The organism is Streptomyces sp. NPDC086023 (genome assembly GCF_044540325.1).
GTDB lineage: Bacteria > Actinomycetota > Actinomycetes > Streptomycetales > Streptomycetaceae > Streptomyces.
On record NZ_JBITRX010000002.1, the window covers coordinates 171160 to 283888 of the forward strand.

Here is a 112729-nt window from a genome sequence, read left to right on the forward strand (position 1 = left end):
GCTCGCCGTCCTCGTCGAGGACCTGATGGAGATCTCCCGCTTCGACGCCCGCGCCGCCGAGCTCAACCCCGACACCGTCGACGTGGCCGAGGCCATCCACGCCACCCTGCGGCGCCGCCACTGGACCGACCCCGCCCAGGTGTACACCGAGCTCGCGCCGGGCGTACGGGCCCGGCTCGACCCGCGCCGCTTCGACGTGGTGCTCGCCAACCTGGTGGGCAACGCCCTGCGGCACGGCGGGGCGCCGGTCCGCGTCCGCGCGTACCCGGAGGCCCGCGAGGACGGCACGTGGCTGGTCACGGAGGTCGCCGACAGCGGGTCCGGCATCGCCCCCGAGGTGCTGCCGCACATCTTCGACCGCTTCTACAAGGCGGACTCGGCCCGTACCCGGTCCGCGGGCAGCGGCCTGGGACTGGCCATCACGATGGAGAACGTACGGCTGCACGGCGGGACGGTCCGGGTGGCCAACGCCGCCTCCGGCGGGGCCGTGTTCACCGTCGAGATGCCGCTGGAGGCGGGCGCGTGAGGGAACGCCGCACACCGAGGCCCCGGACAGGACGGCTCCGGGCAGCCGGGCGACTGCGGGCCGGGCAGCTGAAGGCCGGCCGGCTCCGCGCCGCGCTGGCGGCCGGGGCCTGTGCCGTGCTGGCCGCGGGCTGCGGGATCCAGGGGACGGACGTCATCGAGGCGGGCGCCCCGGCGGGCATCGGCGTCGCGGACGCGCGCGGCACCTGGCCCCTGCTGTACCTGCTCGGCCCGCGCGGCGAGCTGACGCCCGTCATCCGCTCCAACCCCTTCGGGATGGACACCGGCACGGCGGAGTACAAGCTGGGACCCGACCCGCTGGTCAGGCTCCTGATGGCCGGGCCCACCGACGGCGAGAAGGGGGCCGGCCTCACCACCGGGCTGCCGGTCGTCAAACGCCTGGAGGGCCTGCAGATCGACCAGGACGGCACCGGGGCCGGCCAGGACGGCAGCGAGAGCGAGCCGGAGACCACCTCCATCCGGCTGACGCTCGGCATCCCGGTCCGGCCGCTGTCGGCGGCCGCCCGCCAGCAGCTGGTGTGCACCCTCGCCACCGACCTGGCCCAGGGCCGCGAGGCCACCGTCACCCTTTCCGGCACCGACGGCACGCTGGAGGCGGAATCCTGCCGGGTACGGCGCTCCTCGTACTGACCGCGGGACCGGGCGGCGGACCCGCCCTGCACCCTTGCCCCACGGCCCCGCTCCGGTCACGGTGGTCACCGGGGGGTGTCGGGCGGATCAGGGTCCGACACCCCCTCCCCGCCTCGTGAACGGAGCCCGCGTGGACCAGCCCGGCCGTGCAGACCTGCCCGACGTGTTCGACCCGCGCGTCTACGCCGCCGGACCGCCCCACGCGGCCTACCGGACCCTCCGCGACCACCACCCGGTCGCCTGGCAGCCCGAACCCGAGGTCCTCGGCTGGCCCGCCGGGCCCGGCTTCTGGGCGGTCACCCGGCACGCCGACGTGGTCCGCGTACTCAAGGACGCCCGCACCTACTCCTCGTACCTCGGCGCCACCCAGATCCGCGACCCCGACCCGGCCGACCTGCCCTTCATCCGCCGCACCATGCTCAACCAGGACCCTGCCCCCGGGCCCCGCGGGCCCGGGGAGACCCCCACGGACCACGGCAGGCTCCGCCGCGTCGTCTCCCGCGCCTTCACCCCCGCCCGGGTCGACGCCTTCGCCGACCGCGTCCGCACACGCGCCGCCGGCCTGCTGCGCCGTGCCCGGGCGGACGCCGCGGACGGCACCGCCGACGTGGTCCGCGCCGTCACCGACGAATACGCCCTGCTCAACCTCGCGGACCTGATGGGCGTACCGGCCGCGGACCGGGGCCTGCTGCTGGAATGGACCGTACGCGTCATCGGCTACCAGGACCCCGACGAGACCCCCGCCCCGCTCCTCGGCCCCGACGGCAAGCCCCTCAACCCGCGCTCGCCCGCCCTGCTCGCCGAGATGTTCGCGTACGCCCGCGAGCTCGCCGCGCACAAGCGCAAGCACCCCGGCGACGACCTGATGACCGCCCTCGCCGAGGCCGGCCTCGACGACCCCGAACTGGAGATGTTCTTCTTCCTGCTGACCGTCGCGGGCAACGACACCGTCCGCAGCGCCGCCCCCGGCGGACTGCTCGCCCTCGCCCAACACCCCGCCGCCTACGAACGGCTGCGCTCCGGCGCGGCCGACCCGGCCTTCGCCGTGGACGAACTGCTGCGCGTCCACCCGCCGGTGCTCAGCTTCCGCCGCACCGCCGCCACGGACACCGAACTCGCCGGCACCACCATCCGGGCCGGGCAGAAGGTGGTCGTCTTCCACGCCTCCGCCAACCACGACGAGCGGGTCTTCGCCGCACCCCACCGGCTCGACCTGGGCCGCCGGCCCAATCCCCACGTCTCCTTCGGCGACGGGCCGCACGTCTGCCTCGGCGCCCACTTCGCACGCCTCCAGCTGCGCGTCCTCTACGAGGAGTGGGCCGCCGCCATGCCGGCGCCCGAACTCACCGGCCCGCCCCGCCGCCTGGTGTCCAACTTCATCAACGGGATCACGCGACTGCCGCTGCGGGTGTCCGGGCGGGCTGGGTGACGTCCGCCACCAGCTCCGTCACGTCCGGACCGTACGCGGCGGAGTTGACCACCTTCAGCACGAGGCAGAACGGCCGGTTGCCGTGCTTGCGGGCCAGCGCCTCGTGGTGCCGTGCCAGGTAGCGGGCCGCCGCCTGGTTGCTGACCGCCGTCTGACCGCTGATCAGGAACACCGGACGGGTGCCCTCGGGCGTCGTCAGCCGGGCGAGCAGCACGTACTCGGACGTGTTCTTCTCCCACCGGTACGTCTCGCCCCCGACCCGGATCGCTCCCCGGTCCGGGCCCTCGTCCGCCGACTGGTCGACCTCAACGCCCGGCAGCATGGACGCCAGGTGCGCGGTGGTCCGGGCGTTGGACACCGGCCCGCCCACGCAGAACTCGGTGCGCTCGCCGAAGCCCTGCCGGGCACCGTCGTGGGTGACGATCTGCACCGTCGCCCCGCAGTCCTTGATCAGGGCCGATATCTCCAGCAGCGCGAACGCGTCGTGCCGGTGCACCGAACTGTCGGTGCCGCCCATCTGCCGGTTGACGACGAACAGGCAGTCGGCCCCCGTGGGCAGCCCGAAGAAGGCCTGCTTCCGGCGGAGCCTGCGCCGCCACAGGTAGGTACGCCCGAACCAGCCGAGACCACCGCTCAGCGCGGTCGCCGCCACGCCGAGCACGATGTTGCGCACGTCATCGTTCATGCGCGGGATGGTATTGCCTGACGACCCGGCCGGACCCTGGCGGGTTGCCGTCCTGACGCGATGGACATGGTGAAGTTACGCTGCGCCCAACCCCGTTGAGTGGAGGTACGGATGCCCCGGTCCGCCGCACGGACGCTAGCCCTGCTCGCCCTGGCCACCGCCCTGACCGGAGCGGCCGCCGCGGCCCCGGTCGTCGCGGCCGGCACGGCGGGCCCCGAACGCGCGCCGGGAGGCGGGGCCGCCGCCGGCACCGCGGTCCGGGACGCGGACGCCACCCGGGTACGGGCCGCCGCCACCCCGGAGAAGGTCCCGGTGGCCGCCGGGTACGGCGGCGCCGTCGCCAGCGTGGACGCGGACGCCTCCGCGGCCGGCATCGCCGTGCTCAGGTCCGGCGGCAACGCCGTCGACGCCGCCGTCGCGACCGCGGCCGCCCTCGGCGTCACCGAGCCCTACTCCGCCGGCATCGGCGGCGGCGGGTACTTCGTCTACTACGACGCCAGACAACGCAGGGTGCACACCATCGACGGCCGCGAGACCGCCCCGCAGACCGCCGACGAGCACCTCTTCCAGGAGAACGGCACCCCCATCCCCTTCGCCGAGGGCCAGACCAGCGGCCTCGGCGTCGGCGTCCCGGGCACCCCCGCCACCTGGAAGTCCGCCCTCGACGCCTGGGGCACCCGCTCCCTCGGCCGACTCCTCGCCCCCGCCGAGAAGCTCGCCCGCGACGGCTTCACCGTGGACGCCACCTTCCGCGCCCAGACCGAGGCCAACAAGGCCCGCTTCAAGGACTTCCCGGCCACCGCCGAGCTCTTCCTGCCCGGCGGCGACTCGCCCGTCGTGGGCACCGTGTTCAAGAACCCCGACCTCGCCGACACGTACGCCGAACTCGCCCGCAAGGGCACCGGCGCCCTCTACCGCGGCCCGATCGCCGACGACATCGTCGAGGCCGTGCGCAGGCCCCCCGTCGACCCCGCCGCCACCCGCAAGGTCCGGGCCGGCGACATGACGGCCGGGGACCTCCGCGCGTACCGCACCAAGGCGCAGACCCCCACCCGGGTCGGCTACCGGGGCCTGGACGTCTACAGCATGGCGCCGTCCTCCTCCGGCGGCACCACCGTCGGCGAGGCCCTCAACATCCTGGAGCGCTCCGACGTGGGCGAGCTGAGCGAGGCGCAGTACCTGCACCGCTTCATCGAGGCCTCCCGGATCTCCTTCGCCGACCGGGGCCGCTGGGTCGGCGACCCGTCCTTCGAGGACGTGCCCACCCGCGGGCTGCTCTCCCAGCGGTTCGCCGACTCGCGGGGCTGCCTGATCAAGGACGACGCGGTGCTCACCAGCCCGCTCGCCCCCGGGGACCCCGACGACCCCGCCGACTGCGGCACCTCGGGTCAGGCCGCCCCCACCACGTACGAGGGCGAGAACACCACGCACCTGACGGTCGCCGACCGCTGGGGCAACGTCGTGTCCTACACCCTCACCATCGAGTCCACCGGCGGCAGCGCCATCACCGTCCCGGGCCGCGGCTTCCTGCTCAACAACGAGCTGACCGACTTCTCCTTCGCGCCGGCCAGCCCGTCCGTGCACGACCCGAACCTTCCCGGGCCCGGCAAGCGCCCGCGCTCGTCGATGTCCCCGACCATCGTGCTGGACGACGGCCGGCCGGTGCTCGCCGTCGGGTCGCCGGGCGGGGCCACGATCATCACCACCGTGCTCCAGACCCTCATCGGTCACCTCGACCGTGGCCTGCCGCTGGTCGACGCCATCGCGGCGCCGCGCGCCAGCCAGCGCAACCAGACCACGACCGAGCTGGAGCCCGGCCTGTGGAACAGCCCGCTGCGGGCCGAGCTCCAGGCGCTGGGCCACGGTTTCCGGCAGAACCCGGAGATCGGCGCGGCGACCGGTGTGCAGCGGCTGCCGGACGGCCGCTGGCTCGCCGCCGCCGAGACCACCCGGCGGGGCGGCGGCTCGGCCATGGTCGTACGGCCCTCCGGCACGCGGTAACGGGAACTCCGGCTTCCTTGGCTTGCGGCCTTGCGGCCTTGCGGCCTTGCGGCCTCCTGACCTTGCGGCCTTCCTGGCCTTCCGGCTTCCTGGCCTCCCGCCCCCGCCGTGCTGTGGCGGGTGGCGGGAGGCGGGGGCGGGATCGGCGGCCGTTCGGCGCAACCAGCGGTGCGGCGCGCCGGGTGCCGGGCAACCGTGAAAGCGTGTCTGCACAGAACGCACCCAAGCGGCGCGGGCCGGCCGCCGGCCCGGGACGGTCCGGCCGGCATGCCCTGGGCCTCGGCCTGCTCGGCGGCCTGCTCGCGACGGGCCTGCTGCTGGCCGCCTGCGCGGCCCCCGAGGACCATGCCGCGGAAACCCCCACCGCCGTGGTCTTCCACCATCCCGGGGTGGTCGTCAGCCGCACCCAGCTCGACCGGGCCAAGGCCATGGTCGCCCAGAGCGAGGAGCCCTGGCACTCGGCCTACCACGCGGTGCTGAAGAGCCCGTATGCGTCCCTGGAGTACGTGCCGCACCCCGCCGAGACCGTCGCGTGCCCCTTCGACGGCGGCCCCCCGGCCTGTGTCGCGGAGCGGCAGGACGCGATCGCCGCGTACACGCACGCCCTGCTCTGGGGCGTCACCGGCAAGGCCGTGTACGCGCGGAAGTCCGCCGAGATCATGGACGCCTGGTCGGCCGTGATGAAGCGCCACACCGACGACAACGCCGGACTCCAGGCGGCCTGGGCCGGCTCCACCTGGGCCCGCGCCGCCGACATCGTGCACGCGGGGTACCCGGGCTGGCCCGGCCCCCGGGTGCAGCGCTTCAAGTGGATGCTGCGCAAGGCGTACTTGACGACCGTGCGCGACCAGGTGCCGGGCTTCAACGGCAACTGGGAGCTGGCGATGACCGACGCGTCCATCGCGATCGCCGTGTTCCTGGAGGACCAGACGGTCTTCGGGGAGGCGCTGGACCGCTTCCGGGCCCGCGTGCCGGCGTACTTCTACCTCAGGTCCGACGGGGAGCGGCCCCGGGTGCCGGCGCGGACCTCGCTGGACACGGGGGAGAAGGTCAGGGCGTACTGGTTCGGGCAGGGCACGTACGTGGACGGGCTCGGCCAGGAGACCTGCCGCAACCTCAAGCACGTCGGCTACTCGCTGGCCGCCACCGCGCACATCGCGGAGACCGCCTGGCACCAGGGCGTCGACCTGTACGGCGAGGAGGCCGAACGCCTCAAGGCCGCCCTGGAGTTCCACTCCCGCTACCAGCTCGGCGACAAGCCCCCCGGCTGGCTCTGCGGGGGCCGCGTCGAGCGCTCCATGGGGCCCGACCTGGAGGTGGCCCTGGCCCACTACGAGGGCCGCGCGGGCGCCCGGCTGCCGTACACGCGGCGGCTGGTGGACCGCGCCCGGCCGGCGGGCACGGACGAGCTGTTCGTGGCCTGGGAGACCCTCACGCACGCGGAGAAGCACGGGACGGCGTAGGGGCGGGCGCAGGGGGCGCGACGGCGTGCGGAGTCCGGGTCGTGGCCGCGGGAAAGCCGTCAAGCTTTGAGACTCCCGTAGCGCGCCCGTAACACTGGTGCGATGCAATGCGGGCCATGGACAGGGTCGGAATCGGTGCTGTACGTCAACTCGCTGACCTGATGCGAGAGTTGGTCGCCCTTCTCGATCCGGGAACGGGGTGGTACGCGGAGTTCCTGCGGCGGGATCCCGAAGGGATGCGGGCCTGTCTGGACGGCGCGGCCGTTGCGCCGTGGGACGTGCTCGCCTCCCTGCTAGCCGACCTCGCGGCCGTGCGGGGCGAGGAGTCCGCCCGCGCCTGGACGGCGGAGGCGGCCCGGCTTCGGGCTGCCGCGGTGGCCGCGTACGACCGGCGGCCGGGCGGCGCGGGGGAGTTGCGGGACCAGCTGGCGGACGCGGAGGCGCAGCGCGCCGCGGCCGAGGCGGCGCTGCGCACGCTCGCGGACCGCCTGCGTGCGGCCCCGCCGCCGGCCGAGGCGGAGCGCCTGACCCGCGAACTCTCCTGGACCCGCGACGACCACGCCCGAGCCGCCTCCCGCTGTACGGACCTGGCGACCCGGCTGACCGCCGTACCGCCCGCGTGGCCGGAGTCCGACGTCTTCACGCCCCGCAGTGGTGCCGCCGGCCCGCATGCCGGCACGCCGGGTGACCCGCCCGGCCCGGACGCCTCCACCCCGGGTGACCCGGCCGCTCCGGACCCGGAGGGTCACGCGTCCGGGGAACGGCGGCCCGAGGCTGCCGGGCCTGCCTTCGGGCGGTGGTTCCGGACCGGGCGGCAGGCCGGGACACCCGGCGGGAAGGTGCCCCGGCAGCGCGGGGCCAGGTTCGCCGGGGCCCCCGTGGGCACGGACGCGGGGCCGGCGCCCACCCCCTTCCCGGCCGGCATGGCCGCGGCGCCGGCCCCGCGCGGAGCCCGCTTCGGCGGCGCCCCCGAGGAGCCGGTGCCCGAGCCGCTGCCGGGGCCGGAGGGGACGGACACGGAGACCGGCCGAACCGTCTCCCTCCCCGCCCGGCAGGCCGTGGCGGAGCTGGTGGGGGAACTGATCGGCCTCCGTACCCAGGGCCGCTCCGGCGAGGCGCACGGGGTGCTCTGCGAGGCCGCCGGCTGGCCCCCGGAGCGGCTGCCCGCGCTCGCCGGGGAACTGGAGCGCGCCGGGCTCGCCGCGGACTGGGCCACCCTGCTGTGGGAGGCCGCCTCACTGCCGCCGACCCGGCTCGCCGCGGCCGCCGCCGCGCTCAGCGCCGCCGGCCGGGCCGCCGACTGCGTCCAGCTGCTGCGCCAGGGCGTCTCCAGGCCGGCCGCCGAGATCGCCGACGCGGCGCTGGCGCTGGCCGCCGACGGCCGGGACCAGGAGGCCGGTGCGCTGTTGGGGGCGTTCGTACGGGTCCGGGCTCCCGAAGAGGCCGCACGGCTGGCCCGTACCGATCCGCCCCGCCTCGCCCCCCGACTGCTGGCGGCCGCCCGAGCCGTCTCCGACAGCCGCCACCGCGACCTGGTCCACGCCCTCCGCGTGGCCGGCGTTCCCCTCCGCTGACCCCGGGCCCGCCGCACCCCGCCACCCCGCCCGCCCTTGTTCGTCGGGCGGTCGAAAACGACCGGCGAAATGCGAAACATGATCGACTCTGCCGGTTGACGGAGATGGTCTTGCCCCGGAGTGTGACGGGGCTTACGGTCACGTACCTACGCATTCCATCTACGTGCGTAGAGGCTCTCTGACGTCCTGTCGAAGGAGCAGCTCATGGCTCACGTCGTCCGCGCCGCACTCGTCCAGGCCACCTGGACCGGCGACACCGAATCCATGATCGCCAAACACGAGGAGCACGCCCGCGCCGCAGCCGCGCAGGGTGCGAAGATCATCGGGTTCCAGGAGGTGTTCAACGCCCCGTACTTCTGCCAGGTCCAGGAGCCGGAGCACTACCGCTGGGCCGAGCCCGTCCCGGACGGCCCCACCGTCCAGCGGATGCAGGCGCTCGCCAGAGAGACCGGCATGGTGATCGTCGTACCGGTCTTCGAGATCGAGAGCCAGGGCTTCTACTACAACACCGCCGCCGTCATCGATGCCGACGGCAGCTACCTCGGCAAGTACCGCAAGCACCACATCCCCCAGGTCAAGGGCTTCTGGGAGAAGTACTACTTCCGCCCCGGCAACCTCGGCTGGCCCGTCTTCGACACCGCGGTCGGCAAGGTCGGCGTCTACATCTGCTACGACCGCCACTTCCCCGAGGGCTGGCGCCAGCTCGGCCTCGCCGGCGCCCAGCTGGTCTACAACCCCTCCGCCACCCACCGCGGCCTCTCCGCCCACCTCTGGCAGCTGGAACAGCCCGCCGCCGCCGTCGCCAACGAGTACTTCGTCGCCGCGATCAACCGCGTCGGCCAGGAGGAGTACGGCGACAACGACTTCTACGGCACCAGCTACTTCGTGGACCCCCGCGGCAAGTTCGTGGGCGACACCGCCGGCGACAAGGAGGAGGAACTCCTCGTCCGCGACCTCGACTTCGACCTCATCGACGAGGTCCGCACCCAGTGGGCCTTCTACCGCGACCGGCGCCCCGACGCCTACGGAGGACTGGTACAGCCGTGATCTCCCCCCTCAGCCTGCACCAGCGCCACCGGACCGTCATGCCCGACTGGCTCACGCTCTACTACGACCGCCCCGTCGAACTCACCCACGGCGAGGGCCGGCACGTCTGGGACGCCGAGGGCAACCGCTACCTCGACTTCTTCGGCGGCATCCTCACCACCATGACCGCCCACGCCCTCCCCGAGGTCACCAAGGCCGTCGCCGACCAGGCCGGGCGGATCATCCACTCGTCCACCCTCTACCTCAACCGCCCCATGGTGGAGCTGGCCGAACGGATCGCCGCCCTCTCCGGCATCCCCGACGCCCGGGTCTTCTTCACCACCTCTGGCACCGAGGCCAACGACACCGCCCTGCTGCTCGCGACCACGTACCGCCGTTCCAACCAGATCCTGGCGATGCGGAACAGCTACCACGGCCGGTCCTTCTCCACCGTCTCGGTCACCGGCAACCGAGGCTGGTCCCCGACCAGCCTCTCCCCGCTCCAGACCCTGTACGTGCACGGCGCGGTCCGCGGCCGGGGCCCCTTCGCCGAGCTGACCGACGAGGCGTTCACCGAGGCGGCCCTTGCCGACCTGGAAGACATCCTCGGCCAGGCCCGCGGCTCGGTCGCCGCCCTGATCGCCGAACCCATCCAGGGCGTGGGCGGGTTCACCTCACCGCCCGACGGCCTGTACGCCGCCTTCCGCCGCGTGCTCGACCGCCACGGCATCCTGTGGATCAGCGACGAGGTACAGACCGGCTGGGGCCGAACCGGCGACCACTTCTGGGGCTGGCAGGCCCACGCCCAGAACGGCCCGCCCGACATCCTCACCTTCGCCAAGGGCATCGGCAACGGCATGTCCATCGGCGGCGTCGTGGCCCGCGCCGAGATCATGAACTGCCTCGACGCCAACTCCATCTCCACCTTCGGCGGTTCCCCGGTCACCATGGCCGCCGGCCTTGCCAACCTCGGCTACCTGCTGGAACACGACCTCCAGGGCAACGCCCGGCGCGTCGGCGGCCTGCTGCTGGAACGCCTGCGCGCCATCGGCGCCGGCATCCCGGCCGTCCGCGAGGTCCGCGGCCGCGGACTGATGGCCGGCATTGAGCTCACCCGCCCCGGCACCGACCAGGCCTGGCCCGAGGCCGCCGCCGCCGTCCTGGAGGCGGCCCGCGCCGACGGGCTGCTGCTCGGCAAGGGCGGCGGACACAACACCAGCGTGATCCGCATCGCGCCCCCGCTCAGCCTCACCGTCGGCGAGGCCGAGGAAGGCGCCGAGATCCTCGAACGGGCCCTGCGCGCCCTTTAGCAGCGGGCCCTGCGCCACTTCGGCAACGGGCCCCGCGCACCCTTCAGCTGGGGGAGGAGACCCCGATGAGTTCCCGCACCCTGATCAGCGGCGGACTGGTCGTCACCGCCGCCGACGAGGTCCACGCGGACGTCCTGATCGAGGACGGCCGCGTCGCCGCCCTGGCCGCCCACGGCTCGGCAGCCGCCGCGAGCTGGACCGCCGACCGTACGATCGACGCCACGGGGAAGTACGTCATCCCGGGCGGCGTCGACTGCCACACCCACATGGAGCTGCCCTTCGGCGGCACCTTCGCCTCCGACACCTTCGAGACCGGTACCCGCGCCGCGGCCTGGGGCGGCACCACCACCATCGTGGACTTCGCCGTCCAGAGCGTCGGCCACTCCCTCCGCGAGGGCCTCGACACCTGGTACGCCAAGGCCGACGGCAACTGCGCCGTCGACTACGCCTTCCACATGATCCTCTCGGACGTCAACGAGGGCACCCTGAAGGAGATGGACCTCCTCGTCGAGGAGGGCATCACCTCCTTCAAGAGTTTCGTTGGCTCGCGTGACCAGGAATCTTCACGGGGACTCGGCGACCTAGTCGGTCCGGAGGCCTGGTGGTGAGCGATGCACGGCATCGCATCGCGGAAAGCCGGCATGGAGCTGGCTGCCGCGGCCGACGGGGATACCGCATTCCGTGCGGTATCCCTGTCGACGGCCCTCCGACTCCGGCATTCTGACGGGAAGGGATTCCTCAGGCATGACCAGAACTCTCATTACCGGTGGCCTGGTGATCACCGCCGCCGAAGAGCTGCACGCGGATGTTCTGATCGAGGAAAGCCGCGTCGTGGCGATGGCGACCGCGGGCAGCCAGGACTGGACTGCCGACCGGGTGATCGACGCCTCCCATAAATATGTGATCCCGGGTGGGGTCGACGCGCATACGCACATGGAGCTGCCGTTCGGTGGCACTTTTGCGTCGGACACGTTCGAGACCGGGACGCGAGCCGCGGCCTGGGGCGGCACCACGACGATCATCGATTTCGCGGTTCAGTCGCAGGGGCAATCCCTGCGGGCCGGCCTGGACGCCTGGTACGCCAAGGCCGATGGCAAGTGCGCGATCGACTACGCATTCCACATGATCGTGTCGGACGTAAACGAGCACACACTCAAGGAAATGGACGGACTTGTTGAGGAAGGTGTAAGTTCGTTCAAATTGTTTATGGCATATCCGGGGGTCTTTTACTCGGATGACGGTCAGATCCTGCGCGCGATGCAGCGGGCCTCCGGCAACGGCGGGCTGATCATGATGCACGCCGAGAACGGCATCGCGATCGACGTCCTCATCGAGCAGGCCCTGACCCGCGGTGAGACAGACCCCCGCCACCACGGCGAGGTCCGCAAGGTGCTGCTGGAGGCGGAAGCCACGCACCGCGCGATCCAGCTCGCCCGAGTGGCTGGCGCCCCGCTGTACGTGGTCCACGTCTCGGCGGAGGAGGCGGTGGCGGAGCTGGCCGCCGCCCGCGACAAGGGCCTCCCGGTCTTCGGCGAGACCTGCCCGCAGTACCTGTTCCTGTCCACCGACAACCTCGCCGAGCCCGACTTCCAGGGCGCCAAGTACGTCTGCTCCACCCCGCTGCGCCCCAAGGAGCACCAGGCCGCGCTGTGGCGGGGGCTGCGCACGAACGACCTCCAGGTGGTCTCCACCGACCACTGCCCCTTCTGCTTCCGCGGCCAGAAGGAGCTGGGCCGCGGCGACTTCTCCAAGATCCCGAACGGCCTGCCGGGCGTGGAAAACCGGATGGACCTGCTGCACCAGGCGGTCCTGGACGGGCACATCAGCCGCCGGCGCTGGATCGAGATCGCGTGTGCGACCCCGGCCCGGATGTTTGGCCTCTACCCGCAGAAGGGCACCATCGCGCCCGGTTCCGACGCCGACATCGTCCTCTACGATCCGCACGCCGAGCAGGTCATCTCCGCCGAGACACACCACATGAACGTGGACTACTCGGCGTACGAGGGCAAGCGGATCACCGGACGCGTCGACACCGTCCTCTCGCGCGGCGAACTCGTCATCGACCGACGCGAGTTCGTCGGCCGGGCCGGTCACGGGGCCTTTGTCCACCGTTCCACCTGCCAGTACCTGTAAGGAGAGTCCCGCATGGACTTCGGCCTCGTCCTGCAAACCGACCCGCCCGCCTCCCAGGTCATCAGCCTGATGAAGCGCGCCGAGCGCAACGGCTTCCGCTACGGCTGGACGTTCGACTCGGCCGTGCTGTGGCAGGAGCCGTTCGTCATCTACAGCCAGATCCTCGCCAACACCCAGAAGATGCACGTCGGGCCCATGGTCACCAACCCCGGCACCCGCACCTGGGAGGTCACCGCCTCGACCTTCGCCACCCTCAACGACATGTACGGCAACCGCACGGTGTGCGGCATCGGCCGCGGCGACTCCGCGATGCGCGTCGCCGGCCGCAAACCCAACACCCTGGCCCGTCTCGGGGAGGCCATCGGCGTCATCCGCGACCTGGCGGAGGGCCGAGAGGCGGAGGTGGACGGCAACGCGATCCGCATCCCCTGGATCCGGCAGGGGAAGCTCCCCGTCTGGATGGCCGCGTACGGGCCCAAGGCCCTGGCCCTCGCGGGGGAGAAGGCCGACGGCTTCATCCTCCAGCTCGCCGACCCGTTCCTGACCCAGTGGATGGTGCACGCGGTCAAGGAGGCCGCCGCCAAGGCCGGCCGCGACCCCGAGTCGCTCTACATCTGCGTCGCCGCTCCCGCGTACGTCACGGCCGACGGCTCGGCCGAAGCCCTCGCCCACGCCCGCGACCAGTGCCGCTGGTTCGGCGGCATGGTAGGCAACCACGTCGCCGACCTCGTCGCCAAGTACGGCGAACACTCCGCCATGGTCCCCGAGGAGCTCACCGCGTACATCAAGGACCGGCAGGGCTACGACTACTCCCACCACGGCCGCGCCGACAACCCCGACACCACCTTCGTCCCCGACGAGATCGTCGACCGCTTCTGCCTCCTCGGCCCCGCCGAGGCCCACATCACCAAGCTCCGCCATCTGCGGGAGTTGGGCGTCGACCAGTTCGCTGTCTACGACATGCACGACGCGAAGGAGGCCACCATCGACGCCTACGGCACCGACATCATCCCCGCGCTCAACTCCTGATCCTCTGAGAGGGCGTTAAGTCCGTTTCTGGTAGCGGCCTCGTCCGGGCTGGGTGAGGAAGCCTTGGCGGGTGAGGCGTCCGAGACAGCTGCGGGTGATGTTGACGGATGCCTCGTCGGTGGGCATGTCGAGGAGTTCGTGCAGATCACGGGCTCGGAAGACCTGGTCGGGGTGTTGGTTGAAGGTGTTCACGATGGCCTGGTAGGCGGTGTTCGTCTCGGGCGGATCGGGGCCGCTTCCAGCTGGTGCGAGTTCGGCGACGACCTTGGCCGTGGTGGCCAGGCCCGCGAGTCGCGCTTCGGTCTCGGCCAGGGCGGCGGTCAAGTGCTGTACATGGTCGCGTAGTTCAACGGCCCGGGCCGCGGTTTCGTCGTGCTGGGCCTGGAGGCCGCCCCGGAGCTCGGTGACGTTCACGCGGCCAGCCCGAGGGTGTCGCGCCAGGCCCGACTCGGCGTGGTGAGGCGGCGGATCACGCGATGGAGGCCCAGTAGACGCGCGAGGCGGACGTGTCCGGCCGGTGGTCGTACTCGCGGGCCAGGCGCCGGTGCAGCATCAACGTGCCGTTGACCTGCTCGACAATCCACCGCTTCGGCTGCGGGACGAAGCCTTTGCCCTGGTCGGCCCGGTTGCGGCGGACGACCTCGACGTCGATGTCCAGCAGGGCGCCGTGACTGAGGACCTGGTCCTTGAAGCCCTGGTCCACCAGGGCCTTCTCCAGGCGGTTGCCGCACCGCTCGGCGGCCTGGTCGAGCAGGGCGGTGCCGGCGGTGTTGTCATGGGCGGAGGCGGCCACCACGACGACGCCGATGACCAGCCCCAGAACGTCCACGGCCAGTCCCCGCTTGCGGCCCGACACCTTCTTGTTGGCGTCCAGTCCCGTCGTGGTCTTCGGGACACCGGCCCGGCCGCGCGGACGGACTGGGTGTCGATGATCACGAGAGACGGGTCCTCTCATCGGCGGGCTCTCTCGCGCACCTGACAGCGCAGGAGTTCCTGGATCCGCTGGTCGAGGCCGTCCTTGCGCCACAGTCCGAAGTCGTAGAACACCGCTGACCAGGCAGGGAGATCGTGCGGCAGATAGCGCCACTGGCAGGCCGTCCGGTTCTGGTAGAAGATCGCGTTCACGACCTCCCGCAGGTCACAGGCCCCGGGGTCCCCGGTCGCCGACCGCGCCACCCGGTCCTGCTTCCAGGCAGTGATCATCGGCTCGATCGACACCCCCTGCTCGTCGGTTAAGTCGCTGGGGTACGGCCTTCTCTTCACATCCCGCATCTCAGCATGGACATGCCCGGCAGTTTGCCGGTGCAGCGATCAGTACCACGATCGAGCGATCACGAACCGAGGAAGATCGGACTTAACGCCCACTCAGTGAGATCGGCCGGGCCTTCGGGCGGTGTGCTGGCTCGATCTTCGGAGCCACCAAGGCCAAGGGGGCCGACGCAGGCCGGACGCGCCTTCCCTGATCGAGCGGGAAGAGATATCTCACGAGCTGGCTCGTGGGGAGTCCTTGCGTCAGATCGCTTCCTTGTTTGGCCGGTCGGTGTCAACAGCCAGTCGTGAGGTCAGCCGGAACGGCGGTCGGCGGGCCTATCGTGCGGCTCGCGCGGAAGAACGGGCCTGGGACAACGCGAGGCGTCCGCAGGACTGCCTCCTGGCGAAGAATCCCCGGCTGTGTGAGCTGGTGGCGGGGAAGCCGGCCGAGGACTGGTCGCCGGAACAGATCTCGGGCTCGATTCCGGCCAGATCCCGGCCCGCTTCAGCCAGAAGATCACCAGGCCCTCTGCCCGGGGACGGCGGGCGCCGCAGACTGCCGAAGCAACGTGAACCGACAAGGGGGGGGACCCTTGCGCAGAACCGCACTGTCCATACGCACCGCCAGCGCCGCTACGGTGGCGCTGGCTTCCCTGGTCGTCTCCACGCCGACCTCACACGCCCAGACCACTGACCTGCCGGACACCACGACTTTGGTGGAGATGGCCGACAGGCTCCTCCAGCGCCGCGCCGACGCCGTCACCACCGCACCGCAGGACAACCTCGCCACCGAACCCGCTCCGATGACGGATGCCGCGGCAGGCGACTTCGCCTCAGACCTAGCGGTGTTGCAGGACAACGCCAAGGGCCTTGAGAAGGTCAACGGCGGGTACAGCCGCGCCGAGGTCACCGTCGCCCCCGACACGGCCTCGGTCAGCGGGGACACGGCCACGGTGAAGGTCATCGAGGACACCCGCCTGTACTTCCCCCACCCGGCCCCGGACGCGCCCGCCTACGAGGGGTACAGCATCCCGCACACGCTGACGTTCACGCGCTCCGCGCAGGGCGAGTGGGAGATCGCAGGCGACCGGGCCGAGGTCAACCGTTCCGGGGTCCTGCCCAGCACGCAGATCACCGAGCTGGACGACGTCGGGCCCATCAACGAGCCCGGCCCGGACGGCGAGATGGAGCCGGACGGCGGGCCGGAGCCGGAGCCGCTGGAGGGCCCGGTAACCGACGCGCCTTCCTCGACTTCGCAGATGGCTGCGGAAGCCATGTCGCAGGAGGCGAAGACGATGGTGACGGCCTCGTACAACTACCAGTACATGATCAACTATGCGAAGAAGTACGCGTACTCCTACAACCCCGCCTACCGCAAATACGATCAGGACTGCACGAACTTCATCTCCCAGGCCATGCGCGCAGGCGGCTGGAAAATGACCTCCGGCGGCATACTCCACCGCAAGGACCCCGACGAGTGGTTCTACGGCAGCTACACGTGGTCCACCAGCTACGCGTGGGCCGGCGCCCACAACTGGTACTGGTACGCCATCAAGCACTCGCGGCGAACCAAGGCCCTGGACAACGTGTGGAAGATGTACCCCTCCGACGTTCTCCAGATCGACTTCGTGGACAGGGCGACGGGCCGTCCTAACGGCATCATCGACCACACGATGATCGTCACCGCCAAGAAGAACGGGGAGCTCTACCTCACCGGCCACACCAACAACGTCATCGACAAGCCCCTGACCACCATCCTGTACGAGCGCCGGGGCGCCTGGTTCTACGCCCACCGCACCTGACCCATAGGGAGGGGAGACCCTTGAGGAAGTCCCTGGCACTGCTGGCAGTACCCGCACTGTGCGTGCTCCTGGCGGCCTGCAACGACGACGGCGGCGGCAGGAACGCGGAGGGGACCGCGAGGGCGTACGTCAAGGCTCTCAACGACCGCGACCCGGACGCGCTGCTGGCGCTGGCGAAGGACTCCGAGGGCGTGTCCGGCAGGGAGAAGGACGCCGAGACGATCATCGCCAAGGATGGCGGACGGGGCCTTGAGATCACCGGCCTCACCATCGCCACTCCCACGTCATCCACCTACGCCGACGTGGACATTACCGGGACGGACAACACGGGAAAGCCGTTCAAGCTGGCCCTCAGCATCGCCCGCGACGGCGATGCAGAGGATTGGACCATCACGCTCGGCAACTACCAGGGACCCACACCCGGGCCGACAGCGGCCACCAGCCGGTAAGATTCAACGGTTCTGCAGCCAGCGGGTCGCGCGTTCGAGTGCGGCCCGCCGGCCCGCCACACGCGCGTCCGACCGGCGCCGGCTGGCTTCGGCGTCGCGGCGCTCACGCTTTCCTCCACCTGACGGCGCCGTTTCTCCTCGGCGCGGATCTGCGCGGCGATCTCGGCCCGGAGAGAGGGCCGGGCACCGGTCCGCAGGGCGGCCTCCCGGATCGCCGCTCGTACCTACGCGGCAGCCTTGGCCGCACCTACCTGCGCCGACGCCGGCATGACGGCAGCGCGCTCCCCAGCGACCTGCTCGCTCATCCGCGCCAGGACCCGCTCGGCGACCGCGAGGCCGTCCCGCTCGGCCCTCACCTGCTCCAGCTGCTTGACCAGCTGTTTCTTCCAGCCCGTCCAGTTCCGCGCGGCGCGCGGCGATCCGTTCCAGCACCTCGGGGTCCACCATGCCCGGGAGCGTAGGAGCCCCACGGGCCGAAACGGACCAGAACCCGCGAAGACCTCCCTGCCCGATGATCTACACGGCAGACTGCCGCGCGCGGAGCACCTGCACGGGAAGCGAGTCGGGGTCGTCGGAGGCGGCCTCGCCGGTCTCACTGCCGCGTTCGTCCTGTCCGGCATGGGCGTCCACGCGGACCTCTTCGAGGCCGCCGGACGCTTCGGCGGAAGGGTGTTGACACTGCGTCACGGCGACCCGTTGCCGGACGATCCGGGCCGCATGGTCACACTCCCGGATGGACAGTTGGTGGAAGCCGGCGCCACCCGCATCCACCCGCACATGGTGACCATGAAGTACCTGCGTCTGCTCGACGTACCGATCGCCCCCCTGGTCACGCGCAACGACGATGCCCTGCTGCACTTGGGCAAGGGCCAGCACCCCCGGGTGCTGCGCCAGCGGGACTGGTGGCAGGATGTTCGCCGCCTCGCAGTCCGCCCGGACCTGGCCGAGAAGTATCCGCACCTGGTGGCGGACCAGGCCGCGGACCAGGCACCGCACCGCACCCGGCGTACCCTGAGCGCCCTGAGCGATGTGGGGGATCCGACGGCTCTGCCTGCCACTGGCGGAGAGCTGTGGGACGCGCCCGACCTCGTGGACAGCGGCCCCGCCCGTGCCCTGCTGGCCGACCTGTCCGCACTGAAGTCGACCACCCTGTTCCGCATCGTCGGCGGCAGCGATGTGCTGGTCTCCCGGCTCACCGCGAGCCTCCCCACCGAATGCCTGCATCTGGGCCACCGGCTCGTGTCGGTCGCCACCACGGCGGACGGGGTTCGGCTCGGACTCGCCACCCCACGGGGAACGCGGCACGAGACGTACGACCACGTCGTTCTGGCGCTGCCGCCGCACCAACTCGCCGAGGTGGAGGCAGACTTTCCCGCCGACCTCCGTGCCGCCCTGGAGGTGCCGGAGCCGCGGCCCGCCCTGAAGGCGTTCGTTACCTACGCCGACCGGTGGTGGGAGCACGAACTCGGCATTTACGGCGGCACGTCGTACCCGGCCGCCCCGGTGGACCGCCTGTGGTATCCGAACACGGACTGGCACGAACCGGGCGGCACGCTCACGGCATACTGCCTCAAGGACAACGCCCTTGAACTGGACACCATGGACGAGGAGTCGCGTCACCGCCTCGTCGTCGACCGGATTGCCGCGCTCCATCCCGGGGTGCGGGCCGCCGCGCAGCCGGTGGCGGTCCACTCGGTGTCGTGGTCGCGGGTGCCGCACGTCCACGGGGCCTGGGTGAACTGGCCCGGCTATGACCATCCTGCCTTCCACCGGCTGCAGCAGGGTCTGGACCGGATCCAGTTCGCCGGGGACTGGCTGAGCCCGCTCACCGCCTGGATGGCCGGGGCCTTCTCCTCTGCGGGACAGGCGCTGCCGAGAACGATCGAGAACGCAAGTGAGAGGAAGTAGGACCATGACACGGGTATTGCTCATCGGTTCGGACAGGTACTTCGCGGAAGCCTGTGTCGCCCGTGGCCTGGAGGTCGTCGCGGTCCGCAACGCCGACGCCATACGCAACGGGGTGCTCACCTTCCCCGAGGAGGTCCGGCAGCTTCCGGTCGCCGATCAGACGAACACCGAGGCGGTGGTCAGCGCCCTGGCCCACGCCGGCCTCACTCTCGGCGACTTCGATGGCATCTACACCAACTACGAGCTCGCAGTGGTAATGACGGCCGGCCTGGCGCAGGCGGCCGGGGTGCCCGGGCCCGGCGCCGACGTGGCCGTGCTGATGCGCGACAAGTACCTCCAGAAGCAGAGGCTCACGCAGGCCGGCGTCCCCGTGACGGGGTCCCGGGTGTTCTGGACCCCGCCGGTTCCGGCGGACGTCGAGGAACTCGGCTACCCGCTGGTGCTCAAGCCTGTCGCCGGCGTGGGCACCGAGGCACGGTGCGAGTCGAGGACCCCGAGGCCTTCCGGAAGGCCGTCGCCTCGTTCTTCCCCTCCGGTGCGGCCCACAAGGGCCTGCAGGTCGAGCAGTTCGTCACCGGCGAGGAGTTCTGCCTCGACGGCTGGGTCCACGACGGCGTCATCGCCTTCAGCTCGGTGGGGCGCTACGCACGGACCTGCCTGGAGGCTGTGGAGGCCGGGGAGTCCCTGCGGATCTACCGCTGTACTGAGGCCACCCACCCGGGGCTGGCGACCGAGGCCGACCGGCTTGCCGCCGACGCGCTGGCCGCTCTCGGTCTGCGCAGCGGCGTGTTCCACCTGGAGTTCTTCCGACTCGCTGACGGCAGCTGGTGTTCAGCGAATGCGCCGCCCGGCGTGGTGGCCCGTTCAACGAGGAGGAGGTGCGGGTCTCCCGCTCTGTCTCGCTGGCCGAGGCGGCCGTCGACCTCTGCCTGGGCATGCGGCCGCAGGCCACGCCGTCCGACGCGGCCTGCGAGGTGGGATCGGTCCACCCCAAGCTCCCCTCCGGCGTGGTCCTAGACCTGCCGCGCGCCGAGGAGCTGGCCGCCCTCGACGGCGTGGAGTACGTACGCTTCTATACCTATCTGGGCGCGACGGACACGGGCCCGTCGAGCTCCCTGTACCAGCCGGCGGCGGCCATGCTGGTCAGCGCGCCCACGGCGGCCGACCTCGAGCTCCGCCTCGAGCAGGTCGAGAGGGCCTTCGTCAAGGGGGCCGTCGTCAGCCCGAACACGTCCCCTCGGCACATGCGCGACTTCCAGAGCGACGTGCTCGGACGCGACGACCTCCAGTACCGGCCCTTCACCTCGGCCGCCGGCCGCGAGGCAGCCGGGAGGAGCCTGTGAGCGCGACACCCGACCACCCCTCACCTTGCCGGGTCCTCGTCGTGGACCCGGCCTTGGGCGAACAGGCCCTGCCGGAGCTCACCGCCCTCAGTGACCTCGGCCTGGTGCCGACGGTCAACCTCCGGCGCGTGACGGACCCCGCGCTTCGCGCCCGGATCGAGGCTGACTGGGACACTGTGAACTTCGACGGTTTCGCTGAGGAGGAACTGGCCCGCCAGCTGGAGGACGGAGGTCGCGGCTACCAGGTGCTCAAGTGCCGGGCGGGCATTCCGCTCACCCGGAACGTGCTGGAGCGGGCGACTGCGGAAGGGTTGCGGCGCCGCCTGGTGCTAGTGGGGCGGGCCGCTGCCGGATCCGATACCTTCGACCACGCGGCGGCGCAGCGCCTGGGAGTTGCGATCCGCACGACGCCGGGCGCCAACGCGGCCGCCGTGGCGGAACTGACCGTCTCGCTCATGCTCGATGCGCTGCGTGGGATCGCGCGACGCGACCGGGACCTGCGCGGGGGTTCGTGGAGCGCCGCGGTCGAGGGCCTGCCCGCGAGCAGTCTCGACGGCGCGCGGGTGGGGCTGGTGGGCTCAGGGGCCATCGCCCGTCGCACCGCCGAGCTGGTACGCGCGTTCGGCGCCGAGGTGTGGGTCTTCGGATCGCCGCGGTTCACCCCGGAACGGGCGGCCGACTGGCCGGGCCACAGGGTGGAAACCCTGGCAGAGCTGCTCGCCGGCTGCGACGTGGTGTCGGTGCACGTGCCGGCCTCGGCCGAGACCGACGGCCTCATCGGGGCGGAGGAGCTGCGGCTGATGCGACCGGGCTCGGTCCTGATCAACACGGCGCGCGCGAGCGTCGTACCCGAGGAGGCTCTCGACCGGGGACCCTCCGACTGACTGACGTCTCGACTGTCCTGTTTGGGATTTGTCGGCTCGCCGGGCGTCACCACGCACGCGGCCGGACGGGCGTTTGTGACCTTATAGGAGCTTGGTCCAGAAGCCCCGTCAGTGTCTTGTCCACCCGCCCGACCGGCGCGTGCCGCCCTCGGAACGGACACGCCACAAGGACGGACATGACCAGCATGACGCACGACGGCCCACAGATCACCGGTGGAGTCGACACCCACGGCCTGACCCACCACGCTGCCGTGATCGATTCGGTGGGCAGGCATCTGGCCGACCGGGAGTTCCCCGCCACCATCCGCGGCTACCGCGACCTGCTGGAGTGGATGCGCGCGCACGGTGAGCTCGTTGCGGTCGGGGTCGAGGGCACCGGCGCCTACGGGGCCGAACTCGCCCGGGTGCTGACCGCCGCGGGCATCACCGTCATCGACGTGGACCGGCCCGACCGCACGACGCGACGGATGAAGGGCAAGTCCGATCCGATCGACGCCTACGCCGCCGCGACGGCCGTGCTCGCGGGGCGGGCCACCGGCACGCCGAAGAGCCGGGACGGCCTGGTCGAGGCGGTGCGGGTGCTGCGGATCGCCCGCCGCAGCGCGGTCAAGGCCCGCACCCAGGCCATGAACCAGATCCGTGGCCTGCTGGTCTCGGCCCCCGCGATGCTGCGTGAGCAGGTCGCGGGCCTGGACCGTGCCGTGCTGATACGGACCCTGGCCCGGGTGCGGCCCGGGGACGATCTGTCCCGCCCGTTGACGGCGACGAGGGCATCGCTGCGGCGGCTCGCCCGACGCCACCAGGCGCTGGACGCCGAGATCGCCGAGCTGGACGCGGAGATCGGCCCGCTGGTCCAGCGGGCCGCCCCGCAGTTGCTGGAGCTGTTCGGAGTCGGGCCCGAGACCGCCGGCCAGCTGCTGGCCTCGGCCGGGGACAACCCGGAGCGGATGCGGTCCGAGGGCGCGTTCGCGCACCTGGCGGGGGTCGCACCGATCCCGGCCTCGTCCGGACGCACCCACCGCCACCGCCTCAACCGCGGTGGTGACCGGGCCGCGAACAACGCCCTGCACACCATCGTGCTCACCCGCATGCGCTTCGACGAACGCACCCGCGCCTACGTCACACGCCGCACCAAGGAAGGGCTGAACAAGAAGGACATCATGCGCTGCCTCAAGCGGTTCGTCGCCCGCGAGGTCTACCGGGCCCTGACCAGCACACCAACCGAACGAATCACTCAAACCGACCTGGCTCCAGCAGCTTGACAGCCATAGGAGCATCCCGATCACCGACCCGCCTTCCGGCGCCTGGCCCGTGGCCATTCGTCAGGGGGAGGCTTGGAGCTGGGCGAGGACGTCCGCCGCCGAGCACGGAACCTGGACGCTCCGGCCGCGGTAGCCGACCATGCCGAACGCCGACACCAGGTCCACGGCCTCCTCAGGTAGGGCGTGGACCTGCTCGAATGCGCCCGTGCCTGCAACCGGTCCTGAACACCGTCAGACACCACGCGTGGAATCGCCCGACGCTCGGCGGTGCGGCCCCCCACCCGTCGGACGCCTCACCGCATCAATGCGGCCTCCTGTGCTTGGACTTGATCACGGTGGTCGTCGTTGCCGTCCCGACGGTTCGGCCGGCGCCGCCGTCGGTGACGGTCGCGGTGTTGGTCACCCGGTCGGGGGCCGCCTTCTCCACCCGCACCTTCAGGACAATGGGGGGATATTCCGCGCCGGCGGCCAGGCTGTCCCGCCGGGTGCAGGCGAGTCGCTCGACCGAGCAGTCCCACCCCCGTCCGGAGATGCCGGTGGGTACCAGGCCGGCGGGGAGCAGGTCCCTCACACCGACCACTCCCGAGGTGGGCCGGGAGCCCTGGTTTCGCACTGTCAGTTCGTACCGGCCCACACCGCCGCGTACGAGTGGGTCGGCGGCGGACTTCGTGAGGACCAGAGACGAACCGCCGGCCGGGCCGCTCCGTGGCACGTCGTACGTCGTCACGTCCAGCGCCGCGGTGTTGACGTTGAACGTACCCAGCACGGTCGGCGGGGTGGTGGACGTATCGATCTCGCCCACGGACCCGGTGCCGATGCCGCCGTTCGCCGTATAGGCCCGGTCGCCCCCAGCCGCCGCGATCGCGTTCGGGTTCAGCTGGGTGTCGACCCTGCTGAACGTCACGGCCGGGCCCGACACGTCGACCACGTAGACGTTGGTGAAGGAGCTTCCGGCGTAGACCTTGGTGCTGTCCGGGGAGACTGCGACGGACGAGATCGATTCGTTCACCGCGATCAGCGTCGGAGGGGCGACCGTGCCTCCCTCGACTTCGAACACCGCGATCGCCTGCCCCGTTCCCAGGCCCGCGTACACCCTTTTGCCGTCGGGGGAGGCGGCCACGGAGGTCGGGTTGTTGATGCCGCCGGACACGAACTGGCCGGTGCTGGTGTTGATGATATACATCAAGTCCTGGTTCGGGTCCGTCGCGTACACGGTGTCGCCGGAAGGGGAGACGGCCACTGCCGTGGGGGTCGCGCCGAAGCCGAGCGGAAACGTGCGCACCGCGCGGGTCCGTGCGTCGACCTGTGAGACCGAGCTGCTCCCCGGGTTCGCCGTGTAGCAGTAGGAGCCGGAGGCGGCGACGTCATAGGTCGGCGTGCCGAGGTCCACAGCGCCCGTGGTCTCGAACTCGACGTCCACGAACGAGAGGGTGTTGTCCTGCTCGTTCCCTCCGCATGTGAAGCCCTCGGCCGAAGCCGACAGACTGGTGAGCGGATTCGGGACCGCAATGGTCGACACCTGCCCATGCGCAGCGCCGGTGCCGATGTTGATCGCGGAGATCGTGTTGGCGCTGCCGTTGGGGGTCAGCGCGTAGGAGCCGGGGTCCAAGGCCATTGCCGGCGCGCTTGCCGCGATCACCCCGCACAGGGCAACGGACAGCACCAGGCACCGGCGATGCTGCAGGATCTTGAGGGCCGCGGCATGGGGGGAAAAGCGCACAGAGGCTCCTTCCGAGGTGTATTCACGCACGAACGGGCTCATGCATCCCGTGGCGCGCACTCGGTCCATCCCCTTTCGCCGGATTCCACCCGAACAGGGGGCCGGATGCGTCCAGGGGGCGGGCGACACAGCGGGAGCGGGCTGTCGGCCGTGACAGCGCGACCGTGGGCCCAACATATGACAACTGCTGAACTCGCAGTTCCACTGTCATGCCTGTTCCGGACTTCACCGCTTCTTGCTGTAAGAGATGAGAAATCACCAGTGTCGACGCAGGGAGTCCCAGTGAAGTACGTTTTCCGACTTGCCACGCTGACGGCTGCCGTGGCGTGTGCAGCCGGCCTCGCGGTGAGCCCGGTCTCCGCCGCAGGGCTCGACGACCCGATTCAGTACAGCCCCGTCATCGGATCCGTCGTCTTCAACAACGGCGACAACAACGTCACCGTCATCGGCAACGACAACAACACTGCCGGACGCGACAACCTCGAAGGCAGCAACCACGTCGCGGGTCAAGGCCACCTCGTCGGCCTCACCTCGCCCACGTTCACACAGATGTTCACCATCACCAACCACACAGGCCAGGCACTCACCTACTCCGGCTGCGACAACTGCGACTACAGCGGGGGCAACACGACGGTGCCGCCCGTCTCCGTCGCCAACACGGGGGCGGTGACCGCCGTGGCCGACTTCGGCGACGCCACCCTGCACTTCGCTTCCGGGACCACCGACCTGATCGACGTCACCATTCCGAGAGACTCGGGTGACGACTCCGACAACCTCCAGTGCTGGGCGGTTCAGCCCGGCGCGCTGTGGCCGTGTGAAATCGACACCAACACCCTGACCATCGTCCTCAAGCCCGGGACCTGACCGGGGGCCTTCAGCCAAACCTGCGCGCGCTCTGTGCGCGGCTCCTCTTCATCGGGCGTCCACACGGTGTGGTGGGGAATGTCGGCGGGGCGTGCTTTGCTGGGGGCATGATCGAAGACTTCCTGAACCACGGCCTGGACGCCGTCGAGGACGCGGTGCGCGAGGCCGCCGCGGCCGAGATCACCCCCCGGTTCCGACAGCTCGCCGACCACGAGGTGGAGTCCAAGACCGGTCCCCACGACCTCGTCACCATTGCCGACCGGCTGGCCGAGGAGCACCTCACCGCGTCGCTGACCAAGCTGCTCCCCGGCTCGGTCGTGGTGGGGGAGGAGGCGGTGCATCTGGATCCGGGTGTGTACGAGGCGCTGCGCGGCGAGGCTCCGGTGTGGATCGTCGACCCGGTCGACGGCACGCGTCAGTTCGTGCACGGCGACCCGCATTTCTGCACCCTGGTTGCGCTGGCCCGGCACGGAGAGATCCTCGCCTCCTGGACGTACGCGCCGGCGTTGGGGGAGCTTGCGACGGCCGTGCGGGGCAAGGGGGCGTATCTCGACGGGGTGCGGTTGGAGTGTGGTTCGCCGGAGCCGGGGGCGTCCTTGCGGGTGGCCACCGCGCACCCGGACTACACCAGCCCCGAGACCAAGGCGGTGCTGGGGCGGCTGAACGTCGAGGGGGTGAGCCCCCGGCCGTGCGGCTCGGCCGGGCTGGAGTACCTGCGGGTGGCCCGCGGCGAGGTGGATGCGCTCGCCTTCAGCTGGCCCTCGGCGTGGGACCACGCGGCCGGGCTGCTGCTGGTCGGGGAGGCCGGCGGGGCGCAGTACACCGTCGGCGGTGAGCCCTTCCGGGTGGACCGGGACAACGAGCTGCCGTTCGCCGTCGCCCGTGACGAGGCCACCGCGGTCCGCATCCGCGACCTGCTGCGCGGCGGGGAGTGACGTCGGGCGCCCTGGTGCGCCGGAATATCCTGGAGGGCATTGCCGCGTGACGTGAGGAGTCCGAGGTGCCGTCGATTCTCGATGCCGTGGTCGTGGGAGCGGGGCCCAACGGGCTGACGGCCGCCGTCGAACTGGCCAGGCGGGGCTTCTCCGTGGCCGTGTTCGAGGCCGGGACGACCGTGGGCGGCGGGGCCCGCACCGAGGAGCTCACGCTGCCCGGCTTCCGTCACGACCCGTGCTCCGCGGTGCATCCGCTCGGCATCGGTTCGCCGGTGTTCGGGACGATGCCGCTGGAGCGGTACGGGCTGGAGTGGCTGCACCCCGAGTTGCCCATGGCGCACCCCTTCGACGACGGCACCGCCGCCGTGCTGTCCCGTTCGGTCGCCGAGACCGCGGCCTCCTTCGGGGCGCGGGACGCCGGGGCGTACCGGCGGCTGGTCACCCCGTTCCTGGGCCACTGGGACACGCTGGTACGGGACTTCATGTCCCTGCCCTCCACCGCGCTGCCGCGCGACCCGGTGCTGCTGGGGCGGTTCGGGCTGCGGGGTCTGCCGCCCTCGACCTGGCTGCTGCGGCGGTTCCGGGACGAGCGGGCGCGGGCGCTGTTCGCGGGTCTCGTGGCCCATGTCATCGCGCCGCTCGGCGGGTTGGCCACCTCCGCCGTCGGCCTGGTCTTCGCCCTGGCCGCGCACGAGCGCGGCTGGCCGATGCCCCGCGGCGGGTCGCAGGCGATCCCGGACGCACTGACCGCCTACCTGAAGGACCTGGGCGGGGTCGTGCACACCGGGTACGACGTCAAGCGCCTCGACGACCTGCCGCCCGCCCGCGCGTACGTGTTCGACACCTCGCCGACGGCACTGGCCCGGATCGCCCGGCTGGGGCGGGTGTACGAGCACTACCGCTACGGCGCCGCAGCCTTCAAGATCGACTACGCGCTGGACGGCCCGGTGCCCTGGACCGCCGAGCAGCCCCGCCGCGCCGGCACCGTGCAGATCGGCCCGACCAGCGGCGAGATCGACACGGCCCTGCGCCAGGCGACCACCGGGACCGCTCCGGCCACCCCGTTCCTGATCACCGCACAGTCCAGCCTCGTCGACCCCTCCAGGGCCCCGGAGGGCAAGCACGTCTTCTGGGCGTACGGGCACGTCCCGCACGGCTGGGACGGCGACCTGACCGACGCCGTCGAGAAGCAGCTCGAACGCTTCGCACCCGGATTCCGCGACCTGGTCCTGGCCCGCGCCACCGCCGGCCCGGCCGTCCTGGCCGCCCGCAACCCCAACTACGTGGGCGGCGACATCGCCTGCGGCGCCGCCTCGGGCCTCCAGCTCCTGCTCCGCCCGAAGCTCTCCCTCCGCCCGTACGCCACCCCGCACCCGGCGGTCTTCCTCTGCTCCTCCGCCACCCCGCCGGGCCCCGGCGTCCACGGCATGTCCGGCCACAACGCCGCGAAGGCCGTCTGGCGCCACCTGCGCAGCACCACCGTCTGAGCGGCGCAGGAATAGCCCGGCCCTCGCGGGGCAGGCGCGCGGGGACGGAACACCCGCACCGGAAGGACCGGCCATGGGCAAGGCGAAGGCGAAGGCCAAGCAGGCCAAGGGACAGCTGAAGGAAACCGCCGGCAACGTCATGGACGACAAGAAGATGCAGGCGGAGGGCGCCTCCGAGAAGGTGGCCGGCAAGGCCCAGGAGATGCCCGGCAAGACGCACGAGTCGGCCGCGGAGGCCATGGAGCGGATCCGGAAGGCCGGCCACTGACCCAGAGGACAAGGGGGGCGGGGACCCGTGTGCCGTGGGGTGCGCGGGTCCCCGCCTTCCTGCCGTCGGGGTTTTTGCTGCCGTCGGGGAGTTTTTGCTGCCGCCGGGGTTCGGGGTTCCCGCCGGTCAGGGCGTGTGCAGGTGGTAGACGGCGAAGGCGCCGCCGATCACCGGCATCGCCACGTTGCGCACCCGCACCCCGCCCTCCGTCATCCCGTGCTCGGTACCCAGGTGCGCGTGGCCGTGCACCGCGAGGTCCGCGCCCGCCTCGTCCATGGCCTCGGCGAGCAGGTAGCTGCCGAGGAACGGGAAGATCTCCGGGGGCTCGCCGGCCAGCGTGTCCGGCACCGGCGCGTAGTGGGTCAGGGCGATCCGTACGGCGCAGCCCTCCTCCTCCAGTTCGCGCAGCGAGCGGTGCAGGGACTGGGCGCAGTTGCGCGTGTACCGCATGAAGGACTTCATCTCGGGTTCCCCGAAGTCGCTCCCGCAGCGGCCCGCGAAGCCGCCGCCGAAGCCCTTGGTGCCGGCGATGCCGACCGTCGTGCCGTCGGCCTGCAGCCGTACCCAGTCGCCCTCCAGCACGCGTACCCCGGCGTCCGTCAGCACCCGGGACACCTCGTCCTGGGCGTCGCTCTGGTAGTCGTGGTTGCCCAGCACGGCGACGACCGGGACCGGCAGCCCGGCCACCTCGCCGGCCACCACCCGGGCCTCCTCCTCGGTGCCGTGCCGGGTCAGGTCACCGGCCAGGAGCAGTACGTCGGCCTGCGTGCCCAGGGTCTCGAAGGCGGGGCGGAGCAGCCCCTCGGCACCCGGTGCGAGGTGGATGTCGCCGACCGCCGCCACCCGGATCACTGGAGCTCCTCGGGCCGGTGGGCGGGCCCGTCGGCGCAGGCGGTCCGCAGGTCGTGCCGCCAGGGCAGGCCCGCCAGCTCCTCGGCCGCGAGGCCGAGGACGACCTCCCGGCAGGCCTCCGTGGTGACGACGCCCCACAGCAGCACCCCGCCGCCGTGCTGCTCGACGCGCACGCCGAGCTCGGCGATCTCGTCGTGGGCCAGCCGCTCCCGCAGGTGCTCCATGCGGTAGCCCAGGAGGCCCGTCGGGTCGAACCCGTTCATGTCGTCGTGCTCCTCGGTCCGATGACGTCCAGGCGTTCCAGCAGGTAGAGGAAGGCGTCGGCGAGCGGCGAGTCCCGGTGCGCCCGGTCGAGCAGCGGCCAGTCGATGCGCTCGCGCAGGGTGCGCGCCATCGGGAGCAGGTCGCCGAAGTCGCAGTAGTGCTCCGTCAGCGCGGCGAGCCGGCTGTCCATCAGATCGGTGGGGGACAGGACCGGCATCCACACGGAGTCCACCGAACGCACCTCGGCCCGCTCCAGCAGCTCGGTGCTCACCGGCCGCCGGGCGAGCTCGAAGATGAGGTCGATCTCCTCGCCGCCGGCCCGGCCCTTCAGCAGCCAGTCCTCGGCGGCCCGGCGCATCTCGATGCCCCCGGACTCCAGGGCCTCCACCGCGGCGTCGGCGTCGGCGCGGCGGAGGCAGAAGTCGGTGTCGTGCTGGAAGTTCGCGGGGACGCCGTGCGCGAAGGCGGCGACGCTTCCGGCCAGCGCGAACGGCTTTCCGGTGCCCTTCAACAAAGCGGCCACGTGCTTGGTGATCTCCAGGATCGCCTGCGTGTGGTCGCGCGGCAGGGGTCTCCCGACGGGGGCCGGGGACTCGGTTCGCTCCTTCATGCCCCGCCTCCTCGTCGCCGGGCCGTCGACAGGTGGAGGATCACACGCCGCGTCTGCCCGGCGGGCGGGTCCTGAAACGCCGGTTCAGCGTGGCCGGGCGGACGGGCCCGGCGCGGGCTTGGGGTAGGTGAGGGACCGTTTCACGCTGCCGTAGGCGAAGCTCGACTCGATCGAGGCGATGCCGGGGATGGCGTGGATCCGGTGCCGTACCAGGGACTCGTACGCCTCCAGGTCCTCGATCACCACGCGCAGCAGGTAGTCGCTGCTCCCGGCCATCAGGTAGCAGTCCTGGATGTGCTCGATGACCGAGACGTGCTCCTCGAAGGTGCGGACCGCCTCCGCCGTGTGCCGTTCCAGGCGGATGCGGACGAAGACGGTGATCGGGAGCCCGAAGGAGACCTGGTCGACCACGGCCGTGTAGCCGCGGATCAGACCCGCCTCCTCCAGGCGCCGCACCCGGCGCAGGCAGGGGGAGGGGGAGAGGCGCACCCGGTCGGCGAGGTCCTGGTTGGAGAGCCGGCCGTCAGCCTGCAGTTCCCGGATGATCTGGAGGTCGACCGCGTCCATCGTGGCTCCTCGGCGGGTCTTCGGGGGCTTTTCGGGAGGTCTGCGGGGGGTCTGCGGGGGTTCAGGCAGGTTCTGGGGGCGATCCGTGCCGCTCCTCGGCGGATCGTTGGCAGATCCTGCCCCAAACGTACGTCCGAGCGGCAGAACTGGCAATCGCCTGCCCCGCCCCAGGCCCTAGCGTTGCCGGGTACGGAGAAATCACGCTCTACGAGGCGGGAGCAGCCTTCCTTGGTCGCGACGAACACCCTGCGGGGACCGGTTGGCGCCGACGTCCCGGCAGCCGGGCCGGCCGCCGGCGCCCATCTCCCGGCTCCGGATGGGGACACCGGCACCGCCGGTGCCGCTCCGGCCCCCGCCTCCGACGCCGCCCGCCGCACGCGGCTGTCACCGCAGGCGCGCGGCATGGCCGCGCTGCTGGTCACCGTAGCGATCTGGGCCGCCTTCGCGCTCAGCGCCCGCGCCCTCAGCGCCTCCTCCCTGCTCCCCGCCGACGCCGCGCTGCTGCGCTTCGGCCTCCCGCCGCTGCTGCTCGCCCCCGCCCTGTGGCGGCGGCGCCACCGCATCGCGGCGGTGCGGCCGGCGGCCGCGGCGAAGATCGCGTGCGGCGCCGGAGTGCCGTTCTTCCTGGCCGCGATGCACGGCGGCGCCCTGACCTCGGCGGCCTTCGTCGGCTCGCTCGTCCCCGGCATGGTCCCGCTCTTCGTGAGCGCGCTGATGGCCGCCCGCGGCCGCGGCCTGCCCCGCGGCACCCAGGCGGCCGGACTGGCGCTGATCGTGGCCGGGGTGGCGGCCCTGGTCTGGCGGTACGTCGTCCCCGTCGACACCGAGGTGCTGGAGGGCGCGGGCACGCTGCTCGTGGCCAGCGGCCTGTGGGCGCTGTACACGGTGGGCCTGCGCGACGTGGACCTCGACCCGGTCGGCTCGATCGGCCTGCTCTGCGTGCCCTCCTTCGTGGTGATCGGCCTGCTGGTCCTCACCGGGGTCCTGCCCACCGGCCTCGCCCACGCCGCCGGCGGCGACATCGCGCTGTTCCTGGTGGTGCAGGGCCTCGGTGTCGGCCTGTGCGCGGGCCTGACGTACGCCTACGCGATCCGCAGGCTGGGCGCCGAGCGCGCCTCGGTCGTCGGCAGCCTCAGCCCGGTGGCCGTCGTCCTGCTCGCCATCCCGCTGCTGGGCGAGGCCCCGACCGTCGCCGTCCTGGCCGGCGTCCCCCTGATCACCGCCGGCGTCATCCTCGCCAACCGGCCCCAGCGAAGCAAGGTTTCCGCAGATGCTTGAGCTCCTCCCGCCGCCGCCCGTGGACCCGCTGTGGGACCTGACCGCCGAGTTCGGCGCCGACAGCCGGCCCGAGCGCCTCAACCTGGTCCTCGGCGTCTACCGCGACCACACCGGCGCCACGCCGGTGATGACCGCCGTCCGCCAGGCCGAGATACGCCTCGCCGAACGGTCGGAGTCCAAGGAGTACCGCGGCCTCTCCGGCAACCTCGCCTTCAACCGCGCCCTGCTGACCATGGTGCTCGGCGCCGAGGGCCCCCGGGAGCGGGCCGCCGCGGTGCAGACCGTGGCCGGCACCGGCGCCCTGCGGCTGCTGGCCGACCTGGCCGGCCGGAGCCGCCCGGGCGGCACCGTGTGGATCAGCGACCCCGCGTACGTCAACCACCGGCCGATCCTTGAAGCCGCCGGGCTGAAGGTCCGTACGTACCGCTGGCACGACTCCGGGAGCGGCTTCGACGCGGCCGCCATGCTCGCCGACCTCGCGGAGGCGCGCCGCGACGACCTCGTCCTCCTCCAGGGCTGCTGCCACAACCCCACCGGCGTCGACCCGGCCCCGGAGGCCTGGGAAGGGCTGGCGGAGCTGGCCGTGCGGGAGGGCTGGGTGCCCTTCGTCGACCTCGCGTACCACGGTCTCGGCGACGGCCTGGAGGAGGACCTCCGGGCCACCCGGATGCTGGCCTCGCGGGTGCCGGAGATGCTGATCGCCGTCAGCTGCTCCAAGAACTTCGGCCTCTACGCCGACCGCACCGGCTGCGCCATCGTCCTCGGCGCCTCCGCCCCCGCGGTCCGGCACGCCGAGACGGCCCTGCAGAACGCCGCCCGCACGCTGTACTCCATGCCGCCGGAGCACGGTGCGGCCGTGGTCACCACGGTCCTGGAGGACCCGGGCCTGCGCATCGCCTGGCGGGCCGAACTGGACGCCATGCGCGGCCGGATCACCGCCAACCGCGCCGACCTGGCAGCCCAGCTGGGCTCCCTGGGCCGCGAGTCCCTGGCGGCCGCCCTCGGCCGGCAGCGCGGCATGTTCTCGATGCTGCCGTTCACGCCGGACCAGATGCGGCGGCTGCGCGGCGAGTTCGCCATCTACGGCACCACGGGCGGCCGCCTCAACATCGCCGGCCTCCCGGCCCACCGCATCCCGTGCCTGGCCCGGGGCATCGCGGCGGTGTCCGGCTAGACCGCCGAGGGTCAGACGAGCGCGACGACCAGCAGGGTGAAGGCGGCGACGATGACGGCGACGCGGACGTAGTGGTACCGGTCCCAGCGGTTCATCTGCTCCTTCCAGTCCGCGGGCCGGTTCTCGGGGGTCCACGTCTTGCCGCGGTTGTTGATCGGGACGAGCAGCAGGACCGACATGACCACGCTGACGATCAACAGGGCCCCGGCGGTCACGACGAGCCCGGTGCCGCGGTGGTCCCGGCCGGCGACGGCCCAGACCGCGACGAGGACGAGCGAGCCGATGTACCAGACCGGCATGGCGGCGCCGAGCATCCGGCCGCCGTGGGCGCGGCCGAGCTGGCCGCTGTCTTCCGGGAGTGCGTTGAGGATCCGGTTGACGACGAAGGCGACGGAGAACTCCACCCCCACCATCAGGCCGACGACCACGGTGGTGAACACCTCAAGTGCGCTGAGCATGACGAACCCCTCCTGGTATCTAGCGTTGCTAGCTGATGGTTCAACGCTAGACTGTCGCCGCTTGATTGTCTAGCAGTGCTAGAATCGGCGCATGTCGGTACAGGAACGCAAGCAGCGCGAACGGGCGGAGCGCGAGCGCCTTATCGTGGCGACGGCCCGCGAACTCGCCGAGCAGCAGGGCTGGGACGCGGTCACCACACGGCGGCTCGCCGAGCGCATCGAGTACAGCCAGCCGGTCCTCTACAGCCACTTCCGCGGCAAGCGGGAGATCATCGGTGCCGTGGCGCTCGAAGGCGCCGCCGAGATGGCCGTGGAGCTGAGGGCCGCGGCCGCCGCCGCGGAGGGCTCCCGCGCCCGGGTCACCGCCCTCGCCCGCACCTACCTCGACTTCGCCGCGCGCAACCCGGCGGTCTACGACGCCCTGTTCCAGCTCGACAACGGCCTGGCCTTCGCGCACGAGGACACCCCCGGGCCGCTGAAGGACGCCTTCGCGGCGCTGCTGGAAAGCCTCGGCGAGGTGGCCGGAGAGGGCGTCCACCCGGGGCTCTTCACCGAACTGTTCTGGGCGTCACTCCACGGCCTGGCCACCCTCACCCGAGCCCGCCGCCTCCCCCCTGAGGACACGGAACGCCGACTCCAACTCCTGGTGACCCGCCTCGCGGTGCTCTGACGGTCCGATCCGCCCGGCGCGGCCAACCTCGCTAGGATCTGGGCGTGTTCGAATACCACGGCTGGATCACGGTCAGGGAGGCCGCGGCGGGCGACGACGATGACGCCCGGATGCGGCAGGTCGTGGATGACCTTCGGCTGTACATCGCCCGGATGGCCAGTCCCCACCTGCTCGACCTCAGGTGGATGAACGGCGAGGCGTTCATCCATCTCGGAGGCAATTCCAACCACCGCTCACCGGAAGCCGTCGGCCTGTTCGAGTACGTCGCGAAGGTCGCCCCCGGTTCCTACGGCCTCCTGCACGTCCGCGATGACGAGGACCCGGGGTGTGAGAACGAGGTGCGCGTGCTGAGGCTCGCTCGCGGCGCAGTCACGCACCACAGCGAGCCGCTGTTGTCCCCGTGTATCCCGGTACTGGAAGACCCCTTCACCGGCTAGGCAGCTTCTTGCGGATCACTGCGCGAGACCCGAGCTGTTGGTGGTGTGATGGCTTCATGCGACCTGAGCACTGTGTGACCAGGAACCACATCGAGGTGTGGCAAGGACGCGTGCTGCCGTCGGGGCCTGAAGGGATCAGGTTCGGGACGGTGTTGCGCGGCTCACTCCTGCCGATCCTGGTCTGGGCCGGAGTCGCGTGCTTCGTGTACTTCGTCCACACCCCGCTCGTAGCGACGGTCCTCGGCGGTCTCTTCGCGTTGTCGTTCATCGTGGGGTTCGCGCTGCGTCGCAATGCGAAGCACTCGGTCCGCTGCAGCGTCTACGGTGTGCTGGGCGGGGTGCTCGACAAGTCCATGGCTGGGTTCTGAGGCGTTGCGGCACGCGCGACCCCTCGTTGTATTGAGCGTGTTGACCGACGCCCAGTGGGCCAGGATCGAGCCCCTGTTGCCGGACCGGACTCCCCGCCGAGGGGGAAGGCGGCGTGATCACCGGCAGGTGATCGACGCGATCGCCTGGAAGTACCGGACTGAATCTCCGTGGATGGATCTGCCCGTGGAGTTCGGCTCGCGGAAAGGCGCCTGCAGCCGTCTGCGGAACTGGGCGATCGACGGGACCTGGGAGCGAGTGTTCACCACCCTGTTGGCCCAGGCGGACGCCGATGAGGACCTGAGCTGGGTGGTACCCGTCGACTCCACGGTCGTTCGGGCACATCAGCACGCGGGGGGGGGGGGCGGGGAGGCCGCGGCGGACAAGACAGTCCCCGGCAGGTTTGTCGGACCATGAGCCATCCGCCGTCGCCGATGGCTCCCGTGGTCGGCAGCGTCTGCCGGGGGCCTGGCCAGAGCCTGGAAGAAAGTCACGCGGGCCACTGGACGTCTCCAGCAGGCGGTGTGGCTCTATCCGGTATTCCGGTGTAATGACGAGTGTCCTCCGGATTCGTGCCGAGTCAAGGGTTTTGGGGGAATTTGTTCTTTGGCAACGGGGCCCCCGGCCGGGGGCCCCGTTGCCCGACTCCGCGGGCGCCCCAGGCCGCCCGCGGGGGGCGCGCGGCAGCCCGCCCCGGCGGCCCCCGCAGCCCCCCGGACGTAAGCTGGGAGGTATCCGCGTCCCACCCGCAGTCGGGCCTACGGGAGGCGCCGCCATGACGGCACGCCCTGTTCCCCTCGGGTCCGGTGCCACGCTCTGGGCACCGGAGACGGTCACGGACGCCCCGTACAACGCCGAGACCCCCGCCGCCGCGCTGGCCGAGCCGCTGACACCCGCCGCCGCCCTCTTCGTACGCGAACACTTCGGCGTCCCCCGCACCGACCCGGACACCTGGCGGCTGCGCCTCGACGGCGCCGTGACCTCCCCCCTCGCCATCGGCCACGCCGACCTGCTCGCCCTCCCGCACCGCGAACTCGACGTGCTCCTGGAGTGCGCCGGCAACGGCCGCACCCTCATGAGTCCCGTCCCGCCCGGCCTCCCCTGGGGCCAGCGCGCCGTCGGCTGCGCCCGCTTCGCGGGTGTTCCCTTCGCCGGCCTCGCCACCCGGGCCGGCATCGACCCCCGCACCGTCGAGATCGTTTTCACCGGCGCGGACTCCGGCACCGTCCACGGCCGCCGCGCCGCCTTCGAGCGCAGCCTCCCGCTCGCCGTCGCCCTCCACCCCGACACCCTCCTCGCCACCCACATGAACGGCGAGCCCCTCACCCCCGAGCACGGCGCCCCCGTACGCCTGGTCGTCCCCGGCCGGTACGCCGTCGCCGACGTCAAGTGGCTGGTCGGCGCCCGGGCCGTGACCGAGCCCTTCACCGGCGTCTTCCAGGCCGAGGAGTACGTGTACACCGCCTCCCGCGGCACCCCCGAAGGGCCCGTGACCACCCTGCGCGTGAAGTCCCTCATCACCGCCCCGGAACCGGACACCGCCCTGCGCCGCGGCCGCCAGGCCCTGGTCACGGGCCGCGCCTGGACCGGCGGCGGCGTCGCCGTCCACCGCGTCGAGGTACGGGCCGTCCCCCTGGAGGACGCCGACGCCCCGCCTGAATCACCCGAATCGCCCGCACCGCCCGGCGCCACCGGCGCGGCCCGCGCCAACGGCGCCGCCCCCTGGCACGAAGCCGTCCTCGACCCGCCCGCCGGCCCCTACGCCTGGACCGGCTGGACCCACCGCTGGACACCCGAGCGGCCCGGCCCGTACCGGCTCCAGTCCCGCGCCACCGACGCGGACGGCCACACCCAGCCGCCGCACGCCCCCTGGAACACCCACGGCTACGGCTGCAACCCGGTGGCGGGCGTGGACGTGGTCGTCGTATGAAAGCCCGGTGCCGCGATGAGCCAGATCGAGATCATGACCACCGCCTCCCTCGGCGACACCAGCTACCTCCTCGTCAGCGGTGACGAGGCCGCGGTGGTCGACCCCCAGCGCGACAGCTGGGAGATGCTGGACGCCTGCGCCGCCCGCGGCGTGCGGATCCGGTACGCCCTCGAAACCCACGTCCACAACGACTACCTCTCCGGCGCCCTGGAGGTCCGCGCCGCCACCGGCGCCACCATCGCGGGGCCCGCCCGCGCCCCGTACGCCTTCGAACACCTCGGCCTGGCCGAGGACGACGAGATCCGCGTCGGCGACGTCACCGTCCGCGCCATGGAAACCCCCGGACACACGGCCGAGCACACCGCCTACCTCGTCTACGAAGACCGCGACGGCGCAGGCCCGGCACCCAGCGCCGTCTTCACCGGCGGCAGCCTGCTCGTCGGCGCCGCCGGCCGCACCGACCTCTCCGGGGCCTCCCACACCGAGGAACTCGCCCGCGCCCAGTACCGCTCCCTGCACCGCCTCGCCCTGCTGCCCGACGCCACCCGCGTCCTGCCCACCCACGGCGCCGGCAGCTCCTGTTCCGCCGGCCCCGCCGCGGCCGAACGCACCACCACCGTCGGCGCCGAGCGCCACGGCAACCCGGCGCTCACCGCCCGGGACGAGGAGCGCTTCGTACGGGACCGGCTCGGCCTCCCGCCGTACCCCGCGTACTACCACTACATGGCACGCGTGAACCGGTCGGGCCCGCCGGTGCTCGGCGGCCCGCCCGCGCCCAGGCCCCTCGGCCCCGCCGTGGTCGAGGGGCTGGTCGGCGGCGGCGCCCAGGTCGTCGACGGCCGCGACCGGGCCGCCTTCGCCGCCGCCCACCTGCCCGGCTCCGTCTGGGACGAGCTGGACGACCGCTTCGCCGGCCTGGTCGCCGAGGTCGTCCCCTTCGGCGCCCGCCTGGTGCTCGTCCTGCCCGAACCCGCGGAGGAGGCCTGGTACGAGGCGGTACGCCAACTCCTGCGCATCGGCTACGAGAACGTCGCCGGCCACCTCGCGGGCGGCACCGACGCCTGGGCCGCGGCCGGCCGCCCGCTCCGGTCCTTCCGCACCGCCGACGCCTCCGAACTGGCCGGCCGGCTCACGGAGCGGCGTGTGCTCGACGTACGCCCCGAACGCCCCGAGGGCGGCATCCCCGGCACCCGCGCCATCCGCCTGGCCGACCTGCCGCGGCGGCTCGGCGACCTGCCGCGCGACCGGGAGATCTGGACCGTCTGCGGCAGCGGCCGCCGGGCGACCATCGCGGCGAGCCTGCTGGACCGGGCGGGCATCCCCGTCACGGCCGTGACGCGCGGCGGCGTACGGGACCTGATCCCACCGGGCTGACCTGACCGACCTGACCTGACCTGACCGACCTGACCTGACCGACCTGACCCGAGCGGCACGAGACGTAAGCGGAAGGAGACCGGCGATGGGCCACAACGGCTACGCACACCCGGAGACGCTGGTGGACACCGAGTGGCTGGCCGCCCACCTCGACGACAGCACCCTGCGCGTCATCGACGTGGACGAGGACACCACCGCGTACGCACAGGGCCACATCCGGGGTGCGGTGGGCTGGAACTGGACCACGGACCTGCACGCCGCGGTGGGCCGCGACTACCTGGACCGCGACGCGCTCGGCGAGCTGCTGGCCCGCGCAGGCGTCGCCTTCGACACGACGGTGGTCCTCTACGGCGGCAATAACAACTGGTTTGCGGCGCACGCCTACTGGGTCCTGCGGCTGCGCGGCTACAACCGGGTCAAGCTCCTCGACGGCGGCCGGAAGAAGTGGGAGCTGGAGAGCCGGGAGCTGACCACGGAGGCGCCGGCGTACCCGACGACCGGCTTCACGGTCACCGGCCAGGAGAATCCGCAGTTCCGCGCGCTGCGCGCGGAAGTGCTGGACAGCGTGGGCAAGTCGGTCCTGATGGTCGACGTGCGTTCGCCCGAGGAGTACCGGGGCGAGCGCCTCGCGCCCCCGCACCTCCCGCAGGAACAGGCCCAGGTGCCGGGCCACATCCCGGGCGCGGTGAACGTCCCCTGGGCCCAGGCGGCCAACGACGACGGCACCTTCAAGTCCGCCGCCGAACTCCGCGAGCTGTACGCGGCCAAGGGCATCGTCCCGGAGCACGAGGTGATCGCGTACTGCCGCATCGGCGAGCGCTCGTCCCACACGTGGTTCGCCCTGCACGAACTCCTGGGCTACCCGGACGTGAAGAACTACGACGGCTCGTGGACGGAATACGGGTCGCTGGTGCGGGCCCCGGTCGAGCTCGGCTGACGACCGCCGGCTCCGCATCGCCCCGATCTCTGCGGTCAGCCCCATGCCGGCCCGTCTCCTTCACGTCCTCGGCTCAAGGACCTCGGCCACCGTGACGTGCAGCCTCGTGGAGCATTGAGCGGGTCTCGGGAGGGCACCGGAGGACGGCACATGCTGGGCCGGTGCGGGGGAGGTGGAGGGAAGGGCGGCACCACGTGGGCCGGGATGAGAGAGGCCGCCGAACGGCGGTATCTCCTGGGCCGGTGTCGGGGAGGTGGAGGTATCTGGGGCCGTCCGCCGACCGAGGGTTTCCGGGCCGGGGTGCCCTGTCAAGGGCGCTCCTTCGTCGCGTCGCCTGCGGCGATTCCACTTCGTTCCACCCTTGACAGGGCACCCCGGCCCGGAAGGCAAGGACCTCGGCGGACAACCCCAGGAAAACGGCCTGGGGGACACCTCATGCCTTCCGGTACCAGGTGCGTGCCCCCGGTACCGGGGCCCGGCCACGCCCCACGGGGCGGCGCACCACCGTCCGTAGGCCCACCGCCCGTCTCAGCGACCTCCGGGCCGTCTGCGCCCCTTCATAGGCCGCCCACGATCGCTACGCGCTCCTGCCAGACGGCGACGGACGGCCGTCCGGGGCTGGGATGAGCCGGGGACGGGGATGACCTGGATTCAGTGTCCATCTCCTGCAACTGGCGGGCGGGGACGGCCCGTCGGCCGCTGAGCGAGAGCAGCACGAGGCCGTCTGGGCGGCTCGACCGTCCCGTCGGCCGCCGGGGCGAGAGAAGCGCGCAGTGACCGTTGGCGGCGTCTCGACCACCGACGGCCCGCCGGTCGCCGGTCGAGAGAAGCGCGTAGCGGTCGTTGGCGGCCTATGTCCGGCTCAAGACAGCCGTCCGCCGCGGTGGGGCAGGAGCGCGTAGCGATCTGTGGCGGCTTATGAAGGGGCACCGGCGGCCCGGAGGTCGCTGAGACGGGCTGGGGGCCTACGGACGCTGTCGCGTCCGCCCCGTGGGGCGGGGGCCCGCCCCGCTTCCGGGCCCGGGTGCCGACACCGGGCTCCCGGCCGTCCGCCGGGTGGCGGAGCCACCGGGGACGCTCCCGCCGCCACCGGTCCCTTGTCTCGTTGCCCCCTGACCGTCCCCCCTGGAGCCTCCCGCCACTCGTAGTCCGCCCGGGGCGGGGTGGGGTGTCAAGGGTGGAACGAAGTGGAATCGCCGCAGGCGACGCGGAGCGCCCTTGACACCCCGCCCCGCCCCGGAAACACCCTCAAGTGGCGGGTGGCTCCAGGACCCATCCCGAGAGAGGCCCGCTGCGGATGCCCCCGGCCCACCCCCGAGACGTTCACCCCCCGACCCCGACCCCGACCCCGACCCCGACCCCGACCCCGACCCCCCCCCGCAATCTTGATGTCGGAAAATCGCCAGCCCGCCCCGCCGCCGGTGACCGAAGCTTGAGGCATGCACACCGATACCGAGCGCTGCGTGCGCGCCGTGCAGTCGAAGGACGCGCGGTTCGACGGATGGTTCTTCACCGCCGTCCTGACCACCCGCATCTACTGCCGCCCCAGCTGCCCGGCCGTGCCCCCCAAGGTCGAGAACATGACCTTCCTGCCCAGCGCCGCGGCCTGCCAGCAGGCCGGATTCCGGGCCTGCAAGCGGTGCCGGCCCGACACCAGCCCCGGCTCACCCGAGTGGAACGCACGCGCCGACGCCGTGGCGCGCGCCATGCGGCTGATCCGGGACGGTGTCGTCGACCGGGAGGGCGTGCCGGGCCTGGCGGCCCGGCTCGGGTACTCGACCCGGCAGATCGAGCGCCAGCTCAACGCCGAGCTGGGCGCAGGGCCCCTGGCCCTGGCCAGGGCCCAGCGGGCCCAGACGGCGCGGCTGCTCATCGAGACGTCGGAGCTCCCGATGGCGGACGTGGCCTTCGCGGCCGGCTTCTCCTCCATCCGCACCTTCAACGACACCGTCCGCGAGGTCTTCGCCCTCTCCCCGAGCGAGCTGCGCACCCGCGCCGCCCGCCGGCCCGCGCGCGGCGGGCGGGCCGCCGGTGAACCGCCGGCCCCCGGCGTGCTCTCGCTGCGGCTGCCGTTCCGCGCGCCGCTCAACCCCGACAACCTCTTCGGGCACCTGGCCGCCACCGCCGTCCCCGGCGTCGAGGAGTGGCGCGACGGTGCGTACCGCCGCACCCTGCGGCTCCCGTACGGCACCGGGGTCGCGGCGTTGTCGCCCCGCCCCGACCACATCGCCTGCCGGCTGGCCCTGACCGACCTGCGCGACCTGACCATCGCCATCAGCCGCTGCCGCTGGATGCTCGACCTCGACGCCGACCCCGAGGCGGTCGACGCGCAGCTGCGCACCGACCCGCTGCTCGCGCCGGTGGTCGACAAGGCCCCCGGGCGCCGGGTGCCGCGTACCGTCGACGCGGCGGAGTTCGCCGTACGGGCGGTCCTCGGCCAGCAGGTGTCCACGGCCGCGGCCCGTACCCACGCGGCCCGCCTGGTCACCGCGCACGGCGAGCGCGTCGCGGACCCGCACGGCGGCCTGACCCGCCTCTTCCCCTCCCCGGAGGCACTGGCCGCCCTGGACCCCGAGGCCCTGGCACTGCCGAAGAGCCGCCGCACGACGCTCACCACCCTGGTCGGGGCGCTCGCCGACGGCTCGCTGCCCCTCGGCATCGACAGCGACTGGGAGAGCGCCCGCGAGCGGCTGGCCGCCCTGCCCGGCTTCGGCCCCTGGACGGTCGAGGTGATCGCGATGCGCGCCCTGGGCGACCCTGACGCCTTCCTCCCCACCGATCTCGGCGTCCGCCGTGCGGCCAGGGGTCTGGGCCTGCCCGCGACCCCGGCCGCCCTGACGGCCCGCGCCGCGGGCTGGCGGCCTTGGCGGGCGTACGCAGTGCAGTACCTGTGGGCGACCGACGACCACGCCATCAACCGTCTGCCGGGCTGAGCCCCGGGGCCGCGGAGGCCCCCGCCGCCCGTGAGACGCTGGACGAAGAACGAGGAAAGACACTCATGGACCGCATGCACACCGTCATCGACAGCCCCTACGGGCCGCTCACCCTGGTCGCCACCGAGGGCACGCTCAGCGGCCTCTACATGACCGGGCAGCGGCACCGCCCGCCGGAGGAGTCCTTCGGCGAGCGGGCCGGCGCCGAGGAGGAGCCGTTCCCCGAGGCGGTGCGCCAGCTGGCCGCGTACTTCGCCGGCGAGCTGACCGCCTTCGACCTCCCGCTGCGCATGGAGGGCACGGAGTTCCAGCGCAGCGTCTGGGACCAGCTGAAGCAGATCCCCTACGGGGAGACCTGGTCGTACGGCGAGCTGGCGGCGCGCCTCGGCAAGCCGAACGCCTCGCGTGCGGTGGGCCTGGCCAACGGCAAGAACCCGATCGGCATCATCGTGCCCTGCCACCGGGTGATCGGGGCGTCGGGCGGCATGACCGGCTACGGCGGCGGCATCGACCGCAAGCAGCGGCTGCTGGCCTTCGAGAGCGGTGCGGAGACCGCCCTCTTCTGAGGAGCACAGGCCACCGGCCAGGGGGGCGGTCGCCGTCAGGCCACACCCCTCATCCCACCCCTCAGCCCACCGCCTCAGCCCACCGCCCGCCCGTACTCCAGCTCGACCGGGCCCGTGCCCCGCTCCGCGGCCTCGTACGCAGCTTCGATGCGCAGGCCGAGCGAGCCGGGCAGGTACGTGGTGAGTTCGGTCGGCGGCACCAGCCTCCAGGAGACCAGCTCCTCCTCCTGGAGCCGGACCGCGGCCAGTTGCTCGCGGTCCAGCACCCCGCCGTCGTACACGTACGCCACCAGGGGCGGCCGGCCGGGGCCGGGCACCCAGTCCACCGCGAGCAGCCGCCCGAGCGGGAGGTCGAGGCCGATCTCCTCGGCGGTCTCGCGGCGGGCCGCCTGCCGCGGTGACTCGCCGCGGTCGGACTCGATGGTGCCGCCCGGCAGCGCCCAGCCCTCCCGGTAGTTGGGCTCGACGAGGAGGACGCGCCCCTCGGCGTCCCGGAAGAGCGCGGCGGCCCCCGCCAGCACGCGGGGCAGCGAGGCGATGTAGGTGGCGTAGTCAGTCGTGGTCACGGGCGACAGCCTAGGGTCTGCCCGTACGCCGTCCCGCCCTCCGCGCGTCCGTTCCACTGCACGTCTGAACGTCCGCACGTCCGTGCCTCCGCATGCCCCTACGGCATGTCCCCCTGCCCGTGATGGTCCGCCAGGACCGTGAGCAGCCGCACGAGTTCGGTGCGCTCCGCCGGCGCGAGCGGGGCCAGCAGCTCGTCCTGGGCCGCGGCCAGCAGGGTGTCGAGGCGCCGCAGCCGCTCGGCGCCCGCGGCCGTGACGCTGATGACGTTGCGCCGGCGGTCGGCGGCGTCGGGGGTGCGCTCCACCAGTCCCCGCGCGCTCAGCTCGTTGATCACCGAGACCAGGTCGCTGCGGTACACACGGGTGCGGCGGCTCAGTTCCGCCTGGCTTGCCGGGCCGCCCTCGGCGAGCGCGGCGAGGACGGCGTAGTGCCACTTGCGGGCGTCCTCGCCGGCCAGGGCCTCGCCCACCAGGCGGTCGGCGTGGCCGGTGGTGAGGGAGAGCAGCCTGCTGGGCAGGGCCCGCAGCCGGGCGGGGGTCTCGCTGGTGCCGGTCATGCGCGCCATCCTAGCCCTTGCGTTAGTGCCACTAACCATCTACTTTCATTAGTGCGACGAACGTTAGTCGCCCTACCGACAATGCGGGACCGACCCGTGAAGGACGGCCGTCATGCCCGAGATCCAGGTGCTCGACTCGACCCTCCACTACGAGGACCGCGGGACCGGAGTCCCGTTCGTCTTCCTGCACGGCAACCCCACCTCCTCGCACGTCTGGCGCAACGTCCTGCCCGGCCTCGCCGGCCACGGCCGCCTCCTCGCCCCCGACCTGATCGGCATGGGCCGCTCCGGCAAGCCCGGCATCGGGTACACCTTCGACGACCACTCCCGGTACCTCGACGCCTGGTTCGACGCCCTCGGGCTGACCGACGTCGTCCTGGTCGGGCTCGACTGGGGCGGTGCGCTCGCCTTCGACTTCGCCGCCCGCCACCCCGGGCGGGTCCGGGGCGTCGCGTTCATGGAGACGATCCTCCGGCCGATGACCTGGGACGAGTACCCGGCCGCGGCCCGTGAGCGCTTCCAGGCCTTCAAGCGGCCGGGGGAGGGGGAGGAACTGGTCCTCCACCGCAACGTCTTCCTCGACTCCTTCGCCCAGACCGTCCTCACCGGCCTGGCCGAGGAGGACTGGGACGTCTACCGCGCCCCCTACCCGACCCCCGAGAGCCGCCGCCCCCTGCTCCAGTGGCCGCGCTCGATGCCCGTGGGCGGCGAGCCGGCGGACGTGATCGCCCGTGTCGAGGCGTACGACAAGTGGCTCGCGGCCAGCACCGAGGTGCCGAAGCTGCTGCTGACCTTCGACGGCTCCAAGGCCCTCATGATCGGCCCCGAGCTGACCGACTGGTGCCGGGAGAACGTCGCCGCACTGGAGATCGTGCCCTGCGGCGCCGCCTCGCACCAGGCCCCCGAGGACCGACCGGAGGAGATCGCGGCGGCCATCGGGGCCTGGGCTGCCCGCCACGGCCTGGGCGCCTGAGGCCGCACCGGCCGCACCAGCTGTGACCGGCCGCACCGGCCGTGACTGCCGCATCAGCCGTGACCGGCCGCACCGGCCGTGACTGCCGCATCAGCCGTGACCGGCCGCACCAGCCGCACCGGTCGTGAGCGGCCGACCCGGCCGGTCAGGGCCTGCTCTCCGCCCGGTCGCCAGCCGCTCTCCGCCGCTTTCCGCCGGTCGCCGCCCGGTCGCCGGGATCCGGGACCAGCTGCCGCCGGGGTCAGCCCCCGCCGGGGTCAGCCCCCGCCCTCCGCCAGCCGCACCGTCCGCTCCGCCAGCTCGCGGATCGAGGCCCCGTCGAACCCCTGGACGGCGCTGCGGACGGTGTCCTCCAGCGGCACGGTCCACTGCTCGGGGATGGCCGCCGCCCCGCACAGCACCCCGGCGACCGAGCCCGCCGTCGCGCCGTTCGAGTCGGTGTCCAGGCCGCCGCGCACGGTCAGCGCGACGGTACGGGTGAAGTCCCCGTCCCCGTAGAGCAGCCCGGCGGTCAGTACCGCGGCGTTCGGCACCGTGTGGATCCAGCCGAGCCCGCCGGTCTCCGCCTCCAGCTCGGTCAGCGTGTCCGCCCACTCCACCCCGGCCTCGTGGAGTGCGACCACCCGCCGCACGGTACGTGCCAGCCGGCTGCTCGCAGGGATGCGGGCCAGCCCCGCCTCGACCGCCTCGCGCGGCCCGTCCGCCGTGAAGGCCGCCGAGATCACCGCCGCCGCCCACATCGCCCCGTACACGCCGTTCCCGGTGTGCGACAGCACCGCGTCCCGGCGGGCCAGCGACGCGGCCCGCCGGGGATCTCCGGGCGAGCTCCAGCCGTACACGTCCGCCCTGATCAGGGCGCCGATCCACTCCTGGTACGGGTTGTCGTACGTGGCGGTGAGCGGCGGGCGCAGCCCATTGGCGAGGTTGCGGTACGCCACCCGCTCCGCCGTGAAGGTCGCCAGGTACGGCAGGCTCAGCAGCCACCGCTCCCCGACCTGCTCGGTCGTGAACTCCATGCCGTGCCGCTCCAGCAGCCCGAGGACCAGCAGCGCGTAGTCCACGTCGTCGTCCCGGCAGCTGCCGTGGACCGCGCCGCGTACGCACGCCCCCCATTCCGGGCGCAGCTCGAACTCGCCCGGCTCCCCCGGAGGGGTGAGCGCGGACGGGGGCGGGAGGTAGTCCTCCAGGGGGAGCGCGCCGGCCCGCCGCAGGTAGCGGTCGATCCGGTCGCGCGTCCAGTGGTCCCCGCGCTCGACCGGTTTGCCCAGCATGTTGCCCGCGATCCGGCCGAGCCAGCCGCCGTGGATCCGGTCCGCGAGCTCGCTCACAAAGGGATGTATACCCCGTACGGACGGCCGCGCCCCGGCGCTTCTCCGCCCGACGGCGCCCCGGCACTTCCCCCGCCCGACGGCGCCCCGGCACTTCCCCCCGCCCGGCGGCGGCCCGGAAGCCGCTACTCCTCCCGGTCCCGGCGCGACTCGGCCACCCGCCGCAGCCGGGGGTGCCGGACCTGGCCCTGCTCGGTGATCGCGTCGCCCACCATGGCCCGTACCGCGTCCCGCAGCCCGTGCAGCGCGTGGTGCCTGGCCGGTCCGGCGCCCGGGTCCGCCCGCAGCTCCTTCAGCAGCGCCCAGCACAGCAGCAGCATCACGACCACGAACGGCAGCGCCACCAGGATCGTGGCCGTCTGGAGGGACTTCAGCCCGCCCGCGACCAGCAGCACCGCCGCGACCGCGGCCATCAGCACGCCCCAGGTCACCACCAGCCAGGTGGGCGGGTGCAGCGAACCCCGGCTGGTCAGCGAGCCCATCACCAGCGAGGCCGAGTCCGCGCTGGTCACGAAGTACGTCATGACCAGGAGCATCGCCACCCACGAGGTCAGCGTGCCGAGCGGCAGCGCGTCCAGCATCGCGAACAGCGAGGCCTCCGCCCCGTCCTTCACCTTGGCCCCCAGGTCGGCGGCACCCGTCGAGTCCAGCCGGATCGCGGTGCCGCCCATCACGCAGAACCAGATCACGGTGGCCCCGCTGGGCACCAGCAGCACGCCCACCAGGAACTCCCTGATGGTCCGGCCCTTGGAGATGCGGGCGATGAAGGTGCCGACGAACGGCGCCCACGACAGCCACCACGCCCAGTAGAAGATCGTCCACGCGCCCAGCCACTCGCTGTCGGTGAAGGCCCCGGTCCGGGTGGCCATCGGCAGCAGCTCGTGCAGGTAGCCGCCGACGCTCGCCGGGATCACGTCCAGGACGTACACCGTCGGCCCGAGCAGGAACACGAACAGCATCAGCGCGGCGGCCAGCACGATGTTGATGGTGCTCAGCCACTTCACGCCCTTGTGCAGGCCGGAGAAGGCCGACAGCACGAAGGCGGCCGACAGCGACACGATGATGACCAGTTCGAGGCCGGTGGAGTCCTCGACCCCGGTGGTGATGTTCAGCCCCTCGGCCACCTGGAGGGCGCCCAGGCCCAGGCTCGTCGCGGTGCCGAAGACGGTGGCGAAGACCGCGAGCAGGTCGACGGCCTTGCCGGGCGCGCCGTTCGCCCGGCGCTCGCCCAGCAGCGGCACGAACGCGGAGCTGAGCCGGTTGCCCCGGCCCTTGCGGAAGGTCGCGTACGCCAGCGCGAGGCCCGCGATGCCGTAGATCGCCCAGGGGGTGAGCGTCCAGTGGAAGAACGAGTACTCCAGGGAGGCCAGGGCCGCCGCGCCGGTGCGCGGGGCCGCGCCGGAGGCCGGCGGCGGGGCGAGGTAGTGCGTGAGCGGCTCGCCCACGCCGTAGAACATCAGGCCGATGCCCATGCCGGCGCTGAACATCATCGCGATCCAGGCGAGGTTGCCGAACTCCGGCTCGGCGTCGTCCGTGCCGAGCCGTACCCGGCCGAACCGGCTGACCGCCAGCACCACGCACATCACGAGGAAGACGTCCGCTGCGATCACGAACAGCCAGGCGAAATTGGAGAGCACCCAGTTCAGCGCCGTGCCCGACGCGCTGTCGAAGGACCCCTTGGCCAGCGCGGCCCAGGCGACCACCACCAGCACCGCGATCACCCCCACCGTCACGACGGTACGGTCGGGGGAGTCCCCTCCAGGGTCCCCGGGCGGCTTGTCCGGAGGTGCCTGTTCCAGTGAATCCGTGCTCATGCGGCCCCACTATGGGGGTGAATATCACCCTTTTCTGGCGTGGCGCGCCGTGTGTGGCCCAGGCCACCCATGGGCATAGGAGGATCCTCCGGATACCCTCGGGGTGGCGCGACTGCACGTTCGATAGCAAGGGATAAGCAAGGTGACGGACGGGGCAGTAACTGAGGCCGCGCGCGTGCTCATCGCCGCGGACAAATTCAAGGGCTCGCTCACGGCCGTGCAGGTCGCGGAGCGGGTGACGGCGGGCCTCCGCAAGGCCGTACCCGGCGTGGAGGTCGAGACCCTCCCCGTCGCGGACGGCGGCGACGGCACGGTCGCGGCCGCGGTGGCGGCCGGTTTCGAGCGCCGGGAGGTACGGGTCACCGGCCCCCTCGGCGAGCAGGTCACGGCCGCCTTCGCCCTGCGCGAGGGCACCGCGGTGGTCGAGATGGCCGAGGCCTCGGGCCTCCAGCTGCTCCCCAAGGGCGTCTTCGCCCCGCTCACCGCCACCACCTACGGCTCCGGCGAGGTGCTCAGAGCCGCCCTCGACGCGGGCGCCCGCACCATCGTCTTCGGGGTCGGCGGCAGCGCCACCACCGACGGCGGCGCGGGCATGCTCGCCGCCCTGGGCGCCGTCTTCCTCGACGCGGACGGCAACCCGGTCGGCCCCGGCGGCGGCGCCCTCGCGGACCTCGCCTCGGCCGACCTGTCGGGCGTCGACCCGCGCTTCGCGGACGTGGACTTCGTCCTCGCGAGCGACGTGGACAACCCACTGACCGGCCCCAAGGGCTGCGCCGCCGTGTACGGCCCGCAGAAGGGCGCCTCGCCGGCGGACGTGGCGACGCTCGACGCGGCCCTCGGCCACTACGCGCAGGTGCTGGAGAAGGCGATCGGCCCGAAGGCCACCGAGCTGGCCGCCTCCCCGGGCGCGGGCGGTGCCGGCGGCATCGGCTACGGCGCGCTGCTGCTCGGCGCGAGCTTCCGGCCCGGCATCGAGCTGATGCTGGAGGTGCTGGGCTTCGCCCCGGCCCTGGAGCGGGCCACCCTGGTCATCACCGGCGAGGGCTCCCTCGACGAGCAGACCCTGCACGGCAAGGCCCCCGCCGGCGTCGCCGCCGCGGCCCGCGCCGCCGGCAAGGAGGTCGTCGCGGTCTGCGGCCGGCTGCTGCTCACCCAGGAGGCCCTCCAGGCCGCCGGCATCCGCCGCGCGTACCCGCTGACCGAGGTCGAGCCGGACACGGCGAAGTGCATCGCGAACGCGGGCCCGCTGCTGGAGCAGGTCGCGTCGAACATCGCGGCCGACGTCCTCTAGACACCCGTACGAGCGAGGGCCCCGTACCGGATCCGGATCCGGTACGGGGCCCCTCGCACGTCCCGGGCCTACCGCTCCCTGCTGCCCAGCAGCAGCGACCGCGTCCACCCCCCGAGCTGCCGCACGATGCCGGCGGCCTGCGCGGCGCGCCGCCGCGAGAACGGCAGCACCGCCAGCGCGGGCACGGACGCCAGCGTCACGATCACGACGGGCACGAGGGCGAGGGCCACCACGAGCACCCGGCCCGCCCAGCGGCCTCCGGCCGCCACGGACATCCACACACCGGCCATGTGTCACGTTCCTTCCGACTGCGGCTGATTGACGACCCCAGGGTGGGGAAGGCCGGTTACGTTGCGACAGCCCGCACCGTTGCCGATCCGGTGCACCGCTCGGGGGGAGGGGAGACCGTGCCGGACCTGACGCGGCCAGCAGGCGGTTCGTCCGAGGTGGAACGGGGTGAGGTCCCAGAGGTTGCGGAGCTCGGCAACACGTTGACACGGCTCTTCAACACGCTCGGTGTCTCTCAGCGCGCCTACGCGGTCCGCGTCTCGCTGCACCACTCGATCGTCTCCCGCTGCCTGGGCGGCCGTCGCGTGGCCACCGAGGACTTCGTCGAGTGCCTGATCCGCGAGGTGGAGACCAAGCTCGGCACCCCGCTCCAGGAAGCCGCCAGGGCCCGGGTCCGGGAGCAGCGGCTGGCCGCCGTACGTGCCACGGACCCGGCCGAGTACGAGCTGGAGGTGGTGCGCCAGGAGGCCGCGCGCGCCCGCCGCACCATCGCGCGGCTGGGCCGCGAGCAGGACGCCCTGCACGACCGCATGGACCGGCTGGAGGCCGAACTGGCGGCGGCGAGCGCCGAACTGGAGCAGCAGCGCACCGACTGGGCGCGGGACCAGGCCGCGTCCCGCCACCGTGAGCTGGAGCTGCGCGCCACGGCTGCGCAGGACCGCGGTACCCGCGAGGCCCTGCAGGCGGAACTCGCCCAGGTCAGGGCCGACCTGGCCGACGTGACCGCCCTGAGGACGGACGCGGAGGCCCGCTGCCGGGCCCTTGAGGACCGGGTACTGGAACTGGAGGAGGAGCTCGGAGCCCTCCGCGCGGCGCACGGCCCGGCGGACCCGGAACAGGCCCTCCCGGTGGAGGCCTTCCTGGACCGCCTGTCCGGCCACCTGGTGGCCGATGAGCCGCGTGAGGTGACGCGGGCGCTGGAGGCGGCCGCCTGGGACCGGTCCGCGGCCGAGGTGTTCCGGATCCTGCGGTGGCTCGTCGACTACGGCGCACTCCACCGCGCGGAGTGGCTGGTGGGCCTCGTCTGCGACTACCGGTGCGTGGACTTCATCGCGGAGCTGGGAGGGCGACTGCACACGCTGGGGCGCGAGGCCGCGCTGGACCGCGAGTTGCTGGCGCAGGTCGTGAGGACCAGGACACCGCAGGATCTGGCCACCTTGTACGAGGCGTGGAGCACGGGCGGGGAAGGCGATCGGGGCCGCGCGCTGCTCGCCGAGGCCGTGCGGGCGGCGAAGGGCCTCGACCTGGCCGACCTGCTGGGCCTGATCGACGACTCGTCGGCGATCGCCTCGGCCGTCCGCGAGGCCGCCCGCCGTGACTTCCAGCCGCGCAGGCTGTTCGGTATCGCCCGGCGGCTGGCCGGCCAGGGACACGAAGCCCTGGCGGACGCGGTTCTGGGGGCGCTCGTCCACCAGGCCGGAACCGAGGTGGGTGCCGTCACCGTGTTCGCACGGGCCTTCGGCGTGCTGTTGCCGTCCCAGCGGACGGACTTGGCGGACCGGATCGTGGCGACCACCCCCTCGTGGCCGCAGCTTCGGCTGCTCTATGCGCTCTACGACATCCGGGAGGGCGGGCGCGTGGCCGACGAGCTCCTGGCCCGGGCGGAGGCGGGAGGCGTGCTGCCCGCTTTGCTGGCCGATGCCCCGTACCCCGATCCCGCCGGCAAACCGAACAGTGTGGAGGAACTGCGGGAGCTGTTGCGGACCACCTACTCGGAGGCACTCGTCACCGACCGCTGAGGCCGTCACCCGATGTGACGGATGGTTTGGGAACAGTCACAGGGGGTCGCCGCGGTGTGCGAGGCTCCTCGTGGAAGACCGTCGTGTGCTCGCGGGTGCGAGGCGCGTCAACGGCACCCCGAACGGGCCACCGGGTAGGTACTTCCGCGTGTCCTCACACCGCGTTCACGGGAGCCGCACATGAATGCCTGGGCCTGGGTCGGCGTCGGCGTGGCCGTGTGGTGCGCCCTGTCCGTCCTCGCGGCCGCGGGCTACGCGTACGGCCGTGCCCGGCACAAGCGCGGCCGCCGCTGGCCCCGGGGCGGGCGGCCCCACGGCGGAGGGCCCCGAGGCGAAAGCCGGGGGCGGCGCCCCCACACGGCGAAGGGCCCGGACGCCTGAGCGGCGTCCGGGCCCTTCCCGGTCCTGCATGCGAGCGCAGCGCTACGGCTGCGGCACCTTCACCGGCTCCGCCGCACCCGCGCCGGCGCGCGCCTCGCGGCGGTTGTGGCGGAAGGTGTTCACCCGGCGGGTGGTGGCGAACAGCGGGATGGTCGCCGCCATCACGATCTGCAGCGCGCAGCCGGTCTGGAGCAGCATCTGGCCGCCCGGGGCGTCGAACGCCCAGGCCGCCAGCATGCCCATCGCGCCGACGATCCAGCTGAGCATCGCCACCGCGAGGACACCCCGCGGCTTGGGGTACTCGACCCGGCTCACCATCAGCCAGGCCACCCCGATGATCGCGAGGAGCGTCGGGACGAACGGCAGCTCCAGCAGCACGATGGAGACCACCGTGAGCGCGCCGAAGGGGCTCGGCATGCCCTGGAACATGCCGTCCTTCATGGTCACGCAGCTGAATCTGGCCAGCCTGAGGACCACGGCGAGGAGCACCACGATCGCGGCGAGGGCCGACACCCGCTGGTGCGCGTCGTCGGCGACCATGCCGTAGACGAGCACGAAGTAGGCGGGGGCCAGGCCGAAGCTGATCAGGTCCGACAGGTTGTCCAGCTCCGCGCCCATGGGAGAGCTGCGGAGCTTGCGCGCCACCAGCCCGTCACACAGGTCGAAGATCGCGGCCAGCAGCATCAGTATCACCGCGGTGGCGGCGCTGTGACGGGCCATGCCGGACTCGTCGCTGCCGGTCAGGTGCGGGATCAGGATGCCCGTGGTGGTGAAGTACACCGCCATGAAGCCGCAGGTCGCGTTGCCGAGGGTGAGGGTGTCCGCTATCGACAGACGCAGCGAGAGGGGCATCTCCTCGCTGTCCTCTTCCTCGGCCTCGGGAACCCAGCCGGCCGGGGTCTCGTGATCAGTCACGGTCAATTCGAGTCACCCCTGCCGTGGTGGCCTGGCCGACCTCGACCCCGACCTCGACGCCCTCGGGGAGGTAGATGTCGACACGGGAGCCGAAGCGGATCAGGCCGATGCGCTCGCCCTGCTCCACCTTGGTGCCCTGCGGGATGTACGGGACGATGCGGCGCGCGACCGCTCCCGCGATCTGCACCATCTCGATGTCGCCGAGCTCGGTGTCGAAGTGCCAGACAACGCGCTCGTTGTTCTCGCTCTCCTTGTTGAACGCCGGGACGAATCCGCCGGGGACGTGCTCGACCGACGTCACCGTGCCCGCGAGGGGCGCGCGGTTGACGTGGACGTTCAGCGGGCTCATGAAGATCGCGACCCGGGTCCGGCCGTCCTTCCACGGCATGATGCTCTGCACCACACCGTCGGCGGGCGAGATCACGCGGCCCGGCGCGATCTCGCGCTCGGGGTCGCGGAAGAACCACAGCATGCCCGCCGCGAGAGCGGTGGTGGGCACGGCCACCGCGGCCCAGCGTCCGGACTTGCGGGCCCGGGTGAGGCTGAGTGCCGCGGTGGCAACGGTCGGCAGAAGCCACGGCGATGCTCCGCGCGCGAGGCGTACGCCGAGTCGGCTGTCGCGAGGTGCAGAGGTTTGGCTGTGGGGCATGGATGACCTTCGTAGCGGGTGATTGCCGCGCCGCAAACGGGGGGACGGGACGGCGGCTTTACTGGAATGCTATCGGTTGCGCGCAACAACTGGGCAAGCCAGAAGCCGAGTCGATGGCCGGAAGCCAGTGACAGGGTGTGACCCTTTTCGCGGACCTTCCGCTACAAAAGGGACTTTCAGCCCTGGAGCTTGTACTCCTCGAGCAGGCGTCGCCCGATGATCATTTTCTGGATCTCGGCGGTTCCTTCACCGATCAGCAGCATCGGGGCCTCCCGGTAGAGGCGCTCGATCTCGTACTCCTTCGAGAACCCGTAGCCGCCGTGGATGCGGAAGGCGTCCTCCACGACTTCCTTGCAGTATTCGGAGGCGAGGTACTTCGCCATCCCTGCTTCGAGGTCGTTTCGTTCCCCGGAGTCCTTTTTGCGTGCTGCGTTCACCATCATGGCATGAGCGGCCTCGACCTTGGTAGCCATCTCGGCCAGCTTGAACTGAATGGCCTGGTGCTGGGCGATCGGCTTGCCGAAAGTGTGACGCTGCTGGGCATACCCGACACCCAGCTCGAAGGCACGCTGCGCGACACCGCAGCCACGGGCGGCCACGTTCACACGACCGACCTCGACTCCGTCCATCATTTGGTAAAACCCTCGGCCGGTGGTGCCGCCAAGGACCCGATTGGCCGGAATGCGCAGTCCGTCCATGATGAGTTCGGTCGTGTCGACGCCCTTGTAACCCATCTTGTCGATCTTGCCCGGGATGGTCAGGCCGGGACGGACCTCACCGAAGCCGGCCTCCTTCTCCACGAGGAAGGTGGTCATCGACTTGTGGGGCGCGGTGCCCTCGGGGTGTCCTTCGTCACTTCGGACGAGGACGGCGACCAGAGTGGACGAGCCGCCGTTCGTCAGCCACATCTTCTGGCCGTTCAGGACGTACTCGTCGCCGTCCTTGACCGCCTTCGACGTGATCGCCGACACGTCCGAGCCCAGGCCCGGCTCCGACATCGAGAAGGCGCCGCGGACCTCGCCCAGCGCCATGCGGGGCAGGAAGTGGTCCTTCTGCTCCTGGGTGCCGTGCTGCTTCAGCATGTACGCCACGATGAAGTGGGTGTTGATGATGCCCGAGACGGACATCCAGCCGCGGGCTATCTCCTCGACGCACAGCGCGTAGGTGAGCAGCGACTCACCGAGACCGCCGTACTCCTCGGGGATCATGAGACCGAAGAGGCCGAGCTCCTTGAGCCCGTCGACGATCTGCTGGGGGTACTCGTCGCGGTGCTCCAGCTCGGTCGCGACCGGGATGATCTCCTTGTCCACGAACTCGCGGACGGTCTTGAGGATCTCCTGCTGGACGTCGGTCAGCCCGGCGGTCTGGGCGAGTCGTGCCATGGCTACTTCCCCTGTTCCTTCAGCTGGGGCCGGCCGGGCTGCTCGCCGCCGCGCTCCTTGATGTACGTCTCGGTCGGGACCATCACCTTGCGCCGGAAGACGCAGACGAGGGTGCCGTCCTGCTTGTAGCCCTTGGTCTCGACGTAGACGATCCCGCGGTCGTTCTTCGACTTCGACGGGGTCTTGTCCAGGACCGTGGTCTCGCCGTAGATCGTGTCGCCGTGGAAGGTCGGCGCCACGTGCCGCAGCGACTCGATCTCCAGGTTGGCGATGGCCTTGCCGGAGACGTCCGGCACGGACATGCCGAGGAGCAGCGAGTAGATGTAGTTGCCCACCACCACGTTCTTGCCGAAGTCGGTGGTGTTCTCCGCGTAGTTCACGTCCATGTGGAGCGGGTGGTGGTTCATGGTGAGCAGACAGAAGAGGTGGTCGTCGTACTCCGTGACCGTCTTCCCGGGCCAGTGCTTGTAGACCGCCCCGACCTCGAACTCCTCGTAGGTGCGTCCGAACTGCATCCTCAGGCCTCCGGGATCTCGAACTTGGTGGTGCGCGTCATGCCGGCGGCGCGGCCCTTGCCCGCGATGACCAGGGCCATCTTGCGGCTGGCCTCGTCGATCATCTCGTCGCCGAGCATCGCGGAGCCCTTCTTGCCGCCCGCCTCGGAGGTGCACCAGTCGTACGCGTCGAGGATCAGCTCGGCGTGGTCGTAGTCCTCCTGGGAGGGGGAGAAGACCTCGTTGGCCGCCTCGACCTGGCCGGGGTGCAGGACCCACTTGCCGTCGAAGCCGAGGGCGGCGGCGCGGCCGGCGACCTCGCGGTACGCGTCCACGTCGCGGATCTGGAGGAAGGGGCCGTCGATGGCCTGGAGGTTGTGCGTACGGGCCGCCATCAGGATGCGCATCAGGATGTAGTGGTACGCGTCCGCCGGGTAGCCGGGCGGCTGCATGCCCACGACCAGCGACTTCATGTTGATCGAGGCCATGAAGTCGGCCGGGCCGAAGATGATCGTCTCCAGACGCGGGGAGGCGGCGGCGATCTCGTCGACGTTCACCAGGCCCTTGGCGTTCTCGATCTGCGCCTCGATGCCGATCTTGCCGACCTCGAAGCCCATGGTCTTCTCGATCTGCGTGAGCAGCAGGTCCAGCGCCACGACCTGCTGGGCGTCCTGGACCTTCGGCAGCATGATGCAGTCGAGGTTCTGGCCCGCGCCCTCGACGACCGTGATCACGTCGCGGTACGTCCAGTGGGTGGTCCAGTCGTTGACCCGCACGACCCGGGTCTTGCCCGACCAGTCGCCGTTGTTCAGCGCGTCCACGATGGTGTGGCGGGCGCCCTCCTTGGCGAGCGGCGCGCAGGCGTCCTCAAGGTCGAGGAAGACCTGGTCGGCCGGCAGTCCCTGGGCCTTCTCCAGGAACCGGGGGTTGGAGCCCGGCACCGCGAGGCAGGAACGGCGCGGACGCAGCCGGTTCACGGGGGAGAGAGGCGTGGTCATGCGGGGACCTCCGAGATTTCGAGGGGGCTGAGCTTGTTCGCTGTGCGGATCTCGTCGACGATACGGCCGATGATCTCCGTGATACCGAAGTCCTTCGGGGTGAAGACGGCGGCCACACCGGCCGCGCGCAGTTCGTCCGCGTCGGCATTCGGAATGATGCCGCCGACGATGACGGGGATGTCGGGCGCCCCCGCCGTGCGCAGCCGGGCGAGCACGTCGGGGACCAGCTCGCCGTGCGAGCCGGACAGGATCGACAGTCCCACGCAGTGCACGTCCTCGGCCAGGGCGGCACTGACGATCTGCTCCGGCGTCAGCCGGATGCCCTGGTAGACCACCTCAAACCCGGCGTCGCGGGCGCGGACGGCGATCTGCTCGGCGCCGTTGGAGTGGCCGTCGAGGCCGGGCTTGCCCACCAGCAGGCGCAGCCGGCCGCAGCCCAGCTCCTCCGCGGTACGGGCCACCTTCTCCCGGACCTCGGCGAGCGGGGTGCCGGGCTCGGCGGTGACCGCCACGGGGGCCGAGGAGACGCCGGTGGGGGCGCGGAACTCGCCGAAGACCTCGCGCAGCGCCTCGGCCCACTCGCCGGTGGTGACGCCCGCGCGGGCGCACTCCAGGGTGGCCTCCATCAGGTTCTCGTCACCGGCCGCCGCCTCCTTCAGACGCTCCAGCGCCTGCTGGGTGGTCGGGAAGACGAAGGGGTCGCCGCCGCCCTGGCGGTCGGTGGACTCCTGGCGCTCGGCCTTCCAGCGGCCGATGTCCGCGCGCACCCTGGCCTCGACCTTGCCGTCCACCGTCATGATCGCGGTGTCCAGGTCGGCGGTGAGCGGGTTGGGCTCGGTGGTCTCGAAGATGTTGACGCCGACGATCTTCTCCTGGCCGGCCTCGATCCGGGCCCGCCGCTCGGCGTGCGAGGAGACCAGCTGGGACTTCAGGTAGCCGGACTCGACGGCGGCCATGGCGCCGCCCATCTCCTGGATCCGGTCGATCTCGGCCAGGCACTCCGCGACCAGGGCCTCGACCTTGGCCTCGATGACGTGCGAGCCGGCGAAGATGTCCTCGTACTCCAGCAGGTCGCTCTCGTGGGCCAGGACCTGCTGGATGCGCAGGGACCACTGCTGGTCCCAGGGGCGCGGCAGGCCCAGCGCCTCGTTCCAGGCCGGCAGCTGGACCGCGCGGGCGCGGGCGTCCTTGGAGAGGGTGACGGCCAGCATCTCCAGGACGATGCGCTGGACGTTGTTCTCCGGCTGCGCCTCGGTCAGGCCCAGGGAGTTGACCTGGACGCCGTACCGGAACCGGCGCTGCTTGGCGTTCTCGATGCCGTACCGCTCGCGGGTGATCTGGTCCCAGATGCGGCCGAAGGCGCGCATCTTGCACATCTCCTCGATGAAGCGGACGCCCGCGTTCACGAAGAACGAGATGCGGGCGACCACCTCGCCGAAGCGCTCCTCGGGCACCTGGCCCGAGTCGCGCACCGAGTCGAGCACGGCGATGGCCGTGCACATCGCGTACGAGATCTCCTGGACCGGAGTGGCCCCCGCCTCCTGCAGGTGGTAGCTGCAGATGTTGATCGGGTTCCACTTCGGGATGTTGTTGACCGTGTACGCGATCATGTCCGTCGTCAGGCGGAGGCTCGGCCCGGGCGGGAAGACGTGCGTCCCGCGGGAGAGGTACTCCTTGACGATGTCGTTCTGGGTGGTGCCCTGGAGCTGGGTGATGTCCGCGCCCTGCTCCTCGGCCACCACCTGGTAGAGCGCCAGCAGCCACATGGCCGTGGCGTTGATCGTCATCGAGGTGTTCATCTGTTCCAGGGGGATGTCCTGGAACAGCCGGCGCATGTCGCCCAGGTGGGAGACCGGCACGCCGACCCGGCCGACCTCGCCGCGGGCGAGGATGTGGTCGGGGTCGTACCCGGTCTGGGTGGGCAGGTCGAACGCGACCGACAGGCCGGTCTGCCCCTTGGCGAGGTTGCGGCGGTACAGCTCGTTGGACGCCTCGGCCGTGGAGTGGCCGGCGTACGTCCGCATGAGCCACGGACGGTCCTTCTGGCGCTCTGTCATCTCAGGCTGTCCCTTTGGCCTTTGGGCGTCTCAGACGTTGCGGCTGGTCGAATTCGTCCGCTCCGCTGGCGCGTCACGGAACAGGTTGATGGCGTCGAGGTGCTTGGCGCGCAGCTCGTGGTTGCGCACGCCCAGGCCCTCCTCGGGGGCGAGGCAGAGGACGCCGACCTTGCCCTGGTGGGCGTTGCGGTGGACGTCGTGGGCCGCCTGGCCGGTCTCCTCCAGGGAGTAGACCTTCGAGAGGGTGGGGTGGATCTTGCCCTTGGCGATGAGGCGGTTGGCCTCCCAGGCCTCGCGGTAGTTCGCGAAGTGCGAGCCGATGATGCGCTTCAGGGACATCCACAGGTAGCGGTTGTCGTACTGGTGCATGTAGCCGGAGGTGGAGGCGCAGGTGGTGATCGTGCCGCCCTTGCGGGTGACGTAGACCGAGGCGCCGAAGGTCTCGCGGCCCGGGTGCTCGAAGACGATGTCGATGTCCTCGCCGCCGGTCAGCTCGCGGATCTTGGACCCGAAACGCTTCCACTCGCGCGGGTCCTGGGTCTCCTCGTCCTTCCAGAACCTGTAGCCCTCGGCGTTGCGGTCGATGACCGCCTCGGCGCCCATCTTGTGGCAGATCTCGGCCTTCTCCGGGGAGGAGACGACGCAGATCGGGTTGGCGCCGCCGGCCAGGGCGAACTGGGTGGCGTACGAGCCGAGGCCGCCGCTGGCGCCCCAGATCAGGACGTTGTCGCCCTGCTTCATCCCGGCGCCGTTGCGGGAGACCAGCTGGCGGTACGCGGTGGAGTTGACCAGGCCCGGGCTCGCCGCCTCCTCCCAGCTGAGGTGGGCGGGCTTGGGCATCAGCTGGTTGGACTTGACCAGGGCGATCTCGGCGAGGCCGCCGAAGTTGGTCTCGAAGCCCCAGATGCGCTGCTCGGGGTCGAGCATCGTGTCGTTGTGGCCGTCCGAGGACTCCAGCTCGACGGAGAGGCAGTGCGCGACGACCTCGTCGCCCGGCTTCCAGGCGTTGACGCCCGGGCCGGTGCGCAGGACGACGCCGGCCAGGTCGGAGCCGATGATGTGGTACGGCAGGTCGTGGCGCTTGGTGAGCTCGCTGACGCGGCCGTAGCGCTCCAGGAAGCCGAAGGTCGAGAGCGGCTCGAAGATCGAGGTCCAGACCGAGTTGTAGTTGACCGAGGAGGCCATGACGGCCACCAGGGCCTCGCCCGGGCCGAGTTCGGGCACCGGGACCTGGTCGAGGTGGAGGGACTTGCGCGGGTCCTTCTCGCGGGTGGTGAGCCCTTCGAACATCTCCGTCTCGTCCTTGTGCACGGTGATCGCGCGGTACGAGTCGGGGAGCGGCAGGGCCGCGAAGTCTTCGGCCGTGGCGGCCTGCGACTGAATCGCGTCCAGGATGTGCTTCACGGTGGTGCCTCCGGCGAGGGTGCGTCGAGGGAACGCTGAGGGTGGTCCGTTGGAGGTGTGCCGTCGGTTCGGCGGTGCTGTGGTGCGTGAGGCGCTGTGGTGGGCGCGTGCGGCCTGGTGACGCAGGCGGTCCGGGGCGCGTTCCGTGCGAGTGGTGGCACGGGCCGCGGGGACGTCCGGACTGACTTCAACGTATGGCACCCCGTGTCACTCGGCAAGGCACTGCGTGCCAAAAATTTCTCTCAATTGCCGATTGACCTGCGCAGATGAGCGATGATCGATCAGAGTTACCCGCGAGTAGGGGCAACCCGGACAACAGGAACGGCCGCCTCCCGGGTACCGGGAGACGGCCGTCACATCAGGCGCGTCGGGGGCATCGGGCGCCCGGTGGCGCCCCTGCCGTCCTACTTGTTCTTGAGTGCTTCCTCGATCGTCCGCATGACCTCGTCCAGCGGAGCGTCGGTACGGGCCACCGCCACCAGCACCTCGCCCTCCGCACTGACCGAGGCCGGCGCGGCGGCCGGGGCGGGCGCCCCGTTGAGCGAGCGCCCGGCACCGATGCCGGTGCCGAAGGTCTTCCGTACGATCCCGAAGGCGTGGTCCAGCTGCGCCTCCACGTCCCCCTGGCCCCCGGCCCGCAGCCAGCGCCGCAGCACGTGGTTGTGGGCCGTCACGACCGCCGACGCGGCCACCTCGGCCAGCAGCGGGTCGTCGTTGCCGTCGTGGTGGTCGGTCTCGTCGAAGTGGGCCAGCAGGTACCGGGTGAACAGCCGCTCGTACCGTGCCACCGAGGCGATCTCCCGCTCGCGCAGGGTCGGCACCTCACGGGTCAGGCGGTAGCGCTCCACGGAGACCGCGGGGGAGGCCGCGTACATCTTCATGACCTCCTTGATCCCCCGGCACACCGTGTCGAGCGGGTGCTCGTGCGCGGGAGCGGCGTCCAGCACCGCCTCCGCCCGGGTGAGCGTGTCGTCGTGGTCGGGGAAGATCGCCTCTTCCTTGGACCGGAAGTGCCGGAAGAAGGTCCGCCGGGCCACCCCGGCGGTCGCGGCGATCTCGTCGACCGTGGTGGCCTCGTACCCCTTGGACGCGAACAGCTCCATCGCCGCGGCGGCGAGCTCGCGGCGCATCTTCAGCCGCTGGGCGGCCGCGCGCGCCCCCGCCGTGCTCTCCGGGGCATCGGTCGGGGCGGTCCGTGTGGTCTTGGGGGGCTGGGACATAAGGCGAACGTACTGCATGTGCGCAGCCGAGGGCGCCCGAGGGGGTGGATGCGGGGGAGGGCTCCCGGAGGGTACGGCCCGCCCTGAGGGCCCGAGGAGACCTCCCCACGCGTCCGGCCCGCTACTTCCGGGCGTACTCACGGAAGCCGCGGCCGGTCTTGCGGCCCAGGCACCCGGCCGCCACCAGGTGCTCCAGCAGCGGCGAGGGAGCCAGGCCCGGGTCCCGGAACTCCTTGTGGAGCACCTTCTCGATCGCCAGCGAGACGTCGAGGCCGACCACGTCCAGCAGCTCGAACGGACCCATCGGGTAGCCGCCGCCCAGCTTCATGGCGGCGTCGATCTCGTCGAGGGAGGCGTAGTGCTCCTCGACCATCTTGATGGCGTTGTTCAGGTACGGGAACAGCAGCGCGTTCACGATGAAGCCCGCACGGTCCCCGCAGTCCACCGGGTGCTTGCGGATCCGCGCGCACACCTCGCGGACCGTGGCGTGGACGTCGTCGGCCGTCAGGACCGTACGGACCACCTCGACCAGCTTCATCGCCGGCGCCGGGTTGAAGAAGTGCATGCCGATCACGTCCTGGGGGCGGGACGTGGCCTTCGCACAGGCGACGACCGGCAGCGAGGAGGTCGTGGTGGCCAGCACCGCGCCCGGCTTGCAGATCTTGTCCAGTCGCTCGAACAGGCTCTGCTTGACCGCCAGGTCCTCGGCCACCGCCTCGACGGCCAGGTCGACCCCGGCGAAGTCCTCCAGGGAGTCCGCCGCGGTGACCCGGGCCAGGATCTCCTCACGGGCCTCCGCTGTCATCCGGCCGCGGTCGACCATGCGGGACAGGGACTTGCCGATCGCGGCCTTCGCCGCCACCGCCTTCTCCGGGCTGCGGGCGGCCAGCACGACGTCGAAGCCGGCCTGCGCGAAGACCTGCGCGATGCCGCAGGCCATGGTGCCCGAGCCGGCCACGCCGACCGAGGACACCGGGCGGCCCTCGCCCAGCTGCGCCCCGTCCAGCGGGGTCTGGGCGTCGCGGACCACGGCGGCGCTGCCCGGCGCCTCGTACGTGTAGAACCCGCGGCCCGCCTTGCGGCCGGTCAGGCCCGCCTCGGCCAGGTGGCCCAGGACCGGCGCCGGGGCGTGCAGCCGGTCGCCGGACGCGGCGTACATGGCCTCCAGGACGGTGCGCGCGGTGTCCACGCCGATCAGGTCGAGCAGCGCGAGCGGGCCCATCGGCAGGCCGCAGCCCAGCCGCATCGCGGCGTCGATGTCCTCCCGGGAGGCGTACTTCGCCTCGTACATGGCGGCGGCCTGGTTGAGGTAGCCGAAGAGCAGGCCGTCGGCCACGAAGCCCGGGCGGTCGCCGGCCGCCACCGGCTCCTTGCCCAGCGCGCGGGCGAGCGCGGTGACCGCCTCGACGGCCGGCGGGGCGGTGAGGACCGAGGAGACCACCTCGACCAGCTTCATGGCCGGCGCGGGGTTGAAGAAGTGCAGGCCCAGGACCCGCTCGGGGTGCTGCGACTCGGCGGCGAGCCGGGTCACGGAGAGGGCGTTGGTGCCGGTGGCCAGGATCGTGTCCGGGCGGACGATGGCGTCCAGCGAGGCGAACACCTGCTGCTTGAGCGCGTAGTCCTCCGGCACGACCTCGATCACCAGGTCGGCGTGGGCGGCGGCCTGGAGGTCGCCGAAGGTGCGGAAGCGGGCCAGGACGTCCGTCCGCTCCTGCTCGGTCATGCGCTCGCGGGCCACCGAACGGGCCGTGGCGGCCTCCAGCGCGGCGACGGCGCCACGGGCGGCGGCCTCGCTGATGTCGATGCCGATGACCTCGTGGCCGGCGCGGGTGAGCACCTCGGCGATGCCGGTGCCCATGGTGCCGAGGCCGACGACGGCCACGGTCTGCAGGGAGTTCGCGGAACTCGGGGAGGCGGACTGACTGGGCGGAGTGGACTGACGGTCCATCGCGGGACTCCAGTGAGGTGGAAGGTGACGACTGGAAGGGCGGCGCGGCGCACGCGGGTGGATGAGGGCACGCGGCGTGCGGCGGTGCGGCTGTGGTGCGTTGCGGGGCCGGCTGAGGGGAACGGCCGCACGGCACGCGCGGTGCGGCGTGCCAGGGCGGTGCTGCTGCCTGAGCTCGAAGAGAAGTCCGGGCGTACGTGCCGCCCGTGAGGTGGTGCGAACGGCGCGGACCCTGTCCCGGAGCCCTGCCGTGTGACCGGCGGTCGCGGGGGCGCTTCACGGAAGTCCCCGGACCGGCCGAACCGACCGAACACTTGGGGCGGCTGCGTCACCAGGCCGCGATCCAAGTCGGCGCACCTCTGTTCGGAGGTGCTGAGGCGAGATTAACTCGCCGGTAGCTTGAGCGCCAGTGGGGCGGTCGGCCGGATCCGGTGTGATCTGCGCCGCGCCACCCCTACCCTGCTGCCCATGGCCGAGGCAGACGCGGGACCAGGCGGGGCGGGCACGGGAACGGGTGGGGCGAGTGCGGGAACGGGCGGGGCGGATGCGGGAACGGCGGAAGCGCGTCGCTTCGCCGAGCGGATCCGGGCCGAGGCGGGGGCGGCGTGCGAGCCGCTGCTGACCGCGGCGCCGGAGGACCTGGCCCCCGTACTGACCGAGCTGGAGCAGCCCCTGTGGGCCCGGGAGGTCGCCGCGTTCCGGCTGGGCTGCGCGGGAGACCGGCGGGCCTTCGAGTCGCTCGTCCTGCTGCTCAACCACCGCGACCCGCCGCGCTGCGCCTCCGCCGCGCACGCCCTGGCCCGGCTGGGCGACCCGCGCACCGCCCGGGCCGCCGCGGCCCTGGCCACCAACCCGCTGCGCACCGCCTACGCCACCCACGCGGTACGGCTCCTCGCCGAGCTGCGGGCCCCCGAGTCGGCGCCGGCCCTGATCGCCACCCTGGACCGGCTGCTCTCGCCGCACGACCCGTACTGGCGGGTGGCCCTGGCCTGCGTCGAGGGCCTCGGCGCCCTGGCCGACCCCCGCGCCCGCCCCTCCCTCACGGCGGCCCAGTCCCACCCCCGCCTGGCCGTGGCGGCCACGACGGCGCTCCGCCGCCTTCCCTGACCGTCGGCCGCGGAGGCGGCGGGCCCGGATCCCGGCCCGGGCCCGGATCCCGGTCCGTCAGGCGACGACGGCGGCGGTCGGCGCGCTGACCGCCGTCCCGCTGTAGTGCCCGGTGCGGAGGGCGGTCACCTTGACGGTGATCCGCTTGCCGCGCTGCGCGCTGCGCAGCACCAGGGTGGTGCCGGTCGCGCCGTCGATGGCCGTGCCGTCGGCGTACCACTGGTAGCGGTAGGAGGTCGGCACGGGCGACCACGTCCCGCGGGCGGCGGTGAGCGCACGGCCCACCTTCGCTGTGCCGCCGACCGACGGTGCGGTCGTGGCCTTCGGCGCAACGCCCTTGCCCACGGCGGCCGTGGCCGCGGAGGTCGCCGACCGGCTCCCGTACTTCGCGCTGTGCGCCCGCACGGTGACGGTGACCTTCTTGCCGAGCGCGGCCGCCGGTACGACCAGGCTCGCCCCGGTGGCCCCCTCGATGGCGACCCCGTCGGCCTTCCACTGGTACGTGTACGAGTCGGGCACCGGCGTCCAGCTCCCGCGCGAGGCCGCCAGCTTGGCCCCGACCCGCGCGGTCCCGGTGATCGCGGGGGCGGTGGTGTTCTTGAGGGGGGAGGACGTGACGGTGTAGGAGCCCATCCCGAAGTCGAACTGACGGGTCCGTACGGTCAGGCTCCACACACCCGTCGCGGCGCCGCGCAGGTCCAGCACGGCCTTCAGCGTCTTGCGGTCGTCGGAGACGGCCACCGTGGTGGAGGTGATCGTCTTCCCGGCGGACGTGATGTGGACCGAGTCGTCCGGATGGAGCGCGGAGCCCTTGACGTAGACGACGGCCTTCGTAGCGGTCACCCCCGATCCGGGGCCGACCGACCCGACGCTGATCTCGTCGTGCCCGCAAGGGATGGTCGTGCAGCGCACGTCCGCGCCGAACGCGGACGACGAGACCGCCTCGGGAAGGCCCAGGACGAAGAAGCCCTCGACCGCCAATTCCGGGCCGGAGTCGCCCGTGGCGCACAGGAAGCGGTCCGAGCTGCGGTGGCAGCTGTCGGCCAGCCCCTTGCCGTACAGCGCCGGGACGGCCGTCGGCGCACCCGCTGCGTCCTTGCGGGTCAGCACCTCGAAGGAGTCGCGGGTGGACAGGGCCACGGACCGGCACACGGCGGTGTGCTGCTCGTCGAGCGTGCCGGACAGGGGGCCGTAGCCGTAGGCGACGTTCACCCTGGGGCACTCGGGCGCCGGTCCGGCCGCCGTGGCGAGGAGCAGCGCGTCGAACCGGTAGGACGCCGCGGGCCTCCGCCCCTCACGGACCGCCATGAGCACCTGGTAGCGCGAGGACCCCGTGACGGCGCAGGCGGTGTCCCGGTAGGTGCACACCACCTTGCCCGTCGCGTCGTGGACGAGGTAGTCGAGGGTGCCGAGGGGGTCCCGGACGTTGAGGTGCAGCACGTCCGCGGTGTCCGACGCCGTCACCTGCCGGCACTTGAACACGCCCGGCACACCGGGTGTACCTCCCTTGGACGGGCCGCCCACCAGGGTGGGGGCCGTCGTGGTGCAGCCCTTCGCGGTGGCCGTGACGTCGCGGCGTGCCAGCGTGAACGCGCTGTCCGAAGTCCCGGCCCGGTAGAGCAGGGTGTGAGCGGTGCCCGGGGTGAGGAGGCACGTGGTCCAGGTGGTGGTCAGACCTGCGTACAGCCCGCACACCCTGCGCCCGGAGGTGTCCACGACACTCAGCTTCGGGCCCGCGGAACCGGACACGCGCCGCAGCTGGAGGAGCTCCGCAGCACTGTGCGCGCCAGCCGGGATGGACAGGCAGTGTGCGAACTCCTCCGTGTTCGTCGCCAGGGTCACCGAGGCTCCGGAACTGCTGAAGTCTCCGGCGGGCAGCACCGGGCAGTCGTTCTCCGCGTCGGTCCGGTGGAAGGCGACGGCGTAGGACCCGCCCGCCCCCGCCGACGCGGCGCGCACCACGGCCCTGAACGGGGCCTGGCCCGTGAGCTCGCAGGTTTCCTCCGACAGGGTGCTCGCGTCGCAGCGCGAGGCTCCCGAGGCGTCGATGACGGTGATCGCCGGCCGTACCTCCCCGCCGGCCAGCGCCGCGAGACGTGCGCCGGACGGCAGGGGCAGTTCCAGGCAGTCCTCGGGGTCTGTGTCGCTGAAGGTGCCACGGTGCGTGCCGAGCGAGACGGCCTCGCAGTCCGTGTCGGCCCCGGCCGTTGCCGCCCACACCGGTGCCGCCGGCACCAGCAGGGTGAGCAGGACGGTCAGGGCGACCAGGAGTGCGGCGTATGGCACGGAGTTCGTCCGCGTACACGCGGATTTGGGCATTCCGATCCCCCCGGAGCGGTGATGTGATCAAGAGCGGCGCAACGATAGACGCCTCTCCGGGAGGACGGGTCACCGGGTGGGCACCACCGCGAAGGCCTCTATCTCGACCAGGAGCTCCGGGCGGAAGAGGGCGCTGACCTGGACCGCCGTGCTGGCCGGGTAGCGGTCGGGGGCGATGAACCCGTCGCGGGCCGTGCGGACGGCCGGGAGGTGGGCGATGTCCGTGACGAAGTACGTCAGCTTCACGACGTCGTCGAAGGTCGCCCCCGCCGCCGCGAGGCAGCGGCGGAGGTTCTCGAAGACCTGGCGGGTCTGGGCACCGGCGTCGCCCGCGCCCACCACCTCGCCCTTCTCGTCCAGCGCGCACTGGCCCGAGACCGCGACGAAGCGGCCGGTGCCCCAGACCGTGTGGCTGTAGCCGGTGCCGGGGGCCATGCCCTCGGGGGCCGGTATGCGGGTGATGTGGCTGTGGCTGTCGCCGGATGTGTGGCTCGTCGTGGTCATGGGTGACATCCCATCATCCGGCTGCGGGGGAGGCCCAGGGGCCGCCCCCGTCCGTACGCGCCGCGCAGCGGACCGTCAGCCGCGGAAGCCCAGCAGGCCGTGGAGCGCGGTGCCGTGGGCGGCGGGGGCGGCGGCGCGGGTGGCCGGGGCCGGCTTCGGCTCCGGCTGGGCCGGGCACGCGGCGTCCACCGGACCCGCCTCGCGCGCACCGTAGAGCGCGTCCGCCTCGCGGGTGCCGGCCGCCGCCCGCGGCACCGTGCCGTCCGTCAGGTACGCGACCAGGTGGCGGTCCAGGCAGGCGTTGCCGCTGAGCGAGATGCCGTGGTTGCCGCCGCCCTCCTCCACCACCAGCGCCGAGCCCGCCAGCCGCTGCCGCATCGCCACCGCGCCCGCGTACGGGGTCGCGGCGTCCTCCGTGGCCTGGAGCAGCAGGGCGGGCGGCAGCTGCGCGTTCGTGACGTCCGGCAGCTCCAGCGGCTCGGTGCGCCAGAACGCGCAGGGGGCGTTGTACCAGGCGTTGTTCCAGGTCATGAAGGGCGCCTTGGCGTGGGTGCGCCACATGTCCCGCCGCCACTCGCTCCACTTCCGGGGCCAGGCCGAGTCACGGCACTGCACGGCGCTGTACACGCTGTAGCTGTTGCCCGCGGCCGGGTCCACCGCGCCGAAGCGCTCGTACGCGGCCACCAGCGGCTTGGTGTCCCGGTCGCGCACGTACGCGGAGAAGGCCTCCGCCAGGTTCGGCCAGTAGCCGTTGAAGTAGCCGCCCGGCAGGTAGGTGTCCTCCAGCTCCGACGGGCCCACCTTGCCCCCGGCCGGCTCCGTGCGCAGCGCGGCGCGCATCCGGTACCAGGCCCGCTCGACCGCCGCCGGGTCCGTGCCGAGGCCGTACCGGTCGTCGTACTTCGCCACCCACGCCAGGAACGACTTGTGCCGGGCGTCGAAGGCCAGGTCCTGCGCCAGGTTGTCCTCGTACCAGACCCCGCCCGGGTCCACCACCGAGTCCAGCACCAGCCGCTGCACCCGCTCCGGGTACAGCCTGGCGTAGACCGCGCCGAGGAAGGTGCCGTACGAGTAGCCGAAGTACGAGATCCGCTCCGCGCCCAGCGCCCGGCGCACCAGGTCCATGTCGCGGGCGGCGCTCACCGTCCCGATGTGCGGCAGCACGTCACCGTGCTTCTCCTGGCACTCGCGGGCGAAGGCGGCGGCGCGGTCCAGGTTGGCCCGCTCGTCCGCCGCCGTGAGCGGTACCGAGTCCGGACGGACCGGCGCGAAGTGCCCCTGGCCGCAGTTGAGCGCCGGCTGGCTCTGGCCCACGCCGCGCGGGTCGAAGCCGATCACGTCGTAGCTCTCGGCCACCGCCTTGGGCAGGGCCGACGCGACGAAGCCGGCCAGGGTACGGCCGCTGCCGCCCGGTCCGCCCGGGTTGACCAGCAGCGGTCCCCGGAAGGTCTTGCCGGTGTGCGGGACCCGGGTCAGGGCCAGGGTGATCAGGCGGCCGGCGGGCTGTGCGTGGTCCAGCGGCACGCCCAGGGTGGCGCACTGGAGGGTCGGGTAGCGGGCGGTCGCACAGCTCTTCCAGGTCAGGGCCTCCGCCTTGGGCACGGGACTGGCCCCGGCCGGCGGGACGGCCGCCGCCACCGTGGCGCTCAGCACGGTGGCGAGGGACATCAGGACTGCTGCGCGCTTCTTCATGGGGCCTCCCGAGCCGCTGGGTCTGGGCGGAATCGTCGCGGAATCGTCCCTGATATTCCGGCCGGAAGGCGTGACTGTGCTGACTATTGGCCCGATTTGATGATGCTTCAGGGTATTCGTATGGAGATCGCGGCCCCTACAGGAGGGTGAGCTGGGTGGGTTCGGCCGCCTCGCGCTCGGGCGCGGGCGCCGGGGGCGCGATCCGCCGGGCGGCGCCCCGCCGGGCCGGTCCGATGCCGAATTCGGCGGCCGGTTCGTGCACTTGGCGGGTGATCCGGCGCTGGTACCAGGTGGGCGCGTAGGCGCCGCCCGCGTACAGCTGTTCGTACGCGCGGACCAGGCCCGGGTGGTGGGCGGCGAGCCAGGACATGAACCACTCCCGGGCCCCCGGCCGCAGATGGAGTACCAGGGGTGTCACGGACCCGGCGCCCGACTCGGCGATCGACCGCACGGTGCGGCGCAGCTGCTCGGGGGAGTCGCCGAGGAAGGGGATCACCGGCGCCATCAGCACCCCGACGCCGATCCCGTGCCCGGTCAGGGTGCGTACGGCGGCCAGCCGGGCCTCGGGCGAGGGCGTGCCCGGCTCCACGGTGCACCACAGGCCCGCGTCGGTGAAGCCGACCGAGACGGACACGCCGACGTCCGTGACCTCGGCGGCCTGCCGGCCTCCCAGGCCTCCGCTGACGGCCCGCCGGACAGCCGGGCGGCGAATCCTGCGCTGAGGAGATCTGAGGCGACGACAGGGGCTATGGCGGCCCCGGCTGCGTCGGTGAGGAACTCGCGTCGGTCCACTTGGCCTTCCAGGACAGCTAGGGGAACGTCGAGCGTGGCGGACAGCGCGGCGAGGTAGAACGCGCCGGGCGTGACCTTGGAACGCTCCCAGTTGCTCACGTACTCCCGTGTCAGCGTCGTGCCATACGCCTTGTTGATCGCTGAAGCTAGCCGCCCCTGGCTCCATCCGCGAGCCCTGCGGAGATCCCTGATCAGCTCTCCGAGTTCCATGCCGCCAGCGTGCCACCACGGATGCCACTTGACAGCCCCCTTTCCCGCCGTCGGCCCGGGTTGCCACTACGGATCCCACTAGTTGGCGACGCTGACCGGCGGGACGATCGCGGACACCAGCGAGCGCGAAGGGGTACCCGATGGCGGCGGCGACGAAGGTATGGCGGCAGGTGCCGCAGAGGGATCCGTTCCCGATGCCGGACCCTGATCCTGTGCCCGGCTGCGACGTCTGCGCCGCGCTGGCGGAGCAGCGGGTGGAGGCCTACCGGCTGCGGGACCTCTCGGGGGTCACGGACGCCAACGTGGAGATCCGGCAGCACCCGCACCCCGAGCGGGCCGACCGGTGATCTCCGGGGAGGACATCGGCCACCGCGTGGAGGACGTGTACGGGCGCGTCGGCATCCTCCGCGACTTCATGCCCGAGTGGGAGAACCCGGCGGAGCCGCCGGACCAGCGACGCAAGATCCCTATGGCGTTCTTATGGCCCGAAGGTGGGGGGCGGGAATGGATGATGCAGGCCGGAGACGTCTGGCTTGCCTAGTGCTGTGACCGGGACGGCGCGGCTCGGGGACATGAGCCCTGGTCGGCACACAACCCCCGTGTGCCGGCCAGGGCTTCCGCTGTCCAGGGGTTGGCAGCGGGTCCGTTGTGAGACGCTGCACTACGGGCAGGCGTGGGAGCAGCCCCGGTACGGGTTGACCGTCCATTCGAACGGCATGCGAGAGGCCCCCGGCACCCGGTTGACGACCGACCGGGCGCCCACCTCGTGGACGGTGATCCCGCGGAACTCGGGGGTGTCGAAGGTACGGGTGACCACCTCGGCGGTGCCGAAGAGCGCGGCCGGCGGGCCGGCGGGCGGGGATCCGCCGGGTGCGGGAGCAGGTGCGGGTGAAGGTCCGGGTGCAGGCGCAGGCGCAGGTGCGGGTCCGGGCCCAGGTCCCGGTACGGGCTCGGCGGTCCCCGCCCCCGCCGGAGCGGGCGCGACCGGCCGTGCCGCCGGCTCCGCGGTGCGGTCGTCCGCCGTGTCGCGCGAGTGCGCGAGATGGTCCCAGCGCATGGCGCCTCCCCCGGGTAGCTCGGGGCGAGAATAGAACAAGTGTTCCCATGATCGTGCGCGTCCGCACCCCGGCGGGCATCCGGCCAGGCCCCGGGCACGCGGGCCCCGTACCGCCCCCCCGGCCCGGCGGGGCACCGCCGACCCCCGATTTGGCCGCCCCCAGCCGAGGTGGTTGGCTTGCCGCCGACGCGAAGTCGATCGATCACCACTGCTGCACGACTGCTGGAGGAACAGGTATGGCGCAGGTCGAGGCCACCACGGAGCGGATCATCCAGGCCGACGCGGACACCGTGTTCGACGCGCTGGCCGACTACACCGGCACCCGCTCCAAGCTCCTCCCGGAGCACTTCAGCGAGTACGAGGTGCGCGAGGGCGGCGACGGCGAGGGCACCCTGGTCCACTGGAAGCTCCAGGCCACCAGCAAGCGCGTGCGCGACTGCCTGCTGGAGGTCACCGAGCCCACCGACGGCCAGCTCGTCGAGAAGGACCGCAACTCCTCGATGGTCACCACGTGGACCGTCACCCCCGCCGGCGAGGGCAGCTCCCGCGTCGTGGTCACCACCGTCTGGAACGGCGCCGGCGGCATCGGCGGCTTCTTCGAGCGGACCTTCGCCCCCAAGGGCCTGGGCCGGATCTACGACGCCGTGCTCGCCAACCTCGCCCAGGAGACCGAGAAGGCCTGAACCCGGCCTGTGCTCCCCGGGCCCGGGCCCGGCCCCGCCGTGTGACCGCGCGGCGGCGCGTTGACGCCGCCCCGGCTCACCGGATCGGGTGGTCCGCGCGGCCCGTCGGGACCTTTCGTCCCGACGGGCCGCCGTCGTTCCCTGGGCCCCCGCAGAGCCCCTGGATACGCTGGGGGACCGGCGCTCCGCGCGGTCACCCCCGCGGCGGGCGCCCCGGGCAGCGACCCGCCCGCGCCACCAGCCGCGACCCACCGGGGGCACGATGAAGATCCTCATCTCCGCCGACATGGAAGGCGCCACCGGCGTCACCTGGCCCGCCGACGTGCTGCCCGGCACCCCCCAGTGGGAACGCTGCCGGGCCCTGTTCACCTCGGACGTGAACGCCGCCGCCCTCGGCTTCTTCGACGGAGGCGCCGACGAGGTCCTCGTCAACGAGGCGCACTGGACCATGCGCAACCTGCTCCTCGAACGGCTCGACGAGCGGATCCAGATGCTCACCGGCCGCCACAAGTCCCTCTCGATGGTCGAGGGCGTCCAGCACGGCGACGTCGACGGCATCGCCTTCGTCGGCTACCACACCGGCGCCGGCACCGAGGGCGTCCTCGCCCACACCTACCTCGCCAACTCCATCACCGGCGTCTGGGTCGACGGTGTCCGCGCGAGCGAGGGCCGGCTCAACTCCCTGGTCGTCGCCGAGTACGGGGTCCCCGTCGTGCTGGTCACCGGTGACGACCTCACCTGCGCCGACGCGCTCCACTACGCGCCGGGCGCCCGTACCGTCGCCGTCAAGGACCACGTCTCCCGGTACGCCGCCGTCTGCCGCACCCCCGCCCGCACCGCCGCCGACATCCGGGCCGCCGCCAAGGAGGCCACGGCCCTGGCCGTGCGCCACGAACCGCGCGCGGACGGCCCCTTCACCGTCGAGGTCGAGTTCGACGCGGAGCACCTGTCCGCCGCCGCGACCGTCGTCCCCGGCGTGGCGAGGGCCGGCGAGCGCCGGATCGCGTACACCAGCGGGACGATGTACGAGGGGATTCGCACGTTCAAGGCCGTCACGACGATCGTCTCGGCCGCGGTGGAGGAGCAGTATGGCTGACATGAAACCCGCACAGCAGACCGGCGGGCCCGCCGGGGAACCCGGTCCCGTCGACCAGCGCGCCCTGGCCGAGGTCGTCGAGTTCACCTCCGACCTCATCCGCATCGACACCACCAACCGCGGCGGCGGCGACTGCCGCGAGCGCCCCGCCGCCGAGTACGCCGCCGAGCGCCTGGCCGGCGCCGGCCTCGAACCGGTCCTGCTGGAGCGCACCCCGGGCCGCACCAACGTGGTCGCCCGCCTCGCCGGCACCGACCCGGACGCCCCCGCCCTGCTCGTCCACGGCCACCTGGACGTCGTACCCGCCGAGGCCGCCGACTGGACCGTGGACCCCTTCTCCGGCGAGGTCAGGGACGGGGTGGTCTGGGGCCGGGGCGCCGTCGACATGAAGAACATGGACGCGATGGTCCTGGCCGTCGTCCGGGCCTGGGCGCGCGCCGGGGTCCGGCCCCGCCGCGACCTCGTCATCGCCTTCACCGCCGACGAGGAGGACAGCGCCGTCGACGGCTCCGGCTTCCTCGCCGACCGTCACCCCGGCCTCTTCGAGGGCTGTACGGAGGGCCTGAGCGAGTCCGGCGCCTTCACCCTGCACACCGGCGACGGCCTGTCCCTCTACCCGATCGCCGCCGGCGAGCGGGGCACCGCCTGGCTGAAGCTCACCGCGCACGGCACCGCGGGCCACGGCTCCAAGCCCAACCGCGCCAACGCCGTCAGCCGCCTCGCCGCCGCCGTCACCCGCATCGGCGACCACGAGTGGCCGGTCCGGCCGACCGCAACCGTACGGGCCGCCCTCGCCGAACTCGCCGCGCTGTACGGCGTGGACGCCGATCCGCACGCCCCCGGTTTCGACCCCGAGCCCCTCCTCGGCAAGCTCGGCCCCGAGGCCGCCGCCCTGGTGTCCGCCACCCTCCGCAACAGCGCCAACCCGACCATGCTCCAGGCCGGCTACAAGCTCAACGTCATCCCCGGCACCGCCACCGCCCACGTCGACGGCCGCGTCCTGCCCGGCGGCGAGGACGAGTTCCGCACCACCCTCGACCGGCTCACCGGACCCGACGTGGACTGGGAGTACCACCACCGCGAGGTGCCCCTCGAAGCGCCCGTCGACTCGCCCACGTACGCCGTCCTGCGCGCCGCCGTCGAGCGCTTCGACCCGGACGCCCGCGTCGTGCCCTTCTGCATGGCCGGCGGCACCGACGCCAAGCAGTTCTCCCGCCTGGGCATCACCGGCTACGGCTTCTCCCCGCTGAAGCTGCCGCCCGGCTTCGACTACTGGTCGCTCTTCCACGGCGTCGACGAGCGCGTCCCCGTGGAGGCCCTGCACTTCGGCGTCCGGGTCCTCGACCACGCGCTGCGCTCGCTGTAACGCCCCCGCCCGGCTGGAGAGAGACGTACACGACATGGTGCCCACCGGACCGTACGGCGGCTGGCCCTCGCCCATCGACGCCGCACTCGCCGCCTCCCACGACGGCCGCCCCGAATACCTCGGGACGGTCGGCGACGAGGTGTGGTGGACGGCGCCCAGGCCCGCCGAGCAGGGCCGCCGCGCCCTGGTGCGGCGCCGCGTCGGGCCGCTCGGCACCGCCGTCGAGGAGTCGGTGCTCCCGCCGCCGTGGAACGTCCGCAGCCGGGTCGTCGAGTACGGCGGGTCCCCCTGGGCCGCCGTGCCCCGCCCGGCCGGCGGCCCCCTCGTGGTCTTCGTCCACTTCGCCGACCAGCGGCTGTACGCGTACGAGCCCGACGCCCCCGGCGCCCCGCCCCGCCCGCTGACCCCCCTCTCGCCCGTCGGCTGCGGGCTGCGCTGGGCCGACCCGGTACTGCGGCCGGAGCACGGCGAGGTGTGGTGCGTGCTGGAGGAGTTCACCGGCCCCGGGCCCACCGAGGTGCGCCGGGTGATCGCGGCCGTACCGCTGGACGGCTCCGCCGCGGCCGACCGGACCGCCGTACGCGAACTCACCGACGGCAGGCACCGGTTCACCACCGGGCCCCGGGTCGCCCCGGACGGGCGGCGGGCGGCCTGGCTCGTCTGGGACCACCCCCGGATGCCCTGGGACGGCAGCGAGCTGAAGGTCGCCGAGGTCACCGGGAACGGCGAGCTGACCCGCGTACGCACCGTGCTCGGCGGCCCCGAGGAGTCCGTGGCGCAGGCCGACTGGACCGCCGACGGCACCCTCCTCGCCGTCAGCGACCGCGGCGGCTGGTGGAACCCCTACCGGGTGGACCCCGACGCCCCCGAGGGTTCGGGCGGCAAGGCCGTCAACCTCTGCCCCCGGGAGGAGGAGTTCGGCGGGGCGCTGTGGAAGACCGGGCTGCGCTGGTTCGCCCCGCTCGGGGGTCCCTCCCCGGCCGAAGGCTCCGGGGGAGGGGGACTGATCGCCGTCCTGCACGGCCAGGGCTCGTCCGTGCTCGGCGTCCTCGACCCCGAGACCGGGGACCTCGTCGACGCCGCCGGCCCCTGGACCTCCTGGTGCCCCACCCTCGCCGTGCACGGCACCCGGGTCGTCGGCGTCGCCGCCAGCCCGCGCAGCGGCTACGAGGTGGTGGAGCTCGACACCTCCACCGGCCGCACGCGCGTCATCGGCGCCCGCGCCGCCGACCCCGTCGACCCGGCCTACTACCCGGAACCGCAGAGCCGCACCTTCACCGGACCCGACAGCCGCGAGATCCACGCCCACGTCTACCCGCCCCACAACCCCGGCCGGGCCGCGCCCGCCGACGAGCTGCCGCCGTACGTGGTGTGGGCGCACGGCGGCCCCACCGACCACGTCGAGCCCGTACTCGACCTGCACATCGCCTACTTCACCTCGCGGGGCATCGGCGTGGCCGAGGTCAACTACGGCGGCTCCACCGGCTACGGGCGGGCCTACCGCGAACGGCTGCGCGAGCAGTGGGGCGTGGTCGACGTGGAGGACTGCGCCGCCGTCGCCCGTGCGCTGGCCGCCGAGGGCACCGCCGACCCGGCCCGGCTCGCCATCCGCGGCGGCAGCGCGGGAGGCTGGACCGCCGCCGCCTCCCTGGCCGCCACCGACGTGTACGCCTGCGGCACGATCAAGTACCCGGTGCTCGACCTCGTCGGCATCGCCGACGAGACCCACGACATGGAGTCCCAGTACCTCACCGGGCTCGCCGGACCGCCCGAGACGCTGGCCGTGCGCTGCCGGGAACGCTCCCCGCTGGCCCGCGCCGATCGCATCCAGGTGCCCTTCCTGCTGCTCCAGGGCCTCGACGACGCCGTCTGCCCGCCCGCACAGGCCGAGCGCTTCCTCGCCCGGATGCGCGGCCGGCGGGTGCCGCACGCCTACCTCGCCTTCGAGGGGGAGGGCCACGGCTTCCGGCGGGCCGAGACCATGGTGCGCGCCCTGGAGGCCGAACTGTCCCTGTACGTCCAGGTCTTCGGCATCGACCGGGACGACGTCCCCCCGCTGGAGCTCGGCACGTGAGCAGTGAGAACGACCGCGGGACCGGCCCTGAGGGCGACCGCGGGCACGACCGCGAGGGCACCCGCGGGCACGACGGCGACGGCACCGGCGGGCACGACCACGGCACCGGCGGGCACGACGGCGCCAAGGTCCTCGCCGAGGGGCCGCGCGTGGTGCTCCGCCCCTACCGGCTGGACGACGGGCCCGAGTTCACCGCACGGGTCCGCGAGAGCCGGGACCTGCACCGCCCGTGGCTCTTTCCGCCGGAGACCCCGGAGGCGTACGAGCCCTACGCGACCCGGATGATCGAGGACGACACCCGGGCCGGGTTCCTCGTGTGCGACCGGGTGACCGGGACGGACGGCGCCGCGGCCGCCGGCCCCATCGCCGGCTTCGTCAACGTCAACAACATCGTGCGCGGCGGCTTCCAGTGCGGTGCGCTCGGCTACGGCGCCTTCGCGCACGCCGCCGGCCGGGGGCTGTTCGCCGAGGCCATGGACCTCGTCGTCGGCTACGCCTTCGGGCCCCTGGGACTGCACCGGCTGGAGGCCAACATCCAGCCAGGCAACGCGCCGTCGATCGCCCTGGTGCGCGGCCGCGGCTTCCGGCTGGAGGGGTTCTCGCCCGATTTCCTGCGCATCGACGGCGCGTGGCGCGACCACGAACGCTGGGCCCTCACCCGGGAGATGACCGGCGCGGGGTGAGCGGCCGGCATCCCGCCCGGTCCCGCGGGCATTCCGCCCGGTCCCGCCTGCATTCCGCCCGGTCCCCGCAGGCGCCGGTCCGCCGCCGCTGGTCCGTACCTGCGCCCGGTTTTGCCCAATCCTTGCGTGATGATCCCCTGGTGGCGTCGCCACGGGGCGTGTTCGATGAACTCCGGGGGGTGCGCCGGCGTGTGGCGTGCCGCACACGAAGGTGGGGTTTCCTTGGCCACGACCGTCCGACGCGCCGTACTGACGCTGCCCGCGGCCCCGCTGGGGCCGGAGAACCCGCTGCCCGCGCTGCGGACCCTCGACGAGGCGCACGTCCTCGACGAGCGCTCCCGCGAGGGACTGCCGCGCGAGATGGCCCGCCAGATCGGGTACGCCCCGCTGCGCGGAGTCCTGCCGACGCGCGTCCTCGACGGATACGGGCGCGAGCGGTCGGAGCGGGAGTTCGAGGCGGTCGTCATCGAGAACGCCCGGCTGCGGGTCACCGTGCTGCCCGAACTCGGCGGGCGCGTCTACTCCCTGGCCGAGAAGACCCCCGACGGGGTCGAGCGGGAACTGCTCTACCGCAACCCGGTCTTCCAGCCCGCCGCCTTCGCGCTCAACGGGGCCTGGTTCTCCGGCGGCATCGAGTGGAACATCGGCGCCACCGGCCACACCACGCTGTCCTGCGCGACGCTGCACACCGCGCTGGTCCCGGCCCCCGACGGCGGCACGATGCTCCGCATGTGGGAATGGGAGCGGCTGCGCGACCTGCCCTTCCAGGTGGACCTCTGGCTCCCCGAGGACTCCGCCTTCCTGTACGCCGGGGTCCGCGTGCGCAACCCGCACGAGCGGCCCGCCCCCGTGTACTGGTGGTCCAACATCGCCGTGCCCGAGCACGAGGGCACCCGCGTCCTCGCCCCCGCCGACGAGGCCTGGCGGTTCGGCTACGAGCGCACCCTGAGCCGCATCCCGGTCCCGGAGTGGAAGGGCGCGGACCGCACGTACCCGCTGCGCGGCGAGTACCCGGCCGACTACTTCTACGAGCTGCCCGACGGCACCCGCCCCTGGATCGCCGCCCTCGGCGAGGACGGCCGGGGCCTGGTGCAGACCTCCACCGCCGCCCTGCGCGGTCGCAAGCTGTTCGTCTGGGGCTCCGGCACCGGCGGCCGGCGCTGGCAGGAGTGGCTCACCGAGCCCGGCACCGGCGGCTACGCCGAGATCCAGGCCGGCCTGGCCCGCACCCAGCTGGAGCACGTGAAACTGGCGGCCGGAGGCGAGTTCAGCTGGCTGGAGGCGTACGGGCCGCTCGCCGCCGACCCGGACGCGGTGCACGGCGACGACTGGGCCCGGGCCCGCGAGGAGACCGGCGCCAAGCTGGCCGCTGCGCTGCCCCGGGCCGCGGTCGAAGCGGCGTACGAGGCCTGGCGCCCGTACGCCGATCACGAGCCGGGGGAGCGCTGGGTGACCGGCTCCGGCTGGGGCGCGCTGGAGGTGGTGCGCGGCGGCCTGAAGCTGCCCGGCACGCCCTTCGAGGAGGACGGCCTGGGCGAGCAGCAGACGCCCTGGCTGGAACTGCTGCGCACCGGCGCCTTCCCGGTGCCGCGGCGGGTGGTGCCGCCCGGGCCGAGCCTGGTCGCCCCGCACTGGCGGGACATGCTGGAGACCGCCCCGGCCGACCCGCTCACCGAGTACCACCTCGGGGTGGCTCAGTGGCACGCCGGGGACGTGGCGCAGGCGGTGCGCAGCTGGGAGCGCGGGCTGGAGCTGGCGCCCTCCCGCTGGCCGCTGCTGCGCTGCCTGGCCGTGGCCGACGAACTGGCCGGGGACGCGGAGCGGGCCGCCGACCGGTACGCCGAGGCCTTCGAGGACCTGTGCGAGGAGTGCCGGGGCGGCGAGGCGTGGACCGCGGCGCTGACGGCGCTGGGCCGGGAGGCGCTGGCGGCCCTGCTCGCCGCCGCGCGGCCGGAGGGGGCGCGGGCGGTGTGGGACCGGCTGCCGGCCGCGGTCCGTGCCCGCGGGCGCTTCCGGCTGCTGGAGTCCCGGCTGCTGCTGGCGGAGGGCGACATTGCGGGCGCCCGCGCCGTGTTCGACGCGGGCTTCGAGGTGGCCGACCTGCGCGAGGGCGACACCGCCGTGTCCGACCAGTGGTCGCGCCTCACCGACGCCCCGGTCCCGGCCCGCTACGACTTCCGGATGCGTCCCTGAGGGGCCGGGGTGCGACGGGCCGGTCCGGTCCGGGGTCCGGGCCGGCCACCCGCGCCGGCCCCGGGTCACACCCGGCAGAGGATCTCGCCGTTCAGGACCGAGAACCAGGCGTCGGGCGCCGCGGCCCACTCGTGCCACGCGGCCGCGACCTCCGCCAGGCCCTCCCGGGTGGTGTGGCCGCCGGCGACCGCCAGGTCCGCGTACGACGAGGCGGTCGTCCGGTCCGCCCACAGCCCGCTCCACCAGGCCCGCTCCTCCGGCGTGGCGTAGCACCACGCGCTGGCCGAGGCCCTGATGTCCGCGTCCGCGAAGCCGGCCGCCCGCGCCCACGACAGCAGCCGCCGCCCGGCGTCGGGCTCGCCCCCGTTGGCCCGCGCCACCCGGTCGTACAGCCGCTGCCACCCCCGCAGCCCCGGCACCTCGGGGAACCAGGTCATGGCCGCGTAGTCCGCGTCCCGCGCCGCGACGACCCCGCCCGGGCGGCAGACCCGGCGCATCTCCCGCAGCGCCCCCACCGGGTCGGACACGTGCTGCAGCACCTGGTGGGCGTGGACCACGTCGAAGCTGTCGTCGGGGAAGTCCAGCGCGTGCACGTCGGCCGTCGCGAACTCCACGTTCGTCAGACCCCGTTCGGCCGCGAACGCCCGCGCCGAGTCCAGCACGCCCGCGGCGGCGTCCACCGCCGTGACCCGCCCCGGCGCCACCAGCTCCGCCAGGTCCGCGGTGATCGTGCCCGGCCCGCAGCCCACGTCCAGCAGGGCCAGGCCCGGCCGCAGCTCCCCGGTCAGATAGGCGGCCGAGTTGGCGGCGGTGCGCCAGCGGTGCGAGCGCAGCACCGACTCGTGGTGGCCGTGCGTGTAGGTGGCGGACTCTGCGGCGCCCCGATGCGGCGTGCTGGCGGACATGGCGGCAACTCCCTTGTTCCTCCGTGCTTTCCCGGTCGCTCACCACTGTAGGGATCATGTCGCACTTTGAGATGCGCGTTTCACCATGTGGACACGAGGCAAGCGGCACAAGGGGTTCGGCTCGACCGGTGGCAGGGTTCCGGCGGGCCGAGGACAGTGGGCGAAGAAGGGGGCGCAAGGGAGGGGGGCGGGAGAGGACGGTGGCCGTGATGGCCGAACCCCTGCTGGACCGGCACGCCGATGCCCTGAAGCTCTTCGGCGGACTCGTGCACGCCGTGCGTCCCGATCAGTGGGACGCGTCCACGCCCTGCACCGAGTGGACCGTGCGCGACCTGATCAACCACGTCACCGGCGAGCAGCTGTGGATCCCCCCGCTGGTCTCCGAGGGCCGCACCGTCGCCGACGTCGGCGACGCCCTCTCCGGCGACCTGCTCGGCGACGACCCGGCCGCCGCGTGGGACCGCGCCGCCGAGGGGGCCTCCGCCGCCCTCGCCGAGCCCGGCGCCCTGGAGCGCACCGTGCAGCTGTCGTACGGGCCGGCCAAGGGGGCCGCGTACTGCTCCGAGCTGACCGCGGACACCGTGGTGCACGCCTGGGACCTCGCCCGGGGCATCGGGGCCGACGACCGGCTCCCGGTCGACCTGGTCGAGTTCTCCCTCAAGGAGGTCATGCCGTACGCGGGCACCCTCGCCGACAGCGGGATGTACGCCCCGCCCCTGGACATCCCCCCGGGCGCCGACGCGCAGACCCGGCTGCTGGCGCTGCTGGGCCGCCAGGCCTGAGGCGCCCCGGCCCCCCCGGCGTGCCCCGCCCCCGGGTCTGACCCGGTTTCCCGAATAAAGGGGCGGAACCGGGCAAACCTCCGTATAAAGGTGGGCGGAGGATGAGGCGCGAGGACCAGGGCGTGGAGACCAGGCGCGACGACGCGGAAGGGGCGGTGACGGTCATGCGGCGGACGGCGGCGGAAGGCCGAGGCCCCGTCCGGTACGGGCCGCCCGCCCCCGAACCCGGCCTGCCCGCCCTCCCCGAACTGACCGCCGTCCTGGCCGCCGCCGCGGACCGCTCCGATCCCGAACCGCCGGGCGGGGGCGAGCCCGTACGGGAGGCCGCGTGCGGGTACTGGGAGCGCCGCGGCCTCTTCGCGGGCCCCGGCCAGGTGGCCGCGGCGCCCGGCGCGCCCGCCCTGCTGGTCGCGCTCCTCGGGGCGTACGGCGGCGACGTGCTGATGCCCCGCCCCTGCCCCGCCTGGTGGACCCCGCAGGTCCGGCTGCTGGGACGGCGGGCGTACCACGTGCCCACCCCCGCCGAATGCGGGGGAGTCCCCGACCCGTACGCGCTGCTGGAGACCGTACGCCGGGTCCGCGCCGAGGGCGGCGACCCCCGGCTGGTGATGCTGTCCGTGGCCGACGACCCCACCGCCACCGTCGCCCCGCCCGAGGTGCTCCGCGAGGCCTGCGAGGCGGCCGTCTCCGAAGGGCTCCACCTGCTCAGCGACGAGACCTGGCGCGACACCCTGCACCGCCCGCAGGAGACGGTGCTGTTCAGCCCCGCCGAGATGTGCCCCGAGCAGGTCACCGTCCTGACCGACCTCGGCGGATCCCTGCTGCCGCCCGGCTGGCCCGCCGCCCTCGCCCGCTTCCCCGGCACCCCCCAGGGCGCGCGGCTGCGGGCCCGCACCCTCGACCGGCTCGCCGCCACCGGCGCCTTCCTCGCCGCCCCCGTCGCCGCGGCCGCCGCCCACGCCCTCACCGAACCCGAGGCCGTCGCCTCCCGCGCCCGCCGGGCGGCCACCCTGCACGGCCACGTCGCCACCGCCCTGCACGCCGCCCTGCTGCGCGCCGGCGCCCTCGCCCGGCCCCCGCAGGCGGGCCGCCACCTCTACGCCGACCTCACCCCGCTACGGCCCGGACTCGCCCGGCACGGCATCGGCGACGCCATGGAACTGGAGGACCACCTCGGCACCCGGCTCGGCACCCCCACCCCCGGCGGCCAGCGCTTCGGCGACGACCTCGGCGCCCCACGCGTCCGGCTGGCCACCGGCCCGCTGCTCGGCTCCACCGAGGAGGAGCGGCTCGCCGCCCTCGCCGCCGCCGATCCGCTGGCCCTGCCCCATGTGGCACGCGCCCTGAGCACCTTCGGATCGGTGCTCGCCGAACTGGAGTGACGGCACGGACCGGCGGGGCAGCGCCCCGACTCGCCAGGAACCGCCCGCGAATGGAGTCGCACCGATGACGGAACAGACGGAACGGACCGTGCGCACCACCCCGCCCGCGCGCCCGGCGCAGCCCGTCCGCCCCGCGCCCGGAGTCCGCCCGCCCGGCGAACACCGCACCTGGCCCCGGTCCTTCGCCGACCGCCTCACCGCACCCCTGCCCGGCGTGCGGGGCTTCGCCCGGCTGGCCCGCGAGGGCGCGTTCCGACCCACCGCCGAGGCCCTGAGCGGCATCCCCGACCTGCCCTTCGCCCCCGAACCGCTGCCCCCCGCCACCGGCACGGTCACCGTCACCTGGGCCGGCCACGCGAGCTGGGTGATCAGGGCCGGCGGCCTGACCGTGCTCACCGACCCGGTGTGGTCCCGCCGCATCCTCGGCACCCCCGCCCGGATGACCCCCGTCGGGGTCCGCTGGGAGGACCTGCCGCCGGTGGACGCGGTGGTGATCAGCCACAACCACTACGACCACCTCGACGTCCCCACCCTGCGCCGACTGCCGCGCGACACCCACCTGTTCGTCCCGGCCGGCCTCGGCCGCTGGTGCCGGCGCCGCGGGTTCACCCGGGTCACCGAGCTGGACTGGTGGGAGGCCGTCGAACTCGGCGGCGTGCGCTTCGACTTCGTACCGGCGCACCACTGGTCCAAACGCACGCTGTTCGACACCTGCCGCAGCCTGTGGGGCGGCTGGGTGCTCACCGACACGTGCACCGGCCACCGGGTCCACTTCGCGGGGGACACCGGCTACGGCCACTGGTTCGCGGAGATCGGGCGCCGCTTCCCCGGCATCGACCTGGCCCTGCTGCCGATCGGCGCGTACGCCCCGCGGTGGTGGCTGCGCGACGTGCACGCCGATCCCGAGGAGGCCGTACAGGCCCACCTCGACCTGGGCGCGGCCCGGATGGCGCCGATGCACTGGGCCACCTTCGTGCTGTCGGCCGAGCCCGTACTCGAACCGCTCACCCGGCTCCGCGCCGCCTGGGCCCGTGCGGAGCTGCCCCCGGACGCCCTCTGGGACCTCCCCATCGGCGGCTCCCGGGCGCTGCCCGCCTGAGGCCGGGGCAGGCCGCGGGTCGGGCCGGATCAGGCCGGGGCAGGCCGATCAGGCGCGGGGCCGGCCGGGTCAGGTGAGGGCCGACGCCGTGCGGCCGGCCCGTGCCCGCGCGGGAGCGGCCTCAGCGACGGGCTCGGTCCCCGCCAAGTCCCCACGTCCCGGGGTGTGTTCCGGGTCGTGCTCCGTGCCGAGGGCCGCCAGCAGCCAGTCGTGGCACCCCCCGGGCGTGGGTGCCGGGCGGGTGCCGGGCGGGGTGAGCACCCCGGACACCAGCTCCCAGTAGCCGTCGAGCCGCGGGTCGGCGGCCAGCCGGCCGGCCAGCACCCGCCGGAAGCCGGGCGTGTCACGGGTGCCGGACGCACTCGCGTACGCGGCCACGAAACAGTCCAGCGCCTCGCCGGGCCGCGGCTCGCGGTCCCTGAGCAGCTGGGCGCCCGCGAGCTCGTACGCCTCGGCCAGGCCCCCGTACAGCACCGCGGCCTCGCGGGCGCCGACGGACCGGTGCGCCTCGGGCCGGCACGGCCGGCCACCGGTGCAGGGGGCCGACGCGAACGCGTACAACCGGGCGAAGGCCAGTACCTGGGCCGGCGCCGGATCGTCCGGCGGCTGGGGCACGGCCAGTTCGAGGAACGCGGAGGCCGCCGGTGCCGACATGCGCGGCGGCAGCCAGGCGCGCCAGAAGCGGGCCAGCGGTGCCGTGTTCGGCGAGGCGCTCACGGCGCCCAACAGCCGCAGCCGTTCGGCCCGTTCCCCCGGCGGGCTCTCGTGCACCAGCCGCAGCGCCGCCTCCCGCCAGCGCAACGCCTTGAGCTGCGATCCGAGTTCGCGCAGGTGGCCGGCGACCGCGTCCTCCAGGACACCGCCGGTGGCGCCCGCCGCACCCGCGCCCTCGTCCTCCTCCAGTACCCGCCGCACCTCGGCGACGGGCAGGCCCAGCGCGCGCAGCGAGCGGATCAGCTCCAGCCGGCCCACGGCCTCGGGGCCGTACCTGCGGTGCCCTCCCGCACTGCGGGCGGCCTCCGGCAGCAGGCCGCTGTCGGAGTAGAAGCGGACGGACTTGACGGTGGTGCCGGCCCGCTCGGCGAGCTCTCCGATGCTGCACAGACCGTCGTGGGACGAGAACACTTGAACCTCCCTCTGGGGGAGTTATTACCGTACCGGCGAGCGCGGACGAACGACCTGACGACCGATCGGGTCCGCGCGGACGAGACGTACGTGGGGAGAGGGCCATGACCGTATTCATCCTGGTGTCCGGCGTGTTCACCGGCGGGCACGTCTGGGAGCGGACCGCCGAGCGGCTCACCGCCGCAGGTGCGACGGCCCACGCGGTGACGCTCACCGGCATGACCGGCCCGGAGCCCACGGGGGTGGCTCCGGCCCGGGAGGCGCGGGACACGGACCTGGAGACGCACATCGCGGACGTGGTCCGGGCCATCGACGCGGTCCCCGCGGACGCGGCGGGCGACGGGGTCGTGCTGGTCGGCCACGACTACGGCATCCATCCGGCGGTCGGCGCCGCCGACCGGCGCGCCGACCGCGTCCGCCGGGTCGTGTACCTCGACTCCGGCATGCCGGCGGACGGCGTGGCCGCCCTGGCGGCGGTTCCGGACCGGGCGCGCGAGGAGCTCGTGCGCCGGGCCGGCGAGGGGACCGCCGGACCGCTGGCCCCGCCGGCGGGCCCCGAGGAGTGGCAGCGCTGGGGCAGCACCGCGGGCGTCCCCGCGGCGGCCCTGGACCGGCTCACCGCCCTGGCCGCGCCGCAGCCGGCGGGCACCCTCCTCCAGCCGCTCGTCCTGACCGGCGCGGTGAAGGGGGTACCGACCACCGGCGTCCTCTGCACGCTCAACGGGCCGGACATCGCGATGCTGGAGGCCCTGGTGGGCTTCGGCGAGCCCGCCCTGCAGGCCCTCGTCGACCCGCGGGTGACGTTCTTCGAGCTGCCGACCGGCCACTGGCCGATGCTGTCCTGCCCCGACGAGGTGGCCGACGTCCTGCTGGCCGCCGCTGCCGACGAGGGCCACCGGCTCACCCCGGCGGCCGCCGAAGCCCCCGGACACCTGCGGCCCTTCGCCCTGGACGTACCGGAGCGGCCGCGCGAGCGGCACGGCAACGTCGACCTCCACCTGCCCGACGCGGCCGACGGCCGGGCCGCCCCGCTCCCCGCGGTGGTGATCATCCACGGCGGGCCGGTGTCCGCGGAGACGCAGCCCACGCCGCGCGACTGGCCGACGATCGGCGGGTACGCCCGCCTCGCCGCCGACCACGGGGTCGTCGGCGTCACGCTCGACCACCGGCTGCACGACCTCGCCGACTTCGAGCGCGCGGCCGCGGACGTCGCCGCCGCGGTGGAATTCGTACGGGCCGACCCGCGGGTCGACGGCGACCGGATCGCCCTGTGGTTCTTCTCGGGCGGCTCGCCGATGAGCGCCGACTGGCTCGGGGCGCCGCCGGCCTGGCTGCGCTGCCTGGCCGCCACGTACCCGGTGATGGACCCGCTGCCGGGCTGGGGCCTCGCGGACAGCCGGTTCCACCCGGCGCGCGCCCTGCCCGCCGCGGGCGACCTGCCGGTCGTGCTGACCCGGGCGGGCCTCGAACAGCCGGTGATCCTGGAGACGGTCGACGCGTTCCTGGCCGCCGCCGAGGAGTGCGGGGCCCGCGTGGAGGTGGTCGAGGTGCCGAACGGCCACCACGGGTTCGAGACCCTCGACCCGACCGACGAGTCCCGCGACGCGATCCGCCGCTCGATGGCCGCCGTGCTGGCCCACCTGAAGGCCTGACGGCCCGACCGCCCCCGAGACCGGCCCGGCCGGCCCCCGCCGCGCACTCGGCGGGGCCGGCCGGGCCCAGGGGCGGGCCGGCCCCTGGGCGTTGCGGGCCCACGGGCGTGGCGGCCCACGGACGTGCCGGGCCCCGGGCGTGGCGCGCGGTGGGGCGGCGTGTGGCGGAGCCTGCCGTGCCGGGCCGTCGGGGCGGTCGGGCAGGCGGGCCCGGCGTCACCGGGCCCGTGGCCACAGCCGGTCGGCCCCGCGGCCAGGCCGCGGCCCGCCCGGCGGACGCGCCCGGCCGCGCAGCCCGCACCTGCCGGGCCCGGTTGGCGGGGCGGATCCCACCCGGCCCGCATCTGCCGGGCCCGGTTGGCGGGGCGGATCCCACCCGGCCCGCCTCTGCCGTGCCGGTCGGCGGGGCGGATCCGCCCTGCTCCCGACACGGGCGGCAGACGCGATGGGCCACGGCCCGCACCTGCCGGGGCGGGGCGGCGGACGGATCCCACACGGCCCCACCCCGGAAAGGGCTACGCGGCCCGGCGGCGCAGCCGGCGCCAGACCGTCGGGGCCGCGCTGAGCAGCAGGGCCAGGGCCACGGCCAGCACCAGGCCCTTCCACGGCTCGTCGAACAGCGAGCCGCCCAGGATCCCGATCAGCTGGTACGTGGCCGCCCACGCCAGGCAGGCCGGCAGGTCCCCGCGGGCGAACGTGCGCAGCGGCATCTCCGCCAGCAGGCAGGCCAGCATCACCGGGATCCGCCCCGCCGGCACCAGCCGCGAGACCACCAGCACCGCCACCCCGTGCTCGGTCAGCCGCTCCTGCGCAGCCGCCAGCTTCTCCGGCGCCGCACGGCCCCGCAACGCGGCCAGCCACCGCGAGCCGTTGCGCGACCGCACCCCGCGCTGCCCGAGCCAGTACAGCGCCAGGTCCCCGGTGAAGGCACCCAGCGCCGCCACCACGAACACCAGCGCCAGCCCCCACGGCAGCGTCTCGTGGTGCAGCGCGACCACAGCGGCCGAACTCACCAGCGCCCCCGTGGGGATCACCGGCATCAGCGCCCCCAGCGCCACCAGCAGGAACAGCGCCGGGTAGCCCACCGCCTGCTGCGTCGACTCCGGCGGCACCTCCCGCGCCACCTCCAGCAGCATCACGCCACCACGCTCTCGCCGTGCCCCAGCGGCTCCGCCGCCACCCCCGGCGCCAGCGCGGCGGCGTGCCGGACGAACTCGTCCCCCGGGGCGTGGAACTCGTGCGGCCGCACCGCGTCCATCCCGATCGGCCAGTACGTGCCGAAGTGCACCGGCACCGCCCGCCGCGGCGGGCCCACCCGCACCAGCTCGGCCAGCGCCCGCGCCGCCCGGCGCGCGTCCAGGTGGCCGGGCCCCAGGAACGGACCCCAGCCGCCGACCGGCAGCAGCGCCACGTCCACCGGCCCCACTTCCTCGGCCATCGAGTCGAACAGCCCGGTGTCGCCGGCGAAGTACGTCCGGTCCTCGCCCTCCACCACGTACCCCAGCGCGGGCGCGACCCGGGGCCCGAACGGCAGCCGCCGCCCGTCGTGCCGGGCGCTGACCACCCGTACCGTCAGGTCCGCCACCCGCACCTCGTCACCGGGCGCCACCTCCGTCAGCGCCAGCCCGGGCAGCCGCGCCAGCGAAGGCACCGCCCGCGGCGCGCCGCGCGGCACCAGCACCCGGGTGCCCGGCGCCAGCCGAGCCAGGGAGGGCACGTGCAGGTGGTCGGCGTGCAGGTGCGAGACGAGCACCGCCTCGGCCACGGCCGCCGCGGCCGGCGGCGGCGCCCCGCGGCGGCGGCGCAGATGGGCCAGCCGCCCGGCGAACAGCGGATCGGTGAGCACCCGCACCCCGGAGTCCTCGACGGTGCAGGTGGCATGACCCCACCAGGTGATCTCCACCGGCACGCGCACCCCTCCTCGACCACCACGGCCCCGCCCGGGGACCGTTGCCCCGAGCCTAGGCCGCCGGCGCCCGGAACGCCCGGTTCACCCGGTCGGCAGCGTGAAGCGGCGGACCACCTCGAAGCTCAGGTTGTCGTAGTTGGCGGTGAAGAACGGCGACACCGCCAGCTCCGTGCCCGAGGCCGCGTCCCGGGCCACCACCCGCGACCGGCGCGCCGTCTTGTCCAGGTCCGCCGCGTGCACCCGGCCCAGCCGGACCGTACGGGCCACGGCGTCCGCCCGTACCGTCAGGAAGCAGTCCCACACGCCCGGGCCGATCGGCCCGCCGCCGTCCACCGTGGACAGCTCCACGTCCACCCGGAAGCCTGCCGTGCCCAGGTCCACGCCGCGCCGGGTGCCCTCCTCCGTGAGTTCCGGCGTCGGGCGCGGGGTCACCGGCACCGTCAGCTCGCGGCCGGTCGCCCGCTCCCGCAGCACCAGCTCGGACGGCTCGGGCCCCGCGCCGTAGGACTCCAGGTACGCGTACCCCGTCAGCCGTACCAGGCTCTCCTTCCAGCCCACCGACCGCAGGTGGTGCTGCGCCTTCACCGTGTCCGTGACGTCGAACAGCTCGTCCGGCAGCCCCGCGGCAGGGTCCCGGAAGCCCGGGAAGGCCTTGTACAGGCGCCCGCCCTCGGCCACCAGCTCCGGCGGGTTCTTCGCCTGGTCGTACCCGGCCAGCACCTCGAAGGCGTCCATCGCCCCGCCCAGGAAGCAGTACAGGCGGATCGCGTCGAGCTGCGTCAGCTCGCTCGCCATCTCCGGCGACCAGTACGCGTCGCACAGCAGCCGGCCGCGCCGGAAGACCTCCGCCGAGAACTCCGGGTAGTCCCGCCGCGCCCAGGCCGCCGGCCGCAGCGCCTTGGCCATCAGCGCGCGGAAGTGCCGGCCCAGCATCCGGCGCCGCCCGACCGGGTCCTGCACGCGCCCGGCCACCATGGCCATCACGCGCTCGATGTGCTCGACCGTCTCGTGGGCGGTGCGGCTGCGCTGCGTGATGTTCTGGCCGTCCTCGCGGCGCCGCAGGTAGTAGCAGTCGTAGTCGCCGACCACGGAGATCTTCCCGGCGGCCAGGTAGGCCTCCGTCACGAACAGCTGGTCCTCGCCGAACCACAGGTCCTCGGGGTAGCGGATGCGCTCCCGCTCCAGGATCCGCCGGCGGATCAGCTTCGCGCTGTGCAGCGCCCGGTACACCTCCGAGGTGTACAGGTCGGCCACCTCGGCGTGCTTGTGCGCCTTGTCCGACACGGTGCGGCCCAGGCCCACCAGCCGGCCCAGCACCACGTCGCTGCCCTGCGTGTCGGCCATCCGCATCAGCCGCTCCAGGGTCTCGGGCCCCAGCAGGTCGTCGGCGTCCACGACGTACACGTACCGGCCCCTGGCCAGGTCCAGCGCCCGGTTGCGCGGCCGGCTCGGGCCGCCGGAGTTGGCCTGGTGCACCACCCGCACCTGCGGGTACCGGGCGGCGTAGCGGTCCAGCTCGGCCCCGCTGCCGTCCGTCGAGCCGTCGTCGACCGCGATCACCTCGATCCGGTCGACCCCCAGCGACTGGCCGACCACCGAGTCCAGGCACTCGGTGAGGTACGGCATCGCGTTGAAGACCGCGATCACCACGGAAATGTCCGGTTCGCGCTCACGCTGCGGGGCTGTGCTGGGAAGGTACGTGCTCATTGCCGGATTTTCCCGTTTCTGCGCGGCTGGCCAGGGCGTTGGAGGAGCGTACGAAACCTCTTCCGTACCAGGGGCGGCCGGGGTCCCGCCCGACGTTTTCGCCCCCCGCCACCCCCTCCTCGCGGACCGCCGATCGGAGTATGGTCGGGCGCCATGGATGAGGTGCGCGTGGCCGCGATCGCCAGCCTGGCCCCGCTCGAACAGCTCGACGCCGACCCCTTCGTCGTCGACACCCGCAGCCAGCACGCCATGTGCGCGCGCTGGGCCGCCGACCAGGGGTACGTGGTGACGCGGCAGCTCTTCTTCTACGGGCTGCGCGCGGACCACTTCGGGCTCTGGTCCGACATCGACGCCGGGCAGGTGGACCTCTTCGTCGCCCCCAACCGGCGCGTCCTGGAACGCGCGCTGAGCTCGGTGGCCGAGTTCACCGCCGAGTGCGCGCGGCGCGGGGTGCGGCTGGAGACGGTGGGTGCCGACGAGCCCACGTACACCCCGGCCATGAAGGCCGAGGTCCACCGCAGGCTCTCGATGCCGACCGCGGGCTACGACGGGACCTGAGCCGGTCCGGACCTGAGCCGGGGGCTCCGCGCGGCGCGCACGCGCGCCCGGGGGCGTGCGGTGCGCCCGAATACGCCGTAAAGCACACCATTCGTGCGACGCTGGGGCGGGGGACCCGCGAGCCGCGGGCCGGGAGCCGAAGGCGGGTGGCGGGGTGCTGCGAGGGCGATGGCGGACCGCGGGCGGGGCGCTGCTGCGCGTCCTCGTGGTCTGGGCGGTCTCCACCCTGACGATGCTCGCCCTGGCCGGCCTGCTGCCCGAGTTCCAGCTCCAGTCCGACGACGGCGACAGCATCACCCGGATCGCGCTCACCGCCGCCTGGGGCGCCGGCGCCTTCGGCGTGCTCAACGCCCTGGTCTGGCCGGTGCTGGTGCGCGCCCTGCTGCTCGTCCCCGCCCTCGTCCTCGGCCTGTTGGTGTTCTTCCTCAACGGCTCGCTGCTGCTGATCGCCCTCGACCTGATCCCCGACGGCCGCGGGGAGGCCGACCCGGAGACCGCCGTCGTGGTCGCCGCCGTCATGTCGGCCGTCGCCTCCGCGACCGCCACCGCCCTCGCCGTCCGCGACGACGACGCCTACCGGCGCCGCCTCTCCCGGCTCGCCGACCGCAAACGCAGGCGCCGCGACCGCGGCCCCGCGACCGGGGCCCCGGACGGCGCCCCCGGCCTGCTCTTCCTCCAGCTCGACGGCGTCGGCCACGACGTGCTGCGGCAGGCACTGGCCGAGGGGCTGATGCCCACCGTCGCCGGCTGGCTCGACGCCGGCGGCCACCGGCTGACGCCCTGGCACACCGACTGGTCCAGCCAGACCGGCGCCAGCCAGCTCGGCATCCTGCACGGCACCAACTTCGACGTGCCCGCCTTCCGCTGGTACGAGAAGGACACCGGCGAGGTCGTCGTCTGCAACCGGCCCACCAGCGCCGCCGAACTCCAGCGCCGCGCCATCGCCCGCACCGAGGACGGCGGCCTCCTCACCGCCGACGGCGCCAGCCGCGGCAACCTCTTCAGCGGGGGCGCCGGCCAGGTCGCCCTGGTGCTGTCCCTGTCCGCCCGCCGGGGCCCCGCCAACCGGTCCCGGGCCGGCTACTTCGCGTACTTCTCCGACCCCGCCAACGCCGTCCGCACCGCCCTCTCCCTCGCGGCCGAGGTGGTCCGCGAGATCACGCAGTCGCTCTCGGCCCGGCTGCGGAGCGACCGGCCGCGCGTCTCCCGCGGCGGCGCCTACCCCTTCATCCGCGCCTTCGCGACGGTCGTCGAGCGCGACGTCGTGGTGGCCGCCGTGATGGGCGACCTGCTCGCCGGGCGCGCCGCCGTCTACGCCGACCTCGTCGCGTACGACGAGGTGGCCCACCACTCCGGCCCCCGCAGCCGGGATGCCGGCAAGGTCCTCGAACGCCTGGACCGCAGCATCGCCCTGATCGCCAAGGCGGCGGAACACGCCCCGCGCCCCTACCGGATCGTGCTGCTCTCCGACCACGGCCAGAGTCCCGGCGAGACCTTCCTCGGCCGGTACGGGCTGACCCTGAAGGACCTGGTCCGGGCCGGCTGCGGGCTGCCGGTCTCCCGCCGGGCCGGCCGCACCCGCAGCGGCGCCGAGGCGCGGGCCGCCGTACGCGCCGCCCTGCACCGGCCCGTCGAGGAGGAGGAGGGGGAGGAGACGCCGCCGGCCCGCCGCTCCGAGCCGGTGGTGCTGGCCTCGGGCAACCTCGGCCTGGTCTCGTTCCCCGACCTGCCCGGCCGGGTGACCCGGCAGCGGATCGAGCGCCGGCACCCGGCGCTGCTCGCCACCCTCGCCGGCCATCCCGGCATCGGTTTCCTGCTGGTGCGCGACGAGAGCGGCGGCTCGGTGGTGCTGGCCGGCGGCGGGGCCGAGGCCCGGCTGGACGAACCGGGGGCGGTGGAGGCGCTGCTCGCGGACTTCGGGCCGGGCGCGGCCGAGGCCGTACGGCGCACCGACACCTTCCCGCACGTCGCGGACGTCATGGTCAACTCCGCGTACCACCCGGACACCGGGGAGGTGCACGCCTTCGAGGAGCAGATCGGCTCCCACGGCGGGCTCGGCGGTGAGCAGAGCCGGCCCTTCCTGCTCTGGCCGGCCGAGCTCTCGGCGCCCGGGGAGCCGGTCGGCGCGGAGCGGGTGCACCGGGTGCTGCGCCGCTGGCTGCGCGAATGCGAGGGCCTCGCGGTGGCGGTGGGCACGGGGGCGGTGACGCCCGTGAACGCGGTTCCGGACACGCCCCCGGAGGTCGTACCGGACGCGCAGGTGGTGGCGCCGGACGCGTCGACGGTGGCGCCGGACGCGGTGGAGGATCACCGGCGCGGGGCCGTTCCGGACGCAACACTTCCACCCGGCGGGGCCGTCGTACGGGACGAAACACGCTGATTTCGCTGCGCCCCGGCCGTACCCGACCATGGTCGCGTTTTTGGCAACGGAACGAGTCGAAGGCTGTACAACCGCACATGACCACCCCCATAGCCGCGGACGGGGCCACAAGCCGCCACTCCCGGCGATTCGGACTGCCCGTCGCGACCGCACTGGTCATGGGCAACATCATCGGAGGCGGCATCTTCCTGCTGCCGGCCTCCGTGGCCCCCTTCGGCACCATCAGCCTGGCCGCCTTCGGGGTCCTCACCCTCGGCGCGATCGCCCTCGCCCTGGTCTTCGGCCGGCTGGCCGGGCACCACCCGCAGACCGGCGGTCTCTACCTGGACGTCGAGTCCGCCGCCCCGCCGTCAGCGCCGGCGAGGTCCGCGACCCGCGGCGCAACGTCGGCCGGGCCACCGTCCTCGGCACCCTGGGCGCCGCCGTGGTCTACCTGCTGGGCACTCTCGCCGTCTTCGGCCTGGTCGCCCACGACGAGCTGGTCGCCTCCCAGGCGCCGTTCTCCGCCGCGGTCGACGCCATGTTCGGCGGCGGCTGGGGCGGGGCCGCCGTGGCCTGCGCGGCCGTGGTGTCGATGACCGGCGCGCTCAACGGCTGGACCCTGCTGAGCGCGCAGACCCCGTACGCGGCGGCCCGCGACGGGCTGCTGCCCGCCGGGCTGGTCGAGGAGATCCGGGCGCTGGCCCACCCGCCGGTGCCCTGGGACGCGCGGCTGGCCCGCTGGTTCGACGCGTACGTGCCGCGGACCGAGCCGGTGCGCACCTACGCCCGCCCGGCCCGCCGCCAGGCCGCGACCCCGGACATCCCGCGGGCCGGCCGGTACTTCCCGCCCGAGGAGACCCCCCGGTGCACCTTCGGGGTGGTGCTGGACACCTCCGGCTCCATGGAGCGGGTGCTGCTCGGCAAGGCGCTCGGGGCCATCGCCTCGTACGCGGCGGCCCGGGACGTGCCGGCGGCCCGGGTGGTGTTCTGCGACGCCGCCGCCCACGACGCCGGGTACCTCCAGCCCTCCGAGATCGCGGGCCGGGTACGGGTGCGGGGGCGCGGCGGCACGGCCCTGCAGCCCGGGATCGACCTGCTGGCCCGGGCTCCGGACTTCCCGGCGGCCGCGCCGGTGCTGGTGATCACCGACGGGTGGTGCGACGTGCTGCGCATCCGCCGCGAGCACGCCTTCCTGGTACCGCAGGGGGCGTCGCTGCCGTTCACGCCGCGAGGTCCGGTCTTCCGGCTGGCCTGAGCGGGGGAGGCCGGGACGGCGAAGGCCCGCGGTCCCCGAGGGGGCCGCGGGCCTTCGTACGTACCGCCGGTGCGACTAGTCGAGGTAGTCGCGCAGCACCTGGGAGCGGGACGGGTGGCGCAGCTTCGACATCGTCTTCGACTCGATCTGCCGGATCCGCTCACGGGTGACGCCGTACACGCGGCCGATCTCGTCCAGCGTCTTCGGCTGGCCGTCGTTCAGGCCGTACCGCATGGACACGACACCCGCCTCACGCTCGGAGAGCGTGCCCAGGATCGACTGCAGCTGCTCCTGGAGGAAGGTGAAGGAGACCGCGTCGGCCGGAACGACCGCCTCGGAGTCCTCGATGAGGTCACCGAACTCGCTGTCGCCCTCCTCACCCAGCGGGGTGTGCAGGGAGATCGGCTCGCGGCCGTACTTCTGGACCTCGATGACCTTCTCGGGGGTCATGTCGAGCTCCTTGCCCAGCTCCTCCGGGGTGGGCTCGCGGCCCAGGTCCTGGAGCATCTGGCGCTGCACGCGGGCGAGCTTGTTGATGATCTCGACCATGTGCACGGGGATGCGGATGGTGCGCGACTGGTCGGCCATGGCGCGGGTGATCGCCTGCCGGATCCACCAGGTCGCGTAGGTGGAGAACTTGAAGCCCTTCGTGTAGTCGAACTTCTCGACCGCACGGATCAGGCCGACGTTGCCCTCCTGGATCAGGTCCAGGAAGAGCATGCCGCGGCCGGTGTAGCGCTTGGCGAGGGAGACCACGAGACGGAGGTTGGCCTCCAGCAGGTGGTTCTTCGCCCGGCGGCCGTCCTCGACCAGGATCTCCAGCTCGCGCTTGAAGGTCGCCTCGTGGTCGTCCTCCTCTTCGAGCTTGTACTCGGAGAAGAGGCCGGCCTCGATGCGCTTGGCCAGCTCGACCTCCTGCTCGGCGTTGAGCAGGGGGACCTTGCCGATCAGCTTCAGGTAGTCCTTGACCGGGTCGGCGGTGGCACCGGCCACCATGACCGTCTGCGCCGGGGCGTCGTCGTCGTCCTCGTCCGACAGCACGAAGCCCTGGCCGGCGCCGGCCTTCTGGGTGTCCTCCTCGGGCTCGTCGGCGAGCTCCTCCGTCCACTCCTCGCCCTCGACGAGCTCGACGTTCTCGCCCGCGTCGGCGTCCTTGGCCGCGGTCTTCTTCGCGACGGTCTTCTTGGCCGCCGCCTTCTTGGTGGTGGCCTTCTTGACCGTGCGCTTCTTCGGCTCGGCGGCCGCGGCGGTGGTCTCCGCCTCGGCGGGCGAGGTGGCCGGCTGAGCAGATATCGCCGCCGCGGGGGCGGCGGCCGGGGCGGCCGCGGTCTTGCGGGCGCCGATGGGGCGCGGCGCAGCCGCCGCCTTCTTGGCCACGGCGCGGGCCGGGGCCGCCGCGGCCTTGCGCGGCTTCTTCGCGGCGGTCTTGGTGGCGGGCGCGGCGCTGACGTGCAGGGCCACCCCCTCCTCGTCCAGGACCTGGTTCAGGCTGCGCAGGACCCGCTTCCACTGGTCCACCGGGATGCGGCCGGCCTCGAAGGCCTGGCGCACGTCGTCACCGTTGATGTGACCCTGCTCGCGGCCACGCTCGACGAGCGCGACCAGGGCCTCCGATTCGGCGATCTCCGGAGGGAACGTACGGGACGGGCTGAGCGACACAAGGAGCCTCTCGTTGCGAACAGATTAAGGACGGCGGGACATCATCGCGCGACTGCGGGGAAACGGGCCAATCCGGGTCGGTATTCCCGTCCGCTCCAACGTGCCTCGCGACGACACCTGTCGGTTCATCGCGTGCCCGAGTCGATTCGTTACGCGCGGAATTGAGTGACCTGCGCCACGCCGTGGCGGCGGACCGTCCGGGATCAGCCCGGTTTGCGGGCCTCGATCAGGAAGCGCGCGGTGTGCGCGACGAACGGGCCCTCGCGTTCGATCCGTTCGTGGAGCTCGCGCAGCCGGTCGCGGTGGTGGCCGACCGTGAAGCCGGGCACCATCCAGATCACCTTCCGCAGGAAGTAGATCACGGCCCCGATGTCGTTGAACTCGGTGCGCAGCCGCTCCGAGCGGAGGTCGGTCACCTCCAGGCCGGCGGCGGCCGCGTCCCGGGCGGCGTCGTCGGGGTGCCGGGCGTTGCGCGCCTCCTCGGGCTGCGGGCCGAGGAAGAACTCCACCAGCTCGAAGACGCTGGCCGGCCCGACCTGCTGCGAGAAGTAGGTGCCGCCGGGGCGCAGCACCCGGGCGATCTCGTCCCACCAGATGGTCACCGGGTGCCTGCTGGTCACCAGGTCGAAGGCGGCGTCCCCGAAGGGCAGCGGGGGCTCGTCCTCGTTGGCGACCACGACCGCGCCGAGCGGGTGCAGCAGGCGGGTGGCCTTGGCGACGTTCGGGGGCCAGGACTCGGTGGCGGCCATCAGCGGCGGCAGCTTCCCCACGCCCGCCAGCACCTCGCCGCCGCCGGTCTGGACGTCCAGGGCCGCCTGTACGCCGGCCAGCTTCTCGCCGAGCATCCGCTGGTAGCCCCAGGAGGGACGCTGTTCGCTGGCCCGGCCGTCCAGCCAGGAGAAGTCCCAGCCGTCGACGGAGACGGTCTCGGCCTCGGCGACGAGACGGTCGAAAGTAGGTGACATGTCTTGATCGTCCCAGCCGGGGTGCCGGTTCTGCCACCCGATATGGGGACGGCGGGGTCCGGGCGGGGCCGCCGGGAGGGGGAGAGGGGGCCGGGCGGGGGTGGGGGGTGCGGGGTGCGCGGCCGGGGTGCGCAGCCGGGGTGCGGGGGTGCGGAGCCCGGGAGCGGGTGCCCGCCGGGCCGTGGCGGCCGGTCGACTACAGTGGGCGGCGGGCCGTGACTGGCGCTTGGGTGGATCACCACCGGGGAGCGGCCCGGCGTACACCGGCGGCCGCCGCGGTACGCCGATGCCGCGCGCCTGGGCGAACCGCGATCCGCAGCGACGTTCAGGAGACCCCGTGACGACTGCCCAGACTGCCCGCCTCATGGACGGCACCGCCGTCGCCCGCCGCATCACCGAGGCCACCGCCGCGAACGCGGCGAAGATCACCGAGGCCACCGGCACCACCCCCTGCCTCGCGACCGTGCTGGTGGGCGAGGACCCTGCCTCCGTCACCTACGTACGCATGAAGCAGAACCGTTGCGCCAAGGCCGGGATCACCTCGCGCCACGTGGCCCTGCCCGCGGAGACCACCACCGAGGAGCTGGTCGCCGCCATCGCCGCCCTCTCCGAGGACCCCGAGGTGCACGGCATCCTGCTCCAGCACCCGGTGCCGCACCACATCGACGAGCGCGCCGCCTTCGAGGCCATCGCCCCGGCCAAGGACGTCGACGGCGTCACCATGCACTCCTTCGCCGCGATGAGCTTCGGCGAGCCCGGCTTCGTCTCCTGCACGCCCGGCGGCATCATGCGCCTCCTCGCCGAGTACGACGTGGAGCTGACCGGCAAGCGCGCCGTGGTCGTCGGCCGCAGCGCCATCCTCGGCAAGCCGGCCGGCATGCTGCTGCTCGCCCAGGACGCCACCGTCACCTACTGCCACTCCCGCACCGTGGACCTGCCGTCCATCGTCCGCGAGGCCGACGTGCTGGTGGCGGCGGTGGGCCGCGCCGAGTTCATCAAGGGCGAGGACATCAAGCCCGGCGCCGTGGTCCTGGACGCCGGCTACAACGAGGGCAACGTGGGCGATGTCCACTTCGAGTCCGCGGCCGCCGTCGCCTCCCTGATCACCCCGGTGCCCGGCGGTGTCGGCCCGATGACCATCGCCGTGCTGCTGGAGCAGACCGTCCAGGCCGCGGGCGCGCAGCTGGGCGTCGAGTTGGGCTGACGTACCGCGCCGGTGCCGGCGCAGGGACCTGCGCCCCGGGCCGTCCGGCCCGGGGCGTCCTGCCTTTACACGGGACAAAACGGACCCAACGGACGATCCCCTGCGCCGTCCCCGCACGCTGCAATGGTCAGGTGACCTTCGTGCTGACCCTGGTCGCGGTCGTCGTCCCCGGCGGCGTGCCGGTGTCGATGTACCGCAGCCCCAAGGTGACCCCCGTCGAGCGGACCCGGCTGCGGGCGTACGTCCGGCTCTTCCTGGCGGCCACGCTGTTCTGGCTGGTGTACGACCAGATGGGCAACGAGCTGAACATGTTCGCCGCCCGGAAGACCGACCTGAGCCTCCTCGGATGGCACATCCCGGCCAGCTGGACCCAGTCCCTGCCCGCCCTCTTCGTGATCGCCCTGGCCCCGGTCTTCGCCTCCTTCTGGGTGCGGCGCGGCCGCCGGATGAGCACCCCGCTGAAGTTCGGCCTGGCCCTGCTGCTCGTCGGCGCCTCGTTCGTGGTCATGTCCGGCGCGGCCGCCATCGCCTCCAAGGGCGTGAAGGTCTCCCTGATGTGGCTGGTGGGCGTGTACGTCATCCAGGTCTTGGGCGAGATGTGCCTGAGCCCCGTCGGCCTCTCCGTCACCACGAAGCTCGCGCCGCGGGCCTTCACGAACCAGATGATGGGGGTCTGGTTCCTCGCCGCCGCCACGGGCGACGCGAGGCCAACTCCCGCGCCTGGACCCGGTCCTGGGCCAGAGCCTGAACTTCCTCTGGCAGGGCGCCGCCGTCATCGCGGCGGGCGCGGCCATGGTCCTCCTCACCCGCCGCCTGAAGCACCTCACGGGCGAATCCGAACCCGCGCCGGCACACCCGGCCCCCACCGGCCTCCCGACCGCCGCCTGACGGCCGCCGACCTGCTGCTCGGCAGCCCCGCCGGCCTCCGGGGACCCGGGGCGGACACCGGCATTACCTCTGACGTAATCGACCCCTTCCGGGGGTGGCGGCACAGTGGGGGCATCGGGTTCCGGGGGCGCGCACTCGGTTCCGGGGCCCGGTGCTACCGGTTGTGTTCCCGACCTCGATGGAGGGTGATCCGTCATGTCCGCGACCCTGATCTCCAGCATTGCCCGGACCGCCGAGCCGCAGAGCATGCTCCGGCGCTTCCTCGCGCTCGACGCCGTCGTCACCGGGGCCAACGGGCTCGTCTACGCCGCCTTCTCCAGGCCCGTCGGGCGGCTGCTCGGGGTGGGGGAGGGGCTGGTGCTGGAGCTCGGCATCCTGCTCACCCTCTACGGCGCGGCCGTCGGCCTGCTCGCCGGCCGCCGCGAGCCCCCGGCCCTCGCCGTCAGGGCGGTCGTCGAGATCAACCTGGCGTGGGCCGTGCTCAGCGTCGCCGCCCTGCTCGTGTGGTTCGACCCGACCACCGCGGGGGCGGTCTGGATCCCCGCCCAGGCGCTCGCCGTGGCCGGGTTCGCCGTGCTCCAGCAGCTGGCGCTGCGCTCAAGGAGCCAGTGACCGCAGGAACTTCACCGTCGCCGGGTCGGCCGGGAGCATCGTCTCGATGGCCAGCTCGGCGACGGTCACGTCCATCGGCGTGTTGAACGTCGAGATGGACGAGACGAACGACAGCGCCTGGCCGCCGAGTTCGATCCGCAGCGGCAGCGCGAAATACGGCACCGGCGCCGGGTCCTCGCCCGGGTCCTCCGGGTGCGGCGCCGGCAGCGGGTACGCCGCCACCTCCTCGTACAGCACCCGCAGCGGCTCCGACCGGGCCAGCGCGATCTGCCGCTCCATCTGGGCCAGCAAGTGCCCCCGCCACTCCCGCAGGTTGAGGATCCGCGACGCCAGCCCCTCCGGATGCAGCGTGATCCGCATCGCGTTCAGCGGCGGGACCAGCAGGTGATCCGGCAGCCCGTCCAGCATCATCGTGATCCCGCGGTTCGCGGCGACCACGTGGTACGTCGCGTCCACCACCAGCGCCGGATACGGTTCGTAGCCGGTCAGCAGAGTGTCCAGACCCTCCCGCAGCGCCTCCATCGACGGCGCGTCCAGCGGGGTCTCGGTGTACCGCGGGGCATAACCGGCCGCCAGCAGCAGCGCGTTGCGCTCCCGGACCGGCACCTCCAGGTGCTCCGCCAGCCGCAGCACCATCTCCTCGCTGGGGCGGGACCGGCCGTTCTCGATGAAGCTGATGTGGCGGGCGGAGGAGCCGGCCCGGATCGCGAGGTCCAGCTGGCTGATCCGGCGCCGCTCCCGCCAGGTGCGCAGCAGCGGGCCCACTCCCGTGCCGGCCGAAGTCGTCGTCATGGGCACGACCGTAACCGACCTGCGTCAGCCCAGGTCGAAGACGTTCCGCAGGCCGAGACGGTACCGCCACCGGTCGTGCCGCTTGGCGTCCTCCAGCTCCGGCGGCCGGAACATCGGGAACACCGCACACCGCGCCGCCGCCGAACCATCCCGATCCAGAAGGGCGTTGACCGCGGCACGCGCCGAGGCGTTCGCCCCCTCCATCGTGGCCAGGTCGATGTCCACCGCCACGTAGTCCCCGCACAGGAACAGGTTCGGGACCCGGGTCGCCGCGCTCGGCCGGTCGTACAGCGTGCCGGCCGGGTGGATCAGCAGCTCGTCCTCGTTCGTGGGGTTCGGGGTGCCCAGGCCGTCCACACCCGGGTCCAGGAACCAGGAGTGCAGCCGGCCGTCGCTCAGCACGGTCTTCCCCGTGTCGTTGAGCGACGCCTTCAGCTGCGCCCACACCTCCCGCGCGACCTCCTCGCGGGTGCACTCCTTGGCCGTCTTCCCGTACAGGATCCCCGGCGCGTCCCACTCGGAGATGTCCACCGAGAGGCAGTCCACCACCGTGCCGTCCCCGTACCGTGCCGCGAACTCCTCCCGGGGCCAGTGCTCCGCCTGCTGAATGGCCGTCAGGGACCAGGGCGAGTCGACGCAGTTGACGTGACCGTGCACCATGGGCGCGCGCTGCGTCAGGTAGAACTGGATGCCGGTCATCCAGTCGGTCCTCAGCCGGTCGCACCGGCCCAGCATCGGGTCGGCGGCCCGCAGCGCGGCCGGCCAGGTGCGCCGCGCGTGCTCCACGGGCAGGGCGCTGACGTAGTGGTCGGCGGTGACCCGGTGGACCGCGCCGTCGGGGCCCTCGACGGCCGCGTGTCCGATCCGGCCGTCCTCGTACGCCAGCTCGCGCAGCGTCCAGCCCACCTTGAACTCCACGCCCAGCGAACGAAGATGATCGGCCCACGGGTCGATCCACGCCTCGTTGGTGGGGGCGTTGAGGATCCGGTCGGGCGGGCCGTCGGCCCCGCGGCCCAGGACGTTGAAGACGAAGGCCTCACCGAGCGTGCCGACGGTGCGGGTGGAGGCCTCCTCGGCCTTGGTGGCCACGATGTTGCGGGTGATGCCGACCGCCAGGATGCGCTGGTACTCGTACGACATCCGGGCGGCCCGGGTGAACTCCCACCAGGGCGTCCGCTCCCAGACCCCGGTGCGGCGCTCGTCGCAGCTGGTCAGGAAGACCAGGACGCGGTTGACGAAGTACGCCACCTCGTGGGCGGGCAGCCGGACGAACGTCTCCAGCATCCCGGTCAGGGCGCGCCGCAGCTCGTCGGGGGTGAGGGCGGCGGGTCGGTCGCCGGCCCAGGGGATCGGGCCCCGCAGGTCCTCGCGGCCGCCGGCCCGGGCGAACATCATCTCGGGCGGGGCGACCAGGTTGTCCCAGACGCCGTGGGCGTTCCCGGGGAAGGGGATGCGGCGCATCGTGTCGGGGAGGTTGTGGTAGATGCCCGGGATGAAGCGGAAGCCGTGCTCGGCCGGGAGCGGTCGGCGTGTGCCGCGGGCGCTGCCGGGTACGTCCATGCTGCGGGCCTTGCCGCCGAGTGCGCGCCGCTCGTAGACCGTCACGGCGAAGCCGCGTTCGGCCAGTTCGTGGGCTGCGGTCAGGCCGGCGACACCGCCGCCGAGCACCGCGACCGTGCGGCGGGAGGCGGAGCGGGTGTCGGAGCCCCCGTCGGCTGCGGCCGCCGTCTCCGCCGCCGGGTGCGCTGCCGCGGCGGCGGTTTCTGCTGCCGCGGCTGTTCCCGCTGCCGCGGCGGCCGCGCCCGCCAAGAAGGTACGCCTGGAACTCATCCCATCCCCCTGCCTTACCGCCGGTAACAGGTCGCGTTCGGCGCAGGAGCATAGGAGGGCCGCCCGCGGCACGGAAGGCAGAACGGGACCCGTCCGCACTATGGCGCGAAACCTTCCCCGCGCGATGTGCTGTGGGACATTGGAATTTCACATGTCATGTCGCGCGGAAGGGCCCGTCGCGGTCCCGGCCGCGCCGCCCGAAGGGAGCACCCATGGCCATGGAGCCGCTGTCGCAGAAGGAGATCGAGGACCGGCTGCGCGAGCTGCCCGGCTGGGCGGTGGAAGGCGACCGCCTCGCCCGCACCTTCCGCCTGAACTCGCACTTCGCCGCCGCCGCGCTCGTCCTCGGGATCGCCGCCGTCCAGGACCAGTTGGACCACCACTCCGACCTCACCCTCGGCTACAACACCGTCCGTCTCGCCGTGAACACCCACGCGGCCGGCGGCGCCCTCACCGACCGGGACTTCGCCCTCGCCGAACGCGTCCACTCCCTCGCCCCCGCCCACGGCGCGTCCTGATGCACCGTCCGCTCCTGGACTACGACGCCGAAGCCGCGGAGTACGACGCCACCCGGGGCGGCGTCCCCCGGGCCGAGGCGGCGGCCCGCGCCGTCCTCGGCCTCCTGCCGGCCGGTGCCCGCACCTTGCTCGACCTCGGATGCGGCACCGGCATCGTCACCGCCCGCATGGCCCGCTCCGGCCTGCGGGTGCTGGGCGCCGACGCCTCGTACGGAATGGCCGCCACCGCGGTCCGCCGCGGCGTACCGGTCGTACTGGCGGACGCCACCCGGCTGCCGCTGCCCGATGGGCGCGTCGACGCGGTCGGCGCCGTCTGGCTGCTCCACCTGCTGCGTGCCCCCGGCCTGGCCGAGGCCGTCGTGACGGAGGCCGCCCGCGTGCTGGCGCCCGGGGGAGTCTTCGTGACCACCGTGGACAAGGACGCCGCGCACGACGTGGGTTGCGACGTCGACGACGTACTGGCCCCGCACCTGACGGCCGATCCGGCCGACGGGGCGGGGCGGGTTAATGCGTACGCGGCAGCCGCCGGCCTGCAGCCCCTCGCCGAGGCGCACTTCACCGGCCACGGCCAGGGCCGCAGCCCCCGCCGGGCCGCCGATGCTCTGCTCAAGGGCCGGTACGCCTCCCGGATCGCCGCCACCGGCCCGGCCGCCGGAGAACTCGCCGACCGGCTGCTGGCGCTGCCCGACCCGGACCGGCCCCGCGGCGAACCCCGCTACCGCCTGCTGGCCTTCCGCCGCCCGCGGCACCCGGAAAAGCCCTCGACGGGCCCGGCCGGTGCCCTCCTAGACTGACCGGCATGGCATGCCGCATCAGTGAGCTGGTCATCGACTGCGCCGACCCCGAGGGGCTCGCCGTCTTCTGGAGCGAGGTCCTCGGCTTCACCGAACTCGGCCGCGAGGACGACGGGGCCATCCAGATCGGGCCGCCCGACGCCGGCCACGGCGGCCCGCAGGCCACCCTCCTCCTCAGTCCGAGCGACGACCCGCGGACGGGGAAGCTGCGCCTGCACATCGACGTCAACCCCACCGACCGGGACCAGGACGCCGAGCTGGAACGCCTGCTCGCCCTCGGCGCCAGGCCGGTCGACGTCGGCCAGACCGGCAGCGAGAGCTGGCACGTCCTGGCCGACCCCGAGGGGAACGAGTTCTGCCTCCTGCGGACCCGGCTGAAGCCGGTCTGAGGGGAGTGCCTGGGCGGGGAGGGTTCCTCAGCGGGGAGGGTTCCCCAGCGGGGAGGGTTCCCCAGCGGGGAGGGTTCCTCGGCGGGGAGGGCTCCTCCGCGGGGAGTGTGCCCCGGCGCGGGAGGTCAGATGCCACGCCGCCGGATCCGACGAAACCGTCGTACTGCCCGTGCCAGGTGCGCCCGGCCCGTCGTGAGGCCCGTCGCCGGGCGGCGCCCACCCCTTCAGGCGTCGAAGGCGGCCGGGTCCGGGCCGATCCGCCGGCCCGACTCCAGCGCGTCGAGCGCGGCCATGTCCGCCGCGTCCAGCTCGAAGCCGAACACGTCCAGGTTCTCCCGGATGCGGGCGGGCGTCACGGACTTCGGGATCGCGATCGTGCCGTGCTGGAGGTGCCAGCGCAGCACCACCTGGGCGGCGCTCCGCCCGTGCTTCTCGGCCACCGCGGTCACCGCCGGCCGGGTGAGCAGCTCCTTGCCCTGGCCCAGCGGGGACCAGGCCTCGGTCGCGATGCCCATCGAGGCGTGCAGGGCGCGCAGCTCGGCCTGGGCGAACAGCGGGTGCAGCTCCACCTGGTTCACCGCCGGGACCAGTGGGCTCTCGGCCCGCAGCCGCTCCAGCTGGGCGGGCAGGAAGTTCGACACGCCGACGGCCTTCGCGCGCCCGCTCTCCGCGATCTCCTCGAAGACCTTCCAGATGGCCAGGTAGTCCTCGCGCATCGGGCGCGGCCAGTGGATGAGGTACAGGTCGACGTGGTCGAGGTTCAGCTTCGACAGGGACGCGTCGAACTCGCGCAGCACGTTGTCCCGGCCCCACCGCTCCTCCGGGCCGTTCCACAGCTTCGTGGTGACGAACAGCTCCTCGCGCGGCAGTCCGGACGCGGCGATCGCCTTGCCGGTGCCCGCCTCGTTGCCGTAGATCGACGCGGTGTCGATGCTGCGGTAGCCGGCCTCCAGCGCGGTCCCGACGGCCTGCGCCGCCTCCGCGTCCGGCACCTGCCAGACGCCGTAGCCGAGCTGGGGCATGAGCGTGCCGTTGTTGAGGCGGATGGTGGGGACCTGGTTCACGGTGGGGGCTTCCCTCGCGTCGGCGGACGGTACGGCCAGCGACAACCGGCCATGGGGGCGGGGTATTCCCGCCATGCGGGGATGGGTGGTGGGTCGTGTGGTGTGTGGGGGAGGTGCTTGAGGCGTCGTGGCCTGCAGGCCCAGCGGCAGGCCCACCCCTGGGGCAAGGGGCTTCGCCCTGGCCTTCGGCCACCCCAGGCCCGGGCCTGCCACCGGACCAGCCTGCCACGACGCCTCAAGCACCTCCCCCACACACCACACGACCCACCAGGGTGGCCAAGGGGGAGTGGGCCGGGAGGGGAGTGCAGGCACGGGGGTACCGGGGGCCGGTCCCGTCGGGAGGCTGGCGCGCTTCGCCCGCGCCGGGCCCGGGCCTGCCTCCGGTCCGGCATGCCACGACGCGTCGAGCACCTTCCCCGCACACCACACGACCGGCGGCCTCCCAGCCCCATCACCTGCCGAGGTACGCCTCCCGCACCGCGCTGTCCGCCCGCACCTGCGTCGGGGTGCCCTCCGCCAGCACTGTCCCCAGGTCCAGCACCACCACTCGAGCGCACAGCTCCATCACGAAGGCCACGTTGTGCTCGACCAGCAGCACCGCGCAGCCCTCCCGCACCGCGAGGTTCCGTACGACGGCCGCCAGCTGGGCCCGTTCCGGCGCGGACATGCCGGAGGCCGGTTCGTCGAGCAGCAGCACGCGTGGCGGGTCGGCCACCGCACGGGCCAGTTCCGCCATTCGGGCCCGCCCCACGGGCAGCGCCCCGGCGTACGTGTCCCCGAGCGCTCCGATTCCGCAGTCGTCCAGCACCGCCGCCGCCCGCTCCCGGCGCTGCAGGGCCAGGGCACGGCCTCGTCCGCCGCGCCATTCCTGGGCGACCAGCAGGTTGTCGGTGACGCTCAGCTGCCCGAACAGCTGCTGCCGCTGGAACGTGCGGCGCATCCCGTGCCGGGCCCGCCACACCGGGGAGCGGCGGGTGATGTCGGCGCCGTCCAGCCGTACCGAGCCCGCGTCGGGCCGGCGTATCCCGGACAGGACGTCGAACAGGGTGGTCTTGCCCGCGCCGTTCGGCCCGATCAGCCCGCACACCTCCCCGGCGCGCAGGCCCAGCGAGACCCCGTCGAGGGCGCGCACCCCGCCGAAGCGGACCCCCACGGCCTCCGCGGTCAGCACGTAGCCGGTCATCCGCGCACCCCCAGGTAGGCCTCGGTGAGCCGGTCCGCCTCGACCTCGGCGCGCGGCCCGCACCAGGCCACCCGGCCGTCGGCCAGGTACGCGACGGTGTCGGCGATCCCGAGGATCTCGGCCGCCTTCTCCTCGACCAGCAGCAGTGCCGTGCCCGCCGCCCGCAACTCGCCGAGCAGGGCGTACACCTCGTCGACCACGCGGGGCGCCAGGCCCAGCGACGGCTCGTCGGCGACCAGGACTTGAGGCGGGCGCTGGAGCAGTGGGGCCAGGGCCAGCAGTTGCTGTTCGCCGCCTGAGAGGGAGCCCGCGGGGGTACGGCGCCTTTCGCGCAGGCGCGGGAACCGGCCGTACACCGCGTCCCGTTCGGCGGGGTCCGCCAGCCGCAGGGCCAGGTTCTCCTCGACCGTGAGGGCGGGGAACACCCCGCGCCCCTCCGGTGCCAGCAGCACCCCGTGCCGGGCGCGGCGCACCGGCCCGTACGAGGTGACCTCGCGACCGGCGGCGTGTACGGAGCCGGCGGTCACGCGCAGGAGGCCGGCGGCCACCCGGCAGGCGGTGCTCTTCCCGGCCCCGTTGGGACCCAGCACGGCGACGATCTCCCCGGGCCGCACCGCGAGGTCCACCCCGCGCAGCACCTCCCCGCCGTCGTACCCGGCCCGCACGCACCGCAATTCGAGCGCGGCCACCACGTCGTCCACGACCGGTGCGGCCGCCGCCCCGTGTCCGTCTCCGGCCGGTGCGGTCGCCGCCCCGTGTCCGTCTCCGGTCGGCGTGGCGGCCGTCCGGCCCCGATCGGCCACCCGCACGGGTGCCTTCCCGGCCCCCGGCGCGAGGGCGCCGGAGCGGTCCCGGTCGGCTGTCGGCACCGGCGCGTCCCCGGCGCCCGCTCGCGGTGCGGGGCCGACCGCGCCGCCTCCGGACCCGGCTGCGGCTCCCGCGGCCTCCGCCGGGCTCGCCGCGCCCGCTTCCCCCACGACACCCGCGTCAGCGGTGGCGGCGGTCGGCGCGCCGTCGACCTTCACCGCCCCCGGCACGGGGGTCCGGGGGCTCGCCCCCGGTTTCGGGAAGGGGTGGGTAGGGGCAACCTCCGCTCCGGCGCCCGCACCCTCGGCCCGCACCTGCCCCGGCACCGAAGCCGGAACCACGGCCCCCCGCACCGGAACCACCCCCCTCCGCCGGGCCAAGCGCAGCGGAACGGCCGCGCAGTACCCGTCCGGGTCGTTGGCCAGCGCCAGCCCGGCCAGGCCGAAGAGGATCACCGGCAGGTGCGCAGACGAGGTCACCCACTGCCCCAGCACGTGCGGGGCCAGGGCGAACACGAGCCCGGCCACCACCGCGTACTGCGGCCTGCGCACCCCCGCGGCCACCACGACGGCCAGCCAGACCAGCCCCGTCATGGCGGTGAAGTCGGTGGCGGTGATGCGGGTGTTGTACGAGGCGTACAGCACGCCCCCGAAGCCGGCGAGCCCCGCGGACACCGTGAACAGCAGCAGCTTCGTCCGCAGCACCGACACCCCCGAGGCCATCGCGGCCGCGGGCGCCGACCGGACCGCCAGCATCGCCCGCCCCCACGGCGAACTCCGCAGCGCGGTCAGCCCCCAGGCCACCAGCACCACCAGCACGAGCATCGCGACACCGAACGCGCGGTCGTCCGCCAGGTCCACCGGCCCGGCCTCGGGACGCGGCACCGACCAGCCGGCGTCGCCGTTGCGCAGCCAGCGCAGCTGGAACAGCACCTGGTCGGCCAGGAAGGCCAGCGCCAGGGTGGCCAGCGCCAGCGACCGCCCGCCCAGCCGCAGCGCGGGCAGCGCCACCAGCGCCCCCAGCGCCGCCGCCACACAGGTCCCCACCAGCGCCGCCGCCGCGAACGGCCACCCGTGGCTCATCAGCAGCCCCGCGACCAGCGCCGCCCCCGTCACGAACGTGGCCTGCGCGAGGGACACCATCGCCCCCAGGCCGGTCACCACCGTGAACGACATGAACACCAGCGCCAGTGCCAGCCCCTGGGCCAGCAGCCCGCTCCAGAACGGCGTGGTGACCGTGTACAGCGCGACGGCCACCAGCACCGCGGCCCACGTCCAGGGCCCCCAGCGCCGCGCCCAGGGGGCACCCGCCAGGTGGTCCGGCGGCGGCGCGTCGGCGGCGGCCGCGGTGCCGGCGGTCCGCTGCCGCCGGGTCAGCACCAGCAGTCCGGCGAAGAGGATCAGGAACGGCACCGCGGTGCGGAACCCGGTGATCCCCTCGGCGAAGGACGCGTACCCGGCGACCAGGTTCTGCAGCACCCCCAGGCCGAGCCCGCCCGCGAAGGCCACCGGCACCGAGGCGAACCGCCCCAGCACCGCGGCCGTCGCGGAGACGAACAGGAAGAGGGTGTAGTCGTGCGCCGACAGGCCCAGCAGCGGGGTCGCCAGCACCCCGGCCAGCCCCGCGAGCCCCGAGGCCAGCATCCACGCGACCGAGGAGAGCCGGTCGGCGCTGATCCCGCGCAGTTCGGTGAGGGTGCGGTTGTCCACGGCCGCCCGCAGCAGCAGCCCCAGCCGGGTGTGCCGCAGCAGCAGCCACAGCCCCACCGCGACCAGCGCGGTCACCACCCAGGTGATCAGCTGGTCGGAGTCCACCCCGACCCCGTCCGTCAGCTGCCAGGACACCGCGGGGCTGGGCCCCACGCCCGGCAGCCCGAACTGGTTCTCGGCGGGCACCACGTCCGCCCCCGCCTCCGCCAGCAGCTCCACCGCCCACAGCCCGGCGGCCGGCAGCGCGACCAGCAGACCGATGGTGGCCACCAGCTGCGCGGTCTCGCCCACCCGCGCGAGCTTGCGGAACATCAGCCGGTCCAGCGCCCACCCGAGCCCGGGGGCCAGCACCCCCACCACCAGCAGGGCGGCGGGGACCGCGGGCCAGCCCAGGCCGGAGTGGAGCTCGTGGAAGACCAGCGCGCACAGGTAGGCGGTGGCGCCGTGCGCGAAGTTGAACAGCCCGGACGCGGAGTACGACAGCACCAGGCCGGTGGCCAGCAGGGCGTACAGCGCGCCGGAGACCAGACCGCTCAGGACGAAGCCCAGCAGATCCCCCATGGCGGCGGGCCTACGAGAAGGGGATCGGCGGGTGGCACCTGAACGGGACGGACACGTGGTACTTGCCGTCCTTCAGCTGTACGAGTGCCCCGCACCCGAAGCTCTCCTTCTGGCCCTTGGGCTCGGCCCGGTCGCCCACCAGCGTCCCGGTGTCGGAGAAGCCCCGGGCGGCGGCCTGGAAGGACTCCGGCGTCAGGTCCCTGCCGGCCTTCTTCGCGATGGCGAGGAAGAGGTCGGCACTCATGTACCCGGTGAGCATGTGCATGTTGAGCGGTACGTCCTTGCCGCCGGCCGCCTTCCTGATGTCGGCCTTGAACCGCGCCATGTTCGCGTCGTCGGCCTCGAACGGCTGGAACTGCAGCAGCACGTGCACGCCGTCCAGCGCCATCCGGGTCGCGTCCTTGGCGAGCAGCCCCGGGTCGTAGTCCGTCGGGTCGGTGAGCACCCCGCGGTAGCCGCTGCGCTTGAGGGCGGTGAACAGGCCGATGTTGTTGGGCGTCTGCATCACGGAGACCACCGCGTCCGGCGCCTTGCCGTCGTTGCTGTGCAGGATCTCCTTGGTGTACGCCGACCAGTCCGTCGGCACGGAGGTCGCGGGCACCGACGGCTTGGCGTACGCGACCTTGAAGCCGGCGGCCGCGAAGCCGCGGCCGAAGGTGCGGATGCCGAACTTCCCGGCGTCGCTGTCGTTGGCGATGATCGCGACGGACTTGCCGGCGCCGCCGCCGAGGACCTGCTTGATGCCCTCCGGCCAGGTCTGGTTGAGGGTGCCGCCGGGCATGGGGACGAGGCAGCCGTTGAAGCCGTAGATGTAGGAGGGGCCGCAGAAGGCGGGGGTGGTGCCCCAGCCGAAGACCGGGACCTTCGACTGCTGGAGGAAGTCCGCGCCGGAGAAGGTGACCGAGCTCATCGGGGCGACCGCGAAGACCTTGTCCTGCTGGACGAGCTTGCGCGCGGCGGCCGTGTTCCTGCCCGGGTCCTGGCCGTCGTCCTCGGCGCCCAGGTAGTCGATCCTGCGGCCGTTGACGCCGCCCTCCTCGTTGGCGCGCAGGTAGCGGGCGCGCGCGCCGAGGTCGGTGTCCTTCTTGCTGTAGCCGCTGGCGGTGGTCATCGAGACGATGCCGCCCACCGTGATGGTGTCCGCGGTGACCCCGCGGACGGCACTGGGCTTCTTCCCGTCGTCCCCGGAGGGTGCGTTGGAGGCGGAGTTGCAGGCGGACACGGACGCGAGCACGAGGGCCGCCGCGGCCACGGCGAGGGTGCGGATCGGTCGCAACATGAACGAGGTCCCTCCGTCGGAATCCCCGCATTCTGGGTGCCACCTGATGAACCGTCAATAAATGCGAGAGCATGAATTGACGAACCATCAGATTCAGCTGGGGGGTGGACGAAGGGCCTCCGTGCGCGTCCCTCACTCCTGGTAGAGCGCCGCCACCTCCGAGGCGTACGCCTTCTCGATCGCCCGCCGCTTCAGCTTGAGCGAGGGCGTCAGCAGCCCGCCCTCCTCCGTGAACGGCTCGGCCAGCACCCGGAACGTACGGATCCCCTCCGCCCGCGACACCAGGGTGTTCGCCGCCACCACCGCCCGCCGCACCTCGGCGGTCAGCGCCTCGTCGCGCACCAGCTCCGCAGGCCCCATCGCCTGCCGGCCCCGCATCGCCAGCCAGTGCGCGACCCCCTCCGGATCGAGGGTGAGCAGCGCGGCGACGTACGGGCGGTCGTTGCCCAGCACGATGCACTGCGACACCAGGGGGTGCGAACGCACCCGCTCCTCCAGCGCCGCGGGGGAGACGGACTTGCCGTTGGAGGTCACCAGGATCTCCTTCTTCCGCCCGGTGATCGTCAGGTACCCGTCGTCGTCCAGCCGCCCCAGGTCTCCCGTCGCCAGCCAGCCGTCCCGCAGCACCGCGTCCGTCGACCGGGCGTCGTTGAGGTAGCCCGCGAACACGTGCCGCCCGTACAGCCACACCTCCCCGTCCTGCGCGATGTGCACGGCGGTGCCCGGGATCGGGGGCCCCACCGTGCCGTACTTGGTCGCGCCCGGCGGGTTCGCGGTCGCCGCCGCGCAGGACTCCGTCAGCCCGTACCCCTCGAAGACCGTCACCCCCGCCCCCTCGAAGAACAGGCCCAGCCGCCGGGACATCGCGGAACCGCCCGACATCGCGTGCCGCACCCGGCCGCCCATCGCCTCGCGGACCTTCCCGTACACCAGCTTCTCGAACAGCTGGTGCTGCACCCGCAGCGAGGCCGAAGGGCCCGGGCCGGTGCCGAACGTGCGCAGCTCCCTGGCCTCGGCGTAGCGCACCGCCGTCTCCACGGCCCGGTCGAACGGCCCCAGCCGGCCCTCGGTCTCCGCCTTGCGCCGGGCTGCGGCGAAGACCCGCTCGAAGACGTTCGGCACCGCGAGGACGAACGTCGGCCGGAACGCCGCCAGGTCCGGCAGCAGCTGCTCGGCCGCCAGCACCGGCTGGTGCCCCAGCTTCACCCGGGCCCGGACCGCCGCCACCTCCACCATCCGCCCGAAGACGTGGGCCAGCGGGAGGAAGAGCAGCGTGGACGGCTCGTCCTCCGGCTTCGAGCGGAACACCGGCTCCCACCGGGCGACCATCGTGTCCGCCTCGTACATGAAGTTGGCGTGGGTCAGCACGCAGCCCTTCGGCCGGCCGGTCGTGCCCGAGGTGTAGATCACCGTGGCCACCGAATCGGGCGTCACCGCCCGCCGGTGCCGGTGCACCACGTCCTCCGGGACCGCCGCCCCGGCCGCGTACAGCTCCTCCAGCGCGCCCGCGTCCAACTGCCACAGCCGCGCCAGCATCGGCAGCCGGTCCACCACCGAGCCGACCGTCATGGCCTGGTCCTCGTGCTCGACCACGCAGGCGCTCACCCCGGCGTCGAACAGCATCCAGTAGACCTGCTCCGCGGACGAGGTCGGGTACACCGGCACCGGCTGGGCGCCGACCGACCACAGCGCGAAGTCGAACAGCGTCCACTCGTACCGGGTCCGCGACATGATCGCGACGCGGTCGCCGAACCGTACGCCCTGTGCCAGCAGCCCCTTCGCGAGCGCCAGCACCTCGTCCCGGAAGGCGGCGGAGGTGACGTCCCGCCACCCGCCGTCCACCTTGCGGCCGAGGACCACCCGGCCCGGGTCGTCGAGGGCGTGCTCGAACACGGCATCGGCCAGCCCGCCGACGGGTGGTGCCGTGACCACGGGCGGGACGCTGAACTCGCGCAAGGGACCACACTCCTTTCCGCACAGCGCCGGTGACGGTACCCCACCCGAAGCCCGGGCGGGACCCTGCTGGAAGATCCCCCGGGCGAACCCATCACCACTGGTCAGCGCCCCGCCCCCACCGCCCCCAAACCTCCACGGAACCTGTACGCCCCCTCCATCCCCCCAGCCGGCAGCAGGTACGGGGAAAACCGGCGGTGGCGTGCCGGAACAACGAAAGAGCCGGTCACAGTGACTGTGTCACTGTGACCGGCTCTCTCTGGTCGGTCGACCTCTGTGTCCGAGGGGGGACTTGAACCCCCACGCCCGATAAAGGGCACTAGCACCTCAAGCTAGCGCGTCTGCCATTCCGCCACCCGGACCGGGTGAGCGCCCCGGTTTCCCGCGGCGACATGGACAACAATAGCAGGGGTTCGGAGTGCTCTTCACCCGCATATCCGGAGGTCAGCTCGCTGCGCGGGTCCTGTTCTCGGTGACCCAGTCGGCGTGGTGCTGCCACCCGTACAGGGTGTCGCCGTCCAGGTACGCGTAGTACGCGCCGCAGCGGACGGTCGCCCTCCCGCGGGCGTCCTTCGGGAACCAGCCCGCCTTCAGCGAGGGCGCGGCGCCGGTCGTGGCGTCCGGGACGGCCCGGCACCCCTTTGGCAGCGCGCCGCCCGGCACGGTGGCCTTGATCAGCCGGTCGCCGCCCGTGGTCCGCATCGCGTACCGGACCCCGCTCGCCCCGTCCGGCAGCCAGCCCGGCACCGTGCCCCGGTCGCGCTTCGCCTCGGCGCCACTCGCGTAAGCCGCGGACTCCTCGTGCCGGTTCCGGTACCAGTCGGCCGCCGCCGGGACGGCCACGGCGGCACCGAACCCCACGCCGACGACGGTCGTCACGAGGGTGAGGGCGAGGGACCTGCGGTTCATGGGAGGGCCTTCCGGCTCGGGCGGCGTACGTGCCCCTCCATGCTCGGCGCCCGGCCGCCCCGCCACGTCAGACCGCGGGACCAACCCGGGTACGACCCAGGTGGCAGGCCGCCTACGGACAGCGGATGACCTGGCCCGCGTAACTCAGGTTGCCGCCGAAGCCGAACAGCAGCACCGGCGCGCCGGCCGCGATCTCGCCGCGCTCCACCAGCTTCGACAGGGCCATCGGAATGCTGCCCGCCGAGGTGTTGCCCGACTCGACCACGTCCTTGGCCACCACCGCGTTGACCGCGCCGATGCGCTCCGCGAGCGGCTCGATGATCCGCAGGTTCGCCTGGTGCAGCACGACCGCGGCCAGCTCCTCGGGGGAGGTCCCGGCCTTCTCGCACGCCTTGCGGGCGAGCGGCGGCAGCTGCGTGGTCGCCCAGCGGTAGACGGACTGGCCCTCCTGGGCGAACACCGGCGGCGTGCCCTCGATCCGCACGGCGTGCCCCATCTCGGGCACCGAGCCCCACAGCACCGGCCCGATCCCCGGCGCCTCGCCCTCCGGCACGGCCTCCACCACGGCCGCGCCCGCGCCGTCGCCGGTCAGCACGCACGTGGTGCGGTCGTTCCAGTCGGTGATCCCGGTCATCTTGTCGGCGCCGATCACCAGCACGCGCGTCGCCGACCCGGCGCGGAC

At 73.2% G+C, this 112729-nt stretch carries 98 protein-coding genes, 1 tRNA gene and 8 pseudogenes (2 of these 107 running past the window's edge); 60 read left to right on the top strand and 47 right to left on the bottom strand.

Annotated features, from left to right (window positions below; translation table 11 throughout):
- From ACIF6F_RS04075 to ACIF6F_RS04085, 3 genes are all read left to right on the top strand, one after another.
- A protein-coding gene (locus ACIF6F_RS04075; protein WP_399940935.1) for an ATP-binding protein crosses the window boundary here: on the top strand, positions 1 to 526 show its final stretch. It extends 923 nt beyond the left edge of the window; 526 of the gene's 1449 nt are visible here — the last part of the coding sequence; its start codon lies off the left edge, out of view; it ends in the stop codon at positions 524 to 526.
- On the top strand, positions 523 to 1176 hold the full coding sequence (locus tag ACIF6F_RS04080; RefSeq protein ID WP_399940936.1) for a hypothetical protein: 654 nt from the start codon (positions 523 to 525) through the stop codon (positions 1174 to 1176). The genes ACIF6F_RS04075 and ACIF6F_RS04080 overlap by 4 nt, the downstream gene beginning before the upstream one ends.
- 130 nt (positions 1177 to 1306) lie before the next feature.
- Positions 1307 to 2605 carry a cytochrome P450 gene (locus tag ACIF6F_RS04085; RefSeq protein WP_399940938.1) on the top strand — a complete coding sequence of 433 codons (1299 nt, stop codon included), beginning with the start codon at positions 1307 to 1309 and terminating at the stop codon, positions 2603 to 2605.
- On the opposite strand, the gene ACIF6F_RS04090 is transcribed toward ACIF6F_RS04085, so the two are convergent.
- On the bottom strand, positions 2565 to 3290 hold the full coding sequence (locus ACIF6F_RS04090) for a hypothetical protein (protein ID WP_399940941.1): 726 nt from the start codon (positions 3288 to 3290) through the stop codon (positions 2565 to 2567). The two genes, ACIF6F_RS04085 and ACIF6F_RS04090, sit on opposite strands and share 41 nt — an antisense overlap.
- Positions 3291 to 3401: 111 nt before the next feature.
- Between ACIF6F_RS04090 and ggt the strand changes: the two genes are divergently transcribed.
- The 8 genes and pseudogenes from ggt (at position 3402) to ACIF6F_RS04130 (ending at position 13826) form a co-directional block, all read left to right on the top strand.
- Positions 3402 to 5291 (top strand): gamma-glutamyltransferase, encoded by a 1890-nt coding sequence (gene ggt, locus ACIF6F_RS04095; protein WP_399940944.1) that lies wholly within the window; start codon positions 3402 to 3404, stop codon positions 5289 to 5291.
- A 296-nt stretch (positions 5292 to 5587) separates the two neighbouring features.
- The gene (locus ACIF6F_RS04100; protein WP_399942122.1) at positions 5588 to 6754 is read left to right on the top strand and encodes an alginate lyase family protein; all 1167 of its coding nucleotides are present in this window, start codon (positions 5588 to 5590) and stop codon (positions 6752 to 6754) included.
- 161 nt (positions 6755 to 6915) lie between these two features.
- Positions 6916 to 8328, top strand: a complete 1413-nt coding sequence (locus tag ACIF6F_RS04105; protein WP_399940946.1) for a UL36 very large tegument protein — start codon at positions 6916 to 6918, stop codon at positions 8326 to 8328.
- 204 nt (positions 8329 to 8532) lie between these two features.
- Entirely contained in the window at positions 8533 to 9375 is an 843-nt protein-coding gene (locus tag ACIF6F_RS04110; RefSeq protein ID WP_399940948.1) for a nitrilase-related carbon-nitrogen hydrolase, read from the top strand.
- A 38-nt stretch (positions 9376 to 9413) separates the two neighbouring features.
- The gene (locus ACIF6F_RS04115; RefSeq protein ID WP_399942125.1) at positions 9414 to 10664 is read left to right on the top strand and encodes an aspartate aminotransferase family protein; all 1251 of its coding nucleotides are present in this window, start codon (positions 9414 to 9416) and stop codon (positions 10662 to 10664) included.
- A gap of 65 nt (positions 10665 to 10729) precedes the next feature.
- A pseudogene (locus ACIF6F_RS04120) lies at positions 10730 to 11204 on the top strand (amidohydrolase family protein); the annotation flags it as partial.
- A 204-nt stretch (positions 11205 to 11408) separates the two neighbouring features.
- Positions 11409 to 12797 carry a dihydropyrimidinase gene (gene hydA, locus ACIF6F_RS04125; protein WP_399940951.1) on the top strand — a complete coding sequence of 463 codons (1389 nt, stop codon included), beginning with the start codon at positions 11409 to 11411 and terminating at the stop codon, positions 12795 to 12797.
- A gap of 12 nt (positions 12798 to 12809) precedes the next feature.
- The gene (locus tag ACIF6F_RS04130) at positions 12810 to 13826 is read left to right on the top strand and encodes a TIGR03842 family LLM class F420-dependent oxidoreductase (protein ID WP_399940954.1); all 1017 of its coding nucleotides are present in this window, start codon (positions 12810 to 12812) and stop codon (positions 13824 to 13826) included.
- A gap of 15 nt (positions 13827 to 13841) precedes the next feature.
- Here the strand turns inward: ACIF6F_RS04130 and ACIF6F_RS04135 are convergent, their stop codons facing one another.
- A complete protein-coding gene (locus ACIF6F_RS04135) occupies positions 13842 to 14240 on the bottom strand; it encodes a hypothetical protein (protein WP_399940957.1) in 399 nt (132 codons plus the stop codon).
- Positions 14237 to 15098, bottom strand: a pseudogene (locus ACIF6F_RS04140) (IS5 family transposase). Before ACIF6F_RS04140 ends, ACIF6F_RS04135 begins: the two are co-directional and overlap by 4 nt.
- Positions 15099 to 15219: 121 nt before the next feature.
- Between ACIF6F_RS04140 and ACIF6F_RS04145 the strand changes: the two are divergent.
- From ACIF6F_RS04145 to ACIF6F_RS04155, 3 genes are read left to right on the top strand one after another with little or no spacing between them, the layout of a single operon-like run.
- Positions 15220 to 15771 (top strand): helix-turn-helix domain-containing protein, encoded by a 552-nt coding sequence (locus ACIF6F_RS04145; RefSeq protein ID WP_399940959.1) that lies wholly within the window; start codon positions 15220 to 15222, stop codon positions 15769 to 15771.
- Positions 15671 to 16879, top strand: a complete 1209-nt coding sequence (locus ACIF6F_RS04150; RefSeq protein WP_399940962.1) for an amidase domain-containing protein — start codon at positions 15671 to 15673, stop codon at positions 16877 to 16879. The genes ACIF6F_RS04145 and ACIF6F_RS04150 overlap by 101 nt, the downstream gene beginning before the upstream one ends.
- Before the next feature lie 20 nt (positions 16880 to 16899).
- On the top strand, positions 16900 to 17328 hold the full coding sequence (locus ACIF6F_RS04155; protein ID WP_399940965.1) for a hypothetical protein: 429 nt from the start codon (positions 16900 to 16902) through the stop codon (positions 17326 to 17328).
- Positions 17329 to 17552: 224 nt separating this feature from the next.
- Here the strand turns inward: ACIF6F_RS04155 and ACIF6F_RS04160 are convergent, their stop codons facing one another.
- A complete protein-coding gene (locus ACIF6F_RS04160) occupies positions 17553 to 17798 on the bottom strand; it encodes a hypothetical protein (protein ID WP_399940968.1) in 246 nt (81 codons plus the stop codon).
- Positions 17799 to 17946: 148 nt separating this feature from the next.
- Between ACIF6F_RS04160 and ACIF6F_RS04165 the strand changes: the two genes are divergently transcribed.
- From ACIF6F_RS04165 to ACIF6F_RS04180, 4 genes are all read left to right on the top strand, one after another.
- Positions 17947 to 19236 carry a flavin monoamine oxidase family protein gene (locus ACIF6F_RS04165; protein WP_399940971.1) on the top strand — a complete coding sequence of 430 codons (1290 nt, stop codon included), beginning with the start codon at positions 17947 to 17949 and terminating at the stop codon, positions 19234 to 19236.
- An 827-nt stretch (positions 19237 to 20063) separates the two neighbouring features.
- Positions 20064 to 20579, top strand: coding sequence for a hypothetical protein (locus ACIF6F_RS04170; RefSeq protein WP_399940973.1), 516 nt, complete (start codon positions 20064 to 20066; stop codon positions 20577 to 20579).
- Positions 20576 to 21463, top strand: a complete 888-nt coding sequence (locus ACIF6F_RS04175; RefSeq protein ID WP_399940976.1) for an NAD(P)-dependent oxidoreductase — start codon at positions 20576 to 20578, stop codon at positions 21461 to 21463. Before ACIF6F_RS04170 ends, ACIF6F_RS04175 begins: the two co-directional genes overlap by 4 nt.
- A gap of 176 nt (positions 21464 to 21639) precedes the next feature.
- Positions 21640 to 22725, top strand: a complete 1086-nt coding sequence (locus ACIF6F_RS04180; protein WP_399940978.1) for an IS110 family transposase — start codon at positions 21640 to 21642, stop codon at positions 22723 to 22725.
- A gap of 301 nt (positions 22726 to 23026) precedes the next feature.
- Here the strand turns inward: ACIF6F_RS04180 and ACIF6F_RS04185 are convergent, their stop codons facing one another.
- The gene (locus tag ACIF6F_RS04185; protein WP_399940980.1) at positions 23027 to 24487 is read right to left on the bottom strand and encodes a hypothetical protein; all 1461 of its coding nucleotides are present in this window, start codon (positions 24485 to 24487) and stop codon (positions 23027 to 23029) included.
- A gap of 240 nt (positions 24488 to 24727) precedes the next feature.
- On the opposite strand from ACIF6F_RS04185, the gene ACIF6F_RS04190 reads away from it, so the two are divergent.
- The 4 genes from ACIF6F_RS04190 to ACIF6F_RS04205 all read left to right on the top strand — a co-directional run bounded on the left by ACIF6F_RS04190 (position 24728) and on the right by ACIF6F_RS04205 (position 27999).
- Positions 24728 to 25309, top strand: coding sequence for a hypothetical protein (locus tag ACIF6F_RS04190; protein ID WP_399940983.1), 582 nt, complete (start codon positions 24728 to 24730; stop codon positions 25307 to 25309).
- Between the two features lie 107 nt (positions 25310 to 25416).
- Positions 25417 to 26244 carry an inositol monophosphatase family protein gene (locus ACIF6F_RS04195; RefSeq protein WP_399940985.1) on the top strand — a complete coding sequence of 276 codons (828 nt, stop codon included), beginning with the start codon at positions 25417 to 25419 and terminating at the stop codon, positions 26242 to 26244.
- Between the two features lie 65 nt (positions 26245 to 26309).
- Complete coding sequence (locus ACIF6F_RS04200) at positions 26310 to 27731, top strand: phytoene desaturase family protein (RefSeq protein WP_399940987.1); 1422 nt, start codon at positions 26310 to 26312, stop codon at positions 27729 to 27731.
- A 73-nt stretch (positions 27732 to 27804) separates the two neighbouring features.
- The gene (locus tag ACIF6F_RS04205; RefSeq protein WP_399940989.1) at positions 27805 to 27999 is read left to right on the top strand and encodes a CsbD family protein; all 195 of its coding nucleotides are present in this window, start codon (positions 27805 to 27807) and stop codon (positions 27997 to 27999) included.
- 126 nt (positions 28000 to 28125) lie between these two features.
- Here the strand turns inward: ACIF6F_RS04205 and ACIF6F_RS04210 are convergent, their stop codons facing one another.
- The 4 genes from ACIF6F_RS04210 to ACIF6F_RS04225 all read right to left on the bottom strand — a co-directional run bounded on the left by ACIF6F_RS04210 (position 28126) and on the right by ACIF6F_RS04225 (position 30292).
- Positions 28126 to 28851 (bottom strand): metallophosphoesterase, encoded by a 726-nt coding sequence (locus tag ACIF6F_RS04210; protein ID WP_399940992.1) that lies wholly within the window; start codon positions 28849 to 28851, stop codon positions 28126 to 28128.
- On the bottom strand, positions 28848 to 29114 hold the full coding sequence (locus ACIF6F_RS04215; RefSeq protein WP_399940995.1) for a BON domain-containing protein: 267 nt from the start codon (positions 29112 to 29114) through the stop codon (positions 28848 to 28850). Before ACIF6F_RS04215 ends, ACIF6F_RS04210 begins: the two co-directional genes overlap by 4 nt.
- The gene (locus tag ACIF6F_RS04220) at positions 29111 to 29725 is read right to left on the bottom strand and encodes a hypothetical protein (RefSeq protein ID WP_399940996.1); all 615 of its coding nucleotides are present in this window, start codon (positions 29723 to 29725) and stop codon (positions 29111 to 29113) included. Before ACIF6F_RS04220 ends, ACIF6F_RS04215 begins: the two co-directional genes overlap by 4 nt.
- 84 nt (positions 29726 to 29809) lie before the next feature.
- Entirely contained in the window at positions 29810 to 30292 is a 483-nt protein-coding gene (locus tag ACIF6F_RS04225) for an Lrp/AsnC family transcriptional regulator (protein WP_399940998.1), read from the bottom strand.
- Positions 30293 to 30520: 228 nt separating this feature from the next.
- Here ACIF6F_RS04225 and ACIF6F_RS04230 point away from each other — a divergent pair, with 228 nt between their 5' ends.
- Both ACIF6F_RS04230 and ACIF6F_RS04235 read left to right on the top strand, forming a co-directional pair.
- On the top strand, positions 30521 to 31570 hold the full coding sequence (locus ACIF6F_RS04230; protein ID WP_399941001.1) for a DMT family transporter: 1050 nt from the start codon (positions 30521 to 30523) through the stop codon (positions 31568 to 31570).
- Positions 31563 to 32744, top strand: coding sequence for an aromatic amino acid transaminase (locus ACIF6F_RS04235; protein WP_399941004.1), 1182 nt, complete (start codon positions 31563 to 31565; stop codon positions 32742 to 32744). Before ACIF6F_RS04230 ends, ACIF6F_RS04235 begins: the two co-directional genes overlap by 8 nt.
- Positions 32745 to 32755: 11 nt before the next feature.
- On the opposite strand, the gene ACIF6F_RS04240 is transcribed toward ACIF6F_RS04235, so the two are convergent.
- Positions 32756 to 33202 carry an anthrone oxygenase family protein gene (locus tag ACIF6F_RS04240; RefSeq protein WP_399941006.1) on the bottom strand — a complete coding sequence of 149 codons (447 nt, stop codon included), beginning with the start codon at positions 33200 to 33202 and terminating at the stop codon, positions 32756 to 32758.
- A gap of 91 nt (positions 33203 to 33293) precedes the next feature.
- On the opposite strand from ACIF6F_RS04240, the gene ACIF6F_RS04245 reads away from it, so the two are divergent.
- The 9 genes from ACIF6F_RS04245 to ACIF6F_RS04285 all read left to right on the top strand — a co-directional run bounded on the left by ACIF6F_RS04245 (position 33294) and on the right by ACIF6F_RS04285 (position 42415).
- Positions 33294 to 33872, top strand: coding sequence for a TetR/AcrR family transcriptional regulator (locus ACIF6F_RS04245; RefSeq protein WP_399941008.1), 579 nt, complete (start codon positions 33294 to 33296; stop codon positions 33870 to 33872).
- A 44-nt stretch (positions 33873 to 33916) separates the two neighbouring features.
- Complete coding sequence (locus ACIF6F_RS04250) at positions 33917 to 34309, top strand: Imm7 family immunity protein (protein WP_399941010.1); 393 nt, start codon at positions 33917 to 33919, stop codon at positions 34307 to 34309.
- A 56-nt stretch (positions 34310 to 34365) separates the two neighbouring features.
- Complete coding sequence (locus ACIF6F_RS04255) at positions 34366 to 34677, top strand: hypothetical protein (RefSeq protein ID WP_399941012.1); 312 nt, start codon at positions 34366 to 34368, stop codon at positions 34675 to 34677.
- Positions 34601 to 35092, top strand: a complete 492-nt coding sequence (locus ACIF6F_RS04260; RefSeq protein ID WP_399941015.1) for a transposase — start codon at positions 34601 to 34603, stop codon at positions 35090 to 35092. The genes ACIF6F_RS04255 and ACIF6F_RS04260 overlap by 77 nt, the downstream gene beginning before the upstream one ends.
- 358 nt (positions 35093 to 35450) lie before the next feature.
- Complete coding sequence (locus ACIF6F_RS04265; protein WP_399941017.1) at positions 35451 to 36605, top strand: molybdopterin-dependent oxidoreductase; 1155 nt, start codon at positions 35451 to 35453, stop codon at positions 36603 to 36605.
- A gap of 15 nt (positions 36606 to 36620) precedes the next feature.
- Entirely contained in the window at positions 36621 to 37979 is a 1359-nt protein-coding gene (locus tag ACIF6F_RS04270; RefSeq protein WP_399941020.1) for a rhodanese-like domain-containing protein, read from the top strand.
- An 85-nt stretch (positions 37980 to 38064) separates the two neighbouring features.
- Entirely contained in the window at positions 38065 to 38916 is an 852-nt protein-coding gene (locus tag ACIF6F_RS04275) for a sulfurtransferase (RefSeq protein WP_399941023.1), read from the top strand.
- A gap of 1439 nt (positions 38917 to 40355) precedes the next feature.
- The gene (locus ACIF6F_RS04280) at positions 40356 to 41849 is read left to right on the top strand and encodes an AlkA N-terminal domain-containing protein (protein ID WP_399941025.1); all 1494 of its coding nucleotides are present in this window, start codon (positions 40356 to 40358) and stop codon (positions 41847 to 41849) included.
- Between the two features lie 65 nt (positions 41850 to 41914).
- On the top strand, positions 41915 to 42415 hold the full coding sequence (locus ACIF6F_RS04285) for a methylated-DNA--[protein]-cysteine S-methyltransferase (protein WP_399941026.1): 501 nt from the start codon (positions 41915 to 41917) through the stop codon (positions 42413 to 42415).
- 74 nt (positions 42416 to 42489) lie between these two features.
- Here the strand turns inward: ACIF6F_RS04285 and ACIF6F_RS04290 are convergent, their stop codons facing one another.
- Positions 42490 to 42981, bottom strand: coding sequence for an NUDIX domain-containing protein (locus ACIF6F_RS04290; RefSeq protein WP_399941029.1), 492 nt, complete (start codon positions 42979 to 42981; stop codon positions 42490 to 42492).
- A gap of 98 nt (positions 42982 to 43079) precedes the next feature.
- Entirely contained in the window at positions 43080 to 43538 is a 459-nt protein-coding gene (locus tag ACIF6F_RS04295; RefSeq protein WP_399941030.1) for a MarR family winged helix-turn-helix transcriptional regulator, read from the bottom strand.
- Positions 43539 to 43650: 112 nt separating this feature from the next.
- Here ACIF6F_RS04295 and ACIF6F_RS04300 point away from each other — a divergent pair, with 112 nt between their 5' ends.
- On the top strand, positions 43651 to 44511 hold the full coding sequence (locus ACIF6F_RS04300) for a haloalkane dehalogenase (protein WP_399941033.1): 861 nt from the start codon (positions 43651 to 43653) through the stop codon (positions 44509 to 44511).
- Positions 44512 to 44768: 257 nt separating this feature from the next.
- Here the strand turns inward: ACIF6F_RS04300 and ACIF6F_RS04305 are convergent, their stop codons facing one another.
- Together ACIF6F_RS04305 and ACIF6F_RS04310 are read right to left on the bottom strand one after the other, a co-directional pair.
- A complete protein-coding gene (locus tag ACIF6F_RS04305; protein ID WP_399941035.1) occupies positions 44769 to 45839 on the bottom strand; it encodes an ADP-ribosylglycohydrolase family protein in 1071 nt (356 codons plus the stop codon).
- Between the two features lie 125 nt (positions 45840 to 45964).
- Positions 45965 to 47653: a BCCT family transporter gene (locus ACIF6F_RS04310; protein WP_399941038.1), complete on the bottom strand. Its 1689-nt coding sequence runs from the start codon at positions 47651 to 47653 to the stop codon at positions 45965 to 45967.
- A 142-nt stretch (positions 47654 to 47795) separates the two neighbouring features.
- On the opposite strand from ACIF6F_RS04310, the gene ACIF6F_RS04315 reads away from it, so the two are divergent.
- Positions 47796 to 48944 (top strand): glycerate kinase, encoded by a 1149-nt coding sequence (locus ACIF6F_RS04315; RefSeq protein WP_399941041.1) that lies wholly within the window; start codon positions 47796 to 47798, stop codon positions 48942 to 48944.
- 68 nt (positions 48945 to 49012) lie between these two features.
- Here ACIF6F_RS04315 and ACIF6F_RS04320 read toward each other — a convergent pair whose 3' ends face one another.
- Complete coding sequence (locus ACIF6F_RS04320) at positions 49013 to 49234, bottom strand: hypothetical protein (RefSeq protein ID WP_399941043.1); 222 nt, start codon at positions 49232 to 49234, stop codon at positions 49013 to 49015.
- 201 nt (positions 49235 to 49435) lie between these two features.
- Here ACIF6F_RS04320 and ACIF6F_RS04325 point away from each other — a divergent pair, with 201 nt between their 5' ends.
- Both ACIF6F_RS04325 and ACIF6F_RS04330 read left to right on the top strand, forming a co-directional pair.
- On the top strand, positions 49436 to 50971 hold the full coding sequence (locus ACIF6F_RS04325; protein WP_399941045.1) for a hypothetical protein: 1536 nt from the start codon (positions 49436 to 49438) through the stop codon (positions 50969 to 50971).
- A 180-nt stretch (positions 50972 to 51151) separates the two neighbouring features.
- Positions 51152 to 51352 carry a hypothetical protein gene (locus ACIF6F_RS04330; RefSeq protein WP_399941048.1) on the top strand — a complete coding sequence of 67 codons (201 nt, stop codon included), beginning with the start codon at positions 51152 to 51154 and terminating at the stop codon, positions 51350 to 51352.
- Between the two features lie 42 nt (positions 51353 to 51394).
- On the opposite strand, the gene pssA is transcribed toward ACIF6F_RS04330, so the two are convergent.
- The 9 genes from pssA to ACIF6F_RS04375 all read right to left on the bottom strand — a co-directional run bounded on the left by pssA (position 51395) and on the right by ACIF6F_RS04375 (position 62419).
- On the bottom strand, positions 51395 to 52204 hold the full coding sequence (gene pssA / locus ACIF6F_RS04335) for a CDP-diacylglycerol--serine O-phosphatidyltransferase (protein WP_399942128.1): 810 nt from the start codon (positions 52202 to 52204) through the stop codon (positions 51395 to 51397).
- 55 nt (positions 52205 to 52259) lie between these two features.
- On the bottom strand, positions 52260 to 52916 hold the full coding sequence (locus ACIF6F_RS04340) for a phosphatidylserine decarboxylase (protein ID WP_399941050.1): 657 nt from the start codon (positions 52914 to 52916) through the stop codon (positions 52260 to 52262).
- Between the two features lie 176 nt (positions 52917 to 53092).
- On the bottom strand, positions 53093 to 54298 hold the full coding sequence (locus ACIF6F_RS04345) for an acyl-CoA dehydrogenase family protein (protein WP_399941052.1): 1206 nt from the start codon (positions 54296 to 54298) through the stop codon (positions 53093 to 53095).
- Positions 54299 to 54300: 2 nt separating this feature from the next.
- Positions 54301 to 54813, bottom strand: coding sequence for a MaoC family dehydratase (locus ACIF6F_RS04350; RefSeq protein ID WP_226738650.1), 513 nt, complete (start codon positions 54811 to 54813; stop codon positions 54301 to 54303).
- Between the two features lie 2 nt (positions 54814 to 54815).
- Complete coding sequence (locus tag ACIF6F_RS04355; RefSeq protein ID WP_399941055.1) at positions 54816 to 55790, bottom strand: HpcH/HpaI aldolase/citrate lyase family protein; 975 nt, start codon at positions 55788 to 55790, stop codon at positions 54816 to 54818.
- Entirely contained in the window at positions 55787 to 57847 is a 2061-nt protein-coding gene (locus tag ACIF6F_RS04360) for a protein meaA (protein ID WP_399941057.1), read from the bottom strand. Before ACIF6F_RS04360 ends, ACIF6F_RS04355 begins: the two co-directional genes overlap by 4 nt.
- Before the next feature lie 30 nt (positions 57848 to 57877).
- Positions 57878 to 59251 (bottom strand): crotonyl-CoA carboxylase/reductase, encoded by a 1374-nt coding sequence (gene ccrA / locus ACIF6F_RS04365; protein WP_399941060.1) that lies wholly within the window; start codon positions 59249 to 59251, stop codon positions 57878 to 57880.
- A gap of 404 nt (positions 59252 to 59655) precedes the next feature.
- The gene (locus tag ACIF6F_RS04370; protein ID WP_399941063.1) at positions 59656 to 60471 is read right to left on the bottom strand and encodes a TetR family transcriptional regulator; all 816 of its coding nucleotides are present in this window, start codon (positions 60469 to 60471) and stop codon (positions 59656 to 59658) included.
- 121 nt (positions 60472 to 60592) lie between these two features.
- The gene (locus ACIF6F_RS04375; RefSeq protein ID WP_399941065.1) at positions 60593 to 62419 is read right to left on the bottom strand and encodes a 3-hydroxyacyl-CoA dehydrogenase family protein; all 1827 of its coding nucleotides are present in this window, start codon (positions 62417 to 62419) and stop codon (positions 60593 to 60595) included.
- Positions 62420 to 62887: 468 nt separating this feature from the next.
- Between ACIF6F_RS04375 and ACIF6F_RS04380 the strand changes: the two genes are divergently transcribed.
- Complete coding sequence (locus ACIF6F_RS04380; protein ID WP_399941068.1) at positions 62888 to 63526, top strand: HEAT repeat domain-containing protein; 639 nt, start codon at positions 62888 to 62890, stop codon at positions 63524 to 63526.
- 57 nt (positions 63527 to 63583) lie between these two features.
- Here ACIF6F_RS04380 and ACIF6F_RS04385 read toward each other — a convergent pair whose 3' ends face one another.
- From ACIF6F_RS04385 to ACIF6F_RS04405, 5 genes and pseudogenes are all read right to left on the bottom strand, one after another.
- Positions 63584 to 65812: a hypothetical protein gene (locus ACIF6F_RS04385; RefSeq protein ID WP_399941071.1), complete on the bottom strand. Its 2229-nt coding sequence runs from the start codon at positions 65810 to 65812 to the stop codon at positions 63584 to 63586.
- A gap of 102 nt (positions 65813 to 65914) precedes the next feature.
- Positions 65915 to 66349, bottom strand: coding sequence for a RidA family protein (locus ACIF6F_RS04390; RefSeq protein ID WP_399941074.1), 435 nt, complete (start codon positions 66347 to 66349; stop codon positions 65915 to 65917).
- 75 nt (positions 66350 to 66424) lie between these two features.
- Positions 66425 to 68041, bottom strand: a complete 1617-nt coding sequence (locus tag ACIF6F_RS04395) for an alpha/beta hydrolase (RefSeq protein ID WP_399941077.1) — start codon at positions 68039 to 68041, stop codon at positions 66425 to 66427.
- A 136-nt stretch (positions 68042 to 68177) separates the two neighbouring features.
- Positions 68178 to 68705, bottom strand: a pseudogene (locus ACIF6F_RS04400) (radical SAM protein); the annotation flags it as partial.
- A 149-nt stretch (positions 68706 to 68854) separates the two neighbouring features.
- Positions 68855 to 69043: pseudogene (locus tag ACIF6F_RS04405) on the bottom strand (helix-turn-helix domain-containing protein); the annotation flags it as partial.
- Positions 69044 to 69237: 194 nt separating this feature from the next.
- Between ACIF6F_RS04405 and ACIF6F_RS04410 the strand changes: the two are divergent.
- Positions 69238 to 69390 (top strand): hypothetical protein, encoded by a 153-nt coding sequence (locus tag ACIF6F_RS04410; protein ID WP_399941080.1) that lies wholly within the window; start codon positions 69238 to 69240, stop codon positions 69388 to 69390.
- On the top strand, positions 69387 to 69584 hold the full coding sequence (locus ACIF6F_RS04415; RefSeq protein WP_399941083.1) for a hypothetical protein: 198 nt from the start codon (positions 69387 to 69389) through the stop codon (positions 69582 to 69584). The genes ACIF6F_RS04410 and ACIF6F_RS04415 overlap by 4 nt, the downstream gene beginning before the upstream one ends.
- A gap of 126 nt (positions 69585 to 69710) precedes the next feature.
- On the opposite strand, the pseudogene ACIF6F_RS04420 reads toward ACIF6F_RS04415, so the two are convergent.
- A pseudogene (locus tag ACIF6F_RS04420) lies at positions 69711 to 69887 on the bottom strand (radical SAM protein); the annotation flags it as partial.
- Positions 69888 to 70336: 449 nt separating this feature from the next.
- Here ACIF6F_RS04420 and ACIF6F_RS04425 point away from each other — a divergent pair.
- The 6 genes from ACIF6F_RS04425 to ACIF6F_RS04450 all read left to right on the top strand — a co-directional run bounded on the left by ACIF6F_RS04425 (position 70337) and on the right by ACIF6F_RS04450 (position 78195).
- Positions 70337 to 70783, top strand: coding sequence for an SRPBCC family protein (locus ACIF6F_RS04425; RefSeq protein WP_399941086.1), 447 nt, complete (start codon positions 70337 to 70339; stop codon positions 70781 to 70783).
- A 262-nt stretch (positions 70784 to 71045) separates the two neighbouring features.
- Positions 71046 to 71879 carry a M55 family metallopeptidase gene (locus ACIF6F_RS04430; RefSeq protein WP_399941088.1) on the top strand — a complete coding sequence of 278 codons (834 nt, stop codon included), beginning with the start codon at positions 71046 to 71048 and terminating at the stop codon, positions 71877 to 71879.
- Between the two features lies 1 nt (position 71880).
- The gene (locus ACIF6F_RS04435; protein ID WP_399942131.1) at positions 71881 to 73245 is read left to right on the top strand and encodes a M20/M25/M40 family metallo-hydrolase; all 1365 of its coding nucleotides are present in this window, start codon (positions 71881 to 71883) and stop codon (positions 73243 to 73245) included.
- A 34-nt stretch (positions 73246 to 73279) separates the two neighbouring features.
- On the top strand, positions 73280 to 75319 hold the full coding sequence (locus ACIF6F_RS04440) for a prolyl oligopeptidase family serine peptidase (RefSeq protein ID WP_399941091.1): 2040 nt from the start codon (positions 73280 to 73282) through the stop codon (positions 75317 to 75319).
- A 149-nt stretch (positions 75320 to 75468) separates the two neighbouring features.
- A complete protein-coding gene (locus ACIF6F_RS04445) occupies positions 75469 to 76002 on the top strand; it encodes a GNAT family N-acetyltransferase (RefSeq protein WP_399942133.1) in 534 nt (177 codons plus the stop codon).
- Between the two features lie 222 nt (positions 76003 to 76224).
- Positions 76225 to 78195, top strand: a complete 1971-nt coding sequence (locus tag ACIF6F_RS04450; RefSeq protein WP_399941094.1) for a DUF5107 domain-containing protein — start codon at positions 76225 to 76227, stop codon at positions 78193 to 78195.
- Between the two features lie 65 nt (positions 78196 to 78260).
- Here ACIF6F_RS04450 and ACIF6F_RS04455 read toward each other — a convergent pair whose 3' ends face one another.
- On the bottom strand, positions 78261 to 79100 hold the full coding sequence (locus tag ACIF6F_RS04455) for a methyltransferase domain-containing protein (protein ID WP_399941097.1): 840 nt from the start codon (positions 79098 to 79100) through the stop codon (positions 78261 to 78263).
- A gap of 209 nt (positions 79101 to 79309) precedes the next feature.
- Here ACIF6F_RS04455 and ACIF6F_RS04460 point away from each other — a divergent pair, with 209 nt between their 5' ends.
- The 3 genes from ACIF6F_RS04460 to ACIF6F_RS04470 all read left to right on the top strand — a co-directional run bounded on the left by ACIF6F_RS04460 (position 79310) and on the right by ACIF6F_RS04470 (position 82363).
- Complete coding sequence (locus ACIF6F_RS04460; RefSeq protein ID WP_399941099.1) at positions 79310 to 79882, top strand: TIGR03086 family metal-binding protein; 573 nt, start codon at positions 79310 to 79312, stop codon at positions 79880 to 79882.
- A 164-nt stretch (positions 79883 to 80046) separates the two neighbouring features.
- Complete coding sequence (locus tag ACIF6F_RS04465) at positions 80047 to 81264, top strand: aminotransferase class I/II-fold pyridoxal phosphate-dependent enzyme (RefSeq protein WP_399942135.1); 1218 nt, start codon at positions 80047 to 80049, stop codon at positions 81262 to 81264.
- Positions 81265 to 81328: 64 nt separating this feature from the next.
- On the top strand, positions 81329 to 82363 hold the full coding sequence (locus ACIF6F_RS04470; RefSeq protein WP_399941102.1) for an MBL fold metallo-hydrolase: 1035 nt from the start codon (positions 81329 to 81331) through the stop codon (positions 82361 to 82363).
- 69 nt (positions 82364 to 82432) lie between these two features.
- Here the strand turns inward: ACIF6F_RS04470 and ACIF6F_RS04475 are convergent, their stop codons facing one another.
- A complete protein-coding gene (locus ACIF6F_RS04475) occupies positions 82433 to 83488 on the bottom strand; it encodes a MerR family transcriptional regulator (protein WP_399941105.1) in 1056 nt (351 codons plus the stop codon).
- Positions 83489 to 83592: 104 nt separating this feature from the next.
- Here ACIF6F_RS04475 and ACIF6F_RS04480 point away from each other — a divergent pair, with 104 nt between their 5' ends.
- Positions 83593 to 85140 (top strand): alpha/beta hydrolase, encoded by a 1548-nt coding sequence (locus ACIF6F_RS04480; protein WP_399941108.1) that lies wholly within the window; start codon positions 83593 to 83595, stop codon positions 85138 to 85140.
- Between the two features lie 515 nt (positions 85141 to 85655).
- Here ACIF6F_RS04480 and ACIF6F_RS04485 read toward each other — a convergent pair.
- The 3 genes from ACIF6F_RS04485 to ACIF6F_RS04495 form a co-directional block, all read right to left on the bottom strand.
- On the bottom strand, positions 85656 to 86276 hold the full coding sequence (locus tag ACIF6F_RS04485; protein WP_399942138.1) for a DedA family protein: 621 nt from the start codon (positions 86274 to 86276) through the stop codon (positions 85656 to 85658).
- Positions 86276 to 87049, bottom strand: coding sequence for an MBL fold metallo-hydrolase (locus ACIF6F_RS04490; RefSeq protein WP_399941111.1), 774 nt, complete (start codon positions 87047 to 87049; stop codon positions 86276 to 86278). The genes ACIF6F_RS04485 and ACIF6F_RS04490 overlap by 1 nt, the downstream gene beginning before the upstream one ends.
- Positions 87050 to 87130: 81 nt before the next feature.
- Positions 87131 to 88756 (bottom strand): glycosyltransferase, encoded by a 1626-nt coding sequence (locus ACIF6F_RS04495; RefSeq protein ID WP_399941114.1) that lies wholly within the window; start codon positions 88754 to 88756, stop codon positions 87131 to 87133.
- A gap of 153 nt (positions 88757 to 88909) precedes the next feature.
- On the opposite strand from ACIF6F_RS04495, the gene ACIF6F_RS04500 reads away from it, so the two are divergent.
- The 4 genes and pseudogenes from ACIF6F_RS04500 to ACIF6F_RS04515 all read left to right on the top strand — a co-directional run.
- The gene (locus ACIF6F_RS04500; RefSeq protein WP_399941117.1) at positions 88910 to 89314 is read left to right on the top strand and encodes a hypothetical protein; all 405 of its coding nucleotides are present in this window, start codon (positions 88910 to 88912) and stop codon (positions 89312 to 89314) included.
- A gap of 232 nt (positions 89315 to 89546) precedes the next feature.
- Positions 89547 to 91694 (top strand): phage holin family protein, encoded by a 2148-nt coding sequence (locus tag ACIF6F_RS04505; protein WP_399942140.1) that lies wholly within the window; start codon positions 89547 to 89549, stop codon positions 91692 to 91694.
- Between the two features lie 28 nt (positions 91695 to 91722).
- A pseudogene (locus ACIF6F_RS04510) lies at positions 91723 to 92292 on the top strand (amino acid permease); the annotation flags it as partial.
- Positions 92293 to 92334: 42 nt separating this feature from the next.
- Positions 92335 to 92931, top strand: a pseudogene (locus ACIF6F_RS04515) (VWA-like domain-containing protein); the annotation flags it as partial.
- 75 nt (positions 92932 to 93006) lie between these two features.
- Here the strand turns inward: ACIF6F_RS04515 and ACIF6F_RS04520 are convergent.
- Together ACIF6F_RS04520 and ACIF6F_RS04525 are read right to left on the bottom strand one after the other, a co-directional pair.
- A complete protein-coding gene (locus ACIF6F_RS04520; protein WP_399941120.1) occupies positions 93007 to 94590 on the bottom strand; it encodes an RNA polymerase sigma factor in 1584 nt (527 codons plus the stop codon).
- Positions 94591 to 94793: 203 nt separating this feature from the next.
- Positions 94794 to 95555, bottom strand: a complete 762-nt coding sequence (locus tag ACIF6F_RS04525) for a class I SAM-dependent methyltransferase (RefSeq protein ID WP_399941122.1) — start codon at positions 95553 to 95555, stop codon at positions 94794 to 94796.
- 337 nt (positions 95556 to 95892) lie between these two features.
- Between ACIF6F_RS04525 and ACIF6F_RS04530 the strand changes: the two genes are divergently transcribed.
- The 3 genes and pseudogenes from ACIF6F_RS04530 (at position 95893) to ACIF6F_RS04540 (ending at position 98259) form a co-directional block, all read left to right on the top strand.
- Entirely contained in the window at positions 95893 to 96759 is an 867-nt protein-coding gene (locus tag ACIF6F_RS04530) for a bifunctional 5,10-methylenetetrahydrofolate dehydrogenase/5,10-methenyltetrahydrofolate cyclohydrolase (RefSeq protein WP_399941124.1), read from the top strand.
- A 188-nt stretch (positions 96760 to 96947) separates the two neighbouring features.
- Positions 96948 to 97403, top strand: a pseudogene (locus ACIF6F_RS04535) (oligopeptide:H+ symporter); the annotation flags it as partial.
- A gap of 439 nt (positions 97404 to 97842) precedes the next feature.
- Positions 97843 to 98259, top strand: a complete 417-nt coding sequence (locus ACIF6F_RS04540) for a hypothetical protein (RefSeq protein ID WP_399941126.1) — start codon at positions 97843 to 97845, stop codon at positions 98257 to 98259.
- Here the strand turns inward: ACIF6F_RS04540 and ACIF6F_RS04545 are convergent.
- Together ACIF6F_RS04545 and ACIF6F_RS04550 are read right to left on the bottom strand one after the other, a co-directional pair.
- Positions 98245 to 99051, bottom strand: coding sequence for a helix-turn-helix domain-containing protein (locus ACIF6F_RS04545; RefSeq protein WP_399941129.1), 807 nt, complete (start codon positions 99049 to 99051; stop codon positions 98245 to 98247). The two genes, ACIF6F_RS04540 and ACIF6F_RS04545, sit on opposite strands and share 15 nt — an antisense overlap.
- 24 nt (positions 99052 to 99075) lie before the next feature.
- Positions 99076 to 100881, bottom strand: coding sequence for an FAD-dependent oxidoreductase (locus ACIF6F_RS04550; RefSeq protein WP_399941131.1), 1806 nt, complete (start codon positions 100879 to 100881; stop codon positions 99076 to 99078).
- Between the two features lie 212 nt (positions 100882 to 101093).
- Between ACIF6F_RS04550 and ACIF6F_RS04555 the strand changes: the two genes are divergently transcribed.
- From ACIF6F_RS04555 to ACIF6F_RS04565, 3 genes are read left to right on the top strand one after another with little or no spacing between them, the layout of a single operon-like run.
- The gene (locus ACIF6F_RS04555) at positions 101094 to 101399 is read left to right on the top strand and encodes a 4a-hydroxytetrahydrobiopterin dehydratase (RefSeq protein WP_399941134.1); all 306 of its coding nucleotides are present in this window, start codon (positions 101094 to 101096) and stop codon (positions 101397 to 101399) included.
- Positions 101399 to 102193, top strand: coding sequence for a class I SAM-dependent methyltransferase (locus ACIF6F_RS04560; protein WP_399941136.1), 795 nt, complete (start codon positions 101399 to 101401; stop codon positions 102191 to 102193). The genes ACIF6F_RS04555 and ACIF6F_RS04560 overlap by 1 nt, the downstream gene beginning before the upstream one ends.
- A 5-nt stretch (positions 102194 to 102198) precedes the next feature.
- The gene (locus tag ACIF6F_RS04565; RefSeq protein WP_399941139.1) at positions 102199 to 102582 is read left to right on the top strand and encodes a VOC family protein; all 384 of its coding nucleotides are present in this window, start codon (positions 102199 to 102201) and stop codon (positions 102580 to 102582) included.
- A 224-nt stretch (positions 102583 to 102806) separates the two neighbouring features.
- Here the strand turns inward: ACIF6F_RS04565 and ACIF6F_RS04570 are convergent, their stop codons facing one another.
- From ACIF6F_RS04570 to ACIF6F_RS04605, 8 genes are all read right to left on the bottom strand, one after another.
- Positions 102807 to 103646 carry an aldo/keto reductase gene (locus ACIF6F_RS04570; RefSeq protein ID WP_399941142.1) on the bottom strand — a complete coding sequence of 280 codons (840 nt, stop codon included), beginning with the start codon at positions 103644 to 103646 and terminating at the stop codon, positions 102807 to 102809.
- A gap of 451 nt (positions 103647 to 104097) precedes the next feature.
- Positions 104098 to 104829 (bottom strand): ABC transporter ATP-binding protein, encoded by a 732-nt coding sequence (locus tag ACIF6F_RS04575; protein WP_399941144.1) that lies wholly within the window; start codon positions 104827 to 104829, stop codon positions 104098 to 104100.
- Complete coding sequence (locus tag ACIF6F_RS04580) at positions 104826 to 107906, bottom strand: ATP-binding cassette domain-containing protein (protein WP_399941147.1); 3081 nt, start codon at positions 107904 to 107906, stop codon at positions 104826 to 104828. Before ACIF6F_RS04580 ends, ACIF6F_RS04575 begins: the two co-directional genes overlap by 4 nt.
- Before the next feature lie 10 nt (positions 107907 to 107916).
- The gene (locus ACIF6F_RS04585; RefSeq protein WP_399941150.1) at positions 107917 to 109185 is read right to left on the bottom strand and encodes an ABC transporter substrate-binding protein; all 1269 of its coding nucleotides are present in this window, start codon (positions 109183 to 109185) and stop codon (positions 107917 to 107919) included.
- 132 nt (positions 109186 to 109317) lie between these two features.
- The gene (locus tag ACIF6F_RS04590) at positions 109318 to 111141 is read right to left on the bottom strand and encodes an AMP-dependent synthetase/ligase (protein WP_399941153.1); all 1824 of its coding nucleotides are present in this window, start codon (positions 111139 to 111141) and stop codon (positions 109318 to 109320) included.
- 274 nt (positions 111142 to 111415) lie between these two features.
- Positions 111416 to 111500: transfer RNA gene (locus ACIF6F_RS04595), tRNA-Leu, on the bottom strand.
- A gap of 82 nt (positions 111501 to 111582) precedes the next feature.
- Positions 111583 to 112047, bottom strand: a complete 465-nt coding sequence (locus ACIF6F_RS04600; protein WP_399941156.1) for a hypothetical protein — start codon at positions 112045 to 112047, stop codon at positions 111583 to 111585.
- A 112-nt stretch (positions 112048 to 112159) separates the two neighbouring features.
- Positions 112160 to 112729: the 3' portion of a beta-ketoacyl-ACP synthase III gene (locus ACIF6F_RS04605; RefSeq protein ID WP_399942142.1), read on the bottom strand. It continues 378 nt past the right edge of the window; 570 of the gene's 948 nt are visible here — the last part of the coding sequence; the start codon falls outside the window, past its right edge — the gene reads right to left on this strand; it ends in the stop codon at positions 112160 to 112162.

Excerpts from the sequence above, each read along its gene's own strand:
- ACIF6F_RS04540 (WP_399941126.1), top strand. The coding sequence starts at position 97,843 with ATGTCCGCGACCCTGATCTCCAGCATTGCCCGGACCGCCGAGCCGCAG.
- ACIF6F_RS04355 (WP_399941055.1), bottom strand. The coding sequence starts at position 55,790 with ATGACCACGCCTCTCTCCCCCGTGAACCGGCTGCGTCCGCGCCGTTCC.
- ACIF6F_RS04195 (WP_399940985.1), top strand. The coding sequence starts at position 25,417 with ATGATCGAAGACTTCCTGAACCACGGCCTGGACGCCGTCGAGGACGCG.
- ACIF6F_RS04545 (WP_399941129.1), bottom strand. The coding sequence starts at position 99,051 with ATGACGACGACTTCGGCCGGCACGGGAGTGGGCCCGCTGCTGCGCACC.
- ACIF6F_RS04180 (WP_399940978.1), top strand. The coding sequence starts at position 21,640 with ATGACCAGCATGACGCACGACGGCCCACAGATCACCGGTGGAGTCGAC.
- ACIF6F_RS04300 (WP_399941033.1), top strand. The coding sequence starts at position 43,651 with ATGCCCGAGATCCAGGTGCTCGACTCGACCCTCCACTACGAGGACCGC.
- ACIF6F_RS04560 (WP_399941136.1), top strand. The coding sequence starts at position 101,399 with ATGCACCGTCCGCTCCTGGACTACGACGCCGAAGCCGCGGAGTACGAC.
- ACIF6F_RS04485 (WP_399942138.1), bottom strand. The coding sequence starts at position 86,276 with ATGCTGCTGGAGGTGGCGCGGGAGGTGCCGCCGGAGTCGACGCAGCAG.
- ACIF6F_RS04185 (WP_399940980.1), bottom strand. The coding sequence starts at position 24,487 with ATGAGCCCGTTCGTGCGTGAATACACCTCGGAAGGAGCCTCTGTGCGC.
- ACIF6F_RS04495 (WP_399941114.1), bottom strand. The coding sequence starts at position 88,756 with ATGAGCACGTACCTTCCCAGCACAGCCCCGCAGCGTGAGCGCGAACCG.
- ACIF6F_RS04330 (WP_399941048.1), top strand. The coding sequence starts at position 51,152 with ATGAATGCCTGGGCCTGGGTCGGCGTCGGCGTGGCCGTGTGGTGCGCC.
- ACIF6F_RS04090 (WP_399940941.1), bottom strand. The coding sequence starts at position 3,290 with ATGAACGATGACGTGCGCAACATCGTGCTCGGCGTGGCGGCGACCGCG.
- ACIF6F_RS04310 (WP_399941038.1), bottom strand. The coding sequence starts at position 47,653 with ATGAGCACGGATTCACTGGAACAGGCACCTCCGGACAAGCCGCCCGGG.
- ggt (WP_399940944.1), top strand. The coding sequence starts at position 3,402 with ATGCCCCGGTCCGCCGCACGGACGCTAGCCCTGCTCGCCCTGGCCACC.
- ACIF6F_RS04440 (WP_399941091.1), top strand. The coding sequence starts at position 73,280 with ATGGTGCCCACCGGACCGTACGGCGGCTGGCCCTCGCCCATCGACGCC.
- ACIF6F_RS04425 (WP_399941086.1), top strand. The coding sequence starts at position 70,337 with ATGGCGCAGGTCGAGGCCACCACGGAGCGGATCATCCAGGCCGACGCG.
- ACIF6F_RS04380 (WP_399941068.1), top strand. The coding sequence starts at position 62,888 with ATGGCCGAGGCAGACGCGGGACCAGGCGGGGCGGGCACGGGAACGGGT.
- ACIF6F_RS04280 (WP_399941025.1), top strand. The coding sequence starts at position 40,356 with ATGCACACCGATACCGAGCGCTGCGTGCGCGCCGTGCAGTCGAAGGAC.
- ACIF6F_RS04165 (WP_399940971.1), top strand. The coding sequence starts at position 17,947 with ATGGGCGTCCACGCGGACCTCTTCGAGGCCGCCGGACGCTTCGGCGGA.
- ACIF6F_RS04465 (WP_399942135.1), top strand. The coding sequence starts at position 80,047 with ATGCGGCGGACGGCGGCGGAAGGCCGAGGCCCCGTCCGGTACGGGCCG.
- ACIF6F_RS04360 (WP_399941057.1), bottom strand. The coding sequence starts at position 57,847 with ATGACAGAGCGCCAGAAGGACCGTCCGTGGCTCATGCGGACGTACGCC.
- ACIF6F_RS04390 (WP_399941074.1), bottom strand. The coding sequence starts at position 66,349 with ATGACCACGACGAGCCACACATCCGGCGACAGCCACAGCCACATCACC.
- ACIF6F_RS04265 (WP_399941017.1), top strand. The coding sequence starts at position 35,451 with ATGACGGCACGCCCTGTTCCCCTCGGGTCCGGTGCCACGCTCTGGGCA.
- ACIF6F_RS04370 (WP_399941063.1), bottom strand. The coding sequence starts at position 60,471 with ATGTCCCAGCCCCCCAAGACCACACGGACCGCCCCGACCGATGCCCCG.
- ACIF6F_RS04105 (WP_399940946.1), top strand. The coding sequence starts at position 6,916 with ATGCGAGAGTTGGTCGCCCTTCTCGATCCGGGAACGGGGTGGTACGCG.
- ACIF6F_RS04455 (WP_399941097.1), bottom strand. The coding sequence starts at position 79,100 with ATGTCCGCCAGCACGCCGCATCGGGGCGCCGCAGAGTCCGCCACCTAC.
- ACIF6F_RS04220 (WP_399940996.1), bottom strand. The coding sequence starts at position 29,725 with ATGAAGGAGCGAACCGAGTCCCCGGCCCCCGTCGGGAGACCCCTGCCG.
- ACIF6F_RS04245 (WP_399941008.1), top strand. The coding sequence starts at position 33,294 with ATGTCGGTACAGGAACGCAAGCAGCGCGAACGGGCGGAGCGCGAGCGC.
- ACIF6F_RS04460 (WP_399941099.1), top strand. The coding sequence starts at position 79,310 with ATGGCCGAACCCCTGCTGGACCGGCACGCCGATGCCCTGAAGCTCTTC.
- ACIF6F_RS04375 (WP_399941065.1), bottom strand. The coding sequence starts at position 62,419 with ATGGACCGTCAGTCCACTCCGCCCAGTCAGTCCGCCTCCCCGAGTTCC.
- ACIF6F_RS04320 (WP_399941043.1), bottom strand. The coding sequence starts at position 49,234 with ATGGCCGGTGTGTGGATGTCCGTGGCGGCCGGAGGCCGCTGGGCGGGC.
- ACIF6F_RS04550 (WP_399941131.1), bottom strand. The coding sequence starts at position 100,881 with ATGAGTTCCAGGCGTACCTTCTTGGCGGGCGCGGCCGCCGCGGCAGCG.
- ACIF6F_RS04480 (WP_399941108.1), top strand. The coding sequence starts at position 83,593 with ATGACCGTATTCATCCTGGTGTCCGGCGTGTTCACCGGCGGGCACGTC.
- ACIF6F_RS04110 (WP_399940948.1), top strand. The coding sequence starts at position 8,533 with ATGGCTCACGTCGTCCGCGCCGCACTCGTCCAGGCCACCTGGACCGGC.
- ACIF6F_RS04225 (WP_399940998.1), bottom strand. The coding sequence starts at position 30,292 with ATGGACGCGGTCGACCTCCAGATCATCCGGGAACTGCAGGCTGACGGC.
- ACIF6F_RS04525 (WP_399941122.1), bottom strand. The coding sequence starts at position 95,555 with ATGTCACCTACTTTCGACCGTCTCGTCGCCGAGGCCGAGACCGTCTCC.
- ACIF6F_RS04205 (WP_399940989.1), top strand. The coding sequence starts at position 27,805 with ATGGGCAAGGCGAAGGCGAAGGCCAAGCAGGCCAAGGGACAGCTGAAG.
- ACIF6F_RS04505 (WP_399942140.1), top strand. The coding sequence starts at position 89,547 with ATGCTCGCCCTGGCCGGCCTGCTGCCCGAGTTCCAGCTCCAGTCCGAC.
- ACIF6F_RS04345 (WP_399941052.1), bottom strand. The coding sequence starts at position 54,298 with ATGGCACGACTCGCCCAGACCGCCGGGCTGACCGACGTCCAGCAGGAG.
- ACIF6F_RS04340 (WP_399941050.1), bottom strand. The coding sequence starts at position 52,916 with ATGCCCCACAGCCAAACCTCTGCACCTCGCGACAGCCGACTCGGCGTA.
- ACIF6F_RS04285 (WP_399941026.1), top strand. The coding sequence starts at position 41,915 with ATGGACCGCATGCACACCGTCATCGACAGCCCCTACGGGCCGCTCACC.
- ACIF6F_RS04470 (WP_399941102.1), top strand. The coding sequence starts at position 81,329 with ATGACGGAACAGACGGAACGGACCGTGCGCACCACCCCGCCCGCGCGC.
- ACIF6F_RS04115 (WP_399942125.1), top strand. The coding sequence starts at position 9,414 with ATGCCCGACTGGCTCACGCTCTACTACGACCGCCCCGTCGAACTCACC.
- ACIF6F_RS04500 (WP_399941117.1), top strand. The coding sequence starts at position 88,910 with ATGGATGAGGTGCGCGTGGCCGCGATCGCCAGCCTGGCCCCGCTCGAA.
- ACIF6F_RS04580 (WP_399941147.1), bottom strand. The coding sequence starts at position 107,906 with ATGGGGGATCTGCTGGGCTTCGTCCTGAGCGGTCTGGTCTCCGGCGCG.
- pssA (WP_399942128.1), bottom strand. The coding sequence starts at position 52,204 with ATGCCCCTCTCGCTGCGTCTGTCGATAGCGGACACCCTCACCCTCGGC.
- ACIF6F_RS04575 (WP_399941144.1), bottom strand. The coding sequence starts at position 104,829 with ATGACCGGCTACGTGCTGACCGCGGAGGCCGTGGGGGTCCGCTTCGGC.
- ACIF6F_RS04555 (WP_399941134.1), top strand. The coding sequence starts at position 101,094 with ATGGCCATGGAGCCGCTGTCGCAGAAGGAGATCGAGGACCGGCTGCGC.
- ACIF6F_RS04395 (WP_399941077.1), bottom strand. The coding sequence starts at position 68,041 with ATGAAGAAGCGCGCAGCAGTCCTGATGTCCCTCGCCACCGTGCTGAGC.
- ACIF6F_RS04585 (WP_399941150.1), bottom strand. The coding sequence starts at position 109,185 with ATGTTGCGACCGATCCGCACCCTCGCCGTGGCCGCGGCGGCCCTCGTG.
- ACIF6F_RS04275 (WP_399941023.1), top strand. The coding sequence starts at position 38,065 with ATGGGCCACAACGGCTACGCACACCCGGAGACGCTGGTGGACACCGAG.
- ACIF6F_RS04270 (WP_399941020.1), top strand. The coding sequence starts at position 36,621 with ATGAGCCAGATCGAGATCATGACCACCGCCTCCCTCGGCGACACCAGC.
- ACIF6F_RS04130 (WP_399940954.1), top strand. The coding sequence starts at position 12,810 with ATGGACTTCGGCCTCGTCCTGCAAACCGACCCGCCCGCCTCCCAGGTC.
- ACIF6F_RS04240 (WP_399941006.1), bottom strand. The coding sequence starts at position 33,202 with ATGCTCAGCGCACTTGAGGTGTTCACCACCGTGGTCGTCGGCCTGATG.
- ACIF6F_RS04235 (WP_399941004.1), top strand. The coding sequence starts at position 31,563 with ATGCTTGAGCTCCTCCCGCCGCCGCCCGTGGACCCGCTGTGGGACCTG.
- ACIF6F_RS04410 (WP_399941080.1), top strand. The coding sequence starts at position 69,238 with ATGCCGGACCCTGATCCTGTGCCCGGCTGCGACGTCTGCGCCGCGCTG.
- ACIF6F_RS04565 (WP_399941139.1), top strand. The coding sequence starts at position 102,199 with ATGGCATGCCGCATCAGTGAGCTGGTCATCGACTGCGCCGACCCCGAG.
- ACIF6F_RS04350 (WP_226738650.1), bottom strand. The coding sequence starts at position 54,813 with ATGCAGTTCGGACGCACCTACGAGGAGTTCGAGGTCGGGGCGGTCTAC.
- ACIF6F_RS04430 (WP_399941088.1), top strand. The coding sequence starts at position 71,046 with ATGAAGATCCTCATCTCCGCCGACATGGAAGGCGCCACCGGCGTCACC.
- ACIF6F_RS04295 (WP_399941030.1), bottom strand. The coding sequence starts at position 43,538 with ATGACCGGCACCAGCGAGACCCCCGCCCGGCTGCGGGCCCTGCCCAGC.
- ACIF6F_RS04215 (WP_399940995.1), bottom strand. The coding sequence starts at position 29,114 with ATGAACGGGTTCGACCCGACGGGCCTCCTGGGCTACCGCATGGAGCAC.
- ACIF6F_RS04600 (WP_399941156.1), bottom strand. The coding sequence starts at position 112,047 with ATGAACCGCAGGTCCCTCGCCCTCACCCTCGTGACGACCGTCGTCGGC.
- ACIF6F_RS04435 (WP_399942131.1), top strand. The coding sequence starts at position 71,881 with ATGAAACCCGCACAGCAGACCGGCGGGCCCGCCGGGGAACCCGGTCCC.
- hydA (WP_399940951.1), top strand. The coding sequence starts at position 11,409 with ATGACCAGAACTCTCATTACCGGTGGCCTGGTGATCACCGCCGCCGAA.
- ACIF6F_RS04255 (WP_399941012.1), top strand. The coding sequence starts at position 34,366 with ATGCGACCTGAGCACTGTGTGACCAGGAACCACATCGAGGTGTGGCAA.
- ACIF6F_RS04260 (WP_399941015.1), top strand. The coding sequence starts at position 34,601 with ATGCGAAGCACTCGGTCCGCTGCAGCGTCTACGGTGTGCTGGGCGGGG.